Raw genomic sequence first — 115,343 nt, 5'->3', positions numbered from 1 at the left:
CCACGATGCTGAGCCAACTGGTGACCGCCCTGCGCAGCAGTGTGACGGAACCGTATGCCACGCAGTTCGACCTCACCGTGCCCGAGTGGCGGATTCTGGCGTTGCTGGCGCATGGCGAGCCGATGTCGTTTGCCGAATTGGTCAAGCAATCCACCTCGGATAAGGCACTGGTCAGCCGCACGCTGCGGCTGCTTGAGGATCGCGGCCTGGTGACGCTGCAGTCCGAAGGCACCACGCCACGCAAGCGCCTCGCATGCACGATCAGTGAAGCGGGCGCTGCGTTGCATGCGCAGGTCATTCCACTGGCGCGGCGCGGCCAGGCTTCGGTGATTCGCCTGCTCAGCCCGGAAGAGCGGCGCGGGCTCTATACCGGCCTGCGCAAGCTGCACGGCATCTGCACCGGATCGGGCAAAGAGGAATAGGCGATACCGGGGAACAGGCGGCGCCGGCGAGCTGGACCCAGCGCCCCGCCGGCGGTCTACTTGAACGGAGTCTGCAGGATCCCCATGACCGTGCGAATGCCGTCGCGGTAGTTACCCAGCCGCATGTTCTCGTCAAAGCTGTGCTGGTTGTTGTCGGCATTGACCAGCGGAACGATCACAAACGGCGATTTCAGCGCCTGCACCGCCGCGCCCGTCGGCACGGTGCCGCCCATCATGCGGATCTGCACCGGCGGCTTGCCGTAGGTGTCCTGCATCACCGACTGCAGCCACTTGCTGATCGGCGCATTCAGATCGGTGCGTGCAGCCGAACTGGACGCCGAGACCTCGTCGGCACTTAATGCGGCCAGCTTTGCATAGCGCGCGCGTTCTTCGGCCGTTGGTTCGCCGTTCACAAGGTGATAGCCCTGCTTTTCAATATGCGCCCGCAGCATCGCCACAAGGCTTTCGGGCGTAGTTTCGGGAACGGTGCGGATGTCGATGTCGGCTATCGCCACCTCCGGAATGATGGTGCGCGCCTTGGGCCCCACGTCGCCGGCAACGATGCCTCGCACGTTTAGGCTCGGGTACTGCATCGCTTCCTGATAGTTGGCCCCTACCTTTTCGGTGGTGGCAATGCCCAGCCGGCGCTTGAGCGCCGCCTCGTCATCGGGGACCGCCGCCATGACCTGGCGGGCACGGTCGTCGATCTTCACCGCACTGTAGTAGCCGGGGATGGTCACGCGGCCGCTGTCATCCTTCATCGATGCCAGCAGGCTTGCCATGCGTTGCACGGGATTGGCGGAATAGTTGCCATAGTGGCCGCTATGCAGCCCCTGAGTGGCGCCAAACACTTTCAGCTGCACGAGCTGGATGCCGCGATTGCCAAACACCAGCGTCGGCTGGTTGCTCTGGTGCATCGGGCCGTCAAAGATGATCATGCCGTCGTTGCGCAGCAGCGCAAGATTTTCTGCGATGACACGGCCCAGTGACGGCGAGCCCTTTTCCTCCTCGGAATCGAGCAGCACCTTGATGTCGACGCCAGGGTCGACTCCAGCTGCCTTGAGCGCATCGAACGCGGCGAGGAACATCACGATGGGGCCCTTGTCGTCCGACGACGAGCGCGCAAACAGGCGCCACTCCGGGTCCACCTGGCCGCCGTACAGCTTCTCGAGCGGCAGCGGCTCCCACTTGCCGTCGGCGCTGCGCGCCTTGAGCGTGGCCTCCCATGGACTCTTCTGCGCCCATTGCGACGGCGTGACCGACTGCCCATCCAGGTGCATGTAGAACAGCACGGTCTTGCGCGCTGCGCCGCCTGCCGCGGCCGGCGCACGGTATTCCGCATAGACCATCGGTTTGTCGCCGTTGCCAAGCGTGCGCGCCTGGAAGCCGCGCCTGCCGAACGCCTTCACCAGCCAGTCGGCATTTTTCTGGATATCGGCAGGCACGGTGGCATCGTTCGGAATCGCCAGCAGTTCCACCCATTCGCGATAGCTGGCCGCGGCCGCGCGATCCGCCGCCTGCGCGAGCTGAGCGCTGTCCAGTGCCGCGGCGTGCGCCGCCGCAGTCGCACACAGGACGGCGACAGACGCCGCGAGGGTCGATCGCGCGACGCGCTTGATGCGCGTAGACCAGACGTGGGCAGGCGAAAAATCGGGCATGTTCTCCTCGGGCATGTATTCCTCAATGGGCAGGTTTATCCACCTGCGCATTATGGCCACAGACATCTGAACACCGAAACCCCTTGTGGCGCAGAACGCCACGGTTTGCACTTTTTAACCTGCTTTGCGAATCGTCTTATAGACGCGCCGCGTCGCTTTGTTCGGTGAGCCGCCGCATGCACATACGGGATCCGGCTCGCGCCCCGCAACGCCGAGCCTCGTGGCCGTCGTCACTGACCCGGAATTACAAAACCGGTAAGTTGCGAAGGCATGCCAATCGCACAAACCTCGCGGGAGGGTTGAAGCTGCGTTGCAAGGCAACTGGTACGAATCATGCGCTGGATCCCTTCCGGGCCCCGGTCGCCCGGTCCATTTCCCCGGGTCGCAACCACGGGCTGCACGTTCCATCGGGTTCACTGACGTGTGCTTGTTCGCGTTCCCTGCTTGCATTTTTCACATTCAGACCATTAGGAGACGGCCATGGCCATTGACGATCCGAACAACATCAACCCGCACGACGCACAGCAGCGCCTGAAGTCCGACACGCGGCAACTGGCGCAGGATCTTGACGATCTGCTGGCGCAACTGCCCAACCTGACCGGCGACGCCATCGAATCGGCCAAGCAGGCTTTCCTGTCGAAGGCAGCAAGCGGACAAGACAAGCTTGCATCGATCAAGACGAGCGTCGCAGACAGCGTGTCGCGCGGGCAGGAATGCGTGACCGAGTACGTTCACCAGCAGCCGATGCGCTCGCTCGGCATGGCGCTTGGACTCGGCGTGGTGCTCGGTGCATTGCTGTGCCGGCCATCGTCGCGCTACGGTCGCGATGATTAGGCCGTGTTCGATCGCGCTTAGTCGACAGAACGACGCCGCAATCTCCGTGGCAGTGGCAACGATGCGGTAGCGACGCACCGCCGACGCAGCCATGATGAGCAAGCTGCGCAACAAAAAAGCCGGAGCGCTGTTATGCGCTCCGGCTTTTTGTACGCTCCGGCCTTGAATGACGACGATCGTCTCAAGGGGCCGTTAGAGGAGCCAGCGCCCCCCCGGTCGTGCCTTCAGTTCGATATCGACGGAGTCAGCCGATCGCCGTTATCGTCGTCGCTACCTTCTTCGTCCGGCCAGTTGCGTCCGACCATCCACTCATAGAGCGTGGGCAGCACGATCAGCGTCAGCAGCGTCGCCGTAATCAGGCCGCCGATGATCACGATCGCCAGCGGGCGTTGCGTTTCCGATCCGATCGCGCGCGAAATGGCCATCGGGAACAGGCCCAGCATTGCCAGCATGGCGGTCATCAGTACCGTACGCAGGCGGTCCATCGATCCGGTCAGCACGGCCTCGCGAACGGACATGCCTTCTTCGCGCAGCTGGTTGAAGTAGGTCACCATCACCACCCCGTTCAGCACGGCCTGGCCAAACAGCGCGATAAAGCCGATGGCCGCCGAGACCGAGAGCGGAATGCCAGTCAGGAACAGCGCGAACACGCCGCCGATCAGCGCGAACGGAATGTTCGAGATGATCAGTGCAGCGCTCTTGAACGACTGGAACGCGTTGAACAGCAGCAGGAAGATCAGCAGCACCGACAGCGGCACCACGATCGACAGACGTGCCATGGCGCGCTCCTGGTTCTCGAACTCACCGGACCAGCTGATTTTCACGTCCTCGGCGTTGACGTTCTGCTTCACCAGCGCCTGCATGTCCTTCACCACGCTGCCCATGTCGCGGTCGTGGATGAAGATGCCGATCGACGTGGTGCGCTGGCCGTTTTCACGGCTGATGTTCATCGCACCCGATGCCGCACGGAACGTCACCAGTTGCGACAACGGCACCTGTGCACCGTCGGCGGTCTGCATGAAGATGTTCGGCAGGTTGGGCAGTTCACGCTCGCCCGGCTTCAGGCGCACCACCACGCTGAAGTACTTCTCGCCTTCCCACAGCTCCGTGGCGGCCTTGCCAGCCAGCGCGCTTTCCATCAGGTCCTGCACGTCGGCCACGTTGATGCCATAGCGCGCGGCCTGGGCGCGATCGAACTCGAGCACGTACTGCGGCAGTTCGCCATCGCGGTCGATAAACGCGCGCATCACGCCCTTGACCGACTGCACATTGGCCAGGATCTGGTCGGCAACCTTCTTGTTGTGCTCAAGGCTGTCGCTCTGCACCTTGATCACGATCTGGCCCTTGATCTGCGAGATGCTCTCCAGGATGTTGTCGCGCACGGGCTGCGAGAAGTTGGGCTCGATGCCCGGCAACTGCCGCAGGTTGTGGTTGATTTCCTCGATGATGGCGCGCTTGTTGTAGCCGGCGCGCCAGTGCGTGTCGGGCTTGAGGTCGACCAGGATTTCCACGGTGTTGATCAGCTTGGGATCGGTGCCGTCGTCGGGACGGCCCACCTTGGAGATCGTGGTATTCACTTCCGGCGTCTTGCGGATAACGCTGCGCAGCAGGCGTGCCTGATCGCGCGCCTCATCGAGCGACACCGACGCCGGCAGGTCGAAGCTGACCCACATCGATCCTTCGTCCAGTTCGGGCAGGAATTCGCTGCCCAGGAACTTGCCCACGCCCACCGTCGCCACCAGCAAGCCCAGCGCAACGCCAACCACCTTCTTCTTGTTGTCCAGCGCCCAGCCCAGCATCGGCTCGTAAATGCGCTTGCAATGGCGCACCACAAAATTGTCCTCGTGCGCGATGTTCTTCTTGAGCAGCAGATGACACAGCAATGGCACCACGGTCAGCGACAGGATCAGCGATCCGATCAGCGCACCGGTCACCGTGTAGGCCATCGGCGCAAAGATCTTGCCCTCGTGGCGTTGCAACGTGAAGATCGGAATGTGCGCAGCGATGATGATGATCATCGAGAACACGGTCGGCCGCCCCACTTCCGTGGTGGCCTGCAGGATCGCGTGCAGACGCGCCCGGTTGTCCTTGATCTGCGCTTCCTTCAGTTCCCCGAGCCGCTTGAAGATGTTCTCGACGACGATCACCGCGCCGTCGACGATGATGCCAAAGTCCATCGCGCCCAGCGACAACAGGTTGGCCGGAATGCCAACCCACGTGAGGCCGATGAACGTCGAAAGCAGCGACAGCGGAATCACCAGCGCCACGATGGCTGCGGCGCGCACGTTGGCCAGGAACAGGTAGAGCACGGCCAGCACCAGCAGCGCGCCTTCCACCAGATTGCCGAACACCGTGTGCAGCGTCTTGTCGATCAGCGTGGAGCGGTCGTAGTACGGCACGATCTTCACGCCCTTGGGCAGGATCTGCGAATCGAGCAGATCTATCTTCTGCTTGAGCGCTTCGAGCACCACCGACGGGTTTTCGCCCTTGCGCATCACCACGATGCCCGAGACGATGTCGTCTTCGTTGTCCTGGCCCATCAGCCCCTGCGGCGGGGCCGAGCCGATCTTAACCTCGGCGATATCCTTGACCAGGATCGGCGTGCCATTGTTTTCCGCCACCACCACGTTGGCGATATCGGCCGACGAACGGAAGCTACCCAGCGAGCGCAGCAGGTACTGTTGCCGGCCATGGGCGACCGCGCCGCCCCCGGCATTGGAGTTGCCGCGCTGCAGCGCCGTGAACAGTTGCGACAGCGAAATCTTGGCATCGCGCATGCGGCCAAGGTTGGGGTTCACTTCATATTGCTTGACCGAGCCGCCAATGGTCACCACATCGGCTACGCCCGGCACCTGGCGCAGGTTTTTCTCCACCACCCAGTCCTGCAGCGTGCGCAGTTCCTGCGGCGTATAACCCTTGCCGGTCAGGCGGAAGCGGAAGATCTCGCCGATCGCGGTGGACAGCGGCGCGAGTTCGGGTTGCACGCCATCGGGCAGGTCCACGCCACGCAGGCGCTCGATGATCTGCTGGCGCGCAACGATGTCGGTGGCCTTGTCGTTGAAGGTCACCATCATGAACGACAGGCCGAACTGCGTATGCGAGAACACGCGCACCGAATTCGGCGTGCCGGCCAGCGCGGTTTCGATCGGGATCGTGACCTGCCGTTCCACTTCCTCGGCGGCGCGTCCCGGATACAGCGTGATCACGTTGACCTGGATGTCCGAGACATCGGGAAACGCTTCGATCGGCAGGTTCTTGAAGGCGGCCAGGCCGCCCGCGATGAAGATGATCAGGCCCAGCCAGACAAAGAGCTTCTGGTGCAGCGCAAAATTGACGATACGCGAAATCATGTGGCCGCCGTCCTTATTGCTTGGCGGTTGCACGCGCGGCATTGACCGCGGTGGCATCGCGCAGGATGTCCTGCAGATACAGGTTGCCGTCGGTGATCACCACCTCGCCGGCCTTCAGGCCCTCCACCACTTCCGTGGTGCCCGGCAGCGTCACACCCAGCTTGACCTCGCGGCGCTCGAAGGTGTTCGGCGCGGTCGCGGTGCGCACGAACACGTAGTTCTTGTTGTCGGCCAGGAACACGGCCTTGGATGGCACCGAGATGCCCTGGAACGACGCGGCCTTGACGCGCGCCGTGACGAACATCTCTGCCTTCAGGCGGCGGTCGGCATTGGGCACCGCAAGCCGCACCTTGACGCTGCGCGAGGCCGGATCGACATAGTCGGCGATCTTGACCACGGTGCCCGTGAAGGTTTCGCCCGGATACGCGGCACTGCTCAACTTCACGTCGATGCCGGGCTTGAACAGGCCCAGATCCGCTTCGGCGGCGTCCAGTTGCGCCCACAGCGTGGACGGGTCGGTGATCAGGAACAGCGGCGCAGTGGGCTGCTGATCCGGGCGCACTTCCATGCCCGGATTGATGTTGCGCTCCACCACCAGGCCGTCGATCGGGCTGCGCAGTGCAAAGCGCTGGTTCACCGCGTCGCCGTTGCCGGCGCCGTACATGCGCAGCGCGGCCTGGGTGCGCGCCAGATCGGCGGCGGCACGCGCGCTGTCGGCCTGCGCCTGCTCCAGATCCTTCTGCGCCACGATGCCGGCTTGATACAGCTCGCGCTGGCGGGCCAGCGACTTGGCGGCCACCGCGCTGTCGGCGGCGGCCTTGCGCGCATCGGCCTGGGCCACGCCGTAATCGGGTGAGGTCAGCATGGCCAGCGGCTGGCCGGCCTTCACGGTGGCGCCGGGCTGCACCAGGATTTCCATCACACGGCCCGCAAACGGCGTGGCCACGCGCACGGTCCTGTCTTCATTCCAGACCAGGCGGCCCGGCATGTTGAGCATGCGATCGCCGCCGCTTTGCACAGGTTGTCCGACGATCCCCGGCAGCACCTTCACGCTGGCCGGATAGGTGATGGTCTGGCCCTTGATCGTCGGATCGTCATTGTTGTCCGACACTTCCTTCTTGCCGCAGGCGGTCAACGCCAATGCGCACAGCGACACAACGGCAGCCATCCGCACGACACCGCTGCGGGTCTGGCGGGATTCAGCGGAGAAAAACGGGATATTAGGGACGCGACGCATCGGTACGGACCTGGGGAAGCTTGTTGATATCGGAATTTGTGGTTTGCAGCGCGGTCAGGTATGCCGACAGCGCCTTGGCGTAGTTGCCTTGCGCCTCGACGGCGTCGACGCGCGTCTGGCGCAGCGCGCGCCGTGCATCGAGCAGATCCAGCACGCCGGAAGCGCCCTTGCTGTAGGCAAACTCGGCGCTGCTGGCGACGCTTTCGGCGGCCGGCAGCACTGACTCGCGCATCTGCTGCAGCGACGCGCGCGCCGCATCGAGCTGCGCCCGCAGGCGGCCGATCTCGTTCTGGGCTTCCAGCAGCACGCGGTTGCGGTCATCGAGCGCGGCGTAGTAGTCCACTTCCGCGCGGCGCGCTTCACCGCCAAAACTATGGCGCACGAACAGCGGAATCGACACGAATACGCCGTAGCTGTTGCCGCTGCCGGTCGTGTTGGCCTCGGAAACCGGATAGTGCTCGTATTGCGCGCCCACGGTCACGTCCGGGACGCGACCGGCGCGTGCCAGGTCGCGGGCGGATGCCGCGGCGGCCAGGCGCGCTTCGGCGGCCGTCACATCGGGACGGCGCTGCAGCACTTCCGGGTCGAACGCCGGTACGGGCGCGTCGGCGCCGGGCCAGTCGGCCACCAGCCGGTTGTCCATCAGGGTGCCGGGCACGCCCATGGCGGCGGCGAGCGCCGCCTTGTCGCTGGCGTGGTCCGCAATGGCGGCGCGCAGGTCGCTCTGCGCACGCAATGTTTCGAGCTGCAGCTTGGTCACGTCGGCGCGCGATACGTCGCCCGCTTTCAGCCGCGTTTCATTGGCCTGCTGCGTGCGCCCGTAAAGCCCGACTGTCTCGGTCAGCACTTCCACGCGGGTCTGGCTGACCACGGCCTCGTACCACGCCTGGTCGACGGCGCCCAACTGCTGCGCAACCACCGCCTGCACCTGCTCGCCCACGGCGGCGCTGGCCTTGCGGGCCGCATCGGCACGCAAGTTGCCCTTGTTCGCGGTCTCGATGACCTGATCGACGCGCACAGTGGAATCGACGGTCTTGCTGCGCCAGCTGCCGGCGCCAACGCCCAGATGCGGGTTGATGTTGGCCACGCCCAGGCTCAGCACCGGATTGGGACGTTGCGACGCGATCTGGATGTCTGCCTGGCTGGCTTCTTCGCTGCGGCGCGCGGCGATGATGTCGCGATTGCATCGCAGCGCATCCAGCCGCGCCTGCGACAGGGTGAGAGTGGCTTTGGGCGGAGGCGGCACGCAGGGGCCGTCCGGTGGCATGGGCTCGCTGGCGGCGGCGACAGCGCTGGCGGCCAGGGCAAGCAGCGTTGCCGCGGCAGCACGGAAAACGGAAAAATGCACGATCAGTCTGGCTCGAGTCGACTTGCGGTCAGCTGTTAACGACCGTGCGCACTGAACGGTGCACCGGGGAAGCAACTTTATTGATTCTGTTCTGGCCCCGGATCTTGCGTCCTATGTCCTGTTGTCTGGACACGCACGGTCTCCCACGCGCATTTCAACGTAAAGTCATTACAAACGCCTTTCATCCTCCACATAAAATTCGATATTTGCAGCGAACGGCCCGTCAGGGAAAATACCGATTGGCGCTGCAGGCTTCGATATTCTCAGTCAGTGCCTGCTCCATGAAATGTGCAAGCCGCGCCGTTCACGCTTAATAAATCCTTAACAAAGCATTAGTCCGGGGCGGCGGCAGCGATGCGTTGCGCGCGTTCCAGAACGGGCCGATCGACCATCTTGCCGTCTACGGCGATGGCCGCGCCGTTTGCCGCCGCGGCTTGCGCCACCACGCGCCGGGCCCAGGCCACGTCTTCGGCCGAAGGCGCCAGCGCGGCATGCACGCCCGCCACCTGGTTCGGATGGATCAGCAGCTTGGCGCCAAAGCCGAAACGCCGCGCGCGCGCCGTATCGGCCGCCAGCGCCTGGGCGTCGCCGATCGCGGTGCAGACGCCATCGACCGGCGCGGGCAGCCCGGCCGCGCGCGAATGCAGGACCAGTTCGCTGCGGAAATGATGGAGCGGCGCGTCGTCGTCAGCGACGTCGAGATCGAACATGAGATCGATGCTGCCGAACATCAGCCGGATCACACCGGGTGCGCGCGCCACCTCGCGCAGGTCGCGAAACCCTGCCGCCGTTTCCAGCAGCGCGTAGCAGGTAATGTCCGACAAGACCGCCCGCAAGGCTTCCAGGGCGGCGCAATCTGCCTTTGGCAACACAATCGCCGCAACCGCCAGGTCGCGACAAAATGCCAGATCGTCGCCGAAATACGCGGTATCGGCTCCATTGACGCGCACCAGCAGCGTCACGCCGGCCGCGTCGGCCTGCGCCCGCAGCGCCGGCCAGGGCGCGTGCAGGTTGTGGCGCGCCGCGGCTTTGTCGTCGGGCGCCACCGCGTCCTCCAGATCGACAATGACCGCGTCCGCGCCGGCGGCAATGGCCTTGCCGATGCGCTCGGGCCGCGAGCCCGGCACGAACAGATAGCTGCGCGGCGCGCGGGGAATGGGCGTCGTCATCGTCATGGTCGGCGGCCTCACACCACGCCGTCGGCATGCAGCCGCGCGATCTGGTCGGCGCTGCAGCCCGCTTCGGCCAGGATCGCATCGGTGTGCTGGCCCACGGCGGGCACCGGATCCATGCGGGCGTCGGTCAGGCCCGGCGGCAGCAAGGCCGGCACCGGACCGGCCGAGGTCTGCACCTCGCGCCAGCGGTCGCGCGCGCGCAATTGCGGATGCGCCCACACATCGGCCATCGTATTGACGTTGGCGTTGGCGATCTTGGCCTCTTCCAGCCGCTGCACCACCTGCTCGGCGCTCAGGTGCCCAAACGTCTGCACGATGCGATCGCGCAGCTGCGCTCGGTTGGCGCTGCGCAGGCTGTTGGTGGCAAACGCGGCGTGCGTGGCCAGGTCGGGTTCCTGCAGTACCACCTTGCAGAACACGGCCCATTCGCGCTCGTTCTGCAGACCCAGCATCACGGTCTTGCCGTCGCCAGTCGGAAACGGCCCATACGGGTAGATCGTGGCGTGCGACGCACCGGCGCGCGGCGGCGGCTCGGCGCCGTCGAACGCGTAATACATCGGAAAGCTCATCCATTCGACCATCGATTCGAGCATCGACACGTCGATGCGTTTGCCGCGCCCGGTCTGCCCGCGCTCGATCAGCGCCGCCAGCACGTTGCTGTAGGCGTACATGCCCGCGGCGATATCGGCCACTGACGCTCCGGCCTTGACGCCCTCCTCCCGTGTGCCCGTGACCGACACAAAGCCGGACTCGCTTTGCACCAGCAAGTCGTACGCCTTCTTGTCGCGATAGGGACCATCGCCGCCGTAGCCGGAGATGTCGCAGACAATCAGGCGCGGATAGGTTTGCGAGAGCGTCTCGTAGTCGAGGCCCAGCCGCGCCGCCGCGCCCGGCGCCAGGTTCTGCACCAGCACGTCGGTCTTTTCGAGCAGGGCGGCCAGCACCGGCGCGGCGGCGGGCGCCTTGACGTCCAGCGTGAGGCTTTCCTTCGAGCGGTTGGTCCAGACGAAGTGCGACGAGAGGCCGCGCACGCGGCTGTCATACGCGCGCGCGAAATCGCCGGGACCGGGGCGTTCGATCTTGATCACGCGCGCGCCCAGGTCCGCCAGTTGGCGGGTGCAGAAAGGCGCGGCAATCGCCTGTTCGAGCGAGAGTACGGTAATGCCTTCGAGGGGTCTTGGCATGGCAGTGTGGGGCGCTTCAGGCGAAGGGATGTGCGGATTGCACGATGGATGCCAATCTACCCGCGCGCCGTGGCCTTGTGAAATAGCAATTGCCGAAGGCACCATAAGTAGAATCAATACCCCCAACCCCCTTGACGCACTGACCGGAAGGAAACCGCTCCCATGGATATTCGCGCCATGCGCTATTTCGTGGCCATCGTCGACCACGGCAGCCTGACCCGCGCCGCCGAAGTGGTCTGCGTGGCCCAGCCCGCGCTGTCGCAACAGCTGGCCGCGCTGGAAGACGAATTCGGCGTGCCGCTGGTGCATCGCGGCGCCAAGGGCGTGCGCCCCACCGAGGCGGGCAAGACGCTCTACCGCCACGTGCGCAATATCCTGCGCCAGGTGGAGATCGCCGGGGCCGACGTGCGCGTGGCCGGCGCCGAAGTGTCCGGCACGGTTGCCATCGGGCTGCCCACCACGGCCGCCGCAGCCTTTGGCATGCCGCTGGTGCGCGCGGTGCGCCAGCGCTATCCGCAAGTGCGCCTGCAACTGTTTGAAAGCATGAGCGGCTACATCTCCGAACTGCTGAACCAGAACCGGCTCGACTTTGCGATCCTGTTTCGCGACACCGCGTCGCGCGCGGTGGAGCCGGAGCCGCTGGCGAGCGAGCCGCTCTATCTGATCGGCACGCCGCCCGGCGCGGCCCCGCGCGGCCGCAACGCATCCACCATCGCGCTCAAGGCCATCGACGGGGTGCCGCTAGTACTGCCCAGTGGCTCGCAAGGCCTGCGCGAAGTGGTGGAGCGCAGCTTCGCCAAGGCGGGGATCGCGCTGAACGTGGTGGCCGACCTCGATTCGCTGCCGTTCCTGCTGGCGGCCGCGCGCGAGGGGCTGGCGTGCACGATCCTGCCGGCGTCATCGCTGGGCGAGGACGAACGCGGCGATGGCGCGGTGCCGCGTCGCCGCATCGTGCCGGAACTGCGGCGCACGCTGTCGCTGTGCTGGCCGCGCGCGCTGCCCAGATCGAATGCCGCCGAGGCGGTGGCCGATGTGCTGCGCGAGATCGTCGAAGCGCGCATCGCCGCGGGCGGATCGCTGGCGCCACCACCGCGGACCTAGCCGCGGCCGGACAACGGCTCACCCGCGCCGTGGCCTGTGGTTGTCCAGACGCTTGCAAGGCATCGGCACATCCCGCATCATCGCCCCATCGCAGACGCTCGCCTTCTACCGGTCAGCCATGGCAACAGCCAGCTACGAGTTCAAGCCGCATGAACGGCCGTCGATTCCGGGGTCGCCCGCCACCCCGGACCATCCCACGCCGCGCCGCGTCGCCTACTTCTGCGTGGGCGTGCTGATCGGCCTGACCGGCGGCTTCGGCAACGCGCTGGTGGTGGCCAACCTCACCAACATCCAGGGCGTGCTGGGCCTGTACAGCGATGAAGGCGCATGGCTGTCGACGGTCTACGTGATGACCAACGTCTGCATGTCGATGCTGGTGATCAAGTTTCGCCAGCAATACGGCCTGCAACGATTCACCAAGGTCTTCCTGCTGTCCTACGCCGTCATCACCGGTGCGCACCTGCTCACGCACACCTTCGGCACGGCGCTGCTGGCGCGCGCCGCCAACGGCATCGCGGCCAGCGGCATGTCGACGCTGGCGCTCTACTACATCATCCAGTCGCTGCCGGCCAAGCACCGCATGCGCGCGGTCGTGATCGGCTTCGGCGTACCGCAGCTTGCCACGCCGCTGGCCCGCACTTTTTCCACCGGCATGCTCGAAGCCGGCAACTGGCAGACGCTCTATCAATTCGAATTCGGCATGTCGCTGCTGTCGCTGGTGGCCGTGGGATTGCTGCCGCTGCCGCCCAGCGAGCGCATCAAGGCATTCGAGCCGCTCGACTTTCTCACCTTCGCCTTGTTCGCGCCGGGCATGGCGCTGCTGTGCGCCGTGCTGGGCGAGGGCCGCATCCTGTGGTGGACTACGACGCCATGGCTTGGCTATGCGCTGTGCGGCGCTGTGATCCTGATTGCGGCGGCGCTGTGGATCGAACACAACCGCGTCAACCCGCTGCTGAACACGCGCTGGCTCGGCAGCATGGCCATCGTCCGGTTTGCCGTGGTGGCCACTTCGGTGCGCATCCTGCTATCCGAACAGCCGTATGGCGCGGTCGGCCTGCTGACCTCGCTGGGCCTGGTCAACGACCAACTGATTTCGCTCTACATCGTGGTCTCGATCGCCACCGTGGCGGGCATCGCGGCCAGCGCGCTGACGCTGAATCCGCAGAACCTTGGCCGGCCGGTCCGCATCTCGCTGGTACTGATCGCCATCGGTGCTTTTATCGATGCAGGATCGACCAACCTGACGCGGCCGCAGAACATGTACTTCACGCAATCGCTGATCGCGTTCGCGGCCGTGTATTTTCTGGGGCCGACGCTGCTGATCGGCATGGGCAGCGCGCTGCAGCGCGGCATGAGCCATTTCGTCAGCTTTTCGGCGCTGTTCAGCATCACGCAATCGCTGGGTGGACTGATGGGCTCCGCGCTGCTCGGCACGTTCCAGACCTATCGCGAGAAATTTCATTCGCATTCGCTGGTGCAGGGCATCAGTCTGGCCGATCCGCTCGATGCGGCGCGCCTGCAATTGCTTGGCAATATTTACAACCGCGTGGTGGGCGATCCCGTGTTGCGGCAGGCCGAAGGCGTCGCTGCGCTGGCGCAGCAGGTCACGCGCGAAGCGAATGTGCTGGCCTTCAACGATGTGTTCTTGCTGATCGGCATCCTGGCGACGGTCACGTTCGTCTGGTTGCTGGCGCTCTACATTGGCAAGGTGGTCCCCGGCCAGGTGTCGGACAAGAAGCCGCCCACCCCTTCCACGGAGACCCGATCGTGACCGACGCGCCCGATCGCAACGCCCCACCGCCATCCGACGACAAACCCCAACGGCTCGAAGATCCGGTCGAAGTGCACAGCGCCGCCCCAAAGGGCTGGGCGCCGCCGCGCGGATCGTTGCGGCTGACCGTGCTGATCGTGCTGGTCGCGGCGCTCAGCGTGCTGCTCATCCTGTACGCGTGGGGCCTGCCGCCGTTCACGCCGTCGATACAAAGCACGGACAACGCCTACGTGCGCGGGCAAACCACGATCATCAGTCCGCAGGTGAGCGGATACGTGACCGACGTGCCGGTGCATGATTTCGATCTGGTGAAGGCCGGCGAGGTGCTGCTGCGCATCGACGAACGCATCTACAAGCAGCGCGTGCAACAGGCGCGCGCATCGCTGGACACGCAGATCGCCAACCTGGCCAATGCCGACCAAACCCAGCGGGCGCGCGAAGCTACCGTGGCGTCGCAACTGGCGAATGCCGACAACGCCCGCGCCCAGTTGCAACGCGCGCAGGCCGATATGAAACGCGTGGACGAACTGGTGGCCGACGGCTCGGTGTCGCTGCGCGAACGCGACCAGACGCGCGCCGCCCTGCGCCAGGCCGAAGCGGCGCTGGAACAGGCGCGCGCCGCAGTGGAGATCGCGCGCCAGGATGTGCGCGCCGTGATGGTCAGCCGCGACGGGCTCAAAGCCGCCGTCGAACAGGCGCGCGCCGCGCTGCAACTCGCGGAGATCGATCTGTCGAACACCGTGGTGGTGGCGCCGGCCGACGGCCGCCTGAGCCAGATCGGTGCCAGGCTCGGCCAGTACGTGACATCGGGATCGCAACTGATGTTCCTGGTGCCGCCGCAGCGCTGGGTCATCGCCAACTACAAGGAGGCGCAGACCGCCCATATGGCGCCGGGCCAGAAGGCCAGTTTCCGCGTCGATGCGCTGGATAATGCGCGGTTGACCGGCTATGTCGAACGGCTGTCGCCCGCCGCGGGGTCCGAGTTCGCCGTGATCGTGGCGGACAACGCCACCGGTAATTTCGTCAAGGTGGCGCAGCGCATCTCGGTGCGCATCGCCATCGACCCCGACCAGCCGCTGGCCGAGCGCCTGCGCCCCGGCATGTCCGTCCAGGCGCAAGTCGATACCAGCACACACCGGCCGCCCACGCGCTGACCATGCCAGCCCGCCACCCCGCGCTTCCACCTGTGCGTCAGCCTGTGCGCCCCGCACTGCGCCGCGAATTGCGCCATGCTCTGCCGCTGTTGGTCCTTCTGCTGGCAGGCTGCATGGGGCCGCGCCCGCCTGCACCGGAGTCGCTCGCACCGCCCGTGGCGTGGCGCGTGGACGCCGGACCGACCGTGGCGATCGAGCGCGACTGGTGGCGCAGCTATGGCGACCCGGCGCTCAGCGCGGTGGTGGAAACGGCCCTCGCGCAAAACGACGATATCGCGATTGCCCTGACGCGCGTGCGCCAGGCCGACGCCCAGGCGCGCATCGCCCGCGCCGAGCTGTTTCCGACGCTCGACTTCACCGCCGGCGGCACGCGCGCGCGCGCCATCAATGCATTCGGCAACGCCGGCACGGCCAACACGGGACAGCTCACGCTCGATGCCTCGTATGAGATCGACCTGTTCGGCCGCATCGCCGATTCGGTAGGCGCGGCGCGCAACAGCCTCTTGGCCAGCCAGGCCGCGCGCGACACCACGATCCTTTCCGTGTCGGCGGCAGCGGCGCGCGGCTATATCGCATTGCGCGCGCTGGACGCGCAGCTCGACGTGGTACGCCAGACGCTGACATCCCGGGCCGATGCGCTGAAACTGGCGCGCGATCGCGCCCGCGCCGGCTACACCTCGCAACTGGAATACGAGCAGGCGCGCGCCGAATACGAATCCACCGCGCAGGCCGTGCCGCAGGCGGAACTGGCCGTGGCGCGCCAGGAAAACGCACTCGGCGTATTGCTCGGCAATCCCGACGCATCGTCGATCGCACGCGGTCTGGCGCTGCAGTCGCTGCAACAGCCCGCGATACCGGCGGGACTGCCATCCGATCTGCTGCGTCGCCGGCCCGACATCGCGCAGGCCGAATACACGCTGGCCGCCAGCGACGCCAGCTTGTCGGCCGCGCGCAAGGCCTATCTGCCGCGCGTGCCGCTGACAGCCACCGGCGGACTGGTCTACGCCACCGGGCTGGCCAATCCGGTGCGCATCTGGACGCTCGGCGGCAGTGTGCTGGCGCCGCTGTTCGAAGGCGGCCGCATCGTGGCCGGGGCCGACGCCGCGGCAGCCCAGCGTGACGAAGCCGCCTTCGCCTATCGACGCGTGGCGCTGACGGCGTTCCGCGAAGTCAACGACAACCTGGCGGCCGTGCAGAAACTCGGCGAACAGGAAGCGCGCCTGCGCGAGCAGCGCGACGCGCTGGCCGCCGCACTGCGGCACGCCACCAACCGCTATCGAGCAGGATATTCGCCATATCTGGAACAACTCGATGCCCAACGCCAGTTGTTCAGCGCGGAGCTGAATCTGATCCAGACCCATGCGGATCGCCTCAACGCCAGCGTGGCGCTGTATCAGGCAATGGGCGGCGGATGGCGCAGCGATCTCGCGACGGCGGCCGTCCGATAAGAATTCCTTATGGCAGTAGTCACCGATTGAATTTCTCCTGCGCGTAGGGCTCGGCTAGAGTGGCGCCAACAATAAGCGTGGCCGGCACAACATCCGCGATGGCGCGGCCTGCTTTGAACAGGAGACAACGATGATTGGCACGTTCCGCGCAATCCGCGCAATCCACGCACTGGCCGGCGTGACGCTGGCGCTGGCCGCCATGGGCCCTGCGCAGGCCGACAGCTACCCGTCCAAACCCATCCAGATGATCGTGCCGCAGGCGCCCGGCGGCACCAACGACATCGTTGCGCGGCTGGTTGCCGCCGACCTGTCGCAGCGCCTGGGCCAGCAGGTGGTGGTGGAAAACCGGCCCGGCGCGGGCGGCAATATCGGCACGCAAACCGCGGCGCGCGCCACGCCGGACGGCTACACGCTGCTGATGACCATTAGCAGCACGCAGGCCATCAACCCGTCGCTCTATCGCAGCATTCCGTTCGATCCCATCAAGGATTTCGAGCCGATCTCCGTGGTGGCCACGGTGCCCAATGTGCTGGTGGTCAACCCGGCGTTTCCGGCCAAGTCGATGGCCGAACTGATCGCGATGGCCAAGGCCAAGCCCGATTACTACCGCTTTGCCTCGGCGGGCAACGGCACGCTGAACCACCTGCTTGGCGAGATGCTCAACAGCATGGCCGGCATCAAGCTGGAACACGTTCCTTACAAGGGCGTGGCCCCGGCGCTGAACGACGTGCTCGGCAATCAGGTGCCGATGGCGTTTGCAAGCCTGCCCTCGGTGCTATCGCACATCAAGGCCGGCAAAGTGCGTGCGCTGGGCGTGAGCTCCGCCAAGCGGTCGCCGTTCGCCCCCGATATTCCGACCATCGGCGAAACCGTGCCGGGCTACAGCGGCGACCTCTGGGTTGGCCTGTTCGCGGTGCGTGGCACGCCCAAGGACGTCACGCAGAAACTTTCCACCACGCTGCAGGCCGCACTGGCGGACAAACCCCTGCGTGACAAGCTGGCCGCACAGGGCGCGGAAGTGCTGAGCAGCACGCCGCAGCAGTTTGCCGCCATGCTGCGCGCCGATATCGACAAGTGGGGCAAGATCGTCAAGCAGTCCGGCGCGCAGGTCGACTGACGGGCAGGCCGGGGCCGGTGGTCGAACGCTGCCCGCGCCACGCGGCGCGCGCGGCAGCCGGCCCGGTCCGATTCATTCCCCGCACGACAGTCATTCCTTTCGGCATTTCCCCAATGTCTGCGCCATGTCTGCGTATCATCGCGGACTTGCCTTGTCGATCACGCCGCCGGATTTTCCATGCCTGACCATTCGTTGTTGTCCGCCCTGCTCATCTTCGGACTTGGAGGGCTACTCGGCGGTGTTGGCGGGCTGTTCGGGATCGGCGGCGGTCTGATTGCGATTCCCGCACTGGGCCTGCTTTACGGCATGGACCAGCAACTGGCGCAAGGCACCTCGCTGGTGATGATCGCCCCGAACGTGGTGATCGGATTCTGGCAATACCGCAAGCGCGCCGATATCGATCTCAAGACTGCCGTGGTGCTGGGACTGTCCGCGGTGGTGTCGACCTATCTGTCGGCCAGGCTGGCCACCTCGATCGACGCCGCCCTGCTGCGGCGGATCTTTGCCGTCTTCATGATCGGCCTGGCACTCTACTTTCTCTGGCGTCTGATGCCCGGCCGCGCCAACACGCAGCAACAGGCGCGCGTGGCCCCGGCGTGGATTCCCGCGGTAGGCGTGGTGGGCGGCGCGTTCTCGGGCTTCTTCAGCGTGGGCGGCGGCGTGGTGGCCGCACCCGCGCTGGTCGGCCTGTTCGGCATGCGCCAGGCCGCAGCGCAGGGACTGGCGCTGGCACTGGTCACGCCCGGTGCGGTGGTCGCACTGTTCACCTATGCGCACGCGGGTCATGTGGACTGGTACAGCGGCATTCCACTGTCGTTCGGCGGCATGCTCACGATCTCCTGGGGTGTGGCGCTGGCCCACCGCATGCCCGAACGCCGGCTGCGCGCCGCGTTCGCCGTGTGCCTGATCGCTACCGCACTGGTGATGCTGGTGCGCGGCTGAGCACGATGGCGACGGCGCAGCTTGCGCCGCCATTGAGCGATCGAACGCGGTGCGCGCTGCGCGGCGTGCGGCGCTACAGCCGCGCTTTCCGCGCTATTTCCGCTTGCGAAACACGAGGCTGAAGTTGTTGGCCGGCATCGGCACGGGCGCGTCGCACGCCAGGTCCTGCGCCTCGCCCAGTGCGACCACAGCCTCCATGTCGCGCACGCCCCATTGCGGATCGGCCACGCGCAGTTGCCGGTCGAACGCCTCATTGCTTGGCGCCGTATGCGCGCCGTCGCGTCGGTACGGGCCGTACAGATAGAGCACGCCGCCCGGCGGCAACCGCCGACCCGCGCCTGCGAACAAGGCCTCGGCAGCCGCCCATGGTGCGATATGGATCATGTTGATGCAGACCATCGCGTCGACGCCATCGATACCCCAGGGTTCACGGGTCACGTCGATGGCCAGCGGCGGTAGCACGTTGGCCGCCTGCGCATGCGCGGTCCAGGCCGCGATCGAGTCGCGATGGGTAGCGTCCGGATCGCTGGGCTGCCATGTGATGCCAGGCAGCGCGGCAGCAAAGTGCACGGCGTGCTGGCCAGTGCCGCTGGCGATTTCGAGCACGGTGCCCGATGCGGGCAAAACATCGCGCAGCACCGCAAGGATCGGCGCACGATTGCGATCGGTGGCGGGCGCCATGCGGCGCGCGATGAGGTCGACGGCGGGCTGGGTCATGAACTCTCCTGTGACGCTGCGCCCGGGCCTTGCGCCGGGCTTGCAAGGCCACAGGTTAGCAGCCCTGCCTCATTCGCGCCGCTACCGTTGCCGGCACCGGATCGCTCCCGAAGAGCCAGGAATTTTCAGCGCGCCGCGTCGGACAGCATCCGGCGCATGGTGTTTTTCAGTTGGGATGATGGCCTCGACAATATCGGACATCGCAGCGCGTGGGGCGCTCGCACCGCCCGGCGCGCATGCCACGCCGCTTTTTGCGACGATCTCCCGCGAGCGCGGCGCGCCGTCGCCATCGCGCGCCGGAAAGGTTGGCCGGCTGCGCTACACTCGGCGTCCTGCCCGTCAATTTCCGCGTCAGTCTTGCCCACCTTCACGCTTGCCGCTCCGGTCCACGCCGAGATCGAAATCCGCAAAAGCCGCTTTATCGCGCTGGCTGTGCCGGTGCCTGACCGTGACGCCGCCATGGCGGTGATCCAGGGCCTGCGCGCGGAGCATCCCACGGCCACCCATGTGTGCTGGGCGCTGCTGGCGGGCGGCCAGTCGGGCATGTCGGACGATGGCGAACCATCGGGCACCGCGGGCCGGCCGATCCTGGAAGTGCTGCGCCATCACGATCTTGATGGTGTGCTGGCGGCCGTGGTGCGCTACTACGGCGGCGTGAAGCTGGGCGCGGGCGGTCTGGTGCGCGCCTATACCGATGCGATCGCCGCCGCACTCAAGGACGCCGCGCGCATCGAGCGCATCGCCTATGCCACCTTGACGGTGCAGGTGGACTACGCCGACGAGCCGCGCGTGCGCCGCTGGATCGAACAGGGCGCCGACGATGGCTGCACGCTGACGGATACGGGCTACGGCGCGCAGGCCACGCTGGTGATCCGCCTGCCGGCCACGCTGCGAGACAGTGCGATGGCCGCCCTGCGCGACGCCACGCACGGCCGCGCCGAATTTCCCGAAAGCGACGCCTGATCGCATGACCAGCCAACCCCACACCAACGCCGCAGCGGACGGCGCGATGCACGACGACGATGACGACAGCGCCTACACGGCGCGCGTGCTGCCCCGCGATGCGACATTCCCCGCGCCGGCGTCGCTCAGCCTGCTGGAAGCGGCGCTGCTTGATGGCGTAAGCCTGCCCAGTTCCTGCCGCAACGGTACGTGCCGCGCATGCATCAGCAAACTGCATGCGGGCAGCGTCCGGTATCGCATCGAATGGCCGGGACTCAGTCCCGACGAAAAGGACGACGGCTACATCCTGCCGTGCGTGGCGTGCGCGGCCAGCGATGTGGTGTTCGAACCGATGGATGGACGCTGAGCGCATCGCGCGAAGGATACGGGCGCGGGTCAGGTGCGGGCGATTGCGGCGATATCGACCAGCCATCGGCCAAGGGCCAGCACATCAATCGGTATGCCGGCCATTCACCGAGAAAAAACGTAGCGCGATCTTGAGTGCGTCCGGCCCGGTGGGATCGGAGAACGCCTGCCCTGGAGTGCCGCCGCTCCACGCGTGGCGCAGCCCTTCCACCTTGACCACTCGCACGAAAGGGCGCGCGCCCGATTGCCAGTCGAACACCTCCACCGCGCGGCGAGTGCCGCGTCGAACCCGCCGGGGCGGCTGCGCCACCGGCGCCGGCACGCCGGCCGGCCATAGCGACAGCCACATGGCAGCCGTCGACGTGGCGTTGTCATAGGACACCACGTTGTCTTCATCGCCATGCATCAACAGCAGCGGCGGCGGAAGCCGGCCAGCCAGCACGCTCTGCGCAGCCGCCGCATCCGGCGCGCGTTCGCCGCGCATGGCCTTGGGCGCCTGCGTGGCATTGGTTGCGCTATATGGGGCCGCGCCGGAATGGGATCCGATGGCGGCAAAGCGTTCCGGATAGCGCAGGCCCAGCATCATCGCCATTGCGCCGCCGGCGGACAGTCCCAGCGCGCAAACGCGGTTGGCCAGGATGGCATAGCGCTGGCAAACATGGTCGATCATCGACATCAGCAACGCGGTTTCCGACGCGCCGCGCGCGGTCGGACGAAACCAGTTCCAGCATCGCTGCGCGTTGGCCTGGACCGATTGCTCCGGCATCAGCACCACCCAGCGCGCATCGCGCGCCACGCTGGCTACGCGCGCGCAGGCTGCAAAGCTGGCGGCGTCCTGCCCGCAGCCATGCAGCAGCACCAGCAGCGGCGCCGGCCGCGCCGCGCTGACGCCCGGCGGCACGAAGATCCGGTAGCGGCGCTGCGCCATGCTGCCGATGCCGAGGGGGAAACCCCACTGCCCTTCTTCCCAGAAGCCACCGCCGCGGCTGACCGGTGCGCGCGCCGGCGTCACCACGCCGGTCAGCGCCTGACGCGCAACCTTTCCCACCGCGCGGCCCATCACCGCGCTGGCCGCCTTGCCCTGCTGCTTGGCGGCCCGCATCATCGGATCGGCCACCGTACGCGTGACCGTGCGCTGCAACTGGCGCGCACTACGTGCGGCCTGCTTGCTCAGTGCTATCCACAATCTGGTGCCGCTCGCGCGCCGCTTCATTCCGCATCGCCCTTTCGAATCCGACGTCAGCCAATCTTGCGATCGTGCACCAGTCTAGCGTCGGAATATGTCAGGTTGCCACCGCGGCGGATGTCGGACGGCGCCGCGCTCATTCTCCGCGTGCGCGGCGCGCGTCGTGCACGGCGCGGCTGTCCGCCGGCGCTTCGTCGCGTTCGTTCAGGCCGTAGTCGCGCAGCACCTGCGCAACGCGCAGCCGGTAGTTGGCAAACACGCCGCCGCGGCCGGCAGCCTGCGCCTGACGATGATCGAGCGTATTGCGCCACGCGATGACCGCGGCTTCATCGCGAAAGAACGACAGCGACAGCAGCTTGCCCGGCGTGGTCAGGCTCTGGAAGCGCTCCACGGAGATAAATCCATCGATGGTCTCCAGCGTCGGCTTCAGATGGGCGGCGATGTCGAGGTATGTGTCCTGCCGGCCCGGCGCGGGTTCTACTTCAAAAATCACGGCGATCATTGGGGGCTCCGTTCAGATGGCTGCAAGAGAAAGCACGGGATGCGCGCGTTGACCGAAGGACGGTAGCACACCGCACGCGCCAGCAGCGCCGGCTGCACATCGCGCGCCAGCAGCGCCTGCACGGTACAGGTGGCAAGCATCTGCGCCAGCGCGTGGCCCGGGCAGCCGTGCCGGCCGGCGCCAAAGGTCCACGCCGGTTGCGCGGTGGCTGCGGCGGGATCATGCGCGGCGGCCGCCAGCAGCACCAGAACCGCGTCGTTGGCTTTGACGGCATGGCCGCAGAGCGTGGCATCGGCAGCCATGAAGCGGCGCGTATTCTGCACCGGCGGGTCGAAGCGCGCCACCTGCGCGACCACTTTCGGCAGGTCGGCCATGTCGACCATGGCGCCAGTATTGGCCGCCTCGCGCCCCAGTCGCACCAGCGTGTTGCCGATCAGGCCGGCTGTGGCTTCACATGCCTGGATCATCAGGCCGATGGCATTGGCGGCCAGCGTCTGCGGATCGATGCGGGCCAACGCGGCATCCTCGGTCAAGGCGGCAAGCAGCCCGTCGTCGCGCACGCCGGGCGCGTCCCGCACCACGCAGGCGGTGAGCCAGCGCGCCGCCGTGACGCCTGCCTCCACCTCGGCAGGCGTCGCCAGCGGGGACATCGCAGTGGCAAACGTCGCGACAAAGCCAGCCACGCGCGTGCCGACGTGGCCCGCCTCGTCATCCGCCAACGGCAAACCAAGCAGATCGGCTACGGCCAGAACAGGGAGCGTGAACATCCAGCGGGTGGCCTCGTGCGCATCGTCCGATGTCATGCGCGGCAGCCGCGCCGCCAGCGCTTCGGCGCGCGCACGCACATCGTCGGGATCCAGCGCGGCCAGCCGCCGCAGCACGATCGCCTTCAGCGCGGCGTGCGCGGCGCCATCGTTCATCCGGATCAGCCGGCCAAACAGATCGCCTGCGGCCGAACTCGCCAACGCAGGTGGCACCGGCTGGGCCAGAGGACGCACGCGCGCGTCGGGATGATCGAGGACTTCCCGCACGGCGTCGGCGCTCGACGCTACCCACAGCTTCAGGCCGGAGTCGAAATAGAAAGGCCGCTCGCGTACCAGCCTGCGGTAATACGGATAGGGATCGCGGTGCGTGACCGCGGCGAGCGGATCGGCAGGGTCGGCGAACGAATCGCCGACGCAAGACGAAGCGGCGGTTTCATCGATATCGGGAAGATCGGTCATGACAAGCCTTCGCGGCGGGGTGCTGATGAAAGCCATCATCGCAGCACCGCGCACGCGGAAGCTTCAGCCCGACATGAAATATCGAATGCAAAGGGCTGCCCGGAGCTCGACCCTGGGCAGGAGCGTTTCGGCCTACTCCGGCTTCACGCCTTCTCCTGCCGGATCGGCCGCGGCTTGGGGCGGCTCACCTGGCTGCCCCGCCTGTCCGGGTTGGCCAGTCAGGACAGGTTCACTCGACTGTTTGGTCCAAGTTGTGCGGTCGGTGCCTGGGACATTGCGCAGGCGGCGGCCCACATTCGTTGCGCCAGGCGCGCGGCCGGCGTCTTTTGCTCGATCTTGCATGCGCCTCTCCAATGGTGATCAGGCCAGTCGCGGCGGATGCCGCTTCGTTCTATCGATCGCAAGTTCCATACCGAGCCCCTGACGCGGCACAAGCGGCATGCGCGCCACCTGCGCCCGTTCAGGCATGCCCGATCCGTGCCCGATTTACACGCCCGTGGAAAAGCTGCCGAGGCGTGTGGCCGTTTGTCAGCGCGCGACGCCTGCCGTGTCAGCGCTTGTCCGATGCCGCGCGATGCGCGGCGGCCTCACAATCTCACGATCCGCATCCCATGGAGATTTCCGTGAAACGATCGATTTTGCATCTGACCGTGGCTGGCGCCGCGCTGATTGGCACTGCGCTGGTCCTCCAGGCATGTCGTTCGATGGACACCAAGCGCGGTAACGCGTCGGTGCCGGAGCCTGCCAAGGCCGTCGATCTGGATCGCTACCTTGGGCTCTGGTACGAATACGCGCGCTATGACAATCGCTTCGAGCGCAATTGCGAAGGCGTGACGGCCGAATACGCCAAGCGCGACGACGGTCTCGTGTCGGTGCGCAACACCTGCCGCGAGGGTAGCCCCGACGGCCGCGCTCGCGCCTCGGAAGGCCGTGCGCGCGTGGTGCCGGACAGCAATGGCGCCAAGCTCGAAGTGTCCTTTTTCGGACCGTTCTTCTTCGGAAAATACTGGGTGCTCGACCACGCCGACGACTACACGTGGTCGATCGTCGGCGAGCCGTCGGGCCGCTATATGTGGGTGCTGACCCGCGAGCCCCGGCCGTCGGGCGAACTCGGCAACATGCTGATTGCCCGGGCTCGCGCGCTGGGCTACGACACCACCCAACTCAAATTCACGCAACACTGACGCGCATGGATCGGCCGGATCCGACCGCCCGGCCCCATCGCGAGAGCCACTGACCAAATGCGGTACGCTCGGGCCTTTGCCGATTTTCCGAGCGCCGCAGCCATGATCCGCGCCCCCCAGTTTCTCTCCGCCTGCCTGGCCGCCGCAGCCATTGCCCTGTCTGGCAGCGCGCAAGCCACCGACATCGACTGCACTGCGCCCGCCACGCGCGCCAGCCAGATCATCTGCGAAACCGCGCTGTTTTCGATGGGATATCAGCGCATCTATACCGATCAGCAGCGCCTGCTGGCCGCGGGCACGATTTCCCAGTCCGATATCGACGCGTTCCGCAAAAAGCGCGACGCCTGCGATGCCGCGCCGTGCCTGGACGCGGTGTTTTCAGCATGGCGACAGCATCTGGTTGAAATCGGCGCCAGCCGCCCGTCGCGCGCCCGACCGCAGAAATAGCCCGTTCGTTGCGCCAACGCGGGGCCGCGTAACGCTTGGCTGAGCAACTACAGACATATCAGACAGGTCATTCTGGTATGCTGCCTCGGCCCGATTACCGCATGCGGATTCCATGACCAGGCTGCGCCATTGGTACATCTTGTTTTGTCTGGTAGCACTTGGCATTTGCGGCCCGGTGGCGCTGACCACATGGCTGTCGCGCGAATTTGCCGAACAGCTGTTTCAACGGCGCGTGGACCAGTTCACCGAACGCGCGTTGCAGCGCATTGACGTGGTGTCGCGCGATGCCGTCAACGCGGCGCGTGCGGCCGACACGTTCTCCGGGCCGCCATGCAGCCTCGCCCATCTCGACGCCATGCGCGAGGCGGATCTGCAGCACCGCTACGCGCGCCAGGTCGTCTATCTCGATCACGAACAACTGCTCTGCTCGTCGTCGTCCATCCCGGGCGCGCTGCGCAGCGTGGAAGGCCAGACCGCACCGTGGACCGCCCTGCCGGAGCTGGGCGCGGCGTATCGCATCGACACCACGGCAGGGCCGCCGCGCACCGTGCAGTTCCGCGTCGGGCGGCACGTGGTGGTGGTCGACGCGCAATTTTTCATCGATATCGTTCCGCTCGACGATCTGATCCGGCTTGGCATGGTCGATGCGGCCACCGGCCATGTCGTGGTGAACTGGCCGGGCACCGACACGGCGCTGGTGCGCAGCGCATGGAAGCGCAAACAGGACGGCGAAGTTCTGGGCGGCCGGTATGTCGACGTCAAGGCATCGCACCTGCTACCTTTCGGCGTGGTCGCGTACGAACCGTTATCCGAAGTCGCCGCGATGTGGCGCCGGCTGCTTTACCTCAGCCTGCCGATCGGGCTGCTGGTCAGCGTGCTGGCAACGTGGCTGGTGCTGCGTTGGGGCCGGCGTCTGCGCGGCCCGCGCTATGCGCTGCAGGACGCGATCCGGCGCAAGGAGTTTTACGCCGAATACCAGCCGATCATGTCGCTCGACGACGGTCGCTGCATCGGTGCGGAAGCGCTGGTGCGCTGGCGGCTGCCTGACGGCACCATCGTGCCGCCCGACAACTTCATCCCCATGGCGGAAACCACCGGCGACATCCACGCCATCACCAACTGCATGATCGAAGTCGTAATGCGCGACCTCGGTGCGCATCTGGCGGCCAATCGCGCCATGCATGTATCGATCAATCTGTCGGCCGACGATTTTCGCGCACGCGACACGCTGCACACCATCACCGCGGCGCGCAATGCCGCTGGCATCGACGCCAGCCAGATCTGGATCGAAGTGACCGAGCGCGGCCTGGCCAATGACGCCGAATGCCGCGCCACGATCGCGGCCTTCCGCGAGGCCGGCTTTCCGATCCTGATCGACGATTTCGGCACCGGCTATTCCAGCCTTGCGTACCTGCACGATCTTCACGTGGACGGGCTCAAGATCGACCGCGCGTTCGTGGCGTCGATGACCACCGGCGCGCCGTCGAAAGCGGTCGGTCCTCATATCATCGAGATGGCCAAGGCGCTGGACATCCGCATGGTGGCCGAAGGCATCGAAACCGAATCGCAATGGCGCATCATGCGCGAGCACGGCGTGCAGGCCGGCCAGGGTTGGCTGTTTGGCAAGGCCATGCCGCTGGCCGACTTCCTCGCGTTCTGGCGTTACCGGGCCCGACCACACGAATCGGCAGACACCCGCAGCGCGGCATAGCGCGCCAACGCGCCCGACGGAACCGCTGTCTGTCAAAAATCCCGCCCCTCCGAAGTTGGGACATAAAGTGCACTGTTGATACATCAAGCACTTTAATGGGACTATCCTGTCCGGCCGCTTGCTCCGGGGAAGCCCGGGGCGCGGCAGCAAGAAGGATCAGTACGGTCACCGCGATTCATACAGATGCCGCCGATGCGATTGCATGCGCGAAGCATCGATAACAAGAAGCAGGATCAAGGTTTTTTCTGGCGCAGGAAGTCGTCTGTGGCCTTGCAGCGCGGCTCGGGACACCGCGTGCGGTCCATTGGCGAGGGGTATGCATGCATGAAAACAGACAGTAATTCGGCGCTGGCTCCGGTATCCGGGGGCCATGGCGCGGCGGTCATCGACGCCGCGCTGGCCGGGCCGTTACGGCACGATCAGTTGCTGGCGGTACGGCGCACCGTGCGCCTGTCGATTCCGATCAACATCGCGCTGGGCATCGCCGTGCTGGTCGTGGCGTGGCACAGCGGGCGCGGCGCAATGGCCGGCGCGTGGTTTGCCTGCTCGCTACTGTGGAATGTATTGCGGCTGCGGCTGTGCATGGCGCCGCTGCCGCCCACGGCGTCGTGGCCGGGCACCGTGCCGCAGGCGCTCGCCGCCACCGTGACGCGCCATCTGCGCTGGCATTGCGTGCTGGCGCTGCTCTCGGGGCTCACCTGGGCGTCGATTCCGCTGCTGTGCGATGGCTATACGACGCCGCAGACGCTGTTCTACCTGACCGTGGTGTGCGGCATCACGGCCGGCGCGGTGACGCACGGCTTTGCCTATGCGCGCATCCCGCTGTGCTTCATCACGCCGCCGCTGCTGTCCGCGGCCGCCTGCCTGCTGCTGCTCGGCGATTTCGACCGGCTCTGGCTGGCCGGCACGACCTTGCTCTATCTGGCTGCGCTGGTGCGGTGCACGCTCGAAAGTGAAAAACAGATCGAGTATTCGATCCGCCTGAAGAACGAAGCCACCGCGATCCAGGATTCGCTGCGCATTGCCCATGACGATGCGGTCAATCGCGCCGACGAAATGTGGACGCTGGCCAGCCAGGATCCGCTGACCGGCCTGCTTAGCCGCAGCGGCTTCTTCGATCGCGCCAACAAGCGCTTCGTGGGCGGCACCAGCGGGCGCCATTGCCTGTTGCTGCTGGACCTGGACGGCTTCAAGGTCATCAACGATGCGTTCGGCCACAAGGCCGGCGACGGTGTGCTGCGCGAAGTGGCGCGACGCCTGGCCGCGGTGGCCGGCCCCAACAAGATGGTCGGCCGCATGGGCGGCGACGAATTCATGATCCTGTTCGATCCCGCCGATACGTCGGACTGTGCCGCCACACTGGCCGGCCGCCTGATTGCCGCGGTACGCGAGCCACTGGACGGCTACGAATACTGCCCGGTCGGCGTCAGCATCGGCATCTGCCGCGACCACGACATCAGCCTCGACGACATGCTGCTGTTTGCCGACGCCGCGCTATACGCGGCCAAGCGCAATGGCCGCAACAGCTTCTACATCTTCGACGAGAACCTGCACCGGCGCCTGCAGATGCATCGCGACATCGAACGCGATCTGCCACGCGCACTGGCCGACGGCATGCTCGAAGTGTGGTTTCAGCCGATCTTCGGCGCGGGCGGTGTCACCGTGCGCAGCCTGGAAGCGCTGGTCCGCTGGAAGCATGCGCGGCACGGCTGGGTGCCGCCGCCGGACCTGGTGTCGGTGGCTGCCGCGTCGGGGCTGTCTGAAGCGCTGCTGCGCGCCACGCTGGCCAGGATATGCCGGCTGTCGAAGACCATCCATGCGCACGGCTCGCAGCGGATTCCGATTGCCATCAACCTGTCGCCGCGCGAAATGGCGCAGGTGGACATCGATCGCCTGTTGCTGTCGACGCTGGCCGAATACCAGATCGATCCGGATCTGCTGACCGTGGAGATTACCGAGGAAGTGGCGCTCGACGTCGACGCGGTGCGGGGCAAGCTCGCCAACCTCGCGCGCGCCGGCGTATCGATCGCGCTGGACGACTTCGGCGTCGGCTATTCCGGGCTGGGTGCGCTGCGGCAACTGGGCGCGGCTTGCGTGAAGGTGGATCGCAGTTTCATCACCGACATCGGCAGCTCGACGCGCAACCAGGACCTGATGCGCGCAGTGCTCAGTCTGGGCAGGTCGTTCGGCTTCGAGGTGGTCGCCGAAGGCGTGGAGCATGAAGCCGACCGTCAGGCGCTGATCGCCATCGGCTGCCACGCCATGCAGGGCTATCTGCTGGCGCGCCCGATGCCGGAAGCCGAACTGCCGTCGTGGTTGCAGGCGCGGCGTGCGCAACCCGCTGCGGCACAGCCGGCGTAATCGACAGGATTTGATCGACCCGACGCGATCGACCTGCCGGACCGGCGTCGGCCGGGATCAGTGTTCGCGCGCGCGTCGCGCCTCGTAAGCCTTGAGATGCGTGAACGCCAGCTCCAGCGTGGGCGTGGCGGTCTGGTGGCGCCGTGCCAGCAGATCGCCCACGATCTGGTCGGATTCGATTGGCGCGCCCCGCTCGACATCGCGCAGCATCGACGCCATCAGCGGCGACTTCTCTGCGAACAGCGTTGTCCGCGCCTGCTCCAGTGCCGGCGTGCGCACCGCATAGCCATTGGCCGCCGCAATCGCCGAGCATTCGTCCAGCAGCGCGGCAATGGTCTCGCGACCGCGCGGCGCCGACAAAATGTCCCCGATCGGTGCGCGCATCAGGCACGTGGACGATGCCAGCGTGGCCAGAAACACCCACTTTTCCCACATGTCCTGCAGCATCGCGTCGCTGCGCTGCACGTCGAAGCCGGCATTGCCGAACAGTTCGGCCAGCGCCTGCGCGCGGTCGCTGTTGCCGCTTGGGCGCTCGCCGAACGACAGCACGTGGAATGCCGACAAATGCAGGATGGTGCCGTGTTCGTCCAGCGTCGATGAGATCATGCAGCGCCCGCCCATCACGCGCTGCGCACCGAAGCGCGCATCGAGCTTGTCCAGATGCTGCATGCCGTTGAGCATCGGCACGATGACCGTGTCGGGACCCATCGCGGGAGCGATGCCATCCATCGCGCTGTCCAGGTCGTATGCCTTGCAGCTCAACAACACCACGTTATAGGGCTGCGCGATATCGGCGGAAATCACGCTGGGCGGCTGGGCGATATGGAGATCGCCGTGCGGGCTCATGATGCGCAGGCCGTGTTCGGCCAGTTGCGCTGCGCGCCGCGGCCTGACCAGAAACGTAACATCGCGCCCGGCCTGCAACAGCCGTGCACCAAAATAGCCGCCAATGGCGCCCGCTCCGACCACCAGAATACGCATCGCTGACTCCCAGGTTTCAGGTCAGACCCGACATCGATGTCGGGCGATGCGCCATTGTAGTGGGCGGACGAAAAGCTTGCCGACGCAGCAATCGACACCGCGCATCGGAAAGCCAGGAAGACGGATAAACGGCGAGCGGAGGCCGGCGACGGCCCCCGTGTGCGTTATCTGAGCAGATTGAACGAGAGCAGATTGAACGCCAGCCCTAGTGCGATGGCGCTGCCCAGCGCTTCCAGCGTCGCCAGGGCAATCAGGTTTCGGAAAATGAGTGCATCGTCCTGCTTGGTCACCATGGTATTGTCTCCAGTCGGTTTTCCAAACGCCCGAGGTTGCCGCGCATCCCCGGTCACACTGCTACCTGTTGGCTTCAGTAGACTGCAATGCCGACGTGACGGCCAGTTGGCACAAACCCGCATGGGGTGATTGCGGATGCTGCGTCGGACGGCGCCCGCACGCGCGTTCTGCCCTGCACGGCAAAAACCCCTACAATATCGCCCCGCGCGCGACGCCCCCGGCCCGCGCATGTCCCGCTCCTGCTGCCTCTGACTCCCTGAATTTCATGATCTCAAACGCTTGCGGCGTCGATTTCGGCACGTCCAATTCCACTGTCGGCTGGATTCGTCCCAACGCGCCGTCCCTGCTGCCGCTCGAGGACGGCAAGGCCACGCTGCCGTCCGTGATCTTCTTTCACGCCGAAGATCCGCTGGTCAGCTATGGCCGCGCGGCGCTGGCGGACTATCTCGCCGGCTATGAAGGCCGCATGATGCGATCGCTCAAAAGCCTGCTGGGCACGTCGATGATGGACGACAGCACCGAGGTGATGGGCCAGGCCATGCCGTTCCGCAAGCTGTTGGCGCACTTTATCGGCGAATTGAAGGGCCGCGCCGAACGCGCCGCCGGGCGCGAGTTCACCTCGGCCGTGCTGGGCCGCCCCGTGCATTTCATCGACGAGGACGCCGCCGCCGATCAACTGGCCGAGGACACGCTGGCCGAGATCGCGCGCGATGCGGGCTTTCGCGAGATCGCGTTCCAGTTCGAGCCGATTGCCGCGGCGTTCGATTACGAGGCGGGCATCGGCGGCGAGGAACTGGTGCTGGTGGCCGATATCGGCGGCGGCACCTCGGACTTTTCGCTGGTGCGGCTGTCGCCCGAACGGGCGCGCAAACTGGACCGCCGCGAAGACATCCTGGCCAACGGCGGCGTGCATATCGGCGGGACCGATTTCGATCGCGCGCTGAGTCTGGCCAGCGTGATGCCGATGCTCGGCCTGAACAGTCAGTTGCGCAATGGCAAGGCGATGCCGTCCGGCCAGTATTTCGATCTGGCAAGCTGGCACACGATCAACCTGGTCTACACGCGCAAGGCGTGGTCGATCGTGATGGACAACTATCGCGATGCCGCGGACACCGAAAAGCTCGATCGCCTGATCCGGCTGATCCGCGAGCGCGCGGGCCACTGGCTCGCCATCCAGGTGGAAGCAGCAAAGATCGCGCTGTCCGAGGACACGCAAACAGTGGTGGATCTGGCGCGCATCGCGCCCGACACTACGCTGACCATCACGCGCGACGATTTCGATGCATCGATCGCCAAGCTCGTCGACAAGACTGCCACCACCGTGCAGGGCATGCTCGTCACAGCCGGCGTGAAGGCCGACGCGGTCGACACGATCCTGTTTACCGGCGGCTCCAGCAGCGTGCCCCTGCTGCGCGAGCAACTGGCGCGCTTGCTGCCAGGCGCGCGCCGCGTGGAGGGCGACCTGTTCGGCGGCATCGGCTCGGGACTGGCACTGGACGCCGCGCGCAAGTTCGGCTGACGACGTTGAAGATGGCCGGCGCGCGCATGGCGTCGCGCGTAATACCGTGTGCGGCGCGCGACATCAAGCACGGTTAAGTCCAGTTGCACAATCGAACAGAATGTCAGGGGCTTCGCCGCTACAGTGGTCACTCTCGTTTTCAGGAGGTCCACGAATGAAGCAACATCTGGCGAAATCCCTGTTGATGGCTGGCGCGATGATCGCGTCGTACCCGTTGCTGGCGCAGCAGTACCAGCCTGCACAGCCGGTTCAGCAGGCACAGCCGATGCCGAGCGCGCAAACGATGCCATCCACCGCGGACATGCCGGGCACCGCCGCAACGCCAGCACAGATGCAGCCTGACGCCGCATCGACCATGCAGGCACAGGCGCCCGCGGCTCCCAATCCCTATGCGCAGGGTTCGATGCAGGGCGTGCAGCGCGGTGTGCCGCCATCGAGCACGTCGCCCGCGATGGCGCCGGGCGCGCCTGGCGATCCTACCGTCGCTGCAAATCCCGCTGTCGCCGTGGACGCGGGCAGCATGAGCCTGCCGCCCGATGCGCTGGGGTCTCGCCTGGGCCGACGCAATCCGTTCCTCGACGGCGCCTGAGGGAAGGCGACGCGCATCGCGTGGCGGCACACCAACCGCCACGCATGCACCTGATATCAGCCTCGCGCGGAGCACATCGCTTGCATAAATTGCCGTGCGCCGCGTGCAGGAATTGCAGCGCGGACGCGTTGGCGCGCCGTCGCTGCGCTGCGGCAAACCCGCCGCTTTAACTGACGCTTTAACTCAGATTGAGGGTGCGTTCCGAGAGATCGAGTTCGCCCCGCTCGCGTCCCACCCGGATGTGGTTCTCCACGTCGCAAACGCCAAACACCGCCGCGGCAATTTCCTCGATACGGTACTTTTGGTAGCGGTCCGCCACCGATCCCTCCAGTTTCACCAGCCCCTGCTCTACGTCGACCGTGACCTCGCTGACATCGACCGCGTCGTCCATGGCCAGACGGTCGCAGACATCGGCGTGGATGCGGTGGTCGTCACGCTGGAAGTTCTTCGGTCCCGTGGGATGCGCGCCGATTCGTGGCGACGTAATGGGGCGCGTGGGATGGTCGCGATAGCCGGGGTCGCCAGGATAGACGCGCTGTGCGCTGTTGAACGACTGGCCGCCGCCGTCGCTGCTGCCGAAGTATCCCGCCCCGCCGAAGCCGGGCTCGTCGGGCCGTTGGGCCTGATCGCGCTCTTCCAGCGCGCGCCATGTGGGCGGCTGGCCCTCGTCGGTGCGCGTTGAGGGATCCGGCGTTTGTCGGTCGCGATGCCTGCGAAAGAAGTTGAACATATTGCACTCCTGCTATTGAGGGTGAGCCCCGGCGACGCAATGGCTGCGCAAAAACCGTGCCGCCGCGCTGGCGCGTCATGGTTCGCCCATCGCCAAAATGGCACGTCGATTGCTTCACGTCGGTTGCTTCCAGTTTGCAGCGCTACGACAGCGCCTGAAGCGTCTTCAATCGGCTATCGAGGAGTTGGCAACGGTGGACAGCCCGGTCAGAGCGATCTTGATGTACGGACTCGTGCCGCTATGGATTTGCGCCGGGCTGGGCGACTGGCTCTGCCATAAGCGCACGCGCATCGAAAGCAATGCCGGCGTTTTGGAATCGATCATGCACAGCCTGATGATGGCCGAGGTAGGCGTGCCTGTGCTGCTGGCGTTGTTTCTGGAAATCAACGCCGCGTTGTTTGCGGTGATGATTGCGGGTGCCGTGGTGCATGCGGTCACCGCATGGATCGACGTGCAATACGCTAGCGCGCGCCGCGACATCCGCCCCGTCGAGCAACACATGCACAGCCTGCTCGAAGTCTTGCCGATTGCCGCCATCGCACTACTGGCAGCGGCTTATTGGGATCAATTCCTCGCCTTGTTTGGCCACGGCGAGGCGGTGGCCGATTTCTCGCTACGACCGAAGACCGATCCGTTGCCCCCCGCCTATCTGACCGGGCTGCTTGTGACGATCGCATTGTTCGTCGCAGCGCCGTATGCCGAAGAACTGGTGCGGTGCGCGCGTGCGTATCGGCCGCGAGGTGTGCCCGGGAAATAATGGTGGTTCCATTGCGTCGCCCGCCGCGCACCATGCGGGCAGCCCACCAACCTGTCAAAAGTAATTCGCCATGGACGACGTACAACACGTAGCGCATTTCCTGCTGCGGCATGGCCTGGTGGTGGCCACCGCCGAATCCTGCACGGCCGGCCTGATCGCTGCCAAGCTTGCCGAGGTGCCGGGCTGCGGCAGTTGCCTGCGGCTGGCCGTGGTGACCTATGCGCCCGAGGCAAAGACCGGCGTTCTGGACGTGAGCCAGGATCTGATCGACCGCCACGGGCTGACCAGCGAAGCGGTGTCGCTAGCCATGGCGCGCGGCGTGCTGGCGATGTCAGGCGCCGATCTCGCGGTGGCCAATACCGGCGTTGCCGACGATGGCGCCGACGACGGCACGCCGGTGGGCACGCAATGTTTTGCGTGGATCTTCCGTGCGGCGAGCCGCGCCGGCCAACCGGTGGAGTTTGCCGAAACCCGGCGCTTCCACGGTGACCGCAATACGATCCGCGATGCCGCCGCCGAATGGGCGCTGACGCGGATTCCGCATTATCTGACCCTGGCGCGCGCGCAGCACGAGTAACCCATCGCGCTCGAATCCACGCCGCGCGCCGGCGATCGTCGACATCAAGCGCCAACGTCGAGCGCCGGCACCCTGTGCAATACAGGCCGTTCGCACCGTCCCATCGTTGAATTGGCGGTAAGATGCCGCGGATTCAGCATGCGGGAGAACGGATTTGAACGACGAAAACGGCGCGCGGCGCTCCGTGGCGATTTACTGGGACTTCGAGAACCTGCACGCCGGTCTGCTCGAGGGCAAGCATGGCGAAGGCGCCTATGCCAAGCCCGACAACCGCTTCAAGCCGCAGGAACCGCTGATCGACGTGCAGTCGCTGGTGGACCTGTGCACATCGCTGGGCGACATCGCCATCCATCGCGCCTACGGCAACTGGCAGTTTTTCGGCCGGTATCGCGATGCGCTGCTGCAGAACGCCGTGGATCTTGTCCAGTTGTTCCCGCCCGGCGCGTCGGCCAAGAACGGCGCCGATATCCGGCTGTGTCTCGATGCGGCGGATGATATCTCGCGCTTCGCTCATATCGGCACCGTGGTCATCATCGGCGGCGACAGCGACTTCATGCCGGTGGCGCAAAGGATCCGCGCCGCTGGCCGCACGCTGATCGGCATCGGCACGCGCAAGAACACCAATCGCCATTGGGCACGAAGCTGCCACGCCTTCCACTATTACGACAGCCTGGCGCAGCGCGCCGATGGCGACCCCGCCAGTCAAGCCGAACCCCCACGCGCGCTGCCCGCAGCCATTACCGCCGCACCGCGCCGCGCATCACTTTCAGAATCCCAGGAGCTCCGCATGACCAGTCCACAGCAATCATCGGCCGTCGCAGCACAAGGCTCGCAAACGCCGCCGGACCGCACCAGCGTGACAGACGACGCGCATGTGGAAGACATCATTCCGCTGCCGCCGCCCGAACATCTGATCCGTTTCTTTCCGATCCGCGGCACGCCGGTCGAGGCGCTGGTCACGCAGACGCGCCAGCACATCGCGCGCATTCTGCACGGCAACGACGACCGGCTGCTCGTGATCATGGGCCCATGCTCGATCCACGACCCGCAGGCCGCGCTCGACTACGCGCGGCGACTGATGGCACAGCGCGAACGCTTTGCGGATTCGCTCGAGATCGTAATGCGCGTGTATTTTGAAAAGCCGCGCACCACGGTGGGCTGGAAGGGGCTGATCAACGATCCGTACCTCGACGAAAGCTATCGCATCGACGAAGGCCTGCGCATCGCGCGCAGCCTGCTGCTCGATATCAATCGACTGGGACTGCCGGCGGCAGGCGAATTCCTCGACGTGATTTCACCGCAGTACATCGGCGACCTGATCTGCTGGGGCGCCATCGGCGCGCGCACGACGGAAAGCCAGGTGCATCGTGAACTGGCCTCGGGCATTTCCGCGCCAATCGGCTTCAAGAACGGCACCGACGGCAATATCAAGATCGCCATCGATGCGATCCAGGCGGCGTCGCGCCCGCACCATTTCCTCGGCGTGCACAAGAACGGACAAGTGGCGACGGTGCATACCCAGGGCAACCCCGACTGCCACGTGATTTTGCGCGGCGGCAAGACGCCCAACTACGACGCGCAATCGGTGGCGGCTGCCTGCAAGGAACTCGAAGCCGCCGGGCTGGGCCGTGCGCTGATGGTCGATTGCAGTCACGCCAACAGCAGCAAGCAGCATCAGAAGCAGATCGACGTGGCCGACGCAGTGGCGCAGCAGGTGGCAAGCGGCAGCGCGTCGATCTTTGGCGTGATGGTCGAAAGCCATCTGGTGCCCGGCGCGCAGAAGTTCACGCCGGGCGAGCACGATCCCGCGAAGCTTGCGTACGGCCAGAGCATCACCGACGCGTGCATCGGCTGGGATGATTCGGTTGCCGTGCTGGAAACGCTGGCCAATGCCGTGCGCTCCCGACGCGCCGCGCGGGGCGCCTAGCGCCTGACGTAGGCGCGCACACCGGCGTCGCGCAGTTGCGGCGGTGCGGCCGGTGCGATGCCTCGCGCCCGTCCGGCCGATCGCTAACCCTTCGCCGAAATACCGTTGAAGCAGACGTCGAGCATATGCTTGACGATCTGCTCGTCGTCGAGCTTGGCGTACAGACGCAGGTATTCGACAGCCGGATCGCAGGTGCGCGAGTAATAGGAAAAGAGGATCACGTCGTCGGGCAAGGTGCGGTCCAGGTCGCCCGCCTTCTTTGCCTCGCCCACCAGCTTCGTGAGGACGCCGTTGAGCTTCAGCACGCGCGTCACGTAGCGCACGTTGCGTGTGAGCATGTCGCGCACGTTCGGGCTGGTCGACGGCAGGAACGGCAATCCACCTTCCAGGCGCACATGCAGCGCCCATGCCAGCAGCGCCCGCAGGCGGCCAAGCGCCGTGTCTTCCGACGGCAAGCGTTCCAGGAACTCCAGCGCGCCGTCTATCAGCCGGATCATGGCGGCGCCCACCAGATCGTCCTTGGACTTGAAATGCTTGTAGAGGATGGGTTTCGAAATACCCACCTCGCCGGCCACGTCGTCCATGGTCATCAGGTCGAACCCCTTGCCCGCCAGAATGCGCGTGGCGGCATCGAGGATCGCGTCCTCACGCAACCGGAAGGTCTGGTCCTTGAAGCTGAGCTTACCCAAAATACCCATTTGTAAATTTCGTTACTATGCAGTAACCTTCTTTCCGAGACAGTAGGGGTATGGTAGCACCCCAGCTCGAAAACGCATCAATAACTGCTAAAAAAACCAGAAAGGTGCAGCGTGGGCGCTTGTTCGGTCACTCAGAAGGGAATGCGCATTGCCGTGGTGGGCGCCGGGATCTCGGGGCTAGCCACGGCATGGCTGCTTGGTCGCGATCACGCCGTCACGCTGTTCGAGGCCGGCGATTATCTCGGCGGCCACTCCAATACCGTGGATGTCACGCTGGACGGCCACACCTGTCCCGTCGACACGGGCTTTCTGGTTTTCAACGACCGCACCTACCCGAATCTGGTGGCGATGTTCGAAGCGCTGGGCGTGCGCTCGCATGCCAGCGACATGTCCTTTGCGGTGTCGCTGGACGACGGGCGGCTCGAATGGGCCGGCAGCAATATGAACACCGTATTTGCGCAGCGCGCCAATGCGTTCTCGCCAACTTTCCTTGGCATGCTGCGCGACATCCTGCGATTCAACGGCGCTGCGCAAAGCCATCTGGCGCTTGCCGAGCGCAGCGGTTGCTCGCTTGGCGATCTGCTCACCGCCGGCCAGTATGGGCAGCCGTTTCGCCAGCACTACCTGCTGCCGATGGCGGCCGCGATCTGGTCATGCGCGACGGCTGACGTGCTGCATTTTCCGGCGGCAACGTTTCTGCGCTTCTGCCTCAATCATGCGCTGCTGCAGGTGCGCAATCGCCCGCAATGGCGCACCGTGGATGGCGGCGCGCGCAGTTACGTGCAGCGTATCGCTGCGCGGCTCGACGACATCCGTCTGGGCGTGGCAGTGCGCGCCGTACGCCGCGACGAGGACGGCGTTTCTGTCATGACCGACGAGTGCACTGCGCGCTTCGATGCGATCGTCTTTGCCACGCACGCGCCAGACACCTTGCGGATGCTTGCCGACGCATCGCCGGCCGAACGCGCTGTGCTGGGCAGCGTGCGCTATGCCCCCAACGTGGCGATCCTGCATACCGACGCCACGCTGCTGCCGCGCCGCACACGCGTATGGTCCGCCTGGAACTACCTGGGCCGCCGCCATGGCGACGCACAGCGCGCCGTATGCGTCAGCTATCTGCTCAACCAGTTGCAGCCGCTGCCGTTCCGCACGCCCGTGGTGGTCACGCTCAACGCCTATCGCGATCCCGCGCCCGGCACGGAGCTGCGGCGCTTCCACTACGCGCATCCTCTGTTCGACCTGGCGGCCATTGCGGCGCAGCAGCGCCTGCCGGCATTGCAGGGCGAGCGACGCACCTGGTACGCCGGCGCATGGACCGGTTATGGCTTTCACGAGGACGGATTGAAATCAGCGCTACGCGTGGTGCGCGATTTCGGCGCCTTGCCGGCATGGGCACGACTATGACGGCGACCGCCTGGCTCCTGCGCTGCCGCGTGATGCACGACCGCTTGCGTCCCGCTCGCAATCGCTTTGTCTACCCGGTGTTCTGCGTGCGCGTCGATATCGACGCGATGCCCAGCCTGCGGCGCTGGTGGTTCGGCGTCGACCGGACCAGGCTGGTCAGCCTGCATACGCGCGACTATGGCCCGCGCGATGGATCCAGCCTTGGCGACTGGGTCCGCCCGCGTCTGGCGGCGGCGGGCCTGCCCGACGACGGACCGATCTGGCTGCAGACCACGCCGCGCCTGTTCGGCTACGTCTTCAATCCGGTCAGCTTCTGGTATTGCCACGACCGCGCAGGCGCACTGCGCGCACTGGTGGCCGAGGTCAACAACACCTTTGGCGATCACCACGCCTATCTGGTGACCGCGCCTGACCTGGGGCCGATCCACACGCACACCGTGCTTGCCACACGCAAGCGGCTGCATGTATCGCCCTTCAACACCGTGCAGGGTCACTACGCGTTTCATATACGCGAAACCGAGGAAACGGCCTACGTCGGCATCGATTATTACGACGACGACGGCCTGTTGCTGCGCACCTCGATCGGCGGGCGCAAGGGGCCGCTCACCCTGCGCCGCATGCTGGCGGTACTGGCCGCGCAGCCGTGGGCTGCAATTGCGGTCATTGTGCGCATCCACTGGCAGGCGGTGCGCCTGTGGTGGAGATCGGTGCCGTTCCATGGCAAGCATCCGCCGTCGGCCCCGCCCGTCGGTTAACCCCATTTTTCCCGGCACTTCCTGCTCATATGAACCGCCTGCCCTTCCACCAGCGTGCGTTGCTCCAACCATTTGCCCCTACCCTGCTGCCGTCCCGGACATCCTTGTCAGTCCGAATGTTCCTGGCCGCGCTCGAGCGCATGGACGTGGGCCATCTGGTGCTCTTACGGCCGGACGGCCAAGAGACGGTATACGGCGATCCGCATCAAGCGCCGGGGGCTAGGCTGACGCTGCGCGACTGGCGCGCGTGCGAAGCGATCCTGCGCGCCGGCGATATCGGTTTTGCCGATGCGTATCGCGCCGGCTGGATCGACAGTCCCGACCTGGTGGCCGTGCTGCGCGTGGCGCTGGACAACGAATCGGCCCTGTCCCGGACCATCGCCGGCACCTGGCTGGCACGCCGCTGGCAGCAGTTGCAGCATCTGCTCCGGCGCAACACGCGCGCGGGCAGCCGGCGCAATATCCACGCGCACTACGATCTGGGCAACCCGTTCTATGCGCTATGGCTCGACGAAACCTGGAGCTATTCGGCCGCGCTGTTCGGCGGCCGCAGCGACCTTTCGCTCGAAGCGGCGCAGGAAGCCAAGTACGCCCATATCTGCGATGCGCTTGCGCTGCAACCGGGCATGCGCGTGCTCGAAATCGGCTGCGGCTGGGGTGGATTCGCCCTGCATGCGGCCCGGCGCGGCGTGCAGGTGCATGGCGTGACGATCTCCGCCGCGCAGCTTGCACTGGCGCAGACACGCGTTGCGCAGGCGGGCCTGAGCGATCGCATTACGCTGGAACTGCGCGACTATCGCGATCTGCAGGGCACCTACGATGCCGTCGTGTCCATCGAGATGTTCGAAGCGGTCGGCCAGGCGTACTGGCCGGGTTTTTTCGATCAGCTCAACCGCAGGCTGCGCCCAGGCGGACAGGCCGTGATCCAGTCGATCACGATCGACAATGCGCGCTTCGACGCCTATCGGCAAAGCGGCGACTTTATCCGCGCGTACATCTTTCCCGGCGGCATGCTGCCCAGCCCCGCGCGCTTTGCCGAGGCGGCGCGGCGCGGAGGATTCTCGAGCCAGACAGTCCTGACGTTCGGCCGGGACTATGCCGAAACATTGCGGCGCTGGCGCCAACGCTTCGAGGCGCATATCGAGGACGTCCTCGCGCTCGGCTTCGACGAGACTTTCGTGCGCATGTGGCGGCTCTATCTCTGCTACTGCGAAGCCGGGTTCGATGCGGGCCGCACCGACGTCATGCAGTTTCTTCTGACGCGCGAGAATTAGCATGAAACGCCAACTGGCGGCGCTGCTGCTCGGATTGTCCACATTGCCTGGCATAGCGGCCGAGGCGTGGCGCGATGCGCTGCCGCATGCGCAGATGATCGGACAGGGCGACTACCGCTGGCTGGGAATGCGCATTTATGAGGCGCAGTTGTGGATGGGACAGCCATCGGCATCGCTCGTGTCTGCCGCGCCGGCCGATCCGGCGAGCGTGCTCGACGCGCCCCTGGCGCTGCGTCTGGTCTATGCGCGGGACATCGGCGCGCAGCGCCTGGTGGACACGAGCATCGACGAAATCGTGCGCATGCAGGGCCATTCGCTCTCCGACGCCACGCTCCAGCGCTGGCGCGATGCGCTGTCGCGGGTCATGGTGGACGTGCGCGCGGGAGATCGGCTGACCGGCGTTTACCTGCCGAATCAAGGCGCACGTTTCTACGCCAATGACCGCGCAACCGGCCAGATCGACGATCCAGCGCTGGCGCGCGCATTCTTTTCCATCTGGCTGGGCCCGGCCACGCGGGACCCAGGCTTGCGTCAGAAACTGCTGGGGTTGGCGCGATGACCGCGCGCACCGCACAACTCGCCGCCTATGGCGCGATGGGCTTGCCTCTCGCCATGGTGGCGCTGCCCATCTACGTCCAGGCGCCGGCCTACTACACCGCGCGTCTTGGCATGCCGCTTTCGACGGCCGGGCTGATCCTGTTCCTAACGCGCCTTGTCGATACCGCACAGGACCCGCTGCTCGGCCGCCTGGCCGATACGCTGGCGCGTGGCCGCGGCCTGTCGATGGCGCTGTGGATCGCCGCGTTGTGCCTGGTTGGCGCGTTTGCCGCGTTATGGATGCCGCCGGTGGCAGGCGTTGCGCTGGCCGTATGGTTTGCCGTGGCGCTGGTCGCGATCTATGCCGCGCACAGCTTTATCAACGTCGCCTACCTGGCCTGGGGTGCACGGCTGGCAAGCGACAGCGACGTGCTGACCCGTGCCGCGGCCTGGCGCGAAGGGGCTGGCGTGATCGGGGTGCTCATCGCCAGCGCCGCGCCCGCGGGGCTGCTGGCTGCAGACGACCAGACACCACAGCACGCGATGGTCCCGTTTATCGCGCTGTTCGCGATGTTGCTGATCGGTGCGCTGTGCCTGCTGCGCTTTGCGCCGCCCTGGCGGATGGCGCCGCGCACGGCAGACGGCCGATCCGGACGCGGCGGCTTTGCGCACACCATTGCAAGCCTGTGGACACCGGTGCGCGTCAATGCGTCGTTCCGAATGATCTTGGCGCCCTATTTCCTGAATGGCCTGTCCGTCGCGATACCGGCGTCGCTGGCCGTGTTCTTTATCGAGGACCGGCTCGGCGCGGCGCAATGGGTGGCGCCAAGTCTGGCCGCGTATTTCCTGGCCGCGGCGCTGGGCTTGCCACTTTGGGTGCGAATATCGGCACGCATCGGCCCGCGCTCCGCGTGGCGCGCGGCAATGGGTCTGGCCATCGCCGCGTTCGTCTGGGCAGCCACGCTGGGGCCCGGCGACGTCGCGCCGTTCCTGGCAGTCTGCGTCGTATGCGGCGCGGCGCTGGGCGCCGATCTCGCATTGCCGCCGGTTCTACTCGCCCGCTGCATACCGGACGGCGAAGGCGCGGGCGCCTACTTTGGCATCTGGACGCTGATCGGCAAGCTTTGCCTCGCCATCTCGGCGCTATCGCTGCCGGCGCTGGCATGGTTCGGCTATCAGCCCGGCAATCCCGCCACCGGCGGCGCGGGGCTGGCGCTGGCGCTGGCCTACGCGGGCTTGCCCTGCCTGTTCAAGCTGGCCGCGCTGGCCGCATTGCGCGAGCCATCGCGCGCCGTTACGGAGAATTTTCCATGAGACCGCTCGCTGCACTGATCGTGGCAGCCGCCACCGTGCTGGCCACCGCATGCTCCACACCTGATGTCAGCCGATACGCACAGGAAAAACCGGTGCTCGACATCACCCAGTACTTTGCGGGCAGGACCGAGGCGTGGGGCATGTTCCAGAAACGCAGCGGAGAGATCGTCAAGCGATTCCATGTGGTTCTGAACGGCCAGACAACGCAGGACGGTTTTGTTTTGCACGAGGCCTTCCACTACAGCGACGGCACCACGCAGGAGCGCACCTGGACGCTCCGCCGGCAGGCCGACGGCACATGGCAGGGCAGCGCGCCCGACATCGTCGGCACGGCGGCAGGTCAGGTGGCCGGCAACGTCCTGCGCTGGCATTACACGATGCGCTTGCCGGTCGACGACGACGTGTATGAAGTCCAGTTCGACGACATGATGGTACTCATCGACCCGCAGACGATGATCAATCGCGCGCGCGTCACAAAGTTTGGTTTCGAGGTCGGACAAGTGACGATCGCCTTTCGTCGCCCGGCCCAATAGGATCCCTCATGGGCTTCGGTCTGCATTTGAATCCGCGCTTGCGCGACTGGCGCGATAAGCGCGTGTGGGTGGTCGGCGCGTCCAGCGGCATCGGCGCGGCGCTCGCCAGGGCTTTGCTCGACAAAGGGGCATGGGTCGCCGTGTCGGCGCGCCGGCCCGAAGGCCTCCATGCGGTGGTCGCGGGCCATCCGAACGGCGTCGCATTGCCGATGGACGTGAACCGTCCAGGCGACTGGACAGCGACCCACCATGCGCTGTGCCAGGCATGGCAAGGCGTGGATCTGGTCGTGTTCTGCGCGGCCGAATACCGCCCCCTGCGGCCCTGGCAGGTCAGCGCCGAAGAGGCCCACCATACGATCGAGACGAATCTGTGCGGTGTGTACTATGGGCTCGATGCGATCCTGCCCACCATGCTGTCGCAGCGCTCGGGCGGACTGGCCATCGTGGCAAGCGCCGCCGGCTACATCGGACTGCCGAACGCCACGCTATATGGCCCGACAAAGGCCGCGCTGATCAATCTGGCGGAAGTTCTGTACGCCGAACTGCATGGTCATGGGCTTGGCATCTACCTGATCAATCCCGGCTTCGTCAAATCTCGCCTGACCGCACTGAACGCGTTCAAGATGCCCGCGTTGATCACACCGGAAATCGCGGCGCGGGACATCCTGGCCGGATTCGCGCGGGGCAGTTTTGAAATAGCCTTTCCGCTGCGCTTCACGCGCGCGGTTCGTCTTGTCAGCCTGCTACCCTACCGCATCAGTCTCGGCTTGCTGCAACGACTGGCCCGTACATCATGAACCCTGCAACCGACCTGCCGCCTCCGACCGATCCCTCGCATCGGGACAGCCTGTGCGCACTGCTTGCCTGGTACGAGACACTGACACCGGCGTCTCTTGAAATGCTGGGGCAGTTTTACGCGCCGGACGCGCGATTTCGCGATCCCTTCAATGACGTGCGGGGCACCGCGGCAATTCACGCGATCTTCGTCCACATGTTCAACACGGTGGAGTCACCGCGCTTTACGATGGCCACGCCGATGGCGAGCGGCGCCGACGCCTATGTCCCCTGGACATTCACAGGCAAGGTGCGCGGGCGCGCATTCGACGTCCCTGGCTGCAGCCGTCTGCACTTCAATGCGCATGGCCGAGTTTCCGATCATCAGGATTTCTGGGACGCCGCGACGCTGTGGCGACAGCTGCCGATAATCGGCGCTCCGGTGCGCTGGCTCACCAAACGATTTGCGACCCAGGGATAGCGCGCGCTTCGCATCGGCAGCGCAGACATGACCGTCCGCATCGGCTAAGGCAACGCCGGGGCGCGGCTTCGGTCTACGCCCAAACGATGACACCCGCGCATCCTGCAAAGGACCGCGGGTGTTGCTCTTGTGGGCAGGACGGATCGATTACTTGGTTTCTGCGGCGTTGGGAGCGGCGGCAGGCTGTGCGCTGGCCAGATCAGCCTTCGTTGCCGTAGCTTGTGCAACTGTCTTGACGGCTGCGGCTTCCGGCGTCGGCATGGTATCCATTAGCACGGTGACCATGGTGGGATAGTCGTACCCCGCGCCGGTGCCCATATCCACGGCGAGGCCGATCAGCCCGCCGAACAGGATGTTGCCAAACACCAGGCCATTGGCCGACGACTTGGCGGTGGTGAGCGCCGGGTCAATGCTTTCCTTCTGGCACTTGATGCTCATGTCACCGTATGCCTTGTGCACTGTCACGGACCCTGGCGTCGTCACGAACCACGATCCCTTATCGTTCGTCAGTTCGCATACGGCACCCGATACCTGCGAACCCGATTTCATCGCCTGAACCGAGATCGGTTGACTGGAACTACCCGCAATGGATGCGCAGCCGGAAAGAATGGTGACAGCAACCGCTGCAGCAATACTCGCTACTTTCATAGGACCCTTTCGTCATTTTTTTTGGTCCCGCAATGTAATCCATTATTTGGACTTTTTTTCCAAATATTGCATATACGCGACGTACCCCTTTTGCGGGGTACCTCGGTGCGATATTGCATGTCCGCAGCAAGGATTTATGCGCCGGCAACTTATCCGGCATTCGCTATTTCTTGCTGGAAAGACGCCTGCCGAATTGGCTGCCGATGATTGCAGTTCAGACGTGGCGCGCCAGCCTGTCCGCCGCCGCACGCACATGATCGCCATGCTGATCGAGCGCGGGCGCGGCGAACGGCTCGGGGCCGGGCGTGCGACCGAACGTCACCGCGCGCGTGAAGCCGCGATAGCGGCCGACGACAGGGTGCTCGAAGGTGGCCACCATCGCTTCGGCCGTCACTTGCGGAAAGTCGAACATATCCTCCACCGATCGAGCGGCTGCACACGGCACTTCTTCGCCGAACAGTGCCTCCCACTCCAGCGCCGAGCGCTGCTGCAACGCGGCGTGCAGGCGTGGGAGGATTTCGGCCTGATGTTGGGCGCGCTTGCGCACGCTGTCGTAACGATCGGTCGACAGCAGATCGGCCAGACCGGTTTTTTCGCACAGCGCGCGCCAGAAGTGCGGGGTGTTGGCCGAAATATAGATGTAGCCGTCGCGGGTGGGATGAATGCCGGTAATGCCGCCGGAACGCATGTCGCGGCCGACTTCCCTAGGTTCCGATTCGGCCCACACCATGCGCGCCGATTGCATGGTCAGCGCCGCGCGCAGCAGCGATACGCCGACATACTGCCCCGCCCCGCTCTTCTCGCGCTCGTAGAGCGCCGACGACACCGCACCCGCCACCAGCGCCGATGCGTAGTAGTCCACGATCGAGCCATACAGGATTTCTGGCTGCCCACCCTGCTTGCCCTGCAGCGTGCACATCCCGGTCATGGTCTGCAGCACCTGGTCGTAGCCGGCCTTGTCCTTCAGCGGTCCGGTTTCGCCATAGCCCGTGACGGCGCAGTAGATCAGGCGCGGATTGACGGCGCAGAGCTGTTCGTAGCCGATACCAAGCCGGCCCGGCACGCTGGGCCGGAAGTTGTGCACCAGCACATCGGCATTGCGCACCAGCGCCAGCAGGCGATCCAGATCGGCGGGATCCTTCAGGTCGAGCACGACCCCGAGCTTGCTTCGGTTGACGCCAAGAAAGGCGCGGCTTTCGGCTTCCAGCGTGGACGGATACTTGCGCAGATTGTCGCCCGCGGGCGGCTCGACCTTGATGACGTCGGCGCCCTGGTCTGCCAGCAGCGAGCAGCCGTAGGGGCCGGCGATATAGGCGCTGAGGTCCAGCACGCGCACGCCGCTTAACGGGCCCGCTCGACCCGCGCGGTGCGAGGCAAACACGTCGTCCTGTGTAGTGATATGGCTTTGCATACGGTCTCCGGATCGCGAGCAGTTCAGTCCACGACGATGTTCTGCTGTTTGGCAAGCACCTTCCAGCGCGCCACATCGTCGGCGATGGTCTCGGCAAACTGCTGCGGCGTAACCGGCTTTGCCTCGGCGCCCTCCTTGAGGATCGCCGCCTTCACGGCGGGCTTCTCCAGCGCGTGGTTCACAGCGGCATTGAGCCGCGCGACGATCGCCGGCGGCGTGCCGGCCGGCGCGAGAAAGCCCCACCAGAGTTCGAACTCGTAGCCGGGCACCGCGCTGGCCATCGGCGTCAGCTCCGGCGCAACCGGGCTCGGCTTGAGGCTCGTGATGCCCACCGCGCGGACCTTGCCGGCGCGCACCATCGGCAACAGCGACGGTCCGCTCGAAATCAGCAACTGGGTCTGGTTGCCGATCAGGTCGGTCACGGCCGGGCCCATGCCACGATAGGGCACGTGTGTGATGTTCAGCTTGCCGGCCTTGGCCTTGAGCAGTTCGGTGCCGAACTGATTGACGCTGCCGGGTCCGGAAGACGCATAGTTGAACTTGCCGGGATTGGCGCGGATCGTGTCGATCAGTTCCTGCGGGGTCTTGGCCGGGAAGTCGTTGCTGACAGCCACGATAAACGGCCCCTGCGCCACCATCGCCACGGGCGCGAAGCTCTTTACCGCGTCGTAGGGCAGCTTGCCCTGCACCGCCGCGTTGGTGGTCAAACTCGACGACACCGCCACCAGCGTGTAGCCGTCCGGCGCGGCCTTGGCCACCATGCCGGTTCCGGTATTGCCACTGGCGCCCGGACGGTTGTCGATGATCACCGGCTGCTTCAGTTCCTCGCCGATCTCCTTGGCCACGATGCGCGCGAACAGGTCGTTCGATCCGCCCGGCGGATACGGCACGATGACCGTGATCGGCTTCGACGGATAGGCGCTTTCGGCCATCGCGCCGGACGCCGCCGCGAGGCCGCCCGCCGCGGCGATAAACGCAAGGCATGCGGCGGCGCGATGCCGGTGCAGGCGCGACTGCAAGGTCGTCATGGTTTTGTCTCCTGTGTGGTTTTTTTATTTGTGCGGCACCCGTGCGCGCCGTCAGGCCGCGACGAGTCCGAGCCGCCTGGCGATCTCGACCGTGGCCTGCGCGCGGCGCACGAACGGCCCGTCGATCATCTTGCCGTCGACCACGTAGGCGCCGACGCCATCAGCCTGGGCCTGCGCGGCAGCCGCAACGACACGCACCGCATGCGCGATCTCGTCATCGGTGGGGCGATAGACTTCGTTGGCCAGCGCGATCTGGCTCGGGTGGATGCAGCTCTTGCCGAGGAATCCCATCTGGCGTGACAGTTCCGCTTCGGCGCGAAAGCCTTCCGCATCGCGAATATTGGCGAACACCGTGTCATAGGCGAAGACGTTGGCCTCGGCCGCCGCCATGCGCACCGCGAACATCGCCGACGCGATCGCAGCAGTATTGCGCCGGTGGATGCCGGCCGGCTCGAACAGATCGCCAAGACCCAATTGCAATCCCGCCACGCGCGCATGGGCGCACGCCAGTTCCGCGGCACACCGCAGCGCCTGGGGCGATTCGATGTTCAGCAACAGCCCCACTCTGGCATCGGCATCGGTGAAACCATTGGCGCGTTCGGCCCGTTCGATCGCGGCGGCCGCGCGGCGCACGTCGTCGGCGCTAGCGGGTTTCGGCAGGTTGATCAGATGCACGCCCGGGAGCACCACCGCGGCAATGTCCCCCTCGAAATGCGCGCTATTCAGGCCATTGACGCGAACGATCAGCGTCTTCGCGGTCGCGCGCGCCTCGGCCGAGCGCAGCAGCTGCGCCAGCAGATCGCGCGCCTCGCCCTTCTTTTCTTCCGCAACCGCGTCTTCGAGATCGAAGGACAGCGCATCGGCGTCGCTTGCCAGCGCCTTGGCAAAGAATTCCGGCCGCGAGCCGGGGACGAACAACTTGCTTCTCATGGCCAGATACCCGTGTGCATTTTGTGCGATGTGTTCGTTGAGGGCATCCAGTGTCGCCGATGAAAAGCGCAAGATAAACTATACTTTTCTACCTTCGCAGCATAGAAAATCTATGGAAACCGCCTACCTTCGCGCCTTCGCGCTGGTCGTCGAAACCGGCACGCTCGCCGAAGCGGCGAGGCGCCTCAATGTCACGCCGGCAGCCGTGTCGCAGCAAATCCAGGTATTGGAGCGACAGCTGGGCACCACGCTGCTCGGGCGGTCGGGCCGCACGGTCAGTCCCACTGAAGCGGGGCGGCGCCTGGCGGAGCGCTGCGTCGGACTGTTGAAGGAAGTGGACGCACTGCGGAGCTGGGTCAACCAGTCAGAGGCCGTGCGGGAACTGCGCATCGGCACGATCAATACCGCGCTGCACAGCCTGTTGCCCGACGCACTGGCGCGCTTCGCATCGGCCCATCCGGGCGTGTCGGTCCATATTCGCTCGGCCATGTCGAGCGACTTGGTCGACGCGGTCAGGCAACTCGAACTCGATGCCGCGGTGTGCCTGCATCCGCCGTTTGCCATGCCAAAGGGCTTTGCGTGGGAACTGCTGCGACAGGAACCATTGGTGGTGCTTGCCCAGGCGCGCGATGAACATGCGAATCCACATGAACTGCTGCGAACCCGGCCGCTGATCCGCTACGACCGCGATCTCGGCGGCGGCCGACAGGCCGACGAATACCTGCGCCGCGCCGGCATTACGCCGGCGCAGGAACGTTTTGAACTCAGTTCCCTGCTGGCCATCGCGATGATGGTCGATCGCGGCCTGGGCGTGTCACTGGTCCCGGACATTGCATCGCCGCTGACCGCAGGGCTGCGCATAGCAAAGCTGTTGCTGCCCGCCGCAACGGAGCCGCGCCGCTTTGGCGTGCTGTGGCGCCGGTCGTCGCCGTGCGCCACGCTGATCGAATCGTTCCTCGACCACGCGCGGGCCGCTGCGCGGCGATGAGGCAACCACTTCGCACGCGAACCCCCTTTGCGCCGGCCGCGATTTGCTTGCGCGCCATGAACCGCCCCGGCGCCCGCTATTTCCCGCGCATCATCTTTCTGGCTTCGCGCCGCAGGGTCGCGACAAACTTCAAAAGCGTTTCATCCTGACCGCCGCGTCGCCACACCACGCCTACCGGGCCAAATGACCCGACATCGGCCAGCGGGAGGCGCCGTACCAGCGAGCGATCGACCAGATGCCCTGCCATGGCGGCGGAACAGACGCCCAGAAAATGGCTGGCGTGGAGAATCGATTCGAGCACCATGATCGAGCCCGTTTCCAGCGCTGGCACGATGCCCGCACCGCCGCGCTCGAGCAGCGTGTTTTCCAGTCGCACGCGCATCAGCGTATCGCGCGGCGGCATGGCCCATGGATAAGCGTAGAGGTCTGTCCACGCGAGCTCGGTGGCGCCCGCCAGCGGGTGCCTGGGCCCGACCACGATCGCAATATCGTCTTCGAACAGGACTTCGTGTTCCAGCGTTGGCCCATAGGCGCGTGCGTCGATCGAACCGACGATCAGGTCGAACTCGCGTTCTTCCAACTGGCTCAGCAGCCGATTGAAAACGCCCTCCGAAACCTGGAAGGCGACGTTGCCTTCCTGCTTGCGGAACGCAAGGATGGCGCGCGGCAATAGATGCGCGATGCCGGCCGTCACGCTGCCAATATGCAGGCGCGACACCTCGCCGCGTTCGAGCGAGATGAGATCGTCGTGGGTGCGGCTGACTTCGCCCAGCACGCGCAGCGCCAGCTTCCGCACGGCCTCGCCGGCAGGCGTCAGGCGCATTTGCTTGCCGCGCAGCACCAGGCGCGCACCCACCAGTTCCTCCATCTCGCTGAGCCAGTGGGAAACCGCCGACTGGGTCATGTGAAGGCGGTCGGCAGCCAGGGTCAGCGTGCCGGCTTCGATCAGCACCAGAAACGATTCGAGATGGCGCATGCGCAGCCGCCGGGCCCACGCTACGGCGTCTTGCGGAGACTGCATGAGTATTTCCTCATGGTTGGTTCGGAAGTTTTCATTGGCGAGGGCAGCAAAGTCGCGGCAATAATGCGACGGCAGCGGCCGCACTGCAACCACGACACGCTTGAAGACAAGGATACGACATGAGGAAAATCTCCATTCGGGGAACGATGCTGGCTGCGGCCCTGGCGCTTGGCGCGAGCACGACTGCCTGGGCCTGTGGCGAAGCGGGCAACCACCGGCCGATTCGTCTGGTGGTTTCGCAGCAGGCCGGCGGCGGCACGGACACGCTGGCACGCATGTGGGCCGAAGCAGCTAGCCGCGATCTGGGCACGACCATCGTCGTCGAAAACAAGGCCGGCGCGGGTGGCGTCATCGCCGCGAAATACGTGCTGGCACAGCCCGCCGATGGCTGCACGCTGTTTTTGGCCGGCGTATCGCAGATGGTGCTCAACAAGTTTGCCTACGCGCCGCTTGCCTACAAACCCGAGGTGGACTTCGCGCCGGTGGCAGTGCTGACCACCACGCCGTTCGTGCTGGTTGCCAATCCGCAGTCCGGCATCCGCACGCTGCAGGATCTGGAAGCGATGGCAAAGGCCAAACCCGACGCGATCAACTTTGCCTCGGCGGGCAAGGGCAACTCCACGCACGTGATCGTCGAGCTGTTTCAGAAAAACCAGAAGCTGCGCATGACGCACGTGCCATACAAGGGCGAGCCCGACGCCATCGTCGGCACGGTCAGCGGACAGACGCAGGTGATGGCGCCCACCGTGGCCAGCGCGACGCCGCAGATCCAGGCCGGCAAGCTGGTGCCGCTGGTGCTGTTCTCGCCCAAGCGCGTGCCGGAGCTACCCAACGTGCCCACCGCATCCGAATTGGGGCTGACCGGCTTTGACGATCTGGGATGGATGGGCATCGCCGCCAAGGCGGGCACCCCGCCCGAAACGATCCGCCGGCTGCACGCCGCGTCGCAAAAATTCCTCGCCGACAAGTCCGTGCTGCAGAAGCTGAAGACGATGCAGGTGATCCCCATGCCGGGACCGTCGAGTCTGCTGATGCAACTGACCGAGCGCGATACCGGCCGCCTGCAGAGCGCGATGTCCGACGTCGATTTCAAGGCGAACTGATCATGAGCACTCAGGGAATGGTGGTGTGCCCGCAGCCGGAAGCCGCGGAATCGGGCGCGGAAATCCTGAAGGCCGGCGGCAACGCGGTGGACGCCGCGGTGGCCTGCGCGCTGACCCAGACCGTGGTGGATCCGCTGATGTGCGGCATCGCAGGGTTCGGCACCGCAGCGGTGTACATGCCGGGCAGCAATGCGCACGAGTATTTCGATTTCCACGCGACCGCGCCGGGCAGCGCGCGGGCCGACATGTGGGCCGATTTGCTCGAAGGCGAAGCGCGCGACGGCTTCGGCTTCTTCATCAAGGGCCGGCTCAACGATATCGGCTATCAGTCGATTGCCACGCCGGGCACGCTGCGCGGGCTCGAGGCGATGCACAGCGCGCACGGCCGCCTGCCGTGGGCCGAAGTGGTGGCACCAGCCGTGGATTGGGCGCGCAACGGTTACTTCGTGCGTCCCGGCATGTATGCGTTCTGGACCGACGACGCAACGCTGGGCCGCGCCAGCAACCGCGAGCGTCTGGCTTTCAGCGCGTCGGGCCGCGCACTCTATTGCAAGGAAGACGGCAGCCCGAAGTCGATCGGCTCGCCGCTGCGCAATCCCGACCTGGCCAATGTGCTGGAACGGATCGGCCGCGTGGGCGCCGACGATTTCTACCGCGGCGAGATCGGCGCCGCGATTGTCGAGGACATGGCGCGCCACGGCGGGCTGATTTCGCGCGCGGATCTCGAAGGCTATCGCGCGGTGCGGCAAAAGCCGCTGTTCGGGCGTTACCGCGACCGCATCGTGGCAACCAATCAGCCGCCTGGCGGCGGCGCGATGCTGCTGGAAATGCTGCACGCGCTCGACCAGTTCGATCTGGCGTCGATTCCGCACAACTCGCCTGAGTACATCACGATACTGTGCGAGGTCATGAAACAGGCCACCGTCGACAAGGATCGCCATATCGGCGACCCGGCCTACGTCGACGTGCCGCTCGACGCGCTGCTTTCAGCCGAACGCGCCACGGCGACAGCCGACGCGATCCGCAGCGGCCATCGCGTGGCCGTGACGCGCGTGAACCCGGGACACGCAGTGCCGCGCGATACCACGCATCTTTCGGTGGTCGACCGCGATGGCAACTGCGTGTCGCTGACGCATTCGCTGGCGATGCCCGCGGGCGCGATCACGCCGGGACTGGGCTTCATGTACAACGGCTGCATGGGCGTGTTCGATCCGCGGCCCGGTCGCGCGGGAAGCATCGCGCCAGGCAAGCGCCGCTTCACGTCGTCGTGCCCGACGATCGTGTTCCGCGACGGCAAGCCCGAGATCGTGCTCGGCGCGCCCGGTGGCACGCAGATCGCAATGGGCGTGCTGCAGGCGATCCTCAATGTGGTCGATCGCGGCATGACGATGCAAGCAGCGGTGTCGGCACCGCGGTTCTCGTCGACCAGTAACGCCATCGACGTCTGCAATCGCGTGCCGCGCGCGGTGACGCGACAGCTCGAGCAGCGCGGCTACGAAGTCATCCGCAATCCCTACAACTACACGATCGGCTGGGTGCACGCGGTGCGCATCCGCGATGGCCAGCTCGAAGGCGGCGCGGATCCGGGGCGCGACGGTGTCGCGTACTCGGTCGAAGCGTTGATGTAGCGATCACTGGTATCACTGGCGCTGCGGTCGGGCGCGCGCGGATGCGGACGCAGGCCGCAGGCCCTTGCCGCGCGTCGCCAGCCAGCAGAGGATGGAGCCGGCCACTACCATCGCAGCGCCCTTCCAGAATGCCAGCGACAGCGGCGCGTCCAGCAGCGCCGCGGCCAGCGCGGCCGACAGCACCGGAATGAAGTACGACGCCCCAGCCAGCACCGTGACATTGCCGTGCAGGATGCCGACATTCCACGCGGCATAGCCAAATCCCATCGCGCAGGCCGCCAACGCCAGGTGAATCGCACCGTCCAGGCTGAACGCCATCGGCGCCCCGCCAGCGATCAGATACTTGGCCCACAACGCCAGCGCCGTCAGCATGAAAAACAGCGTGACACCATTCTTGCCCTCGGCAATCCGCGCCGTCACTGTGCAGTAGGCGGCCCAGATCATCGCGCCGGCAAACGCCAGCCCATAACTAAGCGGGTTGTCCTGCAGATTGGCCGACAGGCTGGCCAGATCGAGCCCCTGTTCGCCACCGAGCACCGACGTGACGCCCAAGATGGCCACCACAAAACCCGGCACGATCAGCCAGTTGGCGCGTTGCCGGTTGAACAGGATCGCCGCCAGCATCGTGAAGCTGGGCCACAGATAATTGACCATGCCCACCTCAATAGCCTGCCGGCCGCTGTTGGCGTAACCGATCGACAGCGCCAGGCACAGTTCGTACGACACAAACAACAGGCTGCCCCAGATGCGGTACGCACGCGGCAACGCCCCCAGCCGCACCGGGCCGACGCAGAGCCAGAGCAGCACCGCCGCCAGCGAATACATCAGCGCGGCCCCGCCCGTGGCGCCAAAACTTTCGCTGACGCTGCGGATCAGCCCGACGATCGAACTCCAGAGCACCACTGCAACAAGCCCGACCAGCGTGGCCTGTTTTCTTTCCATGACTGCCATGTGGATAAAACCAGCGAGATACGTAAAGGGCAGCAGTTTACTTGGCCTGCGCGCGAGCACGCGCTTCCGGAGGTTTTACGCTGCGGATGCTTCGCGCCGGCATCACAAAATCGCCCGCGCTAGCCGAATGCCGCAAACTTTTCGGCCAGATATTCCACGAACAGCCGGATGCGCGACGACAGCTGGTGCCTCTGCTGGTAGACCGCATAGATGTTGGCTTCGGGCGTTGCGAATTGCGGCAGCACCTGCACCAGGCGGCCGCTGCGCAGATAGCGGTCCACGTCCCATTCGGCGCGCAGCACGATTCCATGGCCCTGCAGCGCCCAGTTCACGGCAATCTCGCCATCGTTGGTGGTGAGCCTGCCGCGCACGTGAATCGACTCGGTGCGTGCCTTGGCGCCCTTGACCGGCGTGAGCCGCCACACGCCATAGGCGTCGCTGCCCTGGCGGATGCCGATGCAGTTGTGGCGATGCAGATCCGCTGGCGTCTGCGGCGTGCCGTGCTCGCGCAGATAGCGCGGCGACGCAACCAGGAGGCGACGGTTGGGTGCCAGCTTGCGCGCCACGATGCGCGCGTCGGGCGGCTCGCCGAAGCGCACGCAGACATCGAATGCGTCTTCGCTCAGCGGCGGCGGATCGGCCGACAGTTGCAGTTGCACGTCCACATCGGGATACATGCGGCTGTACTCGGCGATCACTGGCGCCACATGCATGCGGCCAAAACCCAATGTGGCGTTGACGCGCAGCAGGCCGCTTGGCCTGCCCTTGGCACGGGTAAGCAGTTGTTCGAGGTCGTCCAGTTCACCGAGGATGCGGCGCGCATGCTCGAGCAGCACTTCGCCTTCCGGGGTCAGGCTCATGCGCCGCGTGGTGCGGGTCAGCAGCGGCATGCCGATGCGCATCTCCATCTGGCCCAGCCGCTTGCTCACCGCCGCGGTCGTGACGCCCAGGTCGCGCGCCGCGGCGCTGAGGCTGCCGGCCGCGGCCAGCGTCGTGAAAAAGCCCAGTTCAGCCGGCTGGATCGCACTGTTGGCAGCCATGTTTCGCCTTTAACCTGTGGGTTAAGAATGGATTAACTTTAGCCGCAATCCAAAACCTGGTCCACCGCCCACAATGCATGCGACGCTCAGCAGCGCTATCGAAAGTCGGCAGCAGCCAGGGGCTGCGGAACCGATTTCCAGACCAGACAGGAGACGAAAGGTGAAGACGTACAAGATCGCAACCATCCCCGGCGACGGCATTGGCAAGGAAGTGGTCCCGGCCGGTCGGGAAGTGATGGAGGCGCTGGCGGCTTCGGGCGCCGGCTTTCGCTTCGAGTTCGAGAATTTCGACTGGGGCGGCGACTACTATCGCCAGCACGGCGCGATGATGCCGGCCGACGGCCTCGACGCCCTGCGCGACAAGGATGCGATCCTGTTCGGGTCCGCCGGCGACAACCAGATTCCGGACCACATCACGCTGTGGGGCCTGCGCCTGAAAATCTGCCAGGGCTTCGACCAGTACGCCAACGTGCGCCCGACGCGCATCCTGCCCGGCATCGACGGCCCACTCAAGCGCTGCGCGCCGGAAGACCTGAATTGGGTGATCGTGCGCGAGAACTCGGAAGGCGAATACTCCGGCGTGGGCGGCCGCGTGCATCAAGGCCATCCGATCGAAGCGGCCACCGACGTATCGATGATGACCCGTGTGGGCGTCGAGCGCATCCTGCGCTTCGCGTTCAAACTCGCCCAGTCGCGCCCGCGCAAACTGCTGACCGTGATCACCAAGTCGAACGCGCAGCGCCATGCCATGGTGATGTGGGACGAAGTGGCGGTGGAAGTGGCGAAGGACTTCCCCGACGTCACCTGGGACAAGGAACTGGTCGACGCCGCCACCGCACGCATGGTGAACCGCCCCGCGACGCTCGACACCATCGTCGCCACCAACCTGCACGCCGACATCCTCAGCGATCTGGCGGCGGCGCTGGCGGGCAGCCTGGGCATCGCCCCAACCGGCAATATCGATCCCGAGCGCCGCTACCCGTCGATGTTCGAACCGATCCACGGGTCTGCGTTCGACATCATGGGCAAGGGACTGGCCAACCCGGTCGGTACGTTCTGGTCGGTGGTCATGCTGCTGGAACATCTGGGCGAAAACGCCGCCGCGCAACGCGTAATGGCCGCCATCGAAGCCGTGACCGCCAACCCGGCACTGCATACCGGCGATCTCGGCGGCAAGGCAAGGACGGTGGAGGTGACCAAGGCGGTCTGCGATTTTCTGGCGGCGGACGGACAGGCCAAGGCTGCATAGGGTGGCCTCAGGTCGCATAAGCCGCATAAAGCCGCGCAGAGACGCATAGAGCCGCGCACGCGTCGCTGTCTGCGCGTCAAGCCACCGCGGCCGGTCAACCGCCGCACCAGCGGCGGGACGCGCCACGCATGCGTCGCGCATTTGCGGGCCGCGCGGGGCTGTTGGCGTCGAGCTTGCGGCCTGTCACGCATTCCTATTACTACAAGCAAAGGAGACAACCATGCGTCGATTCACCACCCACTTTGCCTGCCGCGTCGTCAGCCTGTCCGTCTGCGCCATCGGCCTCTGTGCCGCCACCGCCGCGACGGCGCAGGACTGGCCAGCCAAGCCGATCAGCCTCGTGGTGCCGTTCCCGTCGGGCGGCACCACCGACATCCTGGCGCGCGCGCTGGGCGACCAGTTGTCGAGATCGCTAGGCCAGCCGGTCATCGTCGAGAACCGCCCGGGCGCGGGCGCCACGCTGGGCGCCGACTACGTTGCCAAATCGAAGCCCGATGGCTACACGCTGCTGATGGGCGCCGTGCACCACACGATCGCCACTTCGGTCTACAAAAAGCTGCCCTACAGCTTCCAGAAGGACCTGGCGCCTGTCTCCACGCTGGCGATGGTGCCCAACGTGCTGGTCGTCAACAGTGCGAAAACGCCCGCCAAAAACGTGGCGGAACTGGTAGCTCTGGCGAAGAAGGCTTCGCCGGAAATGTCGTACGGATCGAACGGCAACGGCACCGCGCAACACCTGATTGGCACCCAGTTCCAAACGGCCACCGGCATCACGCTGCTGCAGGTCCCTTACAAGGGCAGCGGCCCACTGACCACCGACCTGCTGGGAGGCCAGGTGTCGATGTCGTTCGACACGCTGACGACGGTGCTACCGCACATCAAGGCCGGCAAGCTCAAGGCGCTGGCGGTGACCACGGCGAAACGGTCCAGCGCATTGCCTGACGTGCCGACGATGGAAGAGTCCGGTCTGAAGGGCTTCGATATCGGCACGTGGTTCGGCGTGCTCGCTCCGGCCGCTACCCCCGCACAAGTCGTGACACGCCTGAACGCCGAGATCGTGAAGATCGTGAATTCACCCGATTTCCAGCAGCGCATGCTGGCCGCCGGCGCCGAGCCAATGCCGAGCACGCCCGAAGCCTTCACAAAGCGCATCGGCGACGAAACAAACAGATTTGCCGCGCTTGTCAGGGACGGCAAGATCAACATTGAGTGAATGGGTGCTGCCTTGGTTTTGGGAAATTGCCGGGGGTGTTATCGATAGCGTAGAGGCGCACGCACGGCCAAATTCCAAAACCACGCGCGTATAGGTCTTATCCGCCCCCGAGCACGAGCGTGTAGCGGCGGCACGAGTGCGTCTTCTCCACGGTAGGTCCGCAGGACCGACCACCCCGCCAACGCCGCTAAAGAGTGTATTCCGACCATGGGTTGCAGGGGATGGCCGCACCAGCATGCCCCGCGATGTACTGCCTAAGTACTCAAACAGTTTAGTTACTGTTTAGTTTTTGTACTGCTGGCCCTTGGCATGCCCCCAAACAGTTCTGCTAGTGTCCTTTTTAAGTACCATTCAAGTACCTGAACTGTCCCACGCCGTTATGACACCGCTGACACCGTTCGATCAGATGTCGCCCGCCGAGCAGGACGCGCTCTTCGATCGCCCACTCACCACGCCGAGCGTCAACGAGAAGTGATCACCCATATCAACAAGAGAGACTTTCGTTGTATCAGGCGCAGCTAGCCCCTGAACAAACGTATCCCACGTTGTGCAGTCGAACCATGCATAACCCCTATACGCCAGCTTATGTCCGAACTGCTGCACATCAACTGCGATTTGCATCCTCATTGACGGAACATGTTTATCCGTCTCGACAACGTCAAGGCACAAGCGCAAGGGCTTTTCAATATTGATAATCATGGCTTGTATTACCTTCCTGTGGGAAGTGCATGGATAGCCGGAAAAAATTCCACCAAACGGCGCGGTGCCGTCAGCATTGTAGAACTCGACTTCGCAGTTTCCATCGCCATAGTCTTCGATAACGTACCCGATATCTCTCACTCTGAGTCCGTCGTGTGGGTTCTCTTGATTAACATACCGCACACGGTTGTATATTGAGATTTTCGCTAACGCTGCCTTGCAGAGTCAGAAGCGCGCAATATCTGCCTCACTTGTCGAGCAATATCCTCCACAATCGCCTTCGGTCCAGCAATAGTGAGGCCGACGAAAGTTTCTGCCTCGATCGTTATTGAGTCGATACCGAGCCAAACTACCAGAGTTTCAATTTCTTGCGATCCACCAACGCCCCAAAGCTTATCAATACCAACCGCACCACTCCTTACAAGGACAGTATGGATGGCATCTCTAAGTGCATCGTCATATTCATTTCCGAGAAAAATAGTTGCTTCCTCTGTGCCCATTCTTAGAACCCCAAATCCTTGCCGCCCGACCGGCTTACAGATTCAATAATTTCCTCCCAGTTCTTGCCTTTGGCCCTAAGCCAGTCGACTGTTGGCCCCAGCTTATCGCCGTACTTCTCGAGATTCCTAGCGTAAATCGCCTCGGGCTGCGGTGCAGGTGCAGCAACTACTTTCCCGAGACTATCCCAACGTTCAGTGTCGCGTAATTCGGCGACACTGTTCCAAGCGCCTGTTGCGCATTCTCCCCCGCGCAATCTGGTTTCGTTAAAGAGCACGGCACGCCCTCGCGGGCACGCGGATGCGCCAGTCTAGCCGAACGGCCATGTGGATTTGCAACGGTGGGACCGCCCCGAACAGGCGGCTAAGACGGGAGGGCTGGGGTCTCGGGGCAACGCCCTGAGGGACTGCGACGGGCGCACGCGACCTAGCTGGCAGGATTTCCACAGGCCAAGACGGGTGCTTCTAATCTAGTTTGTAAGCCGACCCGGGCTTTCCAAATCCCTCCCAAAATACCCACAAGCGTCCACAGTTTGGGCATTTCAGCATTGGCCGCATCGCCCGATAAATGTCTTCGGCATCCACATCGCCTGAGAATTTGTCATAGGCTTCATCTGAGATGAACAGCCACTGATCTCGACAGGGTATCTCGCCATACGTGATCCGGTGACCGCACTTGCAAGTCATGCTCGGCATATCTATCTCTTTATAATTTTAATGTCAGTAATGTTTGTTGCCCCGGCTCCTCTGACACGCTGCAATATACTCCCTAGCTGCTCAGGAGTTACCGACGAGTTTGTCAGGTCTAGGACGATACCTGTTGCTTGCGTATTCTTACTTGCGATCGCAGACACAATCCGATTTGGGTTGCTCGTCGTAGGTAGTTACACGTCGTAGGCTACACCGTTCACGAGCAAGTCCGAGGTTCCCCCGCCGGCTCTTGTACCCACTGGCGCGCGAAGTAGAACTTCGTTACCAAGATCCGCCATGTATTGCGCAGCCATCCGCTCACTTGCAGAGAAATCGCCAGCGCCGATTGTGAGCTTCCCAGCCGTGCTTGTGGGCCCACCTAACGCCACTGCCGTCCGGCTGCCGGTCGTGGTCGGCAGAACATTATCTTGCACGCCCGCGCTCGGCAATGGACCAGCCCCACCCCCACTGAAGCCCATGGAGGTTAACAGCGCGTTATAGGTCAGCCCCAAATCCCACCCGCGATGAGCCGGCGGCGACTGCCCTGGCAGCATGGAAAGGAACTACTTGCCCCAACGTGCCAAGTCCCCAAGAGGATCTTTGTAGGTCTCCTTGACCCATTTCACCGATTTGTCGGACGTAGTGTTATTCAGCGCCTCGTTCTGCGCCGCCAACGCCGCCGCCGTTGCGTTCGTCCCGAGCAATGCACCGGCAGCACCACCGATGAGTGTCGCGAGCGCGACGGTCGTGGCGTTGTAGCCGACATTTCCATACTTGATCGTCTGCGTGCCATCACCGTTATCGATGACGGTCTGGCTGCCCCCATAGAGGCTATCGCGATCAACGGCGCCGCAATCGCACTGGCCGCTCCGCCAATGGCACCGTAGACCTGGTCGCGAATCAACGGCGCCGCCAGCGCACTCGCAGCCCGCCAATGGCTCCATACCCAGCACCCGACGTGTCCCGCGTTGGCGATGGCACGCAACCCTAAATGCCGCAAGGCTTGGCGGGTGTTCAGCGCCCCGATGCGGCTCTCCGTTGCAAGTGTTTGCCCCAGACGCGGTTTTTGGCCGAACAATCCGGCTTCGTTAAAGAGCAAGGCGCGCCCACAGGGGCGCGCCGATGTGCAAGTCTAGCCGCCGGCTGTGGCTTTCAATTGCGAATCCGGTTCCTCTACTAATGATGCAGTTTTTCCCACTCCGCCAGATAGGCCGCGGAAAGCGGGCCGAGATAGTCGCTAATCAGATTCCAACGCCCAGGCCCACTAGATGCACGTAAATAAAGCGCCTCTAGCAAGCCTGTTGCCACAAACGCTTTGAGAGCCCCGTCGTTGGTAATGAGGCCGCTCTCGATAACTTGGAAAATATGGGTACGTGCATCAGGATTCAGTTCGTCAAAATGTTCGGCGATAGCCTTGCCTAGTTTTCCAAACAGAACGGTTGTGGGTATGTCCTCACCCCACTCTTCAAGGGCCTGTCTTCTGGCCGAACTGAGCACATCGCATCGGGTCAGCTCGGTAACGAACTCTTGCCAAGTACTCATAATTTCCCTTTCAAGGCATTCTGAAGGTCACGCAAGACGTTCTGAGCTGCGGAGCGATCGCTAAACGGCGCGTTGGGATTCGAATCCAGCCATTTTTGCAGGGCAACCGAATAGTCTTGTGCCTTTTGGGTATGGAACACACCACCGACAGGGTTGCCGGTGCGGGCTTCATAGCGGACAGCATCAGCCGTGCTACCTGTGCCAATTTTCGCACCATCACGATACAAGTCGTCGATCAAACCGCCGAGCTTTGTGTCTGAGACAATAGGTTTGGCCATCTTCGATGCGAGATCGTCCGCAAGCTTTACTACAGTTGCTGCATTCGCTGTTCCCCCAGTCGTCGCAATTGCGCCACTCGCAAGTGTTCCCTTGGTGACTATAAATTCACTGATTTTGCCGTAAGCCGCCGCGCCCGCCGGAATCGCACCCAGAATCCCCGACAGCCACCGATCCGCCTTATCCAGCGACTGGCCACTCAGGGTCTGGCCTGTCACCGCCTGGTACAGCATCGCCGCCGAACCATAGTACGGCAACAGGTTCGACAACGTGTCAGCCAGCTTCAGTGCCTGTTCCGGCGTCAGGTTGTTCATCCGCGCCAGTGTCGTCGCCGCCTCCAGCTGTCGCACCTGGGTATCGATGCGGTTGAAGTCCTCCTGAGTGCAATTTGGCTCGCATAGCTTTGTCAGCCGCGCATTTTCACGATTCGCAATGCCGCGTGTCGGACCTGTCGAGGTCGCATTGTTCAGCGCCTCGTTCTGTGCCGCCGTCGCAGCCGCTTGCGAGTCCCGGCCCAGCAGGGCTGCCACACCGCCGCTAGTCAGCATCGACAACGCCGTGATCATCGCCAGTTGGGCCGGATTCGAGACGCCTTGCCCATCAGTTAAACAGTTCTGCTAGTGTCCTTTTTAAGTACCATTCAAGTACCTGAACTGTCCCACGCCGTTATGACACCGCTGACACCGTTCGATCAGATGTCGCCCGCCGAGCAGGACGCGCTCTTCGATGCCATGGCCAATAACGACAGCGACGAGGTCGCCCGCGCCCACCTCGCTCGTGGCAACCCCATCTACGTCTCGACCCCGGACACCCCAAAGGGGCTCGTCGAGAAGCGCTTCCCCGACGGCAGGCGACAGTTCGTGCGCTTCGACCTGGACGGCGAACACGTTGTCGTCGACAACGTGCAAACGGTATCCGAATCCGCTCCGGAACCGTAAAGCAACCCGCAGAAACGACGAACCCGGCCGTAGCCGGGTTCAGCAAGGTTTTCACAACATCAACTCAGTAATTTTTCGATGACCAAGTATCCGACAAACACCACAGCCGCACCGACCAATACGCAATAGACGATCTTTTCTGCCTTGCTCATCCGTTTCCATTGCTCTGGCGATGGCCCTCCTCCTACTGCCGGCATTCCTTCCTCCTATTTCGAACCGGTACCAACAGGAATCGAATGACTCCAGGGCACAATCCCGAATGTCTTTCCGCCCGGTGTGCCTATCCCAAGCTCGATCGCTGTTGCGCCACCGTAGGCATGTGTTACCGCACCAACCACGTTGAATGGGAAGGGGGTAGGGATAGACACAAACGCTTGATTGCCATCTCCATTCAGGAAAGAGTTGGTTGCCGCTGCGCCTTGCGCTCCCCAGATCCAGCCGAGTGTGGCGCTACCACCAGGCGACCAGGATATGGCAGAAGGATTGCTCTGCCCCACACCAACGGCGAGATACTTCGTACCATCGGCGAGATTTATCACACCGCCAGCCGAACCCGACAATATCCCAACATTCAGTGTCGCGTAATTTGGCGACACTGTTCCAAGTGCCTGCTGCGCATTATCTCCCTGTGCCTGCAGCATCGTGCCTAGCAACTGCGTGTTGCATGGCTGGCTGCCATTGCCGCAGGCTGCTGTCAACGCAGATCCTCCGAAAGATTTTGGCGTTGCATTGTGGACCTGCTCGGAGTTGTTCAGCGCCTCATTTTGGGCGGCGCTGGCCGCAGCCTCTGGGTTCTGGCCCAATGCCGCAGCAACGCCACCACCCGCCAGCATTGCTGCTGCAGTAATCGCAGCCCTCTGGACATCGGTCAGGTTAGCGGCTCCGCCTGCCTGGTCAACGAGGGTACTAGCCACAACTGCACTGGCCGCTCCCCCAATGGCACCGACTACACAGTGGCCGTCAGTTGGGCCATGTACCGCACGCCGTGAAGGCGCTTGGTTATCGTCCTAGCAGCACGAGCAGGTGCCTCAACCAAGCATCACCGGAAGGCCACTCCATCGAGTACTGGTAACAGCATCCCAGATTCTGAAGGGTGAGCTTCGCCAAATCCGGCTCCGGCAACTTCATGGCCAAGATTGACTCTATCTCAACTGCAGCGCGAGACACTTCCTCAACACCGCTGTGTTCAACGAACGCCCGAATCGCGTCGTCGGCTGTACCAAAGATCAAATCGAAGTCTTGGTTAAGGTACGCCGAGAACATGTTCTTCGCTGTCGCAAATTGTGCCTTCATTAGTGAGGGTATCCTGTAATAATTCTGTAACCCGTTGACATCGTAGGATCTCTCGCAATAACCACCCTGACGTTGCTCGCCGGTGTCGAGTTCGTTGCGCCGCGACTGAGGCTCGTTCCAACCGGTGTCGGTGACGTGTATTCAATGGCCAGATAGCCACTGGAATTACCAGAAAGATAGTTTCTGATCGCTGATTGGTTGGATTTGATAGCAGAAAAAACAGCGGTTTCTGCAGTGGCCCGATCGGCAAAAGTCGAAGCTGCTGACACATTTGAAGTTGCGAGACGATTCGCAAGATCGGCATCAGACATTCCAACGTGCCGGGCGATCAAATGACCCCCGGCGTCTTCGTACACCTGAAGACCGCCTCCGTCAACCAAAGGGGTATATGGAGCACCATTTGTAGCCACTCCGCGCGACATCATCGCACCAATCGCGGCGTCCACCATGCCCGACGCATCGACCGGCGACAACTGCCCGAACATCTGCGCCCAGATGGAAGAGCCTGTCGAACCCTGAGCCGCCTGCTGGCTGATGTCCTGAGCCTTCTCGTTGCTAGTGCTGTTCCACCGACTCAACGCGCTCGCCTGCGCCGATACGTTCTGGGCCGACAGGCTGCTCAGAAGGCTTTCGCAAGTTGCCACACCCTGGCAAGCCGCCCGGTTTTCCGAACTATTGATCGACGGCGCACGCGCGTCGTTTGCAATGGCGGTGCAATTGTCCAGCGTGCAGTTCTGAGCTGCTTGCTGTTGCGTGGTATTGACGCTTGCGTAGTACGAAGTCCACTTCGCCACGCACTGCGTATCCCCCGCGGCACAAGACTTCAGGGAATCGACCAGCCCCTTTTCCTGCTTGCCGCTCAGGTAGTTGTTCAGCGCCTCGTTCTGCGCTGCGCCAGCCGCCGCCGTAGCGTCCCCTCCTAACGCTGCCGCAAGCCCACCGCCCGCCAGCATGGCCACCGCCGTCACCAGCGCACGATTCATCGGGTCGGCACGGTCGGCGTTAGTCTCGATACCCAGTCCCATGCCTACGAGCGGCGCTACAACAGCACTCGTCGCCCCCCCAATGGCACCACTACCGCAATCACCCCCCATCGCACTCTGCGCGGCACATCCCAGCGCCGCATGGGCGGCAACGTTCTGCAGCGTTAGCGGATCGGTCGAATTGCCAATCGCGTTGGCGCCCAGCGCCGCTGTTTGCGCCACGAGGTTATTCAGGAACGCCTGTCCAAAGCTCCCACCATTGAAGGCCGTATTAATCCCGGCGTTAATCAGGCCCGTCCCCACCATGCCAATGGCCTGCTGATAGATGGTGCCCGTCGCCCCGTCCTTCGCCGCCTGCAATACGCCGCCAGCCGTATTGCTGCCGGCAAGGTTTGCCAAGGTCCTAGTTCCCTCCAGCGACTGACCCCATTCGCTTAGCCCAAAGCTGCTGCCGTCGAACGTGATGCCATTGGTTAGCCCCGCAGTCACCGCACCAATCAGCCCAGCCTGTGCAATCTTGCCGAAATTGAGCCCCTGGCCCGACACGATCTGGCTGGCCATACTGCCAGCCATGCTCGACAGCGCGGCTACCAGTATCGCCTCACCCAATGTCATTTTGGCGAGCGCCACGCCCATGGCTGCGGCCGCGGATCCTGCCGTGACGATGGACACCGCCACCGCCGCCGCCATCGCCAAAATCTGGCCAAGGATGCCGAAGCCCTTCTTCTCCTTGATGAACTGCGTGTGGATGTCGTCGGCGACCGTGCCTTCGGTGTAGTTCAGCCCCAGGCTTTCCTTGAGCTGCGCCACCAGCGCGGCGCTGGCTTCCGCGTCGACCGTGCCGTCGGCGCGCGTCACGCGGAAGGCGTCGTTAATGGCCCGGATGCTGTCGGCTTCGATGTCCATGTGCATCGCCGACAGGAAGCCGCCCGGCTGCACCACCGTGCCCGTCACCACGTTCCAGCCGCCCTGCGCCTTGTACGCGTTGGTGCCGATCGACACCACGTTCGGGCTCAGGTCAATGCTTTCGGCCTTGACCGTCAGCGTGTCCCGCGCGACGACCTGCCCGGTGTTGCGAAGCTGGCCGTCGACGGTCAGCTTGATGTTCTCGCCGCTGATCGTGCCTCCAGTGGGCACGGCCAGCGCCTGGGCATAGCCTTCCGGCAGATAGACCTGCGGCACCAGCGCGTTGACGCTCGGGCAGATCGAGCTGGCCAGCGTGCAGCGCGGGTCCGGTACCGCCTGCTCGACGTACCACAGCATCGGTGCGTCGAGCGCCTTCACCTGATCCACGCTCAGGGCCTGGCCCAGCGCCAGGTTGTGTTCCTTCGCGTAGTCGGCAGAGTTCTCGTAAAGCGACAGTTTTTCCTGGTCGGGCCAAGAACTACCATTACCCGATATAGACTGCGCGGCCTTTCGCGATTCCCGAGGCCGTTCATCGTGCGCCTCGACCCATAGGGCTAGCACTTCATCGTCGACAACGCGCAAATGGTGTCCGAATCCGCTCGTGAACCGTAAAGCAGCACCGCAAAAACGACGAACCCCGCCCCGTTGGCCCTAGTTTTGCTGTGCATAATGATGAAATGGCCACCGACGTTGACGACCTCCAGCATCGCTCGGTCTCGTAGTGGCCAGCTCCGCTACTTGCAGCCAATTAAAGGTACCCCTCGGGAATGTGCTTGCTTTGAATGCCGAAATCCCAGTCCGCAGACTTCTCGCGCTTATCGAGCCACTGCTTTCCTCCTGCGATCCATCTGCTTCGCATCTCTCGTGCGCTCGCTGGCGTACTGTCTTCGTAGCCAAACTCTGTGCCACAGCACGGGCATATTTCCCAAGTCGGCGAATTCCCGTCATCGCCCCACGGTGGCGATGACAACTCGTAGAGCAGTGAGCGTAAAGTCGCTACCGGGCACACCTGACCTAGCTCCGCTTGTGGCGCCGCCAAAGGCCAGCGGATTCAGCGTCGCCACCTCCGCGTCGCCCGGCACATGAACGGTCTGCGACTCCCCAAAGAACCGGCGCTCCTGTTCCATCTCCTTCTTGATTTCATCCGGCATCCCGGGGTTCGGGTATTGCCCCCAGTGCGGGCCATTGTTGTTCAGCTCTTCATTTTGTGCTGCCGTCGCTGAGCATTTGGATTCAGCCCAATGCCGCTGCCACACCTCCGCCGGCGAGCGTCGCAATCGCCGTCGCCGTCTGCCCCGTCGTCAACGGCTCATGGCTGGGGTCCAGGGCGTACATCGCCAATGGCGCCACTACGGCAGTCGTTGCCCCACCAATGGCACCAAATCCAGCACCCGATGCAGCCCACAGGCGACGCCCCGCAACCCTAGACGGAGCTAGGCTTTGCGGGCGGTCGGCGCCCCGACTCGGGTATAGGAAGAGGGTTTTACCCCAGACGCGGTTTTGGGCCGCGCAATCCGGCATGGTTAAGGAACAACAAGGCGCGCCCACACAGGTGCACAGACGAGGTCAGCTACGTAGTAGCAGCCGAAGAGCAGCCCTCTCACATGACAATAATGGGACAGATGCCATGCCGTGTAGTGAGCACGTATGACTCAAGCCCATTTCGCTCCGGGATAATTCTCAAATACCGTCCATCGTCAAAATGTAGCGAGAGGATCAGATTCCCGTCGACCGTAGCATCGATAATCCGCCGGTTCAAAAACCCAAACAAAGCGGGGCTTGAACTCATATCTTCCCCATGCCCTGCTTGAACGATACCGTCTTCGTTACCCTCGAATGGGCATTGAAGCAGGATCTGCGCACCACTCGCAAATAGTAAGATGAGCGAGCCAACACCAACGGTTAGTCCTGTCAGGACCGTATGGTGAATTTCTGCCAAGTCTCGATTATCGATCATCATTTTCTCTTATCTTTGTGGCGGCATTCCGTTCGGGGGTAACGGGACGTGCGTGTCTCCCCGTGTCCCTGTTCCCCCGGTTGCAGGATTGATTGGCTGCCCCTTTTGTATCGAAAGCCAGTAGCCATTTTCAAGCCCAGGCACCGGCGTTGAGCCGGGTGGCATCACACGAATATACGTGCTTCCTTGCGCGCTCGGGTCTGTTCCAGGTGGATAGTAAATCGTGCTTCCAGGCGTTCGCCCTGGTCGCGAGACCCAATCGGGAGGAACTACAGGGCTTTGCGGTGGATTGGTGAACGGCTGTAAGTTTGACGGTACCTTTGGCCCCATCAAACCTGGCGCTCCATCTTTATTTGCTCCGCCGAGCACCAGGGGACTGGGGCCAATCATCGGCGGGACATCGGAATTTGCTGACCCCGGCTTGCTGCCTACCTGACCGAACGCCCGCCGCTCCGCCTCCATCATCTTGCGCACGTCGTCCGGTATGGCCGGCTTCTTCGTACCACTGGTCGCATTGTTCAGCGACTCGTTCTGCGCCGCCAGCGCAGCCGACGTAGAGTTCCCGCCAAGCAGCAGCCCCGTGGTACCGCCAATGAGCGTTGCGAGGCCGACCGTGAGCGCCTGGCGCACCGGGTCATCGCTGTAGTTCACCACCGCGCTGTCGGCGTAGACCTGGTCGCGAATCAACGGCGCCGCAATGGCACTGGCCGCCCCGCCAATGGCCCCTACCGCGCAACTCAACCACTCATCAACTTGAGCGCGATCTCCAGCTTCTCTCTCACCTTTCGCGACTGCGGCTTTCCTCGAAACATCGCAAGGTCAATGGCTTCGAGCACGGCAGGTCCTTCTCGTGCACGAGGGATCTCGACTTTCACTATCGTCGTAGGGCCGACAAGTACCCAATAGATGTCTTCCGCCTGTTCCGGCAGCCATTTCAGAATGAACGCACGGTCCAGCGTCGGCAAGAAGCCGCGCAGTGCAGGACCCAAGCCAGTCGGGTCATTTTGGGAACATAGTTGTTCGGACGTACCAAGAAGGTCTCTTCGAATCAACTCGTCTCTCTCAGAGTTTTTCTCCTTCATTCCAGCCTCCCGGGAAACGCAGTTACAAGGTTACCGTACTTGTCCGTAATCACCGTCATTGTAGACGTCGGCTGATAGCCATTGAACTTGTCGGTGCCGACCACTTGCCCAGTGTCTACTTCCCGAACATAGTTAATATCATTGCCGCTCCGAATGGCACGAGTTATGGGTGTTGAAACAGTGTTTTTATCCTGCAGCAGTTTCGTGAGGTCACTTTCACTAATTGCAAACTGGCTAGCATTTACCGTCGGATCAAGGTGTCGATCACCAATGTGGTCCATGCCGGCGTTCGTCAAGTTTATGCGGGACTGCACCCGCCCCGGTGCTCCGCTGTCTGCATTGGCGCCTTGTCCCGGTTCCCCGCCAGCATCGCCGCCATTGGTTGACAGAATCGCATTGCCAGGAGCCCCCGGTGAAGTAATTGGGGGCGTCACCACACACTGCCCACTTGCACTACAGGACATCGTCGGAGGCGTTACCACTGCCCCGCCCGTCGCCGGCGGATTACCACCGTTCGTCGCGTCCACCAGCGGGTTGGCTTCTGTCGGCGGCGTCTGCCCTGGCAGCATACCGAGGAGTTCCTTGCCCCAACGTGCCAAGTCCCCAAGAGGATCTTTGTAGGTCTCCTTAGCCCATTTCACCACCTTGTCGGACGTGGAGTTGTTCAGCGCCTCGTTCTGCGCGGCCAGCGCCGCACCCGTCGCATTCGTCCCGAGCAATGCACCAGCAGAGCCACCGATCAGCGTCGCCAGCGCGACGGTCGTGGCGTTGTAGCCGACATTTCCATACTTGATCGTCTGGGTGCCATCACCGTTATCGACGACGGTCTGGCTGCCCCCATAGAGGCTATCGCGATCAACGGCGCCGCAATCGCACTGGCCCCTCCGCCAATGGCACCGTATCCAGCACCCGACGCGTCCAGCGTTGGCGATGGCGATGGCGCGCAACCCTAGACGCAGCCTGGCGTTGCGGGTGGCGATTTTCCCGACGCGGGTCCCGGCCGCAGGTTTTTTGCCCAGGCGCGGTTTTTCGGGCCGTGCATTGATCTGCCCGAAGCCGGCTAGCTTTTGCCTACCGATTGAGCACTGAGGCGTACCACTCGTGTCCCACCAAATCTCCGACCTCAAGATAGCGAGAGAAGGGATGCTTATCTCTTGTAGCTAGGGCGGCATTGTTCGATTCCCGCGGGTCACACCATTCGGACTCGCAGTCCTCGCACATAGCAAATAGGTTGCCCTTGCCTCCCTCAGATGCCACAAGCACTCGCCCCTGACTACAAACCGGGCAGGTTTCGTTAATAACGGCATAGTGTTTATAGGTCATAGCTATTGTGATTTAGGCAGTGGAAGACCGTTACCGGGGAATGCGGTAATGATTTGGTTCGTTCCATGTACCGTGATAATGGTGACGGTATCTAAGTTCTGGCGCTGCCCAGTGTAACCACCTGCATATCCCGAATTCTGGCGAGGCACCACATAAATGTCGGTGCTGCCGCTGGTCACCGGTTGGATACCAGCCTGCCGAACAATATTCCATGCGTCGTTTACTGTCGAGACCGGATCGCCATAGAACACGCCTTGGTTTGGCTTGTTCAAATTAAGGTCGCCATGCTGAGCAACGATGTGATCGGGGCGCGATTCTCCAGTCTTGCTGACAATCGACCAATCCAATCCTGGCTGAGAGTTGCTATCCGATCCCGTCCCGGGACTTGCACCATTCTGGATCTGCGCAATTGCCGTCAGACCCGCACAGATCGCTAGCGCCAGCATACACCCAGGATTGCCCAGAATCGTTGGCCCCTGTGGACCGCTCGCGGGCGTGCTCGTCAACGTCGAACCCTGCGGACCGTTGTTCGGCGTCGCAACAGCATTGCCCTTGCTGTTTTGCTCTTCCAGCGGGTTCGTGAGTGGATCGGATTTCTGAGGCCCGTTATTCGGCGTGCCGATCGGGTCATCCGTCACCACGGGCATCGGCACCATCACCACACCAAATGGTGTCGGGACCGGCCGCGGCACGATCTTCACGCTCAGCGAATTGTTCAGCGCCTCGTTCTGCGCCGCCAGCGCCGCCGCAGTGGCATTCGTCCCGAGCAATGCACCAGCAGAACCACCGATCAGCGTCGCCAGCGCGACGGTCGTGGCGTTGTAGCCGATATTTCCATACCTGATCGTCTGCGTGCCATCCCCGTTGTCGAAGACGGTCTGACTGCCCGCATACAGGCTATCGCGGATCAACGGCGCCGCAATGGCACTGGCCGCCCCGCCAATGGCACCGCCAGCACAATCCCCGCCCGACAGACTCTGTGCCGCACAGCCGACCAACGCGTGACCGAGTACATTGGCAAGAATGGACTGGGGATCTGAACCCGGCACCCCAATTCCGGGCGCCCTTATGCCAACGGCATTGGCCGCTACCGCAGCCGCATCGCGAATAAGTCCGTTTGCGAATGCCTGGCCGAAGCTCCCTCCGTAGGCGATGGTGTTGACCCCGGCATTGATGGCCGAACGCACCACGCTTGCAGCAATTACTTTCCCGAGACTATCCTGAACCGCCGTCCAGCTGCCTGTGCTGATGTTGGTCCCCAACGTGCCCAGACCGCCGTCACCGAGGCTCAATCCGTCCAGCGCGCCCTGCGTGAGTCCCGCCGTCACCATGCTGACCACGCCGGCTTTCAGTGCCGCGGCCATGTTCAGCGTGCCAGTGGTGAGAACCTGACCCACCATGCTAGACAGCACGCCTGAGATCAATGGCGCAAACATAGAACCTGTACCAGCCGTAGCGATCGAGATCGCCACCGAAGCAGCTATCGCCAAGATCTGGCCCAGCACACCCAGGCCCTTCTTCTCCTTGATGAACTGCGTGTGGATGTCGTCGGCAACCGTGCCTTCGGTGTAGTTCAGCCCCAGGCTTTCCTTGAGCTGCGCCACCAGCGCGGCGCTGGCGTCCGCGTCGACCGTGCCGTCGGCGCGCGTCACGCGGAAGGCGTCGTTGATGGCCCGGATGCTGTCGGCCTCGATGTCCATGTGCATCGCCGACAGGAAGCCGCCCGGCTGCACCACCGTGCCCGTCACCACGTTCCAGCCGCCCTGCGCCTTGTACGCGTTGGTGCCGATCGACACCACGTTCGGGCTCAGGTCAATGCTTTCGGCCTTGACCGTCAGCGTGTCGCGCGCGACGACCGGGCGGGGTGGGGTACCGCCTGCTCGACGTACCACAGCATCGGTGCGTCGAGCGCCGGGCTGTCTGCGTAGATCCCATCCCGGGTCATAGACGCTGCTTCCCCGACGGCCGGCGACAGTTCGTGCGTTCCGACCTGAATGGCGAACACGTTGTCGTCGATGACGTGCAAACGGTATCCGCTCCGGTAACCGGTGATGTCTACAAGCCGGTGCACAGGCCCGATCCAGAGAGGCTGGCGAGTTCGTTTGCTTCGGATTAAGGCACCGTTGACACGTCCCGACCGACCACGTGCTAACGGTGTCCGGATCTCGTGGCAGTGCCCTCCCGCATGGACCGCTAGCGTAGAGGCGCACGCATCGCCAAATGCCAAAACCACGCGCGTATAGGTCTTACCCGCCCCCGAGCACGAGCGTGTAGCGGCGGCACGAGCGCGTCTTCTCCACGGTAGGTCCTATTACCGGTGAAGGGACGGGGCTGAGGATGCCCATGAGACCGAGCCGAATCAGTGGATAAGCCCCAAGTGGCAACATCACTTCTCCCTGGTCAGACTTTCACGACCCGCGCAGCAGATCTCAAAGCAGGCCGCTCGCCTGATGCCAACTGGGGCGGGTGCCTCGTCCGATGGAGTCCAAGTACACCCGCGCTATCTTCCCGGCACTCTCGATTTCCCGGCCCATGCCACTTCCGCCAAAAATCTTTGCGCACCTACACGAAATCGGGTCTGTGTACCTTTGGCATGTCGTCGTATGCCTTCAGAATGATTTCCATGGGAGTCAGCTTCGTATTTTGGAGCGAGTACACGATCTTGAGCCACATCACCGCGCGAATCGTCTGCCCACCTCCCAACCAGTGATCTGCTAAATAACGCCGTAAAAGCCGCCGCCCCGCGTCAAACAGGTCGGACTCAACTTGAACATGCCGTCCTGTGTAATGCATGCAAATCGAGTAACCAAAGTCTCGCGGAAGCACCAGTTTGGAAAGCGGCAAAGGCTGGCGTTTTCCAGTCCAATCCTCGTACAGGCCAATCGCATGCTCGAGCGCTTCCGGAGACTGAAGGCACTGACATGCCAGAGCCATATATTCGTCAAGGCCGAAGCTTATGATTTCCGACTGCGACCATGGACGATACTTATTCGTCCAGCGGAGCAATTCGAAGTGCCTCGCAGAGTCCCAGTCACCTTGACTTTCAATCCCATCCAGCATCCATTTACCGATTGCCCGAGCACCATGTAACAGCGAAAGATAGGTGTTTTGGTCAGCGCCAAACTCCTCTCCGGATGCAATGGCGTCGGTAATCCATTGAACTGCTCTCGGGAGAGTCTCGGAAAATTCCGACTGCAAGCCAAGCAGCCATGCGGAAATCACCCAATGCAAGCCGTCTGCGCCAGTATTACCAAAGGGAGGCCCTTGCCACATGCCTTCGCGATAGAAGGCAATCATGCCGGCGCTGAAACCATTGGTTCGCAATTGTTGAGGATTGAATAGCATTAAATCTTAACCTCCGGAACAGGGCACAGCCCCACAAAACCTGACGATAGTGGAGTTTTTCACTTGTCCTGCACCGACAGTATTGGTCTTGAAATTTCCCTTGATGAGACTTGTCAGCGCGGCATTCTTGGCAGTCTCCGGCAAGTTCGATGCAGCGATCGCGTTACGAGCCTCCGCCAAAGCATTTCGAAGAGAGGCCGAGTCCGGTGCAAAGGTTGGAGATGGCTCAACACTCGCAGCGGTACTCCTAAATTTGCTGTCCCACAATGTCACCTCTCCGGTGACCGAGTTCACCGAGATTACATCCGCCCCATTCCGTCCAATGACATCTCCATACTTCACTACGATCTGGTCAGGCAAGGCCGCAATGGTATTGGCGAGTTTCAATTCAGCTTGATAACCGTTGACCTGGGAGTTCGCGATGTTGACATTTCCCGAATCTAGTACCTTGGGTGTGTAGTCCAACCCCGCGACCGGAGGCGGCAGTCTTGGATCGAGTTCCACCCCATTGAAGGTGCGTGGGCCGCCCACTACCCCCAATACGTCGCCGGCAGTATAGCCCGGTCCCGGTGCCGGGGTCGGCGCTGGTGCGCCGCTGCTAGTCTGCGACGAGTATGCGCCAGGTTCGTTCGTTGGCGAAATCGTCTTCCCGGGCATGCCGGCCGCGATATCTACCGCGCCAGCGGATGGACGACCCAACAACCAATCGGCAACCGTCTTCAGGCCTTTTCCAAGGTTTGTCGGAACAGTCGAACCTTCATACGCTGAAAGCGCCGTGCCGATCTCCATGTATGTATTGGCAAGGGCCTCACGCTGGGCTGGGGAGAGGTTCAACGGCGTGCCGGATTCCGCCGATGCCTGCTGCATGGCCAGGCTTGCGCTGAGCAGCGCTTGCCCGATCTTCGTCATCCCCCCAGTGTCGTTGCCAGAACGGAATTCGCCGTAGAGTGCCGTAGCCGCATCCACTGCCGATTGCAATTTCAGCAGCGCCGTTGCCTTGTCCGCGGTTGTCGACGCTCGCGCCATATCGAGCTTCGCATCGTCCAAGTCGGTATAGACCTTGGTTTGCGCACGATCCTTGTCTTCCCAGACCTTGTTGATGCGGTCTCGATCATCCGGCGACTTCGCCGATGCCAGCTGTTCGTTCTTCTTTCTTACCTGGCTGCCAGACAGGGCGTTGTTGATCGCCTCGTTCTGGGCTGCTGTCGCCGCAACGGTGACGTCCCTCCCGAGCGCGGCGGCTAGCCCGCTGCCGACAAGGGTGGCCACGGCTACCGTAACAGCGTTGTATTGTTGGTCCTTGAATTCTGTAAAGGTCGTTGACGTGCCATTGCCGTTGTCAATGCTCCAGGTGCTCCCCCCGGAGTCATACAGGCTGTCCCGCACCAGCGGAGCGACGATAGCCGAGACGGCGGCGCCAATGGCCCCTCCCGCGCAGTCGTCACCGCCCAGTGCCGCTGCAGCGCAGCCAACTAGGGCGTGCGCTGCAGCATTGGCGATGATCGTCCCTGGATCGGCACCAGGTTTTCCAATCCCCGGCAGTGTCACGCCCACCGCATTCGCCGCTAATGCCGCAGCATCACGCACCAGTCCACCGGCGAATGCCTGCCCGAAGCTACCCCCGTATACCGCCGTATTGATACCGGCGCTGATAGCTGAACGCACGATGCTGGCCTGGGCGTAATTGCCAAGATTGCTGGCCGCCTCGAGCCAGTTACCCTGCGTGATGTTATCGCCGAAGCTGCTAAGCCCGGCGTCGGTCAGCTTTAGCGCGCCCAACGCACCCTGCGTTAGCCCGGCTGTCAGGCCGGAAATCGCGCCGGACTTCAATGCCGTACCGATGTTCAGCGAACCGGTTGTGATGACCTGGCTCACCATGCTTGACAGCGTGCCGGCAATCAGCCCAGATAGAGCCGCCGACATCGCCGCGCCAACCCCTGCCGTCGCAAAAGCCGCTCCGGCCGCAGCCGTGACTCCCATTGCCGCACTATAGGCCGCACCTACGATCGCCGCCCCGGCCCCCGCCGTAGCGATCGAAATTGCCACCGCCGCCGCCATCGCCAAAATCTGGCCAAGGATGCCGAAGCCCTTCTTCTCCTTGATGAACTGCGTGTGGATGTCGTCGGCGACCGTGCCTTCGGTGTAGTTCAGCCCCAGGCTTTCCTTGAGCTGCGCCACCAGCGCGGCGCTGGCTTCCGCGTCGACCGTGCCGTCGGCGCGCGTCACGCGGAAGGCGTCGTTAATGGCCCGGATGCTGTCGGCTTCGATGTCCATGTGCATCGCCGACAGGAAGCCGCCCGGCTGCACCACCGTGCCCGTCACCACGTTCCAGCCGCCCTGCGCCTTGTACGCGTTGGTGCCGATCGACACCACGTTCGGGCTCAGGTCGATGCTTTCGGCCTTGACCGTCAGCGTGTCGCGCGCGACGACCTGCCCGGTGTTGCGAAGCTGGCCGTCGACGGTCAGCTTGATGTTCTCGCCGCTGATCGTGCCTCCAGTGGGCACGGCCAGCGCCTGGGCATAGCCTTCCGGCAGATAGACCTGCGGCACCAGCGCGTTGACGCTCGGGCAGATCGTGCTGGCCAGCGTGCAGCGCGGGTCCGGTACCGCCTGCTCGACGTACCACAGCATCGGCGCGTCGAGCGCCTTCACCTGATCCACGCTCAGGGCCTGGCCAAGTGCAAGGTTGTGTTCCTTCGCGTAATCGGCGGCGTTCTTGTACAGCGACAGTTTTTCCTGGTCGGTCACCGACAGGTTGTTCTGGCTGTCCCACGACAGCCCGCTGATAAAGCTTTCCTGCCCCGTCTGTGCCAAGGCGGCCTGTTGCAGCTTTTGCCCTTCGGTATACGGGTCGTAGTAGAACGTCACGTTCCCCGGACGCAGCTCCGGCGGCAATTGCGCCAGCAGACTGTCCGGTGTCACGCCAGCCAGCACGCCGGTAGCCGGGTTCGGGCTGACGTACTGCGCGCGGTCGTTAGACGTGGTGGGACTGGTCACCGGCGTGCCGTCCGGTTTGGCATTGAAGTGCCAGTCGACGGCCGGCGGCGTCGTGGCCGTCGGCGCGGTGGGCGTTGCCACCACCACCGGCGTGAATTGCCACGGCTCGGTCGGATCGGGCGTGACAGTTGCCGTAGGCGGCAGCGATCCCGCTGGCACCGGCGCCGGGCCGAGGGGGATGACCTGCTGCGGCGTGGCGATCGGCGGCGTGGGCTGGTTCGGGCTGGTAATGCCATTGACCATCGACGCACCGGTCAGGTCGACGACTGTGCCCAGCAGATTGCCGGTGTTGACGATCTGCCCACCCGAATTGACGGTCAGCGCGTTGCCCGCCTGGATGCCGGAAGCGATGCTGCCCAGCACCGAACGGCCGCCCGTATCGTGCCAGCGGTCACCGCCACTGCGATCTTCCTGCCAGCGTCCGACCCAGTCGGCGTTCAGTGCGATGGCGGTGTTGTCCACGCCGCCGCTGGCCTGCACGTTGACGTTGCGGCCGCCGCTAATCAACGCGCCATTGTTACTGAGCGATCCGGTCTGGATCGTGACGTCACGCGCCCCCGAAATCACCGCTGCGGGACCGGCGGCAGCGTCCTCGGTGGCGGCGCATTGGCTATTGCCATAGGTGCCGCCTGGATTGCAGCCGCCGGCATAAGGCGGATTCTGGCCGCCGTAGCTCTTGTGCAGCTTGATCGGATCGAGCGACTGGTTGACCAGCGCGGCCGCCGTAATCGACACATCGCCGGAGACCGACTGGATCGCACCGGCGCGGTTGGTCACGGTGCCGCCTGTCGTGATATCGACATTGCCCTGAGCCGCCAGCGTGGCGTTCAGGTTCTGCAGGGCGCCTGCGTTGATGGTCAGCGCGTTGCCCGCGGCAATGGTGGAAGGCGTCTGCTTCCAGGCTACCGACTGCACCGTGGGAAAACTGTCATCGGGGCAGTCACCGCCCGGGACGCAGCCGACCTGGGTAGCCACGCTGACGTCGTAGACGCCTTTGTTGGTAAAGGTACCTGGAGTGGTGATTTTGACGTTGCCGGCGGCAGCGATGTCGCCAGTGTTGGTCAGGTCGCCGGTGCCGTTCAGGGCCAGGTTGCCGCCCGAGGTAATCTGACCCGCCTTGCCCAACTGAGAAGTGGTGGACGACTGCGTCGGTGCCGACACGGTGGCGTTGTTGACATCGCGGCCGACGTTGACCGGCGCACCGGTGATGGCCGGCATGCCACAACTGTCGCCCATGCATGGCGGTGTGATCGTGCCGAACAGCAGTTGCTGGTTCGCGCCCGTTTGATCGGATGGCGGAACAGCTTGTGCCAGCCTGTTGAGCTGGGCCAGCAGTGCATTGAATTCGGCCTGATTGACCGCGTCTGTCACGCTATCGACCAGCGTGGCGGATCTGCCATTGTCCAGGTTGCCGACATTGAGCGTGACGTTGCGCGCGGCGGAAATGACGCCGCCCTTGTTGGAGAGCGTCGACGCGCTGATATCGAGATTGCCGCCAGCGATGATCTGGCCAGCAACGCCGTCCGCCTGCTTGACGATGGTGCGGTCCACGGTGGGCAACGCAATTGCCATACCCACGGCATTCGCGGGGTACGGGCTCGTGGCATCCACCAGTTGCCACATCGAAATCCATGAAATGCCAGCTTCCCCGCCCGAAGTATAGGGGTAGTTGCCGACTTCCGGCGCCAGCGCGGCGCCATCGGGCGTGCGGCGGATATCGCCAATCTTCAGGTTGGTCGGCGTGCCTGCCGTGGGCATCCACGAGCACGAATCGCAATTCGAATATACCCATGGTGCATAGCTGCCGATCACCGCCGAATTGACCAGCGCATCGTTGCTGACTTTGCCCGTCGTGCTGCCGCCGTCCACCGGCCCCGAGCGATCATTGATGACCGCCCCAGCCGCGATATGCATGTCGCCATTGGCGCCGATCACGCCCGCGACGTTGCTCACGGTGCCACCGATGTCGATCTTCAGGTTGCCGTTGGCCTGTGTCTTGGCACCGGTGTTGTCGAAGTTGCCGCCGGTAATAACGACGTTGCCCAGCGCCTCGGCCACGCCGCGGTTTGTGATGTTGCCATCCAGCGCGAGGTCACCGTTGGCGTGCAGCGTGCCCGTATTGGTCAGATTGCCGGACGACAGCGACACATTGGCGCCGCCGATGATCTGCCCGGTGTTGGTCAAGGCGCCGCCGGTCGCCAGCGACAAATCGCCCGCCTTCTGGATCGTGCCGCTGTTGCTGATGCCCTGGCTGGCGTTGAGTACCACGCTGCCGCCCGGCACGATCCACGTTCCCGTGTTGTTGATCGCCAGCGCGCCCAGCGTCAGCGTACCGTTGGCGTCGAGCTTGCCCGTGGCCGTGGCCGACGGATCGAACACCTGGTTAGGCGCATTGAGCGTGAGGTTGTTGCCGGCCAGCACCTGACCGCCAACGTTGTTGAAGCTGCCGTTGCTGCCGAACACCGTAAAAGCCAGATTGCCGCTCAGCGGATTTTGGCCGCTAAGATCGCCGGCAAACAGCGTGCCGCCCTGGTTATTCACCAGCGCTCCGGCCGACACCGTGAGTGTCTGCGCACCGGACAGCAATCCTGCCGCGTTGTCGAACGCGTTGCCAATCGTGGCGTTGACGGTCTGCCCGCCCAGTACGCCACGGTTGGTCAGGTTCGTCACGTTCAGCGTGACGGCATTGCCGGCCAGCGTCCCGGTGTTGGTGACCGTTCCGCCCGACACCTGCATTTGCTGCACGGCCGCCGTACCGCCCGCATTGCTGATGGTTGCGCCGCTCAGCCTCACGTTGTTGGCCGTGGTATCGCCGGTCAGCGTCAGGCCGCGCGTGGCGGCAACATCCAAGGTGCCGCTGACGGCGTTCTGCTGGCCTTGCGGTGCGCCGATCGAGACATCGCCGCCGCGCAGCGTCGCGTCCTTGCCGATCCAGGTGAGATCGCCAACCGTCAGCATCCGGCCTGCCGACGCACCGAGATTGCCGCCCACCAACGTGCTGCCCGATAGCGTGACGTCCTGCGCGCCCGAGACATTGGCATTGCCGAGGCTCGTCAGCGATCCGTTGATCGTGGCCGACCCTGTCGCCGCCGATACGCTGGCGTTACCACCGCTCGACAGGCTGCCCGAGACGCTTGCGGCGCCACCGGCAGAAATGGTGGTATTGGCGTCGCTGGTCAGTGCACCATTGATCGCGACATTGCCGCGTGTGGCAGTGATGGTGGTATCGCCCGCGCTTTGCGCCTGGCCGCCCACGGTCACATCCTGCGCCGCCTTCAGCGCGATGCCGGCATTGCTGCCGATCTGCCCGGTGGTGGCAATGCTGCCCGTCTGCGCCGTGACATCGAGCTGCCCCGTCGCCGCGACCTGGCCGCCGAGGCTGACATCGGTACCTGCCTTTACGCTGAGCGTGCCGGGCGAGACCACATTGCCCGTGGTCGTCACGCTGCCGTCTACACCGGTCAGAGACACGTTGCCCGTGGTGCTGCCCGCCGCGCCGTGAATTGTCAGGTTGCGTTGCGAGGCCAGGTTCAGATCACCGGCCGATACCGCGCTGCCGTCGATGACGGTATCCCGCGCGGCCTGCAGCGCGATGGTCCCCGGCGACGTCACATCGCCGCCCAGTCGGATATCCCCCTGCCCGTCCTGACCGGCCGCCTTGACGACAATGCTCGCGCCGTTCACGGCACCGCCCACATCCACGTTGGTGGCGGCATTGAGCGCCACCGCGTCCTGTGCCTTGACACCGCCCGCGCCACGAATGGCGCCACCGGACGTCACGGCGACGCCGCGCCCTGCTTCCAGCGTCCCGCCCAGCGTGACATCGCCGGCTGCGTTGACGATGTACGCCGCTTCGGCGCGACCGTTGCCAGCCGCCTCCACCGCACCGCCAGCGTTGAAGGCCACCTCCTGCTTGGCATAAGTGCTGCCGACCTTGACGTTGCCCGATGCATCGATGGTGAGATTGCCCGCCGACGCCGCGAGGTTGCCATCGGCCCGCACACCCACGCCTGCGGCGGTGCTGACGATGCGGATCTGCCCGGCATTCATCGCCCCAAAAGCCGTGGCATCGATCGCCAGACCGTTCGTGGCCGAAGTATTGGTGGCGGCGCTATTGGCCCCGGTGGGCGTGGTCGTGAACCCGTCGCCGTCGGGCTTGACCAGTTGGCGGCCCGCCACAAGGTTGACCTGGCGGCCAGCGTTCAATGCCGCATCGACACCAATCGACTCGCCGATCAGGTTGATGTTGCCGACCGTGCCTTCGATGCCGGTGCTGGGCGATCCCGGCGTCGGGTTGCCGATCTGGATGCGGCCGCCTTCGACCAGAAATCCAGCCGACGCAGCCGCGTCGAAGCTCGTGGCGGCCCCCGTTGCCGATAGCCACTGCGGGGTGCCCGTCGTCAGGGTGACCTGCGACGTATTGGTGAAGCCTGCGCCGTTGGTATAGACGCCACCGGGCGCGGCCACCACCAGGCCGGCCTGCGCGCCGAACACCTCGACCATGCCGTTGATTTGCGCCGGCGCATTGCTGGTCACTTGGTTGATGATCAGCCGCGCCGGCCCCGATGCCGCCAGGTTGGCATTGGCGCCCACCTGGCCGCCCAGAAACGCACCGCCGCCCGTGGTGCTGTTGTTGAGGATCAGCCCGATTGGGTCGACGACGAACGAGCGGTACTGGTTCAGCGAGATGCCTTGGGCGTTCGGCGTGGTGATGCCGACCACAGGCACGCCGCCCTGTGGCGCGCCCGGGCCGGTCGTGGCAGAGATCGTCGGCGTGAAGCGGATCGGTGCCGCCGGATCGGTCACTGGCGCGGCCATGGCCTCGGCGGGGCCGAAGCGCAATACCACCGGCAACTGGTCCATCGCCCAGCGCAGCAGCCCCTGACGCACCGCGCCGACGTGCGTGGCAAAGGCATCCACAGGCATTGCGCCCGCACCGAGCACACCCGCCGCCTGCCTGGACTGCTGCAACGTGATCGACACCGGCCCGACCCACAGCGTGGTGGCCAAGCATGCCGCGACGGCACGCGCGGCCACGCTGCGGCGGCCACGGTCGGCCAGCGACAGGTCGGCCGGCACGTCCACAGGAACGTCAGCGGCGGTCGAGGAAGCGGGGTACAGCGTGGCCGAGCGGTCGCGTTGCATGGTTGGGGCTGAACAGCGTCAGACGAAAGACTTGGAAACGGCAGCGTGAAACGCCGCCGGCGAATCGGGCGCGGTGATTGCGACGCGAACTACTGCGTGATCTTTGCCTTGGTCAGCAGGCTCGTGACCAGGGCCAGCGTGGCGCGCTCCAGCGCCTGCGCCTGCAGCGCCTGCCTGATGCCAGGCGCCGCCGTCTCGAACGCGGGAATCTGCGTCGGGCGCACGGCATCAACCTTGACCAGATAGCGGCGTTCGCCCACCGCAACGGGCGCGGGCGTGATCGCACCCGGGGGCAACGACGCCATGGCCTGGGCGATCGGCAACGGCAGGTTCTGGGTCTTGCCCTCCTGGACCGGCACCTTGAAGCTGACCCACTCCATCGCACCGCCGGCGGTCTTCGACGGGGCGAGGCTGACGGCCTGCGCCACCTTTGCGAAGTCCTCGCCAGCCTTGATGCGTGCCAGCGCAGCGCCGGCCGTGGCATCGTCTGTCACTTCGATCACGCGCGCCTTGTACTCCTGATCGCCCAGCGTCGCGACGATGGCGTCGTAGCGCGCCCGTACCTCTGCATCAGTCACCGGGGCGGGCTTGATATGGTCCTTGAGCCAGGCCTGCATCAGCACCTGGTTGCGCGCCTCGCGCAGCGACGCCCGCACGTCCGCACGCTGTTCCAGCGCCTTGTCCTTGGCGGCCTCCTGGCGGAACAGTTCGCGCGCGATCAACTGCTGCTTGATGGCTTCGCGCGCTTGGGGGGAATCGGGCAGACCTGTCGCCCGCAGGGTGTCGGTGATCGCCGTATCGGCGATGGCCACGCCATTGACCGTGGCAGCGTGCGCGCACTGGAGCCCCAATGCGATGACGGCACCCAGAGCGAGACGAATAATGTTGCCTTGCATGCTTGTGCTCCCAAATGTCTAGTAGATCCAGTTCAAGGTGGCCAGCACGACGCCGCGCTTCGGCCCGAGATTGGCGGGCTGCGCCAGCGGCGCGCCCACCAGCAGTTCGCTCGTGAAAGTTTGTTTGGCCCATTGCGCCGACAGCCTGATGCCCGCGCCCGCGCCTACCACGGCCTGCCATTGCCGCGTGGCCACGTACTGCGTTTCACCGCCATCGACAAACACGTACGGTTCCATGCGGATGCCCGCAACGACCGGCGCATTGGCCCATGCCAACTCGTTGCGCAGATATGCGCCGCGGTCGCCCGCGATCACCCCTTCGCGAAAACCGCGCACCGTGCTCATGCCGCCCGCGTAGATTTGCTCGGACCCGAATAGCGCGACATTGGTCCACTGCCCCACCAGCTGCGCGCGCCACGCCAGCTGCGCGCGCCCGGCGATCAACGGCAGCGGCATCTGCAGCGTGGTATTGGCGTCGAGCTTGTTGAACTGGGCGTGCGCTTCGTCGTGCCGGATGTCCGATGGATCCGGCGTGGCGTGGAAGGCGGACAGCCCGCGCGAGTACCCGGCTTCCGCTGTGACGTAGCCTTGCTGGCCGTTTGCGGCAAAGCGCCACAGGCCATTCCACGCGGCGCGCAGGATCGTGAGTCGCTGCGGATCGAGCTGAAGGTTGTTGATCTCACGCTCGGTCTTACGCCACGTCAGCGTCAGGTCCAGCGCCTGTCGGCCGGTTTGATTGCGTGTGATGACGCGGTTCCAGCCAAACGTGTGGCCCACGGTGCGGCCATATAGCAGTGCCGTGTCGCCAATGGCGTTCTGGTATTCGGACAGCGACGCCGTGTAGCTGAACGTGTTGTAGCCGAATGGCACCGCGGCGGACGCCACGGCCGCATTGGTATCGGTGGTGCCAACGTAGCTGACGCCCAGCGATTCCTGCAAGCCAAGGGCATTGTCGGCGTCGATGCCGACGCGCGTGCGCGAGATGCCGGTCACGCGGCTGCCGTAGTTGTCCACGCCCGCATTGAAGCGGAAGCGGTCGCCCGGCTGATTGGTCAACGCCACGACGGACCCGCCCGGCGTCTGGCCCGGCAGGATCTGCATTTCCGCGCGATTGCGGCGCAAGCGGTTCAACTGGTCGACGCCCTGTTCCAGGTCTTGCAACCGTAGCGTGTCGCCGGGCGCAGGAAACTGCCAGACGGTGCCTGCATCGGTCACCCAGCCGCCGCCCGTGGCATCGAATAATGCCAGCGGTCCCGGCCGCAATGTCTTGCCGTTGAGCTGGAATGATTCGACGCGCCCCGGCACCACCGTCACGCGCAGTACGCCGCTGGCAAGGTTCTGCTGACCCAGATAGGCGCGCGTGGTGATATATCCGCGCGCGACGAATGCTTCGGTAAAGCGCCTCAGCAGCAGATTGATGCGATTCGCGCCAAGCGCGCGGCCTTCGAACGGCGCGATGATTGCCGCGACCTCGGCATCGCCGAGCACCGTGTTGCCTTCGACCTCGATCCGGCGGATGTCGAAGGTCGCGGCGGGTTCGTCGATTTCCTCCACGCGGACGTCGGACGGCGGAGGCGCCTGATGTTCGATCTGCGCTGGTGGTTGTGTGGCTTCGCGCTGTAGGTCGCGCTGGCGCTGTTCGCGCAACAGTCGCTGCGCGGGATCTTCCGGCGGAAGCGGCCCTTGAGCGCCCGGCAGCACTTGCGCAAGGGCGGCACCGGTCGTGGCCAGAACGCACGTTGCCAACGCGATGCGATGGAGCCGATGTCGCAAGTTGCGCCTCATCGCCACATCCATGACGTCATTCCGAGATGGCTTTCCACCGATACCGGCTCAACGCGGCGCGCCCGCGTCAGCGTGGTGGCACCGGCAACGGTCACCGCGCCATCGAAGCTGCCGCCGTTGATTTCCGCATCACCGCTTACACGCGTGCGACCGGTAGCCATCCAGCTTCCGCCTACATCCATCGCGTACAGGCGTGCCCAGGTATCGCCGAAGAACACCTTGAAACCGCGCTCGCGCGCGATGGCGGTGTAGCCCGTTACGCCAGCGGCGTATGTCATGGGCGCATCGATATCGAGGTCGCCGATCGCCAGCACGCGACCGCCGATATTCTCGGCCAGCCGCCCTGCACGGATCTCGATGCCACTGCCTGCGGACAGCAGCCCGCCGATCACCGCCGTATCGGATGAGGCCGATGTCCGGCAAACGATCATGCAAGAGCGGGAATAGTGAGCCGATCCCGTGGTCACGCCTTGGGTGCGGAACGTATCGGCGGCGTCGATGCGGATCGCACCGTTGTTGGCATAAATCTCGCCACCGGTATTGATGACATTTCTGCCGCTGAGCGTGGTGCCCGCATCGGACAGCAGATAGGCGACCTGATCCGGCCGATCCGCCGTGCCATAGTCGATATCGAACGTACTGCTGCGCCGAGACAGCACCAACCATCTGCGGGCGGACGCCGATGCGATGACAGGCTGCTCGTCGTTGGTGCCGGGCTGCTTGGTGATTTCGTTGATCAGGTCGCCCGTGGCAGCGATGTCGAGCTTCGCATTCGACAACATGCGCGCGTGGCGATTGACGACGTCCCCGCCCGCGCGGACCACTACGTCGTCGGCCGCGCCGAACAGAATGCCGAGATACTGCGGCGTCGACTCGTTCCAGACGCCGCCCCCGGCGCGCAACGTCACCGCGCCAGCAGAAGCGGCGGATGAAGCGATGCGGCGCTGCCCCTGGATCAGCCCGCCCATGTTGGTGATATCACCGGCCACATCGAACAGCACGCCGCCCGCGTTGGCCACGATGGTCGATTGCCGCGCCGCCGAGCCGAGCCTTGCCGAAGCGCTGCGCAAGGTGATATCCGACGCGGCCAACACGTCCGAGTCCAGTTGGCGCCACGCGCCCTGTGCGTCGATGCTGACTCCACCGCCCGACGCGCGCAAAACCGTGTCGCGCAGACTCACGTCGCCAGACGCAATCGAAACACCGCCAACGCCATCAATGTCAGTTCCGCTAAGCGCGATGTTGGTGGCGCGCAGCGCAAGCTGGCCATGCGACGCGGTGAGCGCGGTGCGCCCTGCGCCCGCCGTCGCAGTGAATCCGCCCGGGCCGCTCGCTTCCATCACCACGTTGCCGTCGGCCGTGGCCTGCACGCCGGTCAACACAACGCCCGGACCGGCGTCGAACAGACCCAGACCGCCGCTCGCGTTGAGCCTGGTATCGGTCAACGCCACCGCTTCGCCATGCACTTGCCCCTGCGCACCGATGACCAGATCCCCCGCTGTGCGCGTGCCAGCCGACAGCGCACTGTCCGCCAATGTCACGCGCGCCGATGACACTTGCAGATGTCGTCCCGCATCAATCGCCCCGGTGCCGCGCAGGCCGCCCGTCCCGATCAGCACGTCGTTGGCCGCGCCGATCCTGCCGGATGCCAGTTCCAGATCACCGCTACCGGAGATGACAAAATCGCCAGCCGTGGCATATGCGGTGCCGGCATGGCGCACGCCGGCGCCCTGGTCCGTCACCAGCAGTTCGATTCGACCCGCCATCAGACTGCCCGCGGCGGTGATGTCCAGCGCGATGGATTTCGATGCCGAGCCAGACGCGGAGTAGCTGATCCACGGCGTCTGGTTGTCTCCCGGCGACACGCTGGCATCCACTTCGGCATGGCTGTCGCCTACCACGGCGCGCACCCGCGCGTTGGCATCGCCGTAGAGGTTCTCGACCTTGCCGGCAACGCGCAGTTGCTTGGCGATCAGTTCCAGATTCAGCAGCGTGCCGGACAGGCCGCCGGGGCCGATGTCGATGGCGCCCTGGTTGGTGGTGAGCACCAGGTTGCGCTGCAATTGCCCGTTGACGGTGAAATCGTTGAATGAAACCTGCCCGGTGGTCAGCGCCAGGTTTCCCATGTTCTGCACCGTCATGCCATTGACGCTGATGCCGTTTGGATTGGCGATGACCACATTGGCGCGCGGACCGAGCACGCTCAGTTGCCCTTCCAACAGCGATGGATTGGTACCTGTGACTTGATTGAGGATCGTGCGCGCCCGTGCCGCGGAATTGTCGAGGTCGACGCCGCTGCGCGGCACATTGAACTCGCGATAGGTGTTGGTCGAGACGCCGCCTACCGCGCCGGCCACACCAACGGTAATCCGGCCGCCAGCGCCCACATTGACTGTGGTGGCGGTCCCGCCGTCGGCCACAATGCCGGCGGCATGGCCTCGCGCGGCCAGTGCGAAGAACGCAAGCCCTGCCAATGAGCCGCGCACACACGAATATGAGACCAGCGACCCAAGCTGGCCCCGTGCTAACCGAAATTCAAACAACGACCCACTCCCACTTTTCTATGTATTGATGCGGGAGCCCGATCTTTGTCAGGCGCTGTCCCCGCAATCTACCCGGGGCGCGACATTAGCAAATGTGTGATTTCTGGCAAATACCCCTTGCGGGCGTAATCGATTCGAGTGTCTGCGGCACGCAACGATTCTGCGGGGCTTCACGCGCGGCACCTTTGCCTACCGCTATCTCGCGCGGAACCGTCGTGCTTGCGGCGCATGAGCCCGGACAAACGCTTGCCGCAGCGCGGCAAGTGGGCAGTCGAAGAGAATTAAAGTCGCCGCTGAAAACGCCGATAAACACGATACGGCGTAATGCACACCAACCTTGCGGCGACGCTCCCGCAGCGGTTGCCGCCGGCACTCCCCCACCAGAGAAGGATTTTCAAGCGCCCGAAGGGCGCAATCGGACCGGCCGCGCGATCTCAGTCCCGCGTCATACGGCTGCCGTCAAGGTACGCCGCATACTGACTGGCGCTTTCGGCAAAGCGCTCGGCGAGGAAGTCGAGCAATGCGCGGACGCGGGGGGCCATGAACTGGCGTCGCTGGAACAGCGCGTGCACGGGCGAGTCAGGGCAGCACCAGTTGCAGGCGGCCAAGCTGCCAAGCGCGGCGGCTTCCACAAACAACCGCAGGTCACCGAGGTTATCCACGCGCTGCTGCTCCCCGTGATTGGCGTACGTTTTATCGATGGCTAGGCAATCGCACCGCCGCCGTCGACCAGTACCGTCGATCCGGTGGCATACCGCGTGGACGCAAGATACAGCACGGCACGTGCGACGTCTTCCGCCTGGCCGACGCGTCGTGCGGGCAGACGCGCTGCGGCGCCCTCGAACATCTTGTCGCGCGCCTCGGCGTCCAGCTTCGACCACAGCGGCGTGGCGATCAGTCCCGGCGAAACCGTGTTCACACGCACCGGCGACAGTTCCAGCGCCAGCCCGCGTCCCAGCGCCTCGAGCGCGGCGTTGAGGGCGCCTTGCAGCACTGACGACTTGCTCGGACGCACGCTCAGGAAGCCCGAAACCAGCGTGAGCGATCCGCCTTCGCGAATGCTTGCGGCGCGTGCCACGCGGTAGGCGCCCCAGAACTTGCTGTTCATCGCAGCGTAGGCATCGCCGAGCGGCAAGCCGCGCACCGGCCCGGTTGCCGTCTCGCCTGCCGTCACGACGACGTGATCATAGGCGGGCGCTCCGGCAAAGAACGCTGTGACCGCATCGTCGACGGTGAAGTCGAGCGTCGCGGTTTTCACATCGCCGCCGATCTGTTGTGCGATCGACGTCAGCTTTGCCGCGTTGCGCGAGGCGATCGTGACCGCTGCCCCGGCATCGACAAACTGCTGCGCGACGGCCGCGCCGATCCCCGAACTGCCTCCGACGACGAGCACGGTCTGCCCTTCGAATGTCTGAATGGTCATGCTGTTTCTCCTTTTAGGAATGTGCAATGGCGCATATGTCGCCGCGGCGCGCGGTTCCGGCGGGAACGTCCGATTGTGCTCCAGATGCCAGATGCCGTTTGCCGACTAACAATCGCGCGCTCAGCGGAGCGCCGCCGAGATGACGAATTCGACGCTCACCGCGGGCGAGAGCGTCACGAAGATCTGACGTTCTCCGGTCAGCGGGACTTCCGCGCTCTGAAATGGAATCGACGCCGCGCGCAGGCGGTCGATCAGCGCGTGCCACGCTTGAGGATCCTCGACGCGAAACGCGCAGTGATCGATGCGCGGGGTCGGGCTGCCAGGGCGCGCGGACGTGCCAGAGCGGATCAGGTGAAGCACCGCACGCCCATCGAGATACAGCCAGTACCCGTCCACGCCAAACGGCGGCCGCGGGCCTACGTGCAGCCCGGCGATATCGACGAAGAATCGCCGCATCGCTTCAATGTCATCGGTAACCAGCGTGACGTGATCGAGATGCATGGGACACTCCGGCGAACGCGCGTTGCCGCTCGAACAGCGAGCGCTCCGACAAGGTATTGGGGCCGCGGCGTAGCCAGCGGGGCAAGTTGCCCCGCGCCAAACCGTGGACGCATTGTCTGTCGATGACGCCGAATTGATAAGTGGGCTGGCCGTTGAATGATTTTCAAGCGGAACGAGAAGATCGGCGCCCCCGGGAACGGGACGTTACGACACGCGTCCCGGGCAGCACTCCACCTTACAGATCAGATCGTTGCCGCCGCATGATGCCTTCGCGCCGACGCAGTTGGCGGCCCCATGCGCCAGCGCGAACGCTTCTTCTGGCGACTGCGGCACGCCCAGCAGATAGCCCTGCCCTTCGTCATAGCCTTCCTCGCGCACCACGGCCAGTTGCTCTGGCGTCTCGATGCCTTCGGCTGTGGTGCGCACGCGGAAGGCCGCGCCAAGGCTGCGCACCGCGTGCAGGATGGCGCGCGATTCAGCACTGGTGGCAAGGTCCGACACGAACGATCGGTCCAGCTTGATCTTGTCGAACTGGAAGCTGCGCAGATAGCTCAGCGACGAGTAACCGGTGCCGAAGTCGTCCATGGCGATGCGAACGCCCATGCCGCGCAACTCGCGCAGCAGTTCCAGATTGACGCGGTCGTTGCGCAGCAGTACCGATTCGGTGATTTCCAGTTCCAGCCGCGAGATTTCCACGCCGGCATCGTCGACAGCGCGGCGCACGGTATCGAGCAGCGCGCGACCGCGGAACTGCAGCGGCGACAGGTTCACGGCCAGGCAGATGCCCGACGGCCAGCGTGCCAGTTGGCGGCACGCCTCGTTCAGCGCCCACTCGCCCATCGGCACGATCAGGCCGGTCTCTTCGGCCAGCGGCACGAATTCCGCCGGCGATATCAATCCGTGCACCGGATGCCGCCAGCGCAACAGCGCTTCGAAACTGCGCAACTGGCCGGAGCGCAGGTCGTAGATCGGCTGGTAGTGCAACTCCAACTGGCGGGCCGCCAGCGCCTGATGCAGCGCGCGCTTGCGCTCCAGCCGCACCTTGGTGCGATCCCCCTCGTCGGCGGAAAAGAAGCGCCAGGTGCCCGGTCCTTCGGCCTTGGCCTGATAGAGCGCCATGTCGGCGGCCTGCAGCAGATCATCGGCGTTTTGAGCGTCATCGGGAATCAGCGCGATGCCGATGCTGCCGCCCAGCGTCACGGGCTCGCCGTCTAGCTGGAACGGGCGTGACAGTTGCGCGACCAGGCGCTGCGCGAGCGCTTCCACCTCATGCCGGCCATCGATGCGCTCCTGGATCACCACGAATTCGTCGCCGCCGATCCGCGCCACGGCATCGGCGTCAGGCACGCATTCCAGCAGCCGCCTCGCAACCTGCTGCAGCACGAGATCGCCAGCGTAATGGCCAAACGTATCGTTGACGCCCTTGAAGCCGTCGAGGTCGATGTACAGCAGCGCGGAGAGCGACCCCGGCGTCGTCGCCGCGATGGTGTGCCCGATCCGCTCACGGCACAGCAGGCGGTTGGCAATACCGGTCAGCGGATCGTGGCGCGCCATATGCGTGAGCGCCGCCTGGTTGGCAAGCAACTGCTGCTCGGCGAGCTTGCGTTCCGAAATATCGCGGAAGAACACCGAGAGGCCCTCGGCTGTCGGATACGCATGCACCTCGTACCATGCCTGTAGCGCCTGGACATGGTGCTCGAACACGACTGGCTGGCGCGTGGTCACCGCGGTCAGGTACTGCTCGGCGATCACGCCCTGTCGCTCCTCCGGAAAGATGTCCCAGATCGAGCGCCCGAGCGCGGGCTGGCGTCCCGCCATCGCCCGCTCGGCATTGCCGTTGAAATAGGTCAGTCGCCATGCATGGTCGAGCTGGACCACGCTGTCGGTGGTGCTCTCCAGCACGGCGGACAACCGCGCGGCCAGCGCCTCGCTCGCCATGCTGGCCGATTTGCGGTCGTCCACGTCCTCGAGCGTGCCGTACCAGCGGATAACGTTGCCATAGTCGTCGATGCGCGCCGCGGCCCGCACGCGGACCCAGCGGTACGACCCATCGTGCAGCCTCAGGCGGTATTCCTCGTCCAGTGCTCGATGCGTGGCGACGCAATCGGCCCAAGTCTCTCGCACGCGCGGCAGATCATCGGCGTGCACGCAGCGCGCCCAGCCGTCGCCAAGCGCCTCGCTGACGGGCAGGCCGGTCAGTTCGGACCAGCGCGGCCCCGCTTCGGACACCCGGCCGGCGGCATCGGCCGTCCACGGCACCTCGGGGCTCAATTCCACCGCGCAGCGATAGTGCGCCTCGCTTTCCGATAGCGCGCGCTCGATGCGATGCGCGTCAGTAATGTCGGTGATCCAGACCAGCAGCAGCGGCTCGTCGGCGCCCGGCATCGCGACCAGGCGCTTGCGGGTGCGCAGGATCCGTTCGTCGCCGTCCTCGATCTGGAACACCTCGGTCTCGTCCGCCTGCACGCCGCCGTCGATCACGCGGTCATGTACCGCGCGATACGCGGCGGCGCGCTCGGCGCTGAACAGCTCCGCGTCGGCGCGGCCGAGCAACGCTTCGGCCGGCCGCCGCATCAGCCGGCACATCGCCGGATTCACGAACATCCACACACCGCGCCGGTTCTTCACCAGCAGCGGTTCGGGGAATTGCCGCAACACCTGCTCCAGCGCCGCGCGGGACAACGGCGCGCGCTCCTGTCTCCGATCTTTCATGTGGTCTGGCGACTTTGTCACCATTGCAAGGCTTTCTAGTTCTGATATTTCGATTTTGTAATGCTTACACGGCACACCTCGCGGGGTCCCGGCAGTCTGTGTTATCGGCATGCCACGGCGGAAATTGAGGTTGGAGGAAGCGCATGACACCGGCGTCACGCGGCATGGAGAGGAAGGTGGCAAATTGCGTGCCTGTAGGGCGGACAGTCGATAGCGTGTTGCTCCCCACCGTCCGTCGCGGGCGCCTTACACACAAGAGGGCCAGGCACGGGAACGGTGTCAGGGCATTTACATGCGGGGCGCCGGCGCGCCGCCGCGTCACTGCCGGCGTGCGCGCGCGAACAATTCGATCGCTGCGCGATTGAAGGCCGGGATATCGTCCGGCTTGCGGCTCGTTACAAGATTGCCGTCGACCACCGCTTCCTGATCGACCCATTGCGCGCCAGCGTTGGAGAGATCAGTCTTCAGCGACGGCCACGACGTCATCCTGCGGCCCTTCACGGCGCCTGCGTCGATCAGCGTCCACGGTCCATGGCAGATCGCCGCGATGGGCTTGCCGGCCTCGGCAAAGGCCTTTACGAACGCCACGGCGGCCGGCTGCATGCGCAGCGAGTCCGGGTTGATCACGCCGCCAGGCAGCAGCAGCGCATCGAAATCCTCGGCGCGTGCTGCGTCCAGCTTGACATCCACTGCCACGGTATCGCCCCAGTCTTTCAACTTCCAGCCCTTCACCTCGCCGTCCTTCGGCGCCACCACACGCGTGTGTGCGCCAGCTTCATCGAGCGCACGGCGTGGCTCCTGCAATTCCGACTGCTCGAATCCGTCAGTGACGAGAATGGCCACGTTGAGGCCGTCCAGTGTTTTGTCGCCCATGATTGCTGTCCTCGAAATAGTCCGGAAAGACGCAAGCGACGCATCGTCCGTGCCCACTTGATGTGGCGCCTGTAGCGCCGCGGCCAGCTCTTTCATGCAGCAAGCGCGCGTACATCTGACGATGGGGAGCGATTTTTACCGTGTGCCGTTTAGTGGCAATGGTCGCCGTAAGATCACAGCGGCTCGGACTGCGCAGTCTGTACGGCGTCGCGGATGTCGCTGGCCAGGCGCATCAGCCGGGGTGCAAGTTCGCGCGCTACGTCGCCGGCGGCGGCGCGGGTGGACAGGCTCACATTGAGGACGTGCACCGGATAGTGGTCCAGTGCGAGCGGCGTGGAGATGGCGACCACCTCGGGCTGCCAACTGGCCGCGCACCATCCGTGTCGGCGCACGTGCGCCACTGCGGACTCGATTTCGCGCTGCAGCGCGGGCCAATGCGCCGCGCGCGCCGCGAAGTCGGCCATGCGCGCCGCATATTCGACTTCGGGCGCGACCGCCAGCCACGCACGCCCCAGCGACGTCAGCGCCATGGGCACGCGCTGCCCCGCCACCACGCTGCGCAGCGACACCTTGCGGCCATAGCGGATCGATTCGAGATAGACCATCTCGTCGCGGTCGGCCATTGCCAAACCCACGTTGAGATATTCACGCTGCGCCAGTTCGCGCATCAGCGGCGCGGCCTGTTGCAGCACCGTCGATCCGCTGCGCATCGCGTGCGCCAGGCTCAGCACCGGTACGCCCAGCCGGTAGGCGCGCAACGCCGCGTCGTATTGCAGGAATCCCATGTCGACCAGACTCTGCGTCAGGCGGCTGACCGTCGAGCGCGCCAGGCCGGTGCGCTCGGCCAGTTCGCCGTTGCCCAGCACTTCCGACCCGGGCCGAAACGCGCGCAGGATTTCGAGCCCGCGTTCGAGCGATCGATTGGCCTGCGCGTTTGCCGGGCGACCGCGCGCCCGGCGTTGTGCATCACTGGCGTCCACGGCTTGCCGCGTCGCGCGCCAGCCAGTCACACAGCAGCGCGTTCACTGCGTCATGCGCTTCGTACTGGACCCAATGGCCCGCGCCTGCGAGGATCGCGCCATGCCGGTGTGGACGGCCGTCCACGAACGCCGCCAACACCGCGGCGGGATCGGCCGTGACATCGTGCTCGCCGTAGGCGATCAGAATCGGCATGGGCTCTTGTTCACGCCCATCGTGCGCATCGAGCAAGTCAAGCGCCTGCGCCAGCCCGCCGGCGCGCGAAATGTGCTTGCTGCGGAAGCGTGTGTGCCGGCATGACTCGGTATAGGCCAGCACGGCCAGGGCGTCGATCTTGTGCGGATCGGCGATCATGAACGCGCCGATGTTGTGACGCATCGTCTCCGCGAGCGCCGCCGCGTCGGGTGCGCGCCGCCAGTCGAGCAGATCGATGGTCTGCCGGCGCACGCCGCCGTGGCCGCCCGGGCCCAGCAACGCCAGTGCGCGCACCGACGGCAATGCGCGCGCCAGATGCGACGAGATCAGACCGCCGAATGAAAACCCGATCACGTCGACGGGACCATCCACCGGCAATTGCGCAAACCCGGCCACGATGGTGTCGACCAGCGTCTGCAGCGCGCCATCGCCAGGATTTCCGGATGCGCCGAAGCCGGGCAGGTCCGGCACCCAGACCGTGTGCCGCGCAGACAGCGCCGCGACGTTGCGCACCCAGTGCAGCCAACTGCCATGGCCGCCGTGCACCAGCAGCACATGCGGCCCGGCGCCGAAGCGACGCCACACCACGCGGCTGCCGCCCGAATCGGTGATGTGGACGCGCGCCTGCTGCGCGAGGTCATGCACGAATGCCGCAGCATCGCGCACATCGTGCAGCGCATCCTCTCGATCCTGATGACTACGATGATCCTGACGATCCTGACGATCCTGCATTTCGACCGTTCGCGTGTTGCGGGCCGCTGATTGCGTCATCCCGGGCACTCCCCTTTGCATGCTGTCATGGACCAAGCACCGCCACGCCGTCCGCCGCACGCACCCCCTGGCCCGCGGGCAGCACGAAGATCGGGTTGATCTCGGCCTCCACCAGACGCGGCCCCAGAACGGCCGCCATCTGCGAAAACGCCACGATAGCATCGACCAGCGCATCGACGTCGGCCTTGGGACGTCCGCGATAGCCGTCGAGCAGCGGCCACGTCTTCAGTTCCCAGACCATCGACAGCGCCTCGGCCCGCGTCAGCGCGCCCGATTCGGGCAGCAGCCGCAGTGCGGTGTCCTGGAACAATTCGGCCGTGACGCCGCCCATCCCCAACAGAATGGCCGTCCCCAGCGCATCGCGGTGCGTGCCGAGGATCAGTTCGACGCCGTTGCCGATCATCTCCTGCACAAGGAAGCGATCCGGCGCCTGGCCCGTGTGCCGCCGCACGGTGTCCCGCATCGCGGCCAGCCGCGCGCCGATGTCTTCCGGCGCAATGTTGACGGCCACGCCGCCGACGTCGCTCTTGTGCGTGATCGATGCGGACAGCATTTTCAGCACCACGCGGTCGCCCAGCACGCGCGCGGCGTCGATGGCTGCCGCTTCGTTCTCGACCACCGTCTCGCGCACGCCGGGCACGCCGAAGCGCGCAAACAACTGCTTGGCGGCATGCTCGTCGAGCGCGCCATTGGGCAGGTCGCCAATCTCTGTGGGCAACGGCGCGGCATCGCCCGCCGACACGCACGGCTTGCCGGCCGCCAGCATCGCAGCGAAGGCCACCGCGCAGCTTTCCGGCGCGCTGAACGCGGGAACGCCGCGCTGGTTCAGCACTGCGGCAACCTGCGGTGCGTGCGGGCTGACATAGGCCAGCACGGGCTTGTCGGTTTCGGGCAGGCAATCGTTGATGGCGTCGGCCATCAGGTCCGGCATGGCGAGTCCCGATGAGCCGACGATGATCGTCACCGCGTCATAGCCGGGGCTCGCCAGCAGTGTGCGTATCGCGCCGCGCAGCAGTGCGGGCTGCAGTCCGGCCAGCGTGACGTCGATCGGATTGCGGTCCAGCGCGGCGTGATCGCCGTTCTGCAGCGCGCGCAGGCGCTCGGCAGTCTGAGCGTCGGGCGCGGGCGTCTCGAAGCCGGACACGCCAAGGCTATCCGACACCAGCGTCCCGGCGCCGCCGGTGGAGGTCAGCACCGCAATGCGCTTGCCGTGCAGCACGCGGCCTGTGGCCAGCGCGGCGGGAATGTCGATCAGGTCCGAGAAGGTCTGTGCGCGGATCACGCCCACCTGCCTGAATAGCGCGTCATACATGCGATCCGCGCCGGCCATCGCGCCGGTGTGCGACACCGCCGCGCGTGCGCCAGCCTCGGAGCGGCCGATCTTGAACGCGACCACCGGCTTGCCGGCGGCGGCAGCCTTCAGCGCCGCGGCGCGAAAGCGCTCGACGTTGCGCACGCTTTCCACATACAGCGCGATCACGCGCGTGGCAGCGTCGTCGGCCAGATAATCGATGAAATCTGCCAGCTCCAGATCTGCCTCGTTGCTGGTGGAAATCAGCTTCGACAATCCGATGCCGCGCGCCGCCGCGCGCGACAGCAGCGCGCCGAGGATGCCGCCACTCTGCGATACCACGCCGATGCTGCCCGCCGGAAAATGGTCCATGGCGAGCGCACCGCTGGCCGACAGCGGAATGTTGTCGGTCAGGTTGACCAGCCCGATCGTGTTGGGTCCCAACAGCCGCATATCGCCGGCCGCTTCGACCAGCTCGGCCTGACGGCGCGCGCCCGCATCGCCAGTTTCCGTATAGCCGCTGGCCAGCACGATGGCCGCACCGGTGCCGCGCGCCGCCAGTTCACGCACCGCCTGATGCGCACGTTCGGCGCCCAGCAGCACGATGCCGACATCGGGCACCGCGGGCAGCGAGCCGATATCGGGATAGCAGCGGATGCCGCCGATCGCATCGACCCGCGGGTTGACGGGATAGATCTCGCCGGTAAAGCCATGGCGCGTGAGATAGGCGACGGGCCGGCCCGCGGTCTTGGAGGGATCGGCCGATGCGCCGATCACGGCCACGCTGCGCGGCTTGACCAGCCGGGCGATGGCGTCAGCGGAAAACTGTGCGGCCATGATCGTCAATCCTTGTTGGCGGAGCGGGCCAGGAAGGCCTGGACCGATTCACGATGCGCACTGCTGGTGTAGCAGATGCCCTGCGCCTGACTGCCCTGCGCAAAGACCTGGTCGGCCGTCAGTTCGAACGTCTGGTTCAGGATCGACTTGCCCAGCGCCAGCGCCGTTGCCGATCCGTGCGCCATCTCGGCCGCCCAAGCCACGGCCTCATCGACGAGCGAATCGCCCGAGGCGCTGAGGCGATCGACGATGCCCAGTTGCAGCGCCTCGGCGGCCTCCACCTTGCGGCCGCTGAAGATCAGTTGTTTGGCCTGCGCCAGGCCGACGCGGCGCGGCAGGAAGTACATGCCGCCGCCGTCTGGAATCAGGCCGCGATGAATGTACGACCACGCAAAGCTGGCCACGGGCGCGGCGATGACGAGATCGCAGGCCATGGCCAGATCCGCGCCCAGGCCGTTGGCCCCACCATTGACGGCGGCGATCACGGGCTTGGGCATGTCGTGCAGCAGTGCCACGGAATGATGCACGCGCTGCTGGCGCGTCCAGCCATTGAAGCCGACCTCGCCCGGCGGCGCGTCCATGCGTCGCTGCATGCCGGCAACGTCGCCGCCCGCGCAGAAGCCCTTGCCGCTGCCGGTCAGCACCAGTGCGCGCACGCTGCGGTCGGCCGCGACGCGTTGCAGTGCATCGATCAGTTCGGTGCGCATGTCGTCGCTGATGGCGTTGCGCTTGTCCGGGCGATTGAGCGTCAGCACGGCGATGCCGTCGCGCTGCGCCAGCTGGATAAGGGTGTATTCGTTCATGATGATTGCGTGGTGTTGGGATGGATCGGAATCGGTGCCGTGGTCGATCCATGCACGAATGCGCGCGATCGACCAGTGGCGATCAGTAGCGATCAGTTGGCGCTGATGTGGGCGTCCTTGACGACCTTGGCCCAGCGCGCCTGCTCGCCGCGCACGTAGCGGCCGAGCTCTTCGGGCGTGCCCGGGGTGACGAGCAGACCTTCCGCTTCGGCGCGCTTGCGGAAGGCCTCGGCGGTAACGGCCTTGCGTGCGGCGGCGTTCAGGCGCGCCACTACCGGCGCGGGCGTTCCGGCGGGCGCGAACAGCCCGTACCAGCTCTCGGCCACGTAGCCCGGCACGCCGGCTTCGGCAATCGTCGGCACGCGGGCCAGATCGGCGCTGGTGGAGCGCTGCGCAGTGGTCACGCCCAGTGCGCGCAACTTGCCCGATTCCAGCAAATTGGCGACGGCCGACGCCGTGGCGAACATCATGTCCACCTGGCCGCCCAGCAGATCGGTGATCGCGGGACCGGCGCCCTTGTACGGGATGTGGTTGAGGTCGACGCCAGCCAGGCTTTTGAACAGTTCACCGGCCAGATGCGCCGACGTGCCCGGCCCCTGCGACGCAAACGAGATGCGCCCCGGCCTGGCCTTGGCGGCCGCGATCACATCGCGCACGGATTTGTACGGGCTGTCAGCGCGCACCACCAGCACGTTGGGCGATCGGCCCACCAGCATCACGGGCGTGAAGGCGCGCTCGGTGTCAAAGGGCAGCTTGGGCTGCAGGCTGGGATTGACCGCGTGCGCGAACGTGGCCATCACCAGCGTGTAGCCATCTGGCGCGCTCTTGGCCACGTTGTCCGTGCCGATGATGGTGCCGCCGCCGGGCTTGTTGTCGATCACCACGGGCTGGCCAAGGTCCTGCGCCATGGCGATACCCAGGGCGCGCGCAATCAGGTCCGTGCCGCCTCCCGGCGAGAATGGCACGACGATGCGGATCGGTTTGTCGGGGAACGCGGCCTGCGCCGAGGCCGCAAGGCCGGTCAGCAAGGCCAGCGGAAGCGCCAGCGCGGCCAGTCGGCGCGCGGCATGCCATGCAACGGTTGCCAAGGCAGTCTCCTGTCTGTGTTTTGGTATGACAGGAGGTTAGGCCGATGGGGACCGCGACGCAGCCGCGTAATTCCATGCAATGGAATTGAAATGGCCCGCCGCGATTTGCGGCGGGTCGCGCTGCGGCCCGCTTCCGTGCGGGAGCGGGCGGGAACAGCGGGCTTGCGACGGGATATGTCCGGCCGGCATGCCCGCGCGATGCGGCTAGACTGCCGACGCTGCCCTGCCCGCTTTCACCTTGGCGTCAAGCACGGGCGGTGCGGTGACGATCGACGTCAGCGCCGGCTCGGCCGGTTTCAGTGCGTCGAGATCCGGCAGCGGGCGGCGCAACGATGGAATGGCCGCGAACGCCTGCTCCATCGCATGGGACACGCCCAGCGTTTCGTGATCCTTGCGGAAGCCGCCGACGATCTGCAGGCCGAACGGCATGCCCGCATGATCGCGTCCGCACGGCAGCGACAACGCCGGATGCGTGGTCAGCGTCACCACGTAGGTCAGCGACAGCCAGCGGTAATAATTTTCCTGCCGCACGCCGTTGATCGATTCCGCGTAAAGCGATGTCCACGGGAATGGCGACACCGGCGTGGTCGGCGACAGGATCACGTCGTAATCGCGATACAGCTGCTGGAAGCGCTGCAGGATGCGCGTCTGCTCGGCCTGCGCCCACGCGCTGTCGAGCAGCGACATGCGCGCGCCCATCTCGAAGTTGGCGCGCGTGTTGGGCCCCAGGCTGGCAGGATCGCGCTCGTAGGCGTCGCGCATGCCGGCGACGAAGCTCTCGGCGCGCAGTACGTCGAAGCAGCGGTGCGCGTCGCCCAGGTCCACGTCGATCGCATCGCAGCTGCGGAACAGATGGCGCATCGCGGCGATCTTTTCGCGGAACGTGCGGCGGATATCGTCGTCGACATCGCAGCAGCCGAAGTCCTCGGAATAAGCCACGCGCAGGCTGCCCAGATCGACCGGCATCGGCGTGACGAACGACATCGCATCGAGCGGATAGGTCAGCGGATCGCCTGCGGACACGCCCGCTGACGCCGCCAGTTGCAGGCACGCATCGGCCACGGTGCGGCCCATCGGGCCGACCACCGAGATCGGCGTCCAGCCCAGCAGCTTGCGCGAACTTGGCACCACGCCCGGCGATGGACGAAAACCGACCACGCCGCACTTGGCGGCGGGAATCCGCAGCGATCCGCCCGTATCCGAGCCGGTGCACACTGGCAGCAAATCAGCCGCCAGCGCCGCGGCAGAACCGCCCGACGATCCGCCGGCGTTGAGGTTGGGATTGAACGGGTTGCCCGTGGCGCCCCAGACGTCGTTGCGCGAATTGGCACCGGCGCCCATTTCCGGGATGTTGGTCTTGCCCGCCACCACGGCGCCGGCCGCACGCAGCCGCGCCACCAGCACGTTGTCTTCGGCCGGCACGTTATCGCGGAACAGCGGCGACCCGTAGGTGGTCAACAGCCCGGCCGTGGCTTCCAGGTCCTTTACGCCGAGCGGCAGGCCGTGCAGCAAACCCAGCGGCCGCCCGTCGAGCACGGCGCGCTCGGCGGCGCGCGCCTCGTCACGCGCGCGGTCAAAGCAGGTTGCCGTCACCGCGTTGAGCAGCGGGTTCACGCGCTCGATCTGTGCGATGCAGGCGTCCAGCAATTCCACCGGCGAGATCTCCTTGCTGCCGATCATGCGCCGCAATTCGGTGGCGGAGCGCGCCACCAGCGTCTTCTGAGAATCGTTCACTGCTGTCTCCGTGATGGCCGGCCGTTATTCGGCCGTAATGTTGGCACGCTGCGCGGTTGCGCGCATCAGCGGCAGCTCCTTGTTGATCTGCGCCGCCACGGCTGCGCCGTTGCCCGCGAAGGGCTCGAAGCCGGCCTTGGTCAGTTGCTGGTGCGTATCGGGGTCGGCCATCACTTCGGCCAGGGCTTTCTCCAGTTTTTGCTTTACGTCCGCGGGCAGGCCGCGCGGCGCCACCAGCGCCAGCCAGGTGTCGGCGTCGATGCCCGGATAGCCGGCTTCTGCTGCGGTCGGCACGTCGGGCAGCAGCGCGGAGCGCTTGGCGGTGGTCACGGCGATGGCCTTGACCTTGCCAGCCTTCACCTGCGGAATCGCCGCGGCCACCGTATCGACCGAAAACGGAATCTGCCCGCCGATCAGGTCGGTCATGGCCGGGGCACTGCCCTTGTACGGCACATGCAGCAGCTTCACGCCGGCCAGGTTGAACAGCATCTCGCCAGCGAACTGCGCGGTCGTGCCGGTGCCGAACGATCCATACGAATACTTGCCCGGCTGCGCCTTGGCGGCGGCGACCAGCTGCTTGAGCGTGCCGATCGGCTGGTCCTTGTTGGCCAGCAGGATCAGGCCCGTGCGGCCGGTAAAGCCGATCGGCTCGAAACTCTTGACCGGGTCGTAGGGCAACTTGCTGTGGATGGCCGGGTTCACCGTGAACGTGGTGCCCGAGCTGGCCAGCAGCGTGTAGCCATCGGGCGCGGCCTTGGCCACGTAGCTGGCGCCGACGATGGTCCCGGCGCCGGGCCGGTTGTCGATCACGACCGTCTGGCCAAGCTTGTCGCCGAGCTTCTTGCCGATCAGACGCCCGATCACATCGGTGGCGCCGCCGGGCGGGAACGGAATGACAAGCTGGACCGGCTTGGCGGGATAGCCTTGCGCCAACGCCAGCGAAGCGCCAGCGGCCAGACAGCCGGCCACGACGGCATGCACGATTTGAAGATTCGATCGGTTCATGGTGAAGCTCCGCAACGGTGTTATCGAAAGGGGTGGGATGGGCCGACTATGTCGGCTATTCCGACGGGGCGGCCTGCGCCGCTGCCAGCGCCGCGCCGCGTTCGGCAAAGCGCGCATATTCCTCGGCGGGGACGAACAGGCCGCCCGTGGTCCAGACCAGATGGGTGGCGCCGGACATCGCGCCGTCCAGCTTGTGCTGCTGCAAATACGCGCGACCCTCATCGGTGCCGGTCAGCATGCCGGGGCCGCTGAAACCTGCCGCTGCCGATGGCTCGATGCGCAGGTTTTCGGTGTCGCGCACGCGATGCAGGTCGACGAACAGCGTGTCGTCGGCCACCGTGTAGACACCGCCCAGCAGCGCACGCATGGCCTGCGCGGCCAGTTCCGACGCCTGCGGCACGGCCAGTCCGTCGGCCTCGGTGCGATTGGTCAGGCCGATGTCATAGACCGACGCGCCCGGCGAAAGCATTTCCACCAGGAAACAAGGCGATTGCGTCGGCTCGGCGAAGAATGCGTGGACATGCGGACCGTAGAGCTGGCGCAAGCCAAACGCGATACCGGCCGGCGCGCCGCCCACGCCGCACGGCAGGTAGACGAACAGCGGGTGCTGCGCATCGACCTGCACGCCGGCGGCGGCCAGTTGATCGGCCAGATGCAGCGCGGCGGCGCTGTAGCCAAGCATCAGTGACAGCGAGCGCTCGTCGTCGACGAAATAGCAATAGGGATCGGCGTCGGCCTCGCGGCGGCCAGCGGCGACGGCGGCCGCGTAGTCGCCAGTGTGCTCGACCACCTGCACGCCGCGCGAGCGCAGACGGTCCTTCTTCCAAGCCTTGGCGTCCGACGACATATGGACCGCCGCGCGAAAACCCAGCGCCGAGGCCATCACGCCAATGCTCAGCCCGAGATTGCCGGTGGACCCCACCGCCACCTGGTAGCGGCCGAACAGTTCACGCGCCGGCGCGTCGGCCAGGCAGGCATAGTCGCCGTCGAGCGCAACCAATCCATGCTCGATGGCCAGTGTTTCAGCAAATTCCAGCACTTCGTGGAAACCGCCGCGCGCCTTGATCGATCCGGCCACGGGCAGGCTGTGATCGGCCTTGATCCACAGGGTGCCGGCGGTCGTGGGCAGGTTCAGCGCCTGTTGCATGGCCGGCGCCGCCAGCAGCGGCGATTCGATCCGGCCCGCGCTGTCGGCCAGTTCGGGAAACAGCCGCGCCAGCAACGGCGCAAAGCGCTCGAAGCGCGCCTGGGCGGCGCGTACATCAGCTAGACTAATGACGCGGCCATCCACTTCGGTTGGTATCCGGGGTGCCGCGCTACGCTGGGGATTCGCCCAGAACACCGGGCGGCCGGCCTGCAGCGCCCTGCGCAGGGCCGGGGTAAATGCCGGGACGCGGGCGGAAATGCCGGAAACTTCGACGGATACATCGCTTGGCATGGCAACTCTGTGTTTGCAAAGGTTGATCCCATTCTTGTCCCATCGGGCCACAGTGACAAACCATTTGTACTGATCCATGCATTAGCCTGACTAATGGCCAACACACTTTCTGCATCATTATTGGGCTGGCTGCGCTGTTTTGAGGCGGCGGCACGACATTGCAACTTCACCCAGGCCGCCGCGGAACTGTGCGTCACCCAGGGCGCGGTCAGCCAGCAGGTCAAGCAACTGGAGCAGTGGCTGGACCGGCCGCTGTTCCTGCGCACGCCGCGTGCGCTGGTACTGACGCCGGAAGGCGAGCGGCTGCGCTTTGTACTGCGCGAATCGTTCCAGGCCATCGAAGGCACGCTCACGCAACTGCGCCGCCCGCGAGACAAGCAGCCGATCGCGTTGTCGTGCTCGCCATCGTTCGCGATGGTGTGGCTGACGCCGCGGCTGGGCGGCTTCTTTCGCCAGCATCCGGACATCGGCCTGCGTGTCTATGGCGAATTCCACGCGCTGGACCGCTCGCGCATGATGCGCGACGGCACCGAGGCGGCCGTGCGTTTCGATCCGGGCGGCTATGCCGATCTGAAGGCGGACCGCTTCCTCGACGAATGGCTGATCCCGGTGGCCAGTCCGGCCTATGTGGCGGCGCATCCCGAGTTGCGGTCGCCGGACGGGCTGCGCGGCAGCATGCTGCTGCATGACGTCACGCCATGGGACGGCGCTGGCGAATTCGAGGAATGGCAGGGCTGGCTGCGTCATGCGGGCGTGGACTTGCCCGATGCCGCGGAGGGGCAGCGCTTCAACTTATCCCAACTGGCGATCAACGCGGCGCTGGCCGGTCAGGGCGTGGCGATGGGACGCTCCGCGCTGATCCTTGAGGAGCTGGAAGCCGGCCGGCTGGTGGACCTGTGGGGCATTCACGCGCCCAGCGTGGCTGCCTATCACTTTGTCTGCGCACACGGGCAAACCGCGCAGGTTGCCGAAGTGGAAGCCTGGCTGGTGGCCGAAGGCGCGGCATTCGATGCCGCCCGCCGACGGATTCTGCGCGCGGCGTGATGCGTGGGTAAGCCCGCAGCGAATCTGCGGCCGCCTGAAGCGATGCAGTCGCTTTGGGATGCGATAGGCCGTCTGCCGATGCGATACGATGCCGATGGTTTTTTAGTATCCGAACCCGAATCGCAAGGAATCCTCGCGTGCCCGACGCCCCCCGTCCCCATTCCGCCGCCGCTGCCGTGGTGGCCACCGATGTCTCCGCCGATACGTTCCCGATCTTCGAGACGTCGGCGTTTGCCAGCGACGGCGCGTTCTATTTCGATCTGGTGCGGCTGCAGGACCGTGACGACATTCCGCGCGGTTTTCTGCATCGGCACAACTACTACCATCTGCTGTGGATGACGCGCGCAAGCGGCACGCACATGCTCGACTTTGCGCATTTCGACGTGCGCGACCATTCCGTGTTCTTTCTATCGCCAGGGCAGGTCCATGCCTGGACGTCGTCGATCAAGCCGCACGGCTATGTGCTCAACTTCAGCATCGATTTTTTCGCGCGGATGTTCCCGCGCGCCGAAGACGTGGCGCGCTTTCCGTTCTACCATCCTGCGCGCGGCAACGGCGGCGCGAACAGCGCGCTCTATCTGACGCCGCAGCAGCACGACGCCTTGCTGCCGTTGCTGCGCGAGATGGAACACGAGGCGCGCGACCGGCAGCCCGGCTATGCCGATGTGGTGCAGGCCAGCCTGCTGATCCTGCTCACACGGCTGCGCCGCCTGTGCGCGGACAGCGAGACGCCCGGCGCCACGGGGCCGCAGCAGGCGCTGATGCGCCGCTTCACGATGCTGGTGGAAACGCACTACCTGCGCTTCGACACCATCGGCCAGTACGCCGAAGCGCTTTGCGTGAGCGAACGCCAGCTCAACGACGCGGTGAAACGCACGCTGGGCCGCACGGCCAGCCAGGTGGTGCAGGAGCGCGTGGTGCTGGAGGCCAAGCGCTGGCTCAGCAACACCGAGACCGGCATCGCCGAGATCGCGTTCCGCCTCAACATCGAGGATCCGGCGTACTTCACGCGCTTCTTCAAGAAGCAGACCGGCCTCACGCCGGGCGACTTCCGCCGCCAGCACTGCCGACCGCTCGACTGACGCGCGGAAAAGTCCAACACAACGTCCGATCTGTCCTAACGCTGGCGTCGCGCGCCTGCGTAAAGTGCTGCGCATGACGCCGATCGCCCGCCAGCGGTCGTCGCGAAAAACACAGGCACAGGAGACAGACATGCACAAAGCAATCGCCCGCTTGCGGGGCCTTGCCGTGGCCGCCGCATTGGGCTTCACGACATTTCACGCCATGGCCGACTATCCCGACCGCCCCTTGCGCGTCATCGTGCCGTTCGCGGCCGGCGGCGCCACCGACGTGATCGCGCGCACCGTGGCGCAAGCCATGTCGGCACGGCTGGGTCAGTCGGTGGTGGTGGAAAACAAGGCCGGCGCCAACGGCAATATCGGCGCGGTTGCGGCGGCGCGATCGGACCCGGACGGCTACACGCTGCTGATGGCCACGTCGAGCCACGCCATCAATGCATCGCTCTACCAGAAGCTCAACTACAGTCTCACGCGCGATTTCGTCGGCCTGTCCAACCTGGCGTCGGTGCCATTGCTGCTGGTGGTCAATCCATCGGTGCCCGTCAATTCGGCCAGCGAACTCGCCGCCTATGCGAAGGCCAACGCCGGCCGCGTCAACTACGGATCGGGCGGCACCGGCACCGCGTCGCATCTGGCCGGCGAGCAGTTCAGCACGCTGGCCGGCGCGAAGATGACGCACGTGGCCTACAAGGGCGGCGCGCAGGCGCTCAACGACGTGATGGGCGGCCAGGTGCAGGTCATGTTCGCCAACCTGCCCGAGGTGCTCGCGCAGGTGCAGGCCGGCAAGCTCAAGGCGCTGGCGGTGACCGGCAACAAACGCCACGCCGCGCTACCCGACGTGCCCGCGTTTTCCGAGACGCCGTTTCCGGGCATGACCGCGCGTTCGTGGTTCGGCCTGTTCGTACCGGCCGGCACGCCGCCGGCAGCCATCCAGAAGCTCTCGCAGGCCATCGTGCAGAGCGTGGCCGATCCCGCCGTCAAGGACCGCCTGAAAGGGCTTGGCGCCGACCCGATCGGCGACGACCAGCCCGCATTTCAGAAATACGTGAACCAGGAAGTCGCGCGCTGGGCCGTGCTGGTCAAGCAGTCCGGCGCCACCGTCGATTGAATCGCCGCATCATCCAAGGAAAACCCATGCTGTACGACGTACGAACCTACACCTGCCGTCCCGGCACTATCAAGAAACACCTGGCGCTGTATGCCGAGCACGGCTTTGCGGTTCAGAGCCGCCATCTGGGCAAGCCGCTGGCCTACATGCAGACCGAGACCGGCAACGTCAACAGCTATACCCATATCTGGGTCTACGACAGCGCGGCGGATCGCGAGGCCAAGCGCCAGGCGCTGCAGAAGGATCCCGCCTGGGCCGACTATCTGCGCATGAGCGCCGAGGCCGGATACCTGATCAGCCAGGAAAACCGGCTGATGACGCCGGTGTCGTTCTTCCAGCCGTAGTGGCCGTAGCCGAGCGGAACGCGGCCGGCTTCAGTCCCGGCTGCTCACGGGCGCGGAAAGCCGCTCGGGCAATGGTCCGAAAAACATTCTCTTGAACTTTTCGCGGCCAATCACGCGCACCAGCTCGGCAATGACGCAATAGGAAAAAATCAGCGTCAACAGCAGGATCTGGATGGCCCAGAAATGGGCCCAGTTGATTTCCAGAAGCAGCTTCTGGTTGGCTGCCGCCAGGCCCGGCGTCTCTTTCCAGTACTCGTACAGCCTTTCAAGGTAGTGCACGAGCAGCGCCACCAGTGCGTAGATCAGCGTTTTCCACGCGACATTCCAGATCAGCGGCTTGTCCGGAAATCGATTGATGAACGGCAGCAAATTGGCGATCAATACCGCTTTACCCAGAATCAGCGCGGCAAGCAGGATCGAAGCCGACGTCTGGATTTCGATGCCGGCACTGCGGACCATCAGCGCGCGAATCAATGCAACGATATGAAGCGCCACCAGGAAAAAGATGGTCGGCGGCAACATCTCCATAAATTCGCGTTTGATGGTGGAAAACACATTGCTCATGCAGCTCCCCTTGCCTGTGGAATGGCGCCGCCGTCCAGTGGCGCGCAGCGATGCCTCGCATAGTTCTCGCAGCAGTGGAATCCCGGAAGTGAATGATTCTGCAGCCAGAAATTAGATCTTTCGCGATACACGAAAATGCGCCGCTTTTGCCACTTTTTATGAAAAGCGCGAGCTACGCCAAAGCCGCCGTATTGTCAGACGCTGACAGCGATGATGGGCAGGCAATCAGATATCGAAATATCTAATATCGCCGCCGAAGAAAGATTCACTTCCGCCACTTCTCCGAAAGCAGAACGATTCACTCTGTTTCCGCCCCCCATATCGCCATGCGTCAACTGATCAGCCATCCTGCGGTGCTGTTTCTCGTCATGCTGGTGCTGCTGACCGCCTCCGCGGCGCTCGGCGCGCTGGTGCTGCGGCGCCGCAAGCCGATCGCCGCCGATGCACGCGAGGACTTCAACCTTGTGCAGGGTGCAACCCTGACGCTGTTGGCGCTGCTGATCGGCTTCACGTTGTCGATGGCGGTCGGCCGCTACGACCAGCGCAAGAACCTGGAAGAGGAAGAGGCCAACTCGATCGGCACCGAATACCTGCGCGCCGACCTGATCGAAGGGCCCGATACGGCGCGCGTCAAGGCGCTGCTGGCGCGCTACCTGGATCAACGGCTGCTCTACTACCGCACCCGCGACGCCGACCAGCTTGCCGAAATCGCCACCGCCACGGCGCAAATCGAAAACGAGATGTGGCTGCTCGCCCGCAACGTGGCGCGCGAAAAGCCAACGCCGATCGGCGCGCTGGTGGTGTCCGGCATGAATGACGTGATCAATTCCCAAGGCTATGCGGAAGCGGCGTGGCTGAACCGGATCCCGGTTTCGGCGTGGTCGCTCATGGTCGTCATTGCCTTCCTCAGCACGCTGATGCAGGGCTACGGCTGCCGCACCGATAGTTCGAAGGCGGTGCTGTTCTTTCTTCCGCTCACCGTGTCGCTATCGCTGACGCTGATCTCCGATATCGACAGTCCCCGTGGCGGCCTGATCCGCGTCGCACCGCAAAATCTGATGAGCCTGGCCGCTTCGATGCAGCGTTAGGCGCACCGCCATACAAAGGCAGCTTTCCATCATGCAATGCTCGATCGGGTTCTTCAACGACATCCCCATGGCCGTGCTGTTCGTCACGGTTGCCGGCGGCTACGCAATCGGCAAGCTGCGCGTCGGGCCGATCGGACTGGGCGGCGTGTGCGGCACGCTGATCGTGGCGTTGCTGGTCGGTCAGACCGGCTGCCACATGCACGGCGAGTTAAAGGAAGTCGCCTTCGCGCTGTTCATCTTTGCCATGGGCTACTCGGGCGGGCCGCAGTTCTTTGCCAACCTCAATCGGTCCAGCCTGCGCTTCATGCTGCTGCCGCTGATCGAGGCCGTCGCGGTGCTGTCGATCGTGCTTGCCGCCACTCACTTCCTGCATTTCGATGTCGGCACGGCAGCCGGGCTGGCGGCCGGCGCGGCGACCGAATCCGCGGTGGTCGGCACCGCTGCCGAAGCGCTAAAGCACCTTGGCGTAAGCGATGCCGAAGCGGCGCGCCTGGAATCGAATATCGCTACCGCCTACACGCTGACGTATCTAGTGGGCCTTGTCAGCATCGTGTTCTTCACCAGTCAGTTGGCGCCGGTGCTGTTGCGCCTGAACCTGCGCGAAGCATCGCACGAGCTGGCCAAGCGGATGGAGGCGGCGTCCGACGATGACGTGGCCAGCCAGCCCGCGCTGCCGCGTCTGGTGGGGCGCGCGTATCGCGTGGACGGCGCCGCAGGCCTGACCGTCGGCGAGCTGGAGCTCGGCATCGGCGGCCGGACCACCGTGATGGGACTGTTTCGTGGCAACGAGTCGATCGAACCGGCTGCCGATCAATTGATCGAGCGCGGCGACGTGCTGGCCTTGATCGGCGTACGCGAGAAACTTGTGCGCGCCGGCGAACTGGTCGGCGCGGAGGTGTTGCCGCCTTCGGTGCATGCCGACGTGCTCCAACTCGATGAGCGCCACGTCGTGATCAACAAGCCCGGCATCAACGGCCGCACGCTTGGCGATCTGGGTCGCTCGGCCGCACAGCAGCGGCTGCGCGCGGTGTGGATCCAGCAGATCGTCCGCTCGGGCATGAGCCTGCCCATCACGCGCGCCACGCGGCTGCAGAACGGCGATCGCGTGACGCTGGTTGGCACAGACCCGGCGCTTGCCACGGCCGCCAGCAACCTGGGCACGGAGCTGCGCCACACCGACGCCACCGAACTGGTGTTCCTGTGCATCGGCATCCTGGTTGGACTGGCAATCGGCTCGCTGTCCGTGACGGTCGGCGGCATTCCCGTGTCGCTCGGCAGCGGCGGCGGCGCACTGCTGAGCGGTCTGCTGTTCGGCTGGCTCAGCTTCAAGCGTCCCGGCATCGGCGACATGCCGCCTGCGGCCGTGCAATTGCTGAAGGATTTGGGGCTTGCCGTGTTCGTGGCTTGCGTGGGCCTGTCCGCCGGGCCCGATGCGATCGTCCTGATCAAGGAGCACGGCGCGATGCTGCCGCTGATCGGGCTGGCGGTTTCGCTGGTGCCGGCCTGCCTGTCGCTGTGGATCGGCCACCAGTTCCTGAAGATCGAAGGGCCGCTGCTGGTGGGCGCCATCGCCGGCCAGCATGTCAGCACACCGGCCATCAGCGCCATCCTGGCAGCGAGTCAAAGCTCGGTGCCGCTGCTGGGCTATACGGTGACCTACGCCATCGCCAACGTGATGCTGCCCGTACTGGGGCCGATCATCGTTGCGCTTGCCTACCGCGTGGGATGAGCGCGCCATGCCGTGCGCGATACTCGTCATGCCCGACTATCGGTAAATGATCGACGGCTGTCCGCAGGCCTAAAGTTTTCGGCGTGGCTGCCGTCAATGCCGTGATGGCGTGTTCCGCGAATCCCCATGCCAACGCGCATCGGCGTAACCTGGACATGACCATTGCAGCCGTAGCGGCTGCCCGTCCGGGCAAGCGCAGATGACCCGACATACGCGATACCACTACGTGGAGTTGAAATGCTGAGGTTCACCGCGATCATCCTGATCGCAACATTCGGTTCGGTGGCGAATGCCGCAGCGGAAACCGGAAGTCGGCCACAGGTCTTGAGCACCCAGCGCGGCATCGGTGATCCGCAGCGCGACGCGACGGTATTGCGGAGTGCTCCGCCCGCACATGCCGATGTCAATGCAACGCAGCCGCGGCCGCCCGCTTATGACCAGCAAGGCAATGGCGCTGCGCAGTACCCGCTTATCATCGCGCCATACATCGAGGTGCCCGGCGTTACGCCGCCACCGAATCCTCCGCGTCCCGCGCCGCATCGCAGATAGGCGCGGACAGTCAGGCCATGTAGATCTGGGCCAGACCTTCCTTGAGCGCCGCCGATATCTGGTCGTGGCGTCGTTCGATATGCTTGCTCAGGATGGGAATGCATCGGTCCGGATCGCGCGCCTTGAGTCCGAGCAGGATGTCGCGGTGGTCGCTCTGGCTGACGCGCCGGTCGCAACGCTCCATGTCGATCCAGCGCACAAAGCGGATGCGCGCATTGATGTTCTTTAGAACGCGCAGCATCTCCATGTTGCCGGACATCGCCATCAGGCCTTCGTGGAAGGTTTCGTCGAGCCTGACCAGTTCCTCCACGCTCCGATCGCCGGGCTCCGGGCCCGTGCTTTCGAGGAAAGCCAGCAGGGCGTCGATGTCAGCGTCCTTCGCACGTTCGATCGACAGGCGCAGCGCTTCGGTCTCGACGATCCGGCGCATCTCGTACAGTGAGAAGACCTCCTGCGCATCGAGATCGCGGCAAAAGAACCCCTTCCCCGGCGAAAATCTCAGCAGCCCTTCGGTGGTCAGCCGGGTCAGCGCTTCGCGCAGGGGCGTGCGGCTGACGCCGAGCGCGCTGGCGAGCACGCCCTCGTTAAGGCGCTCGCCGGGCTTGAAGTCATAGCCAACACTCATTTGCTTGAGCTTGTCGTAGACCTGCTCGACCACGCTGTCCGTTACTGCGGCTGCCACGGTATTAAATCCTTATCTCGGGTAAATCGGCGGTCGCCGGAATATGGCGACCGCCGAAATATACCTGAATTCGGCACTGTAGACGGCGGTGTATACAAGACCGGCAATCAGTGTCGCACGCTGGCACTCAGTCGACGTGTGCGCCGGAATCCTTGACGATCTGCGCCCAGGTTTTCATATCGGCCAGCTGCGTGCGCCGGAACGCTTCGGGACTGCCGTCCTTGATCGGCTGAATGGCCTGGCTGACCAGCCATTGCTCGAAGCTGTCGGTATGAATGGCCTTCAGCACGGCCTTCGACATGCGATTCTGAATGTCAGCCGGCAGATCGGCGGGGCCGAACAGGCCGTACCACGTAGTGCTCTGGAAGCCCGGCAGGTTGCAGGCTTCCGCCGCGGTCGGCACATCCGGCAGCACGGTGACGCGCTGCGCGGATGTCACCGCCAGGGCGCGGACTTTGCCGGACTGGATCGCGCCAAGGCTGGGAGAACTCTGGTTGAAGAAGAAGTCCACTTCGCCGGACAGCAGCGCCGTCATGGCCGGACCCTGCCCCTTGTACGGAATATGCACATAGCTGGTCTTCGATGCCGCGGCGAACTGGGCGCCGGCCAGATGGCCGGACGCGCCGTTGCCAGTGGAAGCGTAGTTGAGCTTGCCCGGCGCCTTGCGGGCGGCGGCGATCAGGTCCTGACAGGTCTTGATTTCCGGATGCTTCTCGGGGTTGATCAGCAGGATATTGGGCAGCGTCCCCAGCAGGGCGATGCGCGAAAAATCTTTTACCACATCGAACTGCAGTTTCGAATATAGCGCCGGATTAATTGCATGCGTTCCGGCCGTGCCAAGCAGGAAGGTATAACCATCGGGCTTGGCTTGCGCCACCAGACTCGATGCGATATTGCCGCCCGCGCCCGGTCGATTATCCGAGATAATCGGCACGCCGAATTCCTTATTCAACTCGACCCCCAGCTTGCGGGCGTACAGGTCGGTCGCGGCCCCGCCGGGGAAGCCGCTGACGATCGAAATGGTGTTGCTTGGCCACGACTTCGCGTCTTGGGCCAGCGTGCTGCCAGACATCACGAAAACCGCAGAAGCCAGCACGGTGGCGGCGAGAGAGGACAGCTTGCGCATCGACATAGGGGGCGCTCCAAGGCAGGGTTCAAGGGCCGGCGTGAGTGCAAGGGCAGGCTGGCCGCATCTGCACTCCGTCCTGTATACAGACTTTAATTATTGATCTGTATTCTGTAAAGCGCTATGCTGCGTTCACCGCTTGCGACCAACAGCATCCCTGTTTTGGTTCATCGGCACCATAATCGCGCCATCCCTCTTATTGCAGAGAAAAAACAATGACTTCTAGCATTTCCGCGCTGGCGGACCGCCCTGCCGCCGAAAACCAGACGTCCAGCCGTGGTGCATGGCGGGCGGTTTTCGTCGATGCCAATCCCACACTGTCCGAAGTGTCTTTGCGTCTGCACCGCGCCGACGACCTGCCGCTGCAGATCAACCGCCAGCCCGATATCCGGCCGGAGGAATTGCCCGCCGTGCTGGCCGGGGCGCCGATTGCGATCATCGACCACACCCACCTGCCCACCGACATCGCACGCCAGTGCCAGGGACTGCGGCACGTGGTGTTCCTTGGCACCGGCGCGCGCAGCTACATGAATCCCGAGGAGCTGGCCGCACTCGGCATCACGGTCCACACGATCAAGGGCTACGGGGACACCGCCGTCGCCGAATGCGCGTTTGCGCTGATGTGGGCGGCAGCGCGCAACTTCGCGCGCATGGATCGCGAGATGCGGGCGGGCAATTGGCTGCGCTCCGACGCGGTGCAGCTCACCGGCAAGACGCTGGGTCTGGTTGGCTTCGGCGGGATCGCCCAGGAACTGGCGCGGCTGGCACACGGCATCGGGATGCGCGTGATTGCGTGGAACCGCTCGCCAAAGTCGCATGCAAACGTCGAGTTTGTCGAACTCGATAGCCTGCTGGCGCAAAGCGACGTGGTGTCGCTGCATCTGCTGCTCACGGACGAAACCCGCGGCCTGATCTCGGCCGAGCGCATTGCATCGATGCGTGACGGGTCAATCCTGGTCAATACCGCGCGTGGCGCGCTGGTCGACGAAGACGCGATGATCGCCGCATTGCGCAGCGGCAAGATCGCGCATGCGGGCCTTGACGTGTTCACCGTGGAGCCGATGCCCGCCGGTCATGTGTTGACCACGCTGCCGAACGTCACGCTGTCGGCCCATTCGGCTTTCCGCACGCCCGAGGCCAACAACAATCTCATCGATGCCGCGCTGAACCACTGCCGCCGCATCGTCACCGAGCACAACTAAGGCGCCGATATGACCGCGACTCACGCTCCGATCGTGCGACTCGATCAAAACCACCGCCGCAGCCGTGCCGTGATCGCGAACGGTATGGTGTTTCTGGCAGGACAAGTGGCCGATGACAAATCCGGCGATATCGCCCAACAGGCGCGCGAAGCCCTGGCAAAGGTGGACGCGCTGCTGGCCGAGGCCGGCACCGACAAGCGTCGCGCGCTGACGGCGCAAATCTGGCTGGCCGACATGGCCGATTTCGACGGCTTCAACGCAGTGTGGGACGCCTGGGTCGCGCCGGGCGAAACGCCAACGCGCTGCTGCGGCAAAGTGGAACTGGCCGATCCGGCCTACCGCGTCGAAGTCGTTATCTCGGCGCTGCTTCCCTGACTTCGAAACTTCCGAGACATCCCCGATCATGATTTCCACGACCGATCCCCATCGCAACCGCAAGCCGCGCAATATCGGCGCCGAAGAATGGGCCGTCCGCGTGCAACTCGCCGCCGCATACCGGCTCGCCGCGAAGTTCCAGCTGACGGACCTGATCTACACGCACATCTCCGTGCGCGTGCCGGGCACCACGGACCAGTTCCTGATCAATCCCCACGGCTGGTTCTTCGACGAAATCACGGCCTCGTGCCTGGTGAAGATCGATACCGAAGGCCGCCCCATCGGCGATGATCGCTTCGAGGTCAACGCCGCGGGCTTTACGATTCACAGCGCGCTGCACCAGAGCCGGCATGACGTTGAATGCGTGGTGCATTTGCACACCGACGCGGGCATGGCAGTGGCAGCGCTGGAATGCGGATTGCTGCCGCTGAACCAGATCAGCATGCAGTTTTATAACCGCGTGAATTATCACGACTACGAAGGCATTTCGCTGGACCTCGACGAACGCTCGCGCATCGTGAGGTCGATGAAGGATGCCAATTACCTGATTCTGCGCAACCACGGTCTGCTCACGACAGGACGCTCGGTCGCCGAGGCCTTCACCCGCATGTTCTATCTGAACCGCGCATGCGAAATCCAGGTGCAGACATTATCGATGGGCCAAAAGGTGACCCTGCCCTCGCCCGAAGTCTGCGAGCACGCGGCCAAGCAGCACGACGACTACGCATGTCTGGATACCGTCCACCTGGACCGGGAATGGACGGCATTGCTTCGACTGCTCGATCGGGACGGCGGAGAGTATCGCTGTTGAACAGGCGCTGGGTGGGGCGCGGGCGGTTTCGGACCGAATGCAGGCGTATGCCATGGCGCATCGGGTAGGCTCGGCCATTGCCATTTTTATGGACGCGCCCCCCTCCCTCAACTGACTGCCAGACGGCAACGAACGGCGGCACGTCTCGACGCCGGACACGCCCAAGGGGGCCGTCGAGAAGCGCTTCCCGGACGGCACCCGGCAGTTCGTGCGCTTCGACCTCCAGGGCGAGCATGCCATCAGCGACATCATGCAGCCTGACGCGTAGTCCAGAAACGACAACGCCCGCACTGGGCGGGCGTACTAAGAGTGCGGTGGCCCTAGCACTTCGCCTTCGTCGTGCGTGCGCGCGAGTTGATCAGCAAGCCATGTGCGCAGGGCAAGTGTGTCGGCACGATCGCGCACGTGGGGCGCGAGCCAGAGCACCAGCTTGTGGGGCCCATCGACGAATCCGAATGGAGCGACGAGTTTACCCGAGCGCAAGTCGTCCAACACAAGCATCTGAGGCACAGGAGCAATTCCAAGTCCGCAGATCGCCGCTTGGATCATCAGGTAGAAATGGTCATACGAGTCATGGGTAGTTAGCGTTGCGCCTTCGTATTCAACCGCAGCAGCCCATTCGTTCCATGCGTTCGGACGTGTCGCCGGCGCCAGCCGGTGGGCCGCGGCGACATCTGCGAAACGTTTGATCCCCGTATCACGCAAATACTCCGGCGAGCAAACAAGACCAATACGTTCAGCCCGACCCAACTCCTTCACCACAACGTCCGGGGGCGGTTCGACCATCGTATTACGAATTGCGATACCAATGCGGTCCCTTACCGCGTCGAATTGGCCGTAATTCATATTGAATTGGAGCTGTACTCCTGGGTGCTGGCGGTGAAAGTCAGCAATTCGGGGAATCAGCCAGTACATCATGATCGACGCAGAGCACGAGAGCGTGAGGGGGCCCGGCTTTACCTGCTCTATCGCGGTATCGATCGCGGTGAAAGCGGCCGCCAGCCCTTCCGCGAGTCGCAGACCATCCGGAGTAGGGTCTGTTGACAAAGGCCCGCGTGTCAGTAGCGTAACGCCGAGGGTTTCTTCAAGCGCACGAATGTGGCGGCTGATCGCGCCGTGTGTGACAGAAAGCTCGTTAGCTGCCGCGCTCATGCTTCGCAGCCGCGCCGCAGCTTCGAAGGCCCGCAGGGCATTCAAGGAAGGGGTTGAACGAGCCATTAATTTGTCAGAGGTGTTGTGCGTGAGCACGAGATTCGATGGATGCGCGAGCACGGTAATTGATGGTCGGCTGCGGCACCGTCCATCACCAATGTTGCGTGCCGTCGGGCAACGCTGATGGACGTGGCGATCTATCGCGGTGGA

Annotated in this window: 101 protein-coding genes and 2 pseudogenes (1 of these 103 running past the window's edge); 43 read left to right on the top strand and 60 right to left on the bottom strand. The window is 64.7% G+C overall.

Going from position 1 to position 115,343, the window contains the following annotated elements; translation table 11 throughout:
- On the top strand, positions 1–422 hold the 3' portion of the coding sequence (locus F7R19_RS10575) for a MarR family winged helix-turn-helix transcriptional regulator (RefSeq protein WP_061954571.1). The gene continues 103 nt to the left of window position 1, outside the view; only the last 422 of its 525 coding nucleotides appear in the window; its start codon lies off the left edge, out of view; the stop codon is at positions 420–422.
- A gap of 56 nt (positions 423–478) precedes the next feature.
- Here the strand turns inward: F7R19_RS10575 and F7R19_RS10570 are convergent, their stop codons facing one another.
- On the bottom strand, positions 479–2,080 hold the full coding sequence (locus F7R19_RS10570) for a M20/M25/M40 family metallo-hydrolase (protein WP_150980310.1): 1,602 nt from the start codon (positions 2,078–2,080) through the stop codon (positions 479–481).
- A 480-nt stretch (positions 2,081–2,560) separates the two neighbouring features.
- On the opposite strand from F7R19_RS10570, the gene F7R19_RS10565 reads away from it, so the two are divergent.
- Entirely contained in the window at positions 2,561–2,914 is a 354-nt protein-coding gene (locus tag F7R19_RS10565) for a DUF883 family protein (RefSeq protein WP_061954569.1), read from the top strand.
- A 224-nt stretch (positions 2,915–3,138) separates the two neighbouring features.
- Here the strand turns inward: F7R19_RS10565 and F7R19_RS10560 are convergent, their stop codons facing one another.
- From F7R19_RS10560 to F7R19_RS10540, 5 genes are all read right to left on the bottom strand, one after another.
- On the bottom strand, positions 3,139–6,264 hold the full coding sequence (locus F7R19_RS10560; protein ID WP_150980307.1) for an efflux RND transporter permease subunit: 3,126 nt from the start codon (positions 6,262–6,264) through the stop codon (positions 3,139–3,141).
- Between the two features lie 13 nt (positions 6,265–6,277).
- Positions 6,278–7,432 (bottom strand): efflux RND transporter periplasmic adaptor subunit, encoded by a 1,155-nt coding sequence (locus F7R19_RS10555; protein WP_223506212.1) that lies wholly within the window; start codon positions 7,430–7,432, stop codon positions 6,278–6,280.
- 52 nt (positions 7,433–7,484) lie between these two features.
- A complete protein-coding gene (locus tag F7R19_RS10550; protein ID WP_061954684.1) occupies positions 7,485–8,768 on the bottom strand; it encodes a TolC family protein in 1,284 nt (427 codons plus the stop codon).
- 413 nt (positions 8,769–9,181) lie between these two features.
- Positions 9,182–10,018 carry an HpcH/HpaI aldolase/citrate lyase family protein gene (locus F7R19_RS10545; protein ID WP_407648917.1) on the bottom strand — a complete coding sequence of 279 codons (837 nt, stop codon included), beginning with the start codon at positions 10,016–10,018 and terminating at the stop codon, positions 9,182–9,184.
- 17 nt (positions 10,019–10,035) lie between these two features.
- Positions 10,036–11,208: a CaiB/BaiF CoA transferase family protein gene (locus tag F7R19_RS10540; protein WP_150980303.1), complete on the bottom strand. Its 1,173-nt coding sequence runs from the start codon at positions 11,206–11,208 to the stop codon at positions 10,036–10,038.
- A 162-nt stretch (positions 11,209–11,370) separates the two neighbouring features.
- Here F7R19_RS10540 and F7R19_RS10535 point away from each other — a divergent pair, with 162 nt between their 5' ends.
- The 6 genes from F7R19_RS10535 to F7R19_RS10510 all read left to right on the top strand — a co-directional run bounded on the left by F7R19_RS10535 (position 11,371) and on the right by F7R19_RS10510 (position 18,741).
- Positions 11,371–12,309 (top strand): LysR substrate-binding domain-containing protein, encoded by a 939-nt coding sequence (locus tag F7R19_RS10535; RefSeq protein WP_150980300.1) that lies wholly within the window; start codon positions 11,371–11,373, stop codon positions 12,307–12,309.
- A 118-nt stretch (positions 12,310–12,427) separates the two neighbouring features.
- Positions 12,428–14,080 carry an MFS transporter gene (locus tag F7R19_RS10530; protein ID WP_061954563.1) on the top strand — a complete coding sequence of 551 codons (1,653 nt, stop codon included), beginning with the start codon at positions 12,428–12,430 and terminating at the stop codon, positions 14,078–14,080.
- Positions 14,077–15,234 carry an HlyD family secretion protein gene (locus F7R19_RS10525; RefSeq protein ID WP_167585428.1) on the top strand — a complete coding sequence of 386 codons (1,158 nt, stop codon included), beginning with the start codon at positions 14,077–14,079 and terminating at the stop codon, positions 15,232–15,234. Before F7R19_RS10530 ends, F7R19_RS10525 begins: the two co-directional genes overlap by 4 nt.
- Before the next feature lie 2 nt (positions 15,235–15,236).
- On the top strand, positions 15,237–16,682 hold the full coding sequence (locus tag F7R19_RS10520) for an efflux transporter outer membrane subunit (protein ID WP_150980297.1): 1,446 nt from the start codon (positions 15,237–15,239) through the stop codon (positions 16,680–16,682).
- Positions 16,683–16,812: 130 nt separating this feature from the next.
- Complete coding sequence (locus F7R19_RS10515; RefSeq protein ID WP_150980294.1) at positions 16,813–17,799, top strand: Bug family tripartite tricarboxylate transporter substrate binding protein; 987 nt, start codon at positions 16,813–16,815, stop codon at positions 17,797–17,799.
- Between the two features lie 177 nt (positions 17,800–17,976).
- The gene (locus F7R19_RS10510) at positions 17,977–18,741 is read left to right on the top strand and encodes a sulfite exporter TauE/SafE family protein (RefSeq protein ID WP_150980292.1); all 765 of its coding nucleotides are present in this window, start codon (positions 17,977–17,979) and stop codon (positions 18,739–18,741) included.
- A gap of 93 nt (positions 18,742–18,834) precedes the next feature.
- Here the strand turns inward: F7R19_RS10510 and F7R19_RS10505 are convergent, their stop codons facing one another.
- A complete protein-coding gene (locus F7R19_RS10505; RefSeq protein WP_150980289.1) occupies positions 18,835–19,458 on the bottom strand; it encodes a DUF938 domain-containing protein in 624 nt (207 codons plus the stop codon).
- Between the two features lie 357 nt (positions 19,459–19,815).
- On the opposite strand from F7R19_RS10505, the gene F7R19_RS10500 reads away from it, so the two are divergent.
- Entirely contained in the window at positions 19,816–20,421 is a 606-nt protein-coding gene (locus tag F7R19_RS10500; RefSeq protein WP_150980286.1) for an IMPACT family protein, read from the top strand.
- Between the two features lie 46 nt (positions 20,422–20,467).
- Entirely contained in the window at positions 20,468–20,767 is a 300-nt protein-coding gene (locus F7R19_RS10495; protein WP_061954673.1) for a 2Fe-2S iron-sulfur cluster-binding protein, read from the top strand.
- A gap of 84 nt (positions 20,768–20,851) precedes the next feature.
- On the opposite strand, the gene F7R19_RS10490 is transcribed toward F7R19_RS10495, so the two are convergent.
- From F7R19_RS10490 to F7R19_RS10480, 3 genes are all read right to left on the bottom strand, one after another.
- Entirely contained in the window at positions 20,852–21,979 is a 1,128-nt protein-coding gene (locus tag F7R19_RS10490; RefSeq protein WP_150980284.1) for an extracellular catalytic domain type 1 short-chain-length polyhydroxyalkanoate depolymerase, read from the bottom strand.
- Between the two features lie 109 nt (positions 21,980–22,088).
- Positions 22,089–22,454 carry an antibiotic biosynthesis monooxygenase family protein gene (locus tag F7R19_RS10485; protein WP_150980281.1) on the bottom strand — a complete coding sequence of 122 codons (366 nt, stop codon included), beginning with the start codon at positions 22,452–22,454 and terminating at the stop codon, positions 22,089–22,091.
- Positions 22,451–23,677 carry a cytochrome P450 family protein gene (locus tag F7R19_RS10480; RefSeq protein WP_223506214.1) on the bottom strand — a complete coding sequence of 409 codons (1,227 nt, stop codon included), beginning with the start codon at positions 23,675–23,677 and terminating at the stop codon, positions 22,451–22,453. The genes F7R19_RS10485 and F7R19_RS10480 overlap by 4 nt, the downstream gene beginning before the upstream one ends.
- A gap of 623 nt (positions 23,678–24,300) precedes the next feature.
- Between F7R19_RS10480 and F7R19_RS10475 the strand changes: the two genes are divergently transcribed.
- From F7R19_RS10475 to F7R19_RS10460, 4 genes are all read left to right on the top strand, one after another.
- A complete protein-coding gene (locus tag F7R19_RS10475; RefSeq protein WP_407648918.1) occupies positions 24,301–24,861 on the top strand; it encodes a lipocalin family protein in 561 nt (186 codons plus the stop codon).
- A 102-nt stretch (positions 24,862–24,963) separates the two neighbouring features.
- Entirely contained in the window at positions 24,964–25,308 is a 345-nt protein-coding gene (locus F7R19_RS10470; RefSeq protein ID WP_061954544.1) for a hypothetical protein, read from the top strand.
- A 112-nt stretch (positions 25,309–25,420) separates the two neighbouring features.
- Positions 25,421–27,019 carry an EAL domain-containing protein gene (locus tag F7R19_RS10465; protein WP_150980275.1) on the top strand — a complete coding sequence of 533 codons (1,599 nt, stop codon included), beginning with the start codon at positions 25,421–25,423 and terminating at the stop codon, positions 27,017–27,019.
- A 324-nt stretch (positions 27,020–27,343) separates the two neighbouring features.
- Complete coding sequence (locus tag F7R19_RS10460) at positions 27,344–29,380, top strand: putative bifunctional diguanylate cyclase/phosphodiesterase (protein WP_150980273.1); 2,037 nt, start codon at positions 27,344–27,346, stop codon at positions 29,378–29,380.
- A 57-nt stretch (positions 29,381–29,437) separates the two neighbouring features.
- Here the strand turns inward: F7R19_RS10460 and panE are convergent, their stop codons facing one another.
- Both panE and F7R19_RS30470 read right to left on the bottom strand, forming a co-directional pair.
- Positions 29,438–30,361, bottom strand: a complete 924-nt coding sequence (gene panE / locus F7R19_RS10455; protein WP_150980270.1) for a 2-dehydropantoate 2-reductase — start codon at positions 30,359–30,361, stop codon at positions 29,438–29,440.
- Positions 30,362–30,525: 164 nt separating this feature from the next.
- Positions 30,526–30,654 carry a hypothetical protein gene (locus F7R19_RS30470; protein WP_263289925.1) on the bottom strand — a complete coding sequence of 43 codons (129 nt, stop codon included), beginning with the start codon at positions 30,652–30,654 and terminating at the stop codon, positions 30,526–30,528.
- 266 nt (positions 30,655–30,920) lie between these two features.
- On the opposite strand from F7R19_RS30470, the gene F7R19_RS10450 reads away from it, so the two are divergent.
- Together F7R19_RS10450 and F7R19_RS10445 are read left to right on the top strand one after the other, a co-directional pair.
- The gene (locus F7R19_RS10450) at positions 30,921–32,174 is read left to right on the top strand and encodes an Hsp70 family protein (protein WP_061954538.1); all 1,254 of its coding nucleotides are present in this window, start codon (positions 30,921–30,923) and stop codon (positions 32,172–32,174) included.
- Positions 32,175–32,328: 154 nt separating this feature from the next.
- Positions 32,329–32,763, top strand: a complete 435-nt coding sequence (locus tag F7R19_RS10445) for a hypothetical protein (protein ID WP_150980267.1) — start codon at positions 32,329–32,331, stop codon at positions 32,761–32,763.
- Positions 32,764–32,941: 178 nt separating this feature from the next.
- On the opposite strand, the gene F7R19_RS10440 is transcribed toward F7R19_RS10445, so the two are convergent.
- Positions 32,942–33,493 carry a BON domain-containing protein gene (locus F7R19_RS10440; RefSeq protein ID WP_150980266.1) on the bottom strand — a complete coding sequence of 184 codons (552 nt, stop codon included), beginning with the start codon at positions 33,491–33,493 and terminating at the stop codon, positions 32,942–32,944.
- Between the two features lie 165 nt (positions 33,494–33,658).
- Positions 33,659–33,817: a hypothetical protein gene (locus F7R19_RS30150; protein WP_223506216.1), complete on the bottom strand. Its 159-nt coding sequence runs from the start codon at positions 33,815–33,817 to the stop codon at positions 33,659–33,661.
- On the opposite strand from F7R19_RS30150, the gene F7R19_RS10435 reads away from it, so the two are divergent.
- From F7R19_RS10435 to F7R19_RS30140, 4 genes and pseudogenes are all read left to right on the top strand, one after another.
- Positions 33,816–34,250 carry a diguanylate cyclase gene (locus tag F7R19_RS10435; RefSeq protein WP_223506218.1) on the top strand — a complete coding sequence of 145 codons (435 nt, stop codon included), beginning with the start codon at positions 33,816–33,818 and terminating at the stop codon, positions 34,248–34,250. The genes F7R19_RS30150 and F7R19_RS10435 overlap by 2 nt on opposite strands.
- 70 nt (positions 34,251–34,320) lie before the next feature.
- The gene (locus F7R19_RS10430; RefSeq protein WP_150980263.1) at positions 34,321–34,827 is read left to right on the top strand and encodes a CinA family protein; all 507 of its coding nucleotides are present in this window, start codon (positions 34,321–34,323) and stop codon (positions 34,825–34,827) included.
- 184 nt (positions 34,828–35,011) lie between these two features.
- Positions 35,012–35,479 (top strand): annotated as a pseudogene (locus F7R19_RS30145) (NYN domain-containing protein); the annotation flags it as partial.
- Positions 35,480–35,614: 135 nt separating this feature from the next.
- Positions 35,615–36,754 (top strand): 3-deoxy-7-phosphoheptulonate synthase, encoded by a 1,140-nt coding sequence (locus F7R19_RS30140; RefSeq protein WP_170292587.1) that lies wholly within the window; start codon positions 35,615–35,617, stop codon positions 36,752–36,754.
- 83 nt (positions 36,755–36,837) lie between these two features.
- Here F7R19_RS30140 and F7R19_RS10420 read toward each other — a convergent pair whose 3' ends face one another.
- Complete coding sequence (locus tag F7R19_RS10420) at positions 36,838–37,452, bottom strand: TetR/AcrR family transcriptional regulator (protein ID WP_150980257.1); 615 nt, start codon at positions 37,450–37,452, stop codon at positions 36,838–36,840.
- 141 nt (positions 37,453–37,593) lie between these two features.
- Between F7R19_RS10420 and F7R19_RS10415 the strand changes: the two genes are divergently transcribed.
- From F7R19_RS10415 to F7R19_RS10380, 8 genes are all read left to right on the top strand, one after another.
- Entirely contained in the window at positions 37,594–38,856 is a 1,263-nt protein-coding gene (locus F7R19_RS10415; protein WP_150980254.1) for an NAD(P)/FAD-dependent oxidoreductase, read from the top strand.
- Positions 38,853–39,611 carry a DUF1365 domain-containing protein gene (locus F7R19_RS10410; protein ID WP_150980252.1) on the top strand — a complete coding sequence of 253 codons (759 nt, stop codon included), beginning with the start codon at positions 38,853–38,855 and terminating at the stop codon, positions 39,609–39,611. The genes F7R19_RS10415 and F7R19_RS10410 overlap by 4 nt, the downstream gene beginning before the upstream one ends.
- A gap of 116 nt (positions 39,612–39,727) precedes the next feature.
- A complete protein-coding gene (locus F7R19_RS10405; RefSeq protein ID WP_223506295.1) occupies positions 39,728–40,885 on the top strand; it encodes an SAM-dependent methyltransferase in 1,158 nt (385 codons plus the stop codon).
- Position 40,886: 1 nt separating this feature from the next.
- On the top strand, positions 40,887–41,444 hold the full coding sequence (locus F7R19_RS10400) for a chalcone isomerase family protein (RefSeq protein ID WP_150980248.1): 558 nt from the start codon (positions 40,887–40,889) through the stop codon (positions 41,442–41,444).
- Complete coding sequence (locus F7R19_RS10395) at positions 41,441–42,736, top strand: MFS transporter (protein WP_150980246.1); 1,296 nt, start codon at positions 41,441–41,443, stop codon at positions 42,734–42,736. Before F7R19_RS10400 ends, F7R19_RS10395 begins: the two co-directional genes overlap by 4 nt.
- Positions 42,733–43,269 carry a DUF3833 domain-containing protein gene (locus tag F7R19_RS10390; protein ID WP_061954516.1) on the top strand — a complete coding sequence of 179 codons (537 nt, stop codon included), beginning with the start codon at positions 42,733–42,735 and terminating at the stop codon, positions 43,267–43,269. The genes F7R19_RS10395 and F7R19_RS10390 overlap by 4 nt, the downstream gene beginning before the upstream one ends.
- An 8-nt stretch (positions 43,270–43,277) precedes the next feature.
- Positions 43,278–44,066: an SDR family NAD(P)-dependent oxidoreductase gene (locus tag F7R19_RS10385; RefSeq protein ID WP_061954514.1), complete on the top strand. Its 789-nt coding sequence runs from the start codon at positions 43,278–43,280 to the stop codon at positions 44,064–44,066.
- Complete coding sequence (locus F7R19_RS10380) at positions 44,063–44,524, top strand: nuclear transport factor 2 family protein (RefSeq protein ID WP_150980244.1); 462 nt, start codon at positions 44,063–44,065, stop codon at positions 44,522–44,524. Before F7R19_RS10385 ends, F7R19_RS10380 begins: the two co-directional genes overlap by 4 nt.
- A 147-nt stretch (positions 44,525–44,671) precedes the next feature.
- On the opposite strand, the gene F7R19_RS10375 is transcribed toward F7R19_RS10380, so the two are convergent.
- The 4 genes from F7R19_RS10375 to F7R19_RS10360 all read right to left on the bottom strand — a co-directional run bounded on the left by F7R19_RS10375 (position 44,672) and on the right by F7R19_RS10360 (position 48,541).
- On the bottom strand, positions 44,672–45,172 hold the full coding sequence (locus tag F7R19_RS10375) for a hypothetical protein (protein WP_150980242.1): 501 nt from the start codon (positions 45,170–45,172) through the stop codon (positions 44,672–44,674).
- Between the two features lie 214 nt (positions 45,173–45,386).
- Entirely contained in the window at positions 45,387–46,583 is a 1,197-nt protein-coding gene (locus F7R19_RS10370) for a CaiB/BaiF CoA transferase family protein (RefSeq protein ID WP_150980241.1), read from the bottom strand.
- Between the two features lie 23 nt (positions 46,584–46,606).
- On the bottom strand, positions 46,607–47,611 hold the full coding sequence (locus F7R19_RS10365) for a tripartite tricarboxylate transporter substrate binding protein (protein ID WP_150980240.1): 1,005 nt from the start codon (positions 47,609–47,611) through the stop codon (positions 46,607–46,609).
- A gap of 51 nt (positions 47,612–47,662) precedes the next feature.
- Positions 47,663–48,541, bottom strand: coding sequence for an HpcH/HpaI aldolase/citrate lyase family protein (locus tag F7R19_RS10360; RefSeq protein ID WP_150980238.1), 879 nt, complete (start codon positions 48,539–48,541; stop codon positions 47,663–47,665).
- A 112-nt stretch (positions 48,542–48,653) separates the two neighbouring features.
- Between F7R19_RS10360 and F7R19_RS10355 the strand changes: the two genes are divergently transcribed.
- Entirely contained in the window at positions 48,654–49,529 is an 876-nt protein-coding gene (locus F7R19_RS10355; protein WP_150980235.1) for a LysR family transcriptional regulator, read from the top strand.
- 76 nt (positions 49,530–49,605) lie between these two features.
- On the opposite strand, the gene F7R19_RS10350 is transcribed toward F7R19_RS10355, so the two are convergent.
- Positions 49,606–50,550, bottom strand: a complete 945-nt coding sequence (locus F7R19_RS10350; protein ID WP_223506221.1) for a LysR family transcriptional regulator — start codon at positions 50,548–50,550, stop codon at positions 49,606–49,608.
- Between the two features lie 119 nt (positions 50,551–50,669).
- Between F7R19_RS10350 and F7R19_RS10345 the strand changes: the two genes are divergently transcribed.
- Positions 50,670–51,653, top strand: a complete 984-nt coding sequence (locus F7R19_RS10345; RefSeq protein WP_150980233.1) for a tripartite tricarboxylate transporter substrate binding protein — start codon at positions 50,670–50,672, stop codon at positions 51,651–51,653.
- 2 nt (positions 51,654–51,655) lie between these two features.
- A complete protein-coding gene (ggt, locus tag F7R19_RS10340) occupies positions 51,656–53,281 on the top strand; it encodes a gamma-glutamyltransferase (RefSeq protein ID WP_150980232.1) in 1,626 nt (541 codons plus the stop codon).
- A 12-nt stretch (positions 53,282–53,293) separates the two neighbouring features.
- On the opposite strand, the gene yddG is transcribed toward ggt, so the two are convergent.
- Complete coding sequence (gene yddG / locus F7R19_RS10335; RefSeq protein ID WP_282959927.1) at positions 53,294–54,232, bottom strand: aromatic amino acid DMT transporter YddG; 939 nt, start codon at positions 54,230–54,232, stop codon at positions 53,294–53,296.
- A gap of 119 nt (positions 54,233–54,351) precedes the next feature.
- A complete protein-coding gene (locus F7R19_RS10330) occupies positions 54,352–55,272 on the bottom strand; it encodes a LysR substrate-binding domain-containing protein (protein WP_150980228.1) in 921 nt (306 codons plus the stop codon).
- Between the two features lie 160 nt (positions 55,273–55,432).
- Between F7R19_RS10330 and F7R19_RS10325 the strand changes: the two genes are divergently transcribed.
- Both F7R19_RS10325 and F7R19_RS10320 read left to right on the top strand, forming a co-directional pair.
- Positions 55,433–56,521, top strand: a complete 1,089-nt coding sequence (locus tag F7R19_RS10325; protein WP_061954467.1) for a tartrate dehydrogenase — start codon at positions 55,433–55,435, stop codon at positions 56,519–56,521.
- 220 nt (positions 56,522–56,741) lie between these two features.
- The gene (locus F7R19_RS10320; RefSeq protein ID WP_150980227.1) at positions 56,742–57,734 is read left to right on the top strand and encodes a Bug family tripartite tricarboxylate transporter substrate binding protein; all 993 of its coding nucleotides are present in this window, start codon (positions 56,742–56,744) and stop codon (positions 57,732–57,734) included.
- 402 nt (positions 57,735–58,136) lie between these two features.
- On the opposite strand, the gene F7R19_RS10315 is transcribed toward F7R19_RS10320, so the two are convergent.
- From F7R19_RS10315 to F7R19_RS29985, 6 genes and pseudogenes are all read right to left on the bottom strand, one after another.
- Entirely contained in the window at positions 58,137–58,433 is a 297-nt protein-coding gene (locus F7R19_RS10315) for a hypothetical protein (protein WP_150980225.1), read from the bottom strand.
- A 206-nt stretch (positions 58,434–58,639) separates the two neighbouring features.
- Entirely contained in the window at positions 58,640–58,933 is a 294-nt protein-coding gene (locus F7R19_RS10310) for a hypothetical protein (RefSeq protein WP_150980222.1), read from the bottom strand.
- Between the two features lie 695 nt (positions 58,934–59,628).
- A pseudogene (locus F7R19_RS30610) lies at positions 59,629–59,799 on the bottom strand (CdiA C-terminal domain-containing protein); the annotation flags it as partial.
- 384 nt (positions 59,800–60,183) lie between these two features.
- Positions 60,184–60,564 carry a hypothetical protein gene (locus F7R19_RS10305; RefSeq protein WP_150980221.1) on the bottom strand — a complete coding sequence of 127 codons (381 nt, stop codon included), beginning with the start codon at positions 60,562–60,564 and terminating at the stop codon, positions 60,184–60,186.
- A 232-nt stretch (positions 60,565–60,796) separates the two neighbouring features.
- Positions 60,797–61,162 (bottom strand): DUF7674 family protein, encoded by a 366-nt coding sequence (locus F7R19_RS10300; protein ID WP_150980219.1) that lies wholly within the window; start codon positions 61,160–61,162, stop codon positions 60,797–60,799.
- Positions 61,159–62,004 carry a hypothetical protein gene (locus tag F7R19_RS29985; RefSeq protein ID WP_150980218.1) on the bottom strand — a complete coding sequence of 282 codons (846 nt, stop codon included), beginning with the start codon at positions 62,002–62,004 and terminating at the stop codon, positions 61,159–61,161. Before F7R19_RS29985 ends, F7R19_RS10300 begins: the two co-directional genes overlap by 4 nt.
- Positions 62,005–62,106: 102 nt before the next feature.
- On the opposite strand from F7R19_RS29985, the gene F7R19_RS10290 reads away from it, so the two are divergent.
- Entirely contained in the window at positions 62,107–62,376 is a 270-nt protein-coding gene (locus F7R19_RS10290) for a hypothetical protein (RefSeq protein WP_150980216.1), read from the top strand.
- 206 nt (positions 62,377–62,582) lie between these two features.
- On the opposite strand, the gene F7R19_RS10285 is transcribed toward F7R19_RS10290, so the two are convergent.
- The 27 genes from F7R19_RS10285 to F7R19_RS10160 all read right to left on the bottom strand — a co-directional run bounded on the left by F7R19_RS10285 (position 62,583) and on the right by F7R19_RS10160 (position 102,280).
- Positions 62,583–63,290 (bottom strand): polymorphic toxin type 22 domain-containing protein, encoded by a 708-nt coding sequence (locus tag F7R19_RS10285; protein ID WP_150980214.1) that lies wholly within the window; start codon positions 63,288–63,290, stop codon positions 62,583–62,585.
- An 85-nt stretch (positions 63,291–63,375) separates the two neighbouring features.
- Positions 63,376–63,669, bottom strand: coding sequence for a contact-dependent growth inhibition system immunity protein (locus F7R19_RS10280; RefSeq protein WP_150980213.1), 294 nt, complete (start codon positions 63,667–63,669; stop codon positions 63,376–63,378).
- Positions 63,669–66,140 carry an RNase A-like domain-containing protein gene (locus F7R19_RS10275; protein ID WP_150980211.1) on the bottom strand — a complete coding sequence of 824 codons (2,472 nt, stop codon included), beginning with the start codon at positions 66,138–66,140 and terminating at the stop codon, positions 63,669–63,671. The genes F7R19_RS10280 and F7R19_RS10275 overlap by 1 nt, the downstream gene beginning before the upstream one ends.
- 362 nt (positions 66,141–66,502) lie before the next feature.
- On the bottom strand, positions 66,503–66,835 hold the full coding sequence (locus tag F7R19_RS29715) for a hypothetical protein (RefSeq protein WP_170292583.1): 333 nt from the start codon (positions 66,833–66,835) through the stop codon (positions 66,503–66,505).
- A gap of 323 nt (positions 66,836–67,158) precedes the next feature.
- Complete coding sequence (locus F7R19_RS10265) at positions 67,159–67,518, bottom strand: hypothetical protein (protein ID WP_150980209.1); 360 nt, start codon at positions 67,516–67,518, stop codon at positions 67,159–67,161.
- 734 nt (positions 67,519–68,252) lie between these two features.
- Positions 68,253–68,597 carry a hypothetical protein gene (locus F7R19_RS10260; protein ID WP_150980207.1) on the bottom strand — a complete coding sequence of 115 codons (345 nt, stop codon included), beginning with the start codon at positions 68,595–68,597 and terminating at the stop codon, positions 68,253–68,255.
- The gene (locus F7R19_RS30135; RefSeq protein WP_223506223.1) at positions 68,594–69,544 is read right to left on the bottom strand and encodes a hypothetical protein; all 951 of its coding nucleotides are present in this window, start codon (positions 69,542–69,544) and stop codon (positions 68,594–68,596) included. The genes F7R19_RS10260 and F7R19_RS30135 overlap by 4 nt, the downstream gene beginning before the upstream one ends.
- 378 nt (positions 69,545–69,922) lie before the next feature.
- Positions 69,923–71,719 carry a DUF637 domain-containing protein gene (locus F7R19_RS10250; protein WP_223506225.1) on the bottom strand — a complete coding sequence of 599 codons (1,797 nt, stop codon included), beginning with the start codon at positions 71,717–71,719 and terminating at the stop codon, positions 69,923–69,925.
- Positions 71,720–71,754: 35 nt separating this feature from the next.
- Positions 71,755–71,946 carry a hypothetical protein gene (locus F7R19_RS30130; RefSeq protein WP_223506227.1) on the bottom strand — a complete coding sequence of 64 codons (192 nt, stop codon included), beginning with the start codon at positions 71,944–71,946 and terminating at the stop codon, positions 71,755–71,757.
- 536 nt (positions 71,947–72,482) lie between these two features.
- A complete protein-coding gene (locus tag F7R19_RS10245) occupies positions 72,483–73,265 on the bottom strand; it encodes a hypothetical protein (RefSeq protein WP_150980203.1) in 783 nt (260 codons plus the stop codon).
- 6 nt (positions 73,266–73,271) lie between these two features.
- Complete coding sequence (locus tag F7R19_RS10240) at positions 73,272–81,407, bottom strand: two-partner secretion domain-containing protein (RefSeq protein WP_150980202.1); 8,136 nt, start codon at positions 81,405–81,407, stop codon at positions 73,272–73,274.
- Positions 81,408–81,496: 89 nt separating this feature from the next.
- Positions 81,497–82,303 (bottom strand): peptidyl-prolyl cis-trans isomerase, encoded by an 807-nt coding sequence (locus F7R19_RS10235; protein ID WP_150980200.1) that lies wholly within the window; start codon positions 82,301–82,303, stop codon positions 81,497–81,499.
- A gap of 18 nt (positions 82,304–82,321) precedes the next feature.
- Positions 82,322–84,088: a ShlB/FhaC/HecB family hemolysin secretion/activation protein gene (locus tag F7R19_RS10230; protein ID WP_223506229.1), complete on the bottom strand. Its 1,767-nt coding sequence runs from the start codon at positions 84,086–84,088 to the stop codon at positions 82,322–82,324.
- Complete coding sequence (locus tag F7R19_RS10225) at positions 84,085–86,574, bottom strand: two-partner secretion domain-containing protein (protein WP_223506231.1); 2,490 nt, start codon at positions 86,572–86,574, stop codon at positions 84,085–84,087. The genes F7R19_RS10230 and F7R19_RS10225 overlap by 4 nt, the downstream gene beginning before the upstream one ends.
- A 491-nt stretch (positions 86,575–87,065) precedes the next feature.
- The gene (locus tag F7R19_RS10220; RefSeq protein WP_150980196.1) at positions 87,066–87,293 is read right to left on the bottom strand and encodes a hypothetical protein; all 228 of its coding nucleotides are present in this window, start codon (positions 87,291–87,293) and stop codon (positions 87,066–87,068) included.
- Between the two features lie 41 nt (positions 87,294–87,334).
- Positions 87,335–88,054 (bottom strand): SDR family oxidoreductase, encoded by a 720-nt coding sequence (locus F7R19_RS10215; protein WP_150980194.1) that lies wholly within the window; start codon positions 88,052–88,054, stop codon positions 87,335–87,337.
- Between the two features lie 120 nt (positions 88,055–88,174).
- The gene (locus tag F7R19_RS10210; protein WP_150980193.1) at positions 88,175–88,555 is read right to left on the bottom strand and encodes a VOC family protein; all 381 of its coding nucleotides are present in this window, start codon (positions 88,553–88,555) and stop codon (positions 88,175–88,177) included.
- Between the two features lie 204 nt (positions 88,556–88,759).
- A complete protein-coding gene (locus F7R19_RS10205) occupies positions 88,760–91,267 on the bottom strand; it encodes a sensor domain-containing protein (protein WP_170292582.1) in 2,508 nt (835 codons plus the stop codon).
- Positions 91,268–91,585: 318 nt separating this feature from the next.
- The gene (locus F7R19_RS10200) at positions 91,586–92,140 is read right to left on the bottom strand and encodes a type 1 glutamine amidotransferase domain-containing protein (RefSeq protein ID WP_061954423.1); all 555 of its coding nucleotides are present in this window, start codon (positions 92,138–92,140) and stop codon (positions 91,586–91,588) included.
- Positions 92,141–92,313: 173 nt separating this feature from the next.
- Positions 92,314–93,120 carry an IclR family transcriptional regulator gene (locus F7R19_RS10195; protein WP_061954484.1) on the bottom strand — a complete coding sequence of 269 codons (807 nt, stop codon included), beginning with the start codon at positions 93,118–93,120 and terminating at the stop codon, positions 92,314–92,316.
- On the bottom strand, positions 93,107–94,084 hold the full coding sequence (locus F7R19_RS10190; protein WP_223506232.1) for an alpha/beta fold hydrolase: 978 nt from the start codon (positions 94,082–94,084) through the stop codon (positions 93,107–93,109). The genes F7R19_RS10195 and F7R19_RS10190 overlap by 14 nt, the downstream gene beginning before the upstream one ends.
- Positions 94,085–94,109: 25 nt before the next feature.
- The gene (locus F7R19_RS10185; protein ID WP_150980190.1) at positions 94,110–96,212 is read right to left on the bottom strand and encodes an acetate--CoA ligase family protein; all 2,103 of its coding nucleotides are present in this window, start codon (positions 96,210–96,212) and stop codon (positions 94,110–94,112) included.
- A 5-nt stretch (positions 96,213–96,217) separates the two neighbouring features.
- Entirely contained in the window at positions 96,218–97,015 is a 798-nt protein-coding gene (locus F7R19_RS10180) for an enoyl-CoA hydratase/isomerase family protein (RefSeq protein WP_150980189.1), read from the bottom strand.
- 92 nt (positions 97,016–97,107) lie between these two features.
- Positions 97,108–98,103 (bottom strand): tripartite tricarboxylate transporter substrate binding protein, encoded by a 996-nt coding sequence (locus F7R19_RS10175; RefSeq protein WP_150980187.1) that lies wholly within the window; start codon positions 98,101–98,103, stop codon positions 97,108–97,110.
- Between the two features lie 204 nt (positions 98,104–98,307).
- On the bottom strand, positions 98,308–99,783 hold the full coding sequence (locus F7R19_RS10170; protein WP_150980463.1) for an amidase: 1,476 nt from the start codon (positions 99,781–99,783) through the stop codon (positions 98,308–98,310).
- A gap of 78 nt (positions 99,784–99,861) precedes the next feature.
- The gene (locus F7R19_RS10165; protein ID WP_061954416.1) at positions 99,862–100,842 is read right to left on the bottom strand and encodes a Bug family tripartite tricarboxylate transporter substrate binding protein; all 981 of its coding nucleotides are present in this window, start codon (positions 100,840–100,842) and stop codon (positions 99,862–99,864) included.
- Between the two features lie 55 nt (positions 100,843–100,897).
- Positions 100,898–102,280 (bottom strand): D-serine ammonia-lyase, encoded by a 1,383-nt coding sequence (locus tag F7R19_RS10160; protein WP_150980185.1) that lies wholly within the window; start codon positions 102,278–102,280, stop codon positions 100,898–100,900.
- A 93-nt stretch (positions 102,281–102,373) separates the two neighbouring features.
- Between F7R19_RS10160 and F7R19_RS10155 the strand changes: the two genes are divergently transcribed.
- The 4 genes from F7R19_RS10155 (at position 102,374) to F7R19_RS10140 (ending at position 105,855) form a co-directional block, all read left to right on the top strand.
- The gene (locus tag F7R19_RS10155) at positions 102,374–103,324 is read left to right on the top strand and encodes a LysR family transcriptional regulator (RefSeq protein ID WP_150980183.1); all 951 of its coding nucleotides are present in this window, start codon (positions 102,374–102,376) and stop codon (positions 103,322–103,324) included.
- A gap of 137 nt (positions 103,325–103,461) precedes the next feature.
- Positions 103,462–104,406 (top strand): helix-turn-helix domain-containing protein, encoded by a 945-nt coding sequence (locus F7R19_RS10150; RefSeq protein ID WP_223506234.1) that lies wholly within the window; start codon positions 103,462–103,464, stop codon positions 104,404–104,406.
- Between the two features lie 130 nt (positions 104,407–104,536).
- The gene (locus tag F7R19_RS10145; RefSeq protein WP_150980181.1) at positions 104,537–105,511 is read left to right on the top strand and encodes a Bug family tripartite tricarboxylate transporter substrate binding protein; all 975 of its coding nucleotides are present in this window, start codon (positions 104,537–104,539) and stop codon (positions 105,509–105,511) included.
- A 26-nt stretch (positions 105,512–105,537) separates the two neighbouring features.
- The gene (locus tag F7R19_RS10140) at positions 105,538–105,855 is read left to right on the top strand and encodes an NIPSNAP family protein (RefSeq protein WP_061954408.1); all 318 of its coding nucleotides are present in this window, start codon (positions 105,538–105,540) and stop codon (positions 105,853–105,855) included.
- Positions 105,856–105,885: 30 nt separating this feature from the next.
- On the opposite strand, the gene F7R19_RS10135 is transcribed toward F7R19_RS10140, so the two are convergent.
- On the bottom strand, positions 105,886–106,419 hold the full coding sequence (locus tag F7R19_RS10135; RefSeq protein WP_150980179.1) for a hypothetical protein: 534 nt from the start codon (positions 106,417–106,419) through the stop codon (positions 105,886–105,888).
- A gap of 326 nt (positions 106,420–106,745) precedes the next feature.
- On the opposite strand from F7R19_RS10135, the gene F7R19_RS10130 reads away from it, so the two are divergent.
- Together F7R19_RS10130 and aspT are read left to right on the top strand one after the other, a co-directional pair.
- A complete protein-coding gene (locus F7R19_RS10130) occupies positions 106,746–107,507 on the top strand; it encodes a hypothetical protein (RefSeq protein WP_150980177.1) in 762 nt (253 codons plus the stop codon).
- Between the two features lie 31 nt (positions 107,508–107,538).
- On the top strand, positions 107,539–109,236 hold the full coding sequence (gene aspT / locus F7R19_RS10125; protein ID WP_150980176.1) for an aspartate-alanine antiporter: 1,698 nt from the start codon (positions 107,539–107,541) through the stop codon (positions 109,234–109,236).
- A gap of 26 nt (positions 109,237–109,262) precedes the next feature.
- On the opposite strand, the gene F7R19_RS10120 is transcribed toward aspT, so the two are convergent.
- The 3 genes from F7R19_RS10120 to F7R19_RS10110 all read right to left on the bottom strand — a co-directional run bounded on the left by F7R19_RS10120 (position 109,263) and on the right by F7R19_RS10110 (position 111,599).
- A complete protein-coding gene (locus tag F7R19_RS10120) occupies positions 109,263–109,580 on the bottom strand; it encodes a hypothetical protein (RefSeq protein ID WP_150980175.1) in 318 nt (105 codons plus the stop codon).
- Between the two features lie 215 nt (positions 109,581–109,795).
- Positions 109,796–110,467: a GntR family transcriptional regulator gene (locus F7R19_RS10115; protein ID WP_223506236.1), complete on the bottom strand. Its 672-nt coding sequence runs from the start codon at positions 110,465–110,467 to the stop codon at positions 109,796–109,798.
- A gap of 127 nt (positions 110,468–110,594) precedes the next feature.
- Entirely contained in the window at positions 110,595–111,599 is a 1,005-nt protein-coding gene (locus F7R19_RS10110; protein WP_223506238.1) for a Bug family tripartite tricarboxylate transporter substrate binding protein, read from the bottom strand.
- 209 nt (positions 111,600–111,808) lie between these two features.
- Here F7R19_RS10110 and F7R19_RS10105 point away from each other — a divergent pair, with 209 nt between their 5' ends.
- From F7R19_RS10105 to F7R19_RS10095, 3 genes are read left to right on the top strand one after another with little or no spacing between them, the layout of a single operon-like run.
- Positions 111,809–112,795: an NAD(P)-dependent oxidoreductase gene (locus F7R19_RS10105; protein WP_150980173.1), complete on the top strand. Its 987-nt coding sequence runs from the start codon at positions 111,809–111,811 to the stop codon at positions 112,793–112,795.
- Positions 112,796–112,804: 9 nt separating this feature from the next.
- Positions 112,805–113,170: a RidA family protein gene (locus F7R19_RS10100; protein ID WP_150980171.1), complete on the top strand. Its 366-nt coding sequence runs from the start codon at positions 112,805–112,807 to the stop codon at positions 113,168–113,170.
- Between the two features lie 28 nt (positions 113,171–113,198).
- The gene (locus tag F7R19_RS10095; protein WP_150980169.1) at positions 113,199–113,981 is read left to right on the top strand and encodes a class II aldolase/adducin family protein; all 783 of its coding nucleotides are present in this window, start codon (positions 113,199–113,201) and stop codon (positions 113,979–113,981) included.
- 303 nt (positions 113,982–114,284) lie between these two features.
- Here the strand turns inward: F7R19_RS10095 and F7R19_RS10090 are convergent, their stop codons facing one another.
- Positions 114,285–115,199 (bottom strand): LysR substrate-binding domain-containing protein, encoded by a 915-nt coding sequence (locus F7R19_RS10090; protein WP_150980453.1) that lies wholly within the window; start codon positions 115,197–115,199, stop codon positions 114,285–114,287.
- Between the last annotated feature and the right edge of the window lie 144 nt (positions 115,200–115,343).

This window comes from Cupriavidus pauculus (assembly GCF_008801835.1).
GTDB lineage: Bacteria > Pseudomonadota > Gammaproteobacteria > Burkholderiales > Burkholderiaceae > Cupriavidus > Cupriavidus pauculus.
This window is presented reverse-complemented; position numbering and strand designations above follow the sequence as displayed.

Coding starts and splice junctions, on each gene's coding strand:
- F7R19_RS10160 (WP_150980185.1), bottom strand. CDS start 102,280: ATGCCAAGCGATGTATCCGTCGAAGTTTCCGGCATTTCCGCCCGCGTC.
- F7R19_RS10395 (WP_150980246.1), top strand. CDS start 41,441: ATGACCGCGCGCACCGCACAACTCGCCGCCTATGGCGCGATGGGCTTG.
- F7R19_RS10315 (WP_150980225.1), bottom strand. CDS start 58,433: ATGATTATCAATATTGAAAAGCCCTTGCGCTTGTGCCTTGACGTTGTC.
- F7R19_RS10370 (WP_150980241.1), bottom strand. CDS start 46,583: ATGCAAAGCCATATCACTACACAGGACGACGTGTTTGCCTCGCACCGC.
- F7R19_RS10415 (WP_150980254.1), top strand. CDS start 37,594: ATGCGCATTGCCGTGGTGGGCGCCGGGATCTCGGGGCTAGCCACGGCA.
- F7R19_RS10305 (WP_150980221.1), bottom strand. CDS start 60,564: ATGGAGCCATTGGCGGGCTGCGAGTGCGCTGGCGGCGCCGTTGATTCG.
- F7R19_RS10280 (WP_150980213.1), bottom strand. CDS start 63,669: ATGAAGGCACAATTTGCGACAGCGAAGAACATGTTCTCGGCGTACCTT.
- F7R19_RS10130 (WP_150980177.1), top strand. CDS start 106,746: ATGCGTCAACTGATCAGCCATCCTGCGGTGCTGTTTCTCGTCATGCTG.
- F7R19_RS10120 (WP_150980175.1), bottom strand. CDS start 109,580: ATGCCGCGCTGGGTGCTCAAGACCTGTGGCCGACTTCCGGTTTCCGCT.
- F7R19_RS30150 (WP_223506216.1), bottom strand. CDS start 33,817: ATGATCGATTCCAAAACGCCGGCATTGCTTTCGATGCGCGTGCGCTTA.
- F7R19_RS10375 (WP_150980242.1), bottom strand. CDS start 45,172: ATGAAAGTAGCGAGTATTGCTGCAGCGGTTGCTGTCACCATTCTTTCC.
- F7R19_RS10165 (WP_061954416.1), bottom strand. CDS start 100,842: ATGAACCGATCGAATCTTCAAATCGTGCATGCCGTCGTGGCCGGCTGT.
- F7R19_RS10155 (WP_150980183.1), top strand. CDS start 102,374: ATGGCCAACACACTTTCTGCATCATTATTGGGCTGGCTGCGCTGTTTT.
- F7R19_RS10545 (WP_407648917.1), bottom strand. CDS start 10,018: ATGACGACGCCCATTCCCCGCGCGCCGCGCAGCTATCTGTTCGTGCCG.
- F7R19_RS10495 (WP_061954673.1), top strand. CDS start 20,468: ATGCACGACGACGATGACGACAGCGCCTACACGGCGCGCGTGCTGCCC.
- F7R19_RS10535 (WP_150980300.1), top strand. CDS start 11,371: ATGGATATTCGCGCCATGCGCTATTTCGTGGCCATCGTCGACCACGGC.
- F7R19_RS10145 (WP_150980181.1), top strand. CDS start 104,537: ATGCACAAAGCAATCGCCCGCTTGCGGGGCCTTGCCGTGGCCGCCGCA.
- ggt (WP_150980232.1), top strand. CDS start 51,656: ATGAGCACTCAGGGAATGGTGGTGTGCCCGCAGCCGGAAGCCGCGGAA.
- F7R19_RS10310 (WP_150980222.1), bottom strand. CDS start 58,933: ATGGGCACAGAGGAAGCAACTATTTTTCTCGGAAATGAATATGACGAT.
- F7R19_RS10360 (WP_150980238.1), bottom strand. CDS start 48,541: ATGAGAAGCAAGTTGTTCGTCCCCGGCTCGCGGCCGGAATTCTTTGCC.
- F7R19_RS10185 (WP_150980190.1), bottom strand. CDS start 96,212: ATGGCCGCACAGTTTTCCGCTGACGCCATCGCCCGGCTGGTCAAGCCG.
- F7R19_RS10235 (WP_150980200.1), bottom strand. CDS start 82,303: ATGCAAGGCAACATTATTCGTCTCGCTCTGGGTGCCGTCATCGCATTG.
- F7R19_RS10560 (WP_150980307.1), bottom strand. CDS start 6,264: ATGATTTCGCGTATCGTCAATTTTGCGCTGCACCAGAAGCTCTTTGTC.
- F7R19_RS10530 (WP_061954563.1), top strand. CDS start 12,428: ATGGCAACAGCCAGCTACGAGTTCAAGCCGCATGAACGGCCGTCGATT.
- F7R19_RS10245 (WP_150980203.1), bottom strand. CDS start 73,265: ATGCTATTCAATCCTCAACAATTGCGAACCAATGGTTTCAGCGCCGGC.
- yddG (WP_282959927.1), bottom strand. CDS start 54,232: ATGGCAGTCATGGAAAGAAAACAGGCCACGCTGGTCGGGCTTGTTGCA.
- F7R19_RS10210 (WP_150980193.1), bottom strand. CDS start 88,555: ATGCATCTCGATCACGTCACGCTGGTTACCGATGACATTGAAGCGATG.
- F7R19_RS10555 (WP_223506212.1), bottom strand. CDS start 7,432: ATGGCTGCCGTTGTGTCGCTGTGCGCATTGGCGTTGACCGCCTGCGGC.
- F7R19_RS10205 (WP_170292582.1), bottom strand. CDS start 91,267: ATGAAAGATCGGAGACAGGAGCGCGCGCCGTTGTCCCGCGCGGCGCTG.
- F7R19_RS10265 (WP_150980209.1), bottom strand. CDS start 67,518: ATGATGATCGATAATCGAGACTTGGCAGAAATTCACCATACGGTCCTG.
- F7R19_RS10505 (WP_150980289.1), bottom strand. CDS start 19,458: ATGACCCAGCCCGCCGTCGACCTCATCGCGCGCCGCATGGCGCCCGCC.
- F7R19_RS10465 (WP_150980275.1), top strand. CDS start 25,421: ATGACCAGGCTGCGCCATTGGTACATCTTGTTTTGTCTGGTAGCACTT.
- F7R19_RS10435 (WP_223506218.1), top strand. CDS start 33,816: ATGCACAGCCTGATGATGGCCGAGGTAGGCGTGCCTGTGCTGCTGGCG.
- F7R19_RS10570 (WP_150980310.1), bottom strand. CDS start 2,080: ATGCCCGATTTTTCGCCTGCCCACGTCTGGTCTACGCGCATCAAGCGC.
- F7R19_RS10290 (WP_150980216.1), top strand. CDS start 62,107: ATGACACCGCTGACACCGTTCGATCAGATGTCGCCCGCCGAGCAGGAC.
- F7R19_RS10190 (WP_223506232.1), bottom strand. CDS start 94,084: ATGACGCAATCAGCGGCCCGCAACACGCGAACGGTCGAAATGCAGGAT.
- F7R19_RS10105 (WP_150980173.1), top strand. CDS start 111,809: ATGACTTCTAGCATTTCCGCGCTGGCGGACCGCCCTGCCGCCGAAAAC.
- F7R19_RS10090 (WP_150980453.1), bottom strand. CDS start 115,199: ATGGCTCGTTCAACCCCTTCCTTGAATGCCCTGCGGGCCTTCGAAGCT.
- F7R19_RS10380 (WP_150980244.1), top strand. CDS start 44,063: ATGAACCCTGCAACCGACCTGCCGCCTCCGACCGATCCCTCGCATCGG.
- F7R19_RS10460 (WP_150980273.1), top strand. CDS start 27,344: ATGAAAACAGACAGTAATTCGGCGCTGGCTCCGGTATCCGGGGGCCAT.
- F7R19_RS10230 (WP_223506229.1), bottom strand. CDS start 84,088: ATGAGGCGCAACTTGCGACATCGGCTCCATCGCATCGCGTTGGCAACG.
- F7R19_RS10300 (WP_150980219.1), bottom strand. CDS start 61,162: ATGAGTACTTGGCAAGAGTTCGTTACCGAGCTGACCCGATGCGATGTG.
- F7R19_RS10345 (WP_150980233.1), top strand. CDS start 50,670: ATGAGGAAAATCTCCATTCGGGGAACGATGCTGGCTGCGGCCCTGGCG.
- F7R19_RS10405 (WP_223506295.1), top strand. CDS start 39,728: ATGTTCCTGGCCGCGCTCGAGCGCATGGACGTGGGCCATCTGGTGCTC.
- F7R19_RS10420 (WP_150980257.1), bottom strand. CDS start 37,452: ATGGGTATTTTGGGTAAGCTCAGCTTCAAGGACCAGACCTTCCGGTTG.
- F7R19_RS29985 (WP_150980218.1), bottom strand. CDS start 62,004: ATGATCACGGCGTTGTCGATGCTGACTAGCGGCGGTGTGGCAGCCCTG.
- F7R19_RS10140 (WP_061954408.1), top strand. CDS start 105,538: ATGCTGTACGACGTACGAACCTACACCTGCCGTCCCGGCACTATCAAG.
- F7R19_RS10450 (WP_061954538.1), top strand. CDS start 30,921: ATGATCTCAAACGCTTGCGGCGTCGATTTCGGCACGTCCAATTCCACT.
- F7R19_RS10430 (WP_150980263.1), top strand. CDS start 34,321: ATGGACGACGTACAACACGTAGCGCATTTCCTGCTGCGGCATGGCCTG.
- F7R19_RS10110 (WP_223506238.1), bottom strand. CDS start 111,599: ATGTCGATGCGCAAGCTGTCCTCTCTCGCCGCCACCGTGCTGGCTTCT.
- F7R19_RS10215 (WP_150980194.1), bottom strand. CDS start 88,054: ATGACCATTCAGACATTCGAAGGGCAGACCGTGCTCGTCGTCGGAGGC.
- F7R19_RS10515 (WP_150980294.1), top strand. CDS start 16,813: ATGATTGGCACGTTCCGCGCAATCCGCGCAATCCACGCACTGGCCGGC.
- F7R19_RS10200 (WP_061954423.1), bottom strand. CDS start 92,140: ATGGGCGACAAAACACTGGACGGCCTCAACGTGGCCATTCTCGTCACT.
- F7R19_RS10445 (WP_150980267.1), top strand. CDS start 32,329: ATGAAGCAACATCTGGCGAAATCCCTGTTGATGGCTGGCGCGATGATC.
- F7R19_RS10440 (WP_150980266.1), bottom strand. CDS start 33,493: ATGTTCAACTTCTTTCGCAGGCATCGCGACCGACAAACGCCGGATCCC.
- F7R19_RS10320 (WP_150980227.1), top strand. CDS start 56,742: ATGCGTCGATTCACCACCCACTTTGCCTGCCGCGTCGTCAGCCTGTCC.
- F7R19_RS10260 (WP_150980207.1), bottom strand. CDS start 68,597: ATGAAGGAGAAAAACTCTGAGAGAGACGAGTTGATTCGAAGAGACCTT.
- F7R19_RS10485 (WP_150980281.1), bottom strand. CDS start 22,454: ATGATCGCCGTGATTTTTGAAGTAGAACCCGCGCCGGGCCGGCAGGAC.
- F7R19_RS10490 (WP_150980284.1), bottom strand. CDS start 21,979: ATGAAGCGGCGCGCGAGCGGCACCAGATTGTGGATAGCACTGAGCAAG.
- F7R19_RS30470 (WP_263289925.1), bottom strand. CDS start 30,654: ATGGTGACCAAGCAGGACGATGCACTCATTTTCCGAAACCTGATTGCC.
- F7R19_RS10095 (WP_150980169.1), top strand. CDS start 113,199: ATGATTTCCACGACCGATCCCCATCGCAACCGCAAGCCGCGCAATATC.
- F7R19_RS10350 (WP_223506221.1), bottom strand. CDS start 50,550: ATGCAGTCTCCGCAAGACGCCGTAGCGTGGGCCCGGCGGCTGCGCATG.
- F7R19_RS30140 (WP_170292587.1), top strand. CDS start 35,615: ATGACCAGTCCACAGCAATCATCGGCCGTCGCAGCACAAGGCTCGCAA.
- F7R19_RS10565 (WP_061954569.1), top strand. CDS start 2,561: ATGGCCATTGACGATCCGAACAACATCAACCCGCACGACGCACAGCAG.
- F7R19_RS10520 (WP_150980297.1), top strand. CDS start 15,237: ATGCCAGCCCGCCACCCCGCGCTTCCACCTGTGCGTCAGCCTGTGCGC.
- F7R19_RS10470 (WP_061954544.1), top strand. CDS start 24,964: ATGATCCGCGCCCCCCAGTTTCTCTCCGCCTGCCTGGCCGCCGCAGCC.
- F7R19_RS10180 (WP_150980189.1), bottom strand. CDS start 97,015: ATGAACGAATACACCCTTATCCAGCTGGCGCAGCGCGACGGCATCGCC.
- F7R19_RS10550 (WP_061954684.1), bottom strand. CDS start 8,768: ATGCCACCGGACGGCCCCTGCGTGCCGCCTCCGCCCAAAGCCACTCTC.
- F7R19_RS10510 (WP_150980292.1), top strand. CDS start 17,977: ATGCCTGACCATTCGTTGTTGTCCGCCCTGCTCATCTTCGGACTTGGA.
- F7R19_RS10365 (WP_150980240.1), bottom strand. CDS start 47,611: ATGACGACCTTGCAGTCGCGCCTGCACCGGCATCGCGCCGCCGCATGC.
- F7R19_RS10170 (WP_150980463.1), bottom strand. CDS start 99,783: ATGATCGGCAGCAAGGAGATCTCGCCGGTGGAATTGCTGGACGCCTGC.
- F7R19_RS10240 (WP_150980202.1), bottom strand. CDS start 81,407: ATGCAACGCGACCGCTCGGCCACGCTGTACCCCGCTTCCTCGACCGCC.
- aspT (WP_150980176.1), top strand. CDS start 107,539: ATGCAATGCTCGATCGGGTTCTTCAACGACATCCCCATGGCCGTGCTG.
- F7R19_RS10390 (WP_061954516.1), top strand. CDS start 42,733: ATGAGACCGCTCGCTGCACTGATCGTGGCAGCCGCCACCGTGCTGGCC.
- F7R19_RS10355 (WP_150980235.1), top strand. CDS start 48,654: ATGGAAACCGCCTACCTTCGCGCCTTCGCGCTGGTCGTCGAAACCGGC.
- panE (WP_150980270.1), bottom strand. CDS start 30,361: ATGCGTATTCTGGTGGTCGGAGCGGGCGCCATTGGCGGCTATTTTGGT.
- F7R19_RS10100 (WP_150980171.1), top strand. CDS start 112,805: ATGACCGCGACTCACGCTCCGATCGTGCGACTCGATCAAAACCACCGC.
- F7R19_RS10400 (WP_150980248.1), top strand. CDS start 40,887: ATGAAACGCCAACTGGCGGCGCTGCTGCTCGGATTGTCCACATTGCCT.
- F7R19_RS10330 (WP_150980228.1), bottom strand. CDS start 55,272: ATGGCTGCCAACAGTGCGATCCAGCCGGCTGAACTGGGCTTTTTCACG.
- F7R19_RS10540 (WP_150980303.1), bottom strand. CDS start 11,208: ATGCCAAGACCCCTCGAAGGCATTACCGTACTCTCGCTCGAACAGGCG.
- F7R19_RS10135 (WP_150980179.1), bottom strand. CDS start 106,419: ATGAGCAATGTGTTTTCCACCATCAAACGCGAATTTATGGAGATGTTG.
- F7R19_RS10410 (WP_150980252.1), top strand. CDS start 38,853: ATGACGGCGACCGCCTGGCTCCTGCGCTGCCGCGTGATGCACGACCGC.
- F7R19_RS10385 (WP_061954514.1), top strand. CDS start 43,278: ATGGGCTTCGGTCTGCATTTGAATCCGCGCTTGCGCGACTGGCGCGAT.
- F7R19_RS10480 (WP_223506214.1), bottom strand. CDS start 23,677: ATGACCGATCTTCCCGATATCGATGAAACCGCCGCTTCGTCTTGCGTC.